This is a genomic window from Paenibacillus sp. FSL R7-0313 (assembly GCF_037969885.1).
GTDB lineage: Bacteria > Bacillota > Bacilli > Paenibacillales > Paenibacillaceae > Paenibacillus.
In genome coordinates this window covers 3,342,978-3,458,320 of record NZ_CP150219.1, presented here as the reverse complement: position 1 = coordinate 3,458,320, position 115,343 = coordinate 3,342,978, and the positions used below count along the sequence as shown (strand labels likewise).

110 protein-coding genes, 4 tRNA genes and 1 other annotated feature (2 of these 115 cut by a window edge) are annotated in these 115,343 nt (G+C 45.8%); of the genes, 14 read left to right on the top strand and 100 right to left on the bottom strand.

The features are described from left to right. The 4 genes from ptsP to aroA form a co-directional block, all read right to left on the bottom strand. On the bottom strand, positions 1–491 hold the 5' portion of the coding sequence (ptsP, locus tag NSQ38_RS15185; RefSeq protein ID WP_036674873.1) for a phosphoenolpyruvate--protein phosphotransferase. The gene continues 1,270 nt to the left of window position 1, outside the view; the window shows 491 of its 1,761 coding nt (coding positions 1–491); it begins with the start codon at positions 489–491; its stop codon lies off the left edge, out of view. Continuing rightward, a complete protein-coding gene (locus NSQ38_RS15180) occupies positions 488–2,368 on the bottom strand; it encodes a glucose PTS transporter subunit IIA (RefSeq protein ID WP_036674872.1) in 1,881 nt (626 codons plus the stop codon). Before NSQ38_RS15180 ends, ptsP begins: the two co-directional genes overlap by 4 nt. Positions 2,369–2,564: 196 nt before the next feature. Further along, the gene (locus tag NSQ38_RS15175) at positions 2,565–2,999 is read right to left on the bottom strand and encodes a CoA-binding protein (protein ID WP_017687409.1); all 435 of its coding nucleotides are present in this window, start codon (positions 2,997–2,999) and stop codon (positions 2,565–2,567) included. 59 nt (positions 3,000–3,058) lie between these two features. Beyond that, a complete protein-coding gene (aroA, locus tag NSQ38_RS15170) occupies positions 3,059–4,354 on the bottom strand; it encodes a 3-phosphoshikimate 1-carboxyvinyltransferase (protein WP_047843705.1) in 1,296 nt (431 codons plus the stop codon). Positions 4,355–4,459: 105 nt separating this feature from the next. On the opposite strand from aroA, the gene NSQ38_RS15165 reads away from it, so the two are divergent. Continuing rightward, positions 4,460–4,765, top strand: coding sequence for a rhodanese-like domain-containing protein (locus tag NSQ38_RS15165; RefSeq protein ID WP_017687407.1), 306 nt, complete (start codon positions 4,460–4,462; stop codon positions 4,763–4,765). Between the two features lie 136 nt (positions 4,766–4,901). On the opposite strand, the gene NSQ38_RS15160 is transcribed toward NSQ38_RS15165, so the two are convergent. Next, positions 4,902–5,411, bottom strand: coding sequence for a shikimate kinase (locus NSQ38_RS15160; RefSeq protein ID WP_339790349.1), 510 nt, complete (start codon positions 5,409–5,411; stop codon positions 4,902–4,904). 588 nt (positions 5,412–5,999) lie between these two features. Beyond that, positions 6,000–7,409, bottom strand: coding sequence for an NADP-dependent phosphogluconate dehydrogenase (gene gndA, locus NSQ38_RS15155; protein ID WP_339790347.1), 1,410 nt, complete (start codon positions 7,407–7,409; stop codon positions 6,000–6,002). 270 nt (positions 7,410–7,679) lie between these two features. Between gndA and NSQ38_RS15150 the strand changes: the two genes are divergently transcribed. Next, complete coding sequence (locus tag NSQ38_RS15150; protein WP_091028598.1) at positions 7,680–8,285, top strand: suppressor of fused domain protein; 606 nt, start codon at positions 7,680–7,682, stop codon at positions 8,283–8,285. A 76-nt stretch (positions 8,286–8,361) separates the two neighbouring features. Here NSQ38_RS15150 and NSQ38_RS15145 read toward each other — a convergent pair whose 3' ends face one another. Both NSQ38_RS15145 and NSQ38_RS15140 read right to left on the bottom strand, forming a co-directional pair. Next, positions 8,362–8,961 carry a hypothetical protein gene (locus NSQ38_RS15145; RefSeq protein ID WP_091028595.1) on the bottom strand — a complete coding sequence of 200 codons (600 nt, stop codon included), beginning with the start codon at positions 8,959–8,961 and terminating at the stop codon, positions 8,362–8,364. Positions 8,962–9,214: 253 nt separating this feature from the next. Then, complete coding sequence (locus tag NSQ38_RS15140; RefSeq protein ID WP_282320796.1) at positions 9,215–10,507, bottom strand: MFS transporter; 1,293 nt, start codon at positions 10,505–10,507, stop codon at positions 9,215–9,217. Between the two features lie 176 nt (positions 10,508–10,683). Between NSQ38_RS15140 and NSQ38_RS15135 the strand changes: the two genes are divergently transcribed. Next, complete coding sequence (locus NSQ38_RS15135; protein WP_047844430.1) at positions 10,684–12,159, top strand: aminotransferase class I/II-fold pyridoxal phosphate-dependent enzyme; 1,476 nt, start codon at positions 10,684–10,686, stop codon at positions 12,157–12,159. 208 nt (positions 12,160–12,367) lie between these two features. Here NSQ38_RS15135 and NSQ38_RS15130 read toward each other — a convergent pair whose 3' ends face one another. From NSQ38_RS15130 to NSQ38_RS15105, 6 genes are all read right to left on the bottom strand, one after another. Further along, a complete protein-coding gene (locus NSQ38_RS15130; RefSeq protein ID WP_339790344.1) occupies positions 12,368–12,685 on the bottom strand; it encodes a DUF1292 domain-containing protein in 318 nt (105 codons plus the stop codon). Between the two features lie 97 nt (positions 12,686–12,782). After that, the gene (locus NSQ38_RS15125; protein WP_036614723.1) at positions 12,783–13,337 is read right to left on the bottom strand and encodes a copper amine oxidase; all 555 of its coding nucleotides are present in this window, start codon (positions 13,335–13,337) and stop codon (positions 12,783–12,785) included. A 199-nt stretch (positions 13,338–13,536) separates the two neighbouring features. Beyond that, the gene (locus tag NSQ38_RS15120; protein WP_338587893.1) at positions 13,537–13,737 is read right to left on the bottom strand and encodes a hypothetical protein; all 201 of its coding nucleotides are present in this window, start codon (positions 13,735–13,737) and stop codon (positions 13,537–13,539) included. 74 nt (positions 13,738–13,811) lie between these two features. Continuing rightward, positions 13,812–13,991 carry a hypothetical protein gene (locus NSQ38_RS15115; protein WP_017687398.1) on the bottom strand — a complete coding sequence of 60 codons (180 nt, stop codon included), beginning with the start codon at positions 13,989–13,991 and terminating at the stop codon, positions 13,812–13,814. A 110-nt stretch (positions 13,992–14,101) separates the two neighbouring features. Beyond that, positions 14,102–14,668, bottom strand: coding sequence for a YdhK family protein (locus NSQ38_RS15110; protein WP_339790341.1), 567 nt, complete (start codon positions 14,666–14,668; stop codon positions 14,102–14,104). Positions 14,669–14,838: 170 nt separating this feature from the next. Then, positions 14,839–15,258, bottom strand: coding sequence for an organic hydroperoxide resistance protein (locus tag NSQ38_RS15105; RefSeq protein ID WP_017687397.1), 420 nt, complete (start codon positions 15,256–15,258; stop codon positions 14,839–14,841). Positions 15,259–15,515: 257 nt separating this feature from the next. Here NSQ38_RS15105 and NSQ38_RS15100 point away from each other — a divergent pair, with 257 nt between their 5' ends. Next, positions 15,516–16,730 carry a chromate transporter gene (locus NSQ38_RS15100; RefSeq protein ID WP_339790338.1) on the top strand — a complete coding sequence of 405 codons (1,215 nt, stop codon included), beginning with the start codon at positions 15,516–15,518 and terminating at the stop codon, positions 16,728–16,730. A gap of 171 nt (positions 16,731–16,901) precedes the next feature. Here the strand turns inward: NSQ38_RS15100 and NSQ38_RS15095 are convergent, their stop codons facing one another. The 6 genes from NSQ38_RS15095 to NSQ38_RS15070 all read right to left on the bottom strand — a co-directional run bounded on the left by NSQ38_RS15095 (position 16,902) and on the right by NSQ38_RS15070 (position 22,748). After that, on the bottom strand, positions 16,902–17,588 hold the full coding sequence (locus NSQ38_RS15095) for a hypothetical protein (protein WP_339790335.1): 687 nt from the start codon (positions 17,586–17,588) through the stop codon (positions 16,902–16,904). A 2-nt stretch (positions 17,589–17,590) separates the two neighbouring features. Next, positions 17,591–18,589 carry a hypothetical protein gene (locus NSQ38_RS15090; RefSeq protein WP_339790332.1) on the bottom strand — a complete coding sequence of 333 codons (999 nt, stop codon included), beginning with the start codon at positions 18,587–18,589 and terminating at the stop codon, positions 17,591–17,593. After that, entirely contained in the window at positions 18,576–18,848 is a 273-nt protein-coding gene (locus NSQ38_RS15085) for a hypothetical protein (RefSeq protein ID WP_338587901.1), read from the bottom strand. Before NSQ38_RS15085 ends, NSQ38_RS15090 begins: the two co-directional genes overlap by 14 nt. A 182-nt stretch (positions 18,849–19,030) precedes the next feature. Further along, on the bottom strand, positions 19,031–21,235 hold the full coding sequence (locus tag NSQ38_RS15080) for a M1 family metallopeptidase (protein WP_339790330.1): 2,205 nt from the start codon (positions 21,233–21,235) through the stop codon (positions 19,031–19,033). Positions 21,236–21,625: 390 nt separating this feature from the next. Further along, a complete protein-coding gene (locus tag NSQ38_RS15075; RefSeq protein ID WP_339790327.1) occupies positions 21,626–22,504 on the bottom strand; it encodes an aminoglycoside phosphotransferase family protein in 879 nt (292 codons plus the stop codon). Positions 22,505–22,676: 172 nt separating this feature from the next. After that, positions 22,677–22,748, bottom strand: a tRNA-Val gene (locus NSQ38_RS15070). A gap of 700 nt (positions 22,749–23,448) precedes the next feature. On the opposite strand from NSQ38_RS15070, the gene NSQ38_RS15065 reads away from it, so the two are divergent. Together NSQ38_RS15065 and NSQ38_RS15060 are read left to right on the top strand one after the other, a co-directional pair. Further along, positions 23,449–23,892 (top strand): GNAT family N-acetyltransferase, encoded by a 444-nt coding sequence (locus tag NSQ38_RS15065; protein WP_036614958.1) that lies wholly within the window; start codon positions 23,449–23,451, stop codon positions 23,890–23,892. A 112-nt stretch (positions 23,893–24,004) separates the two neighbouring features. Then, positions 24,005–24,241: a DUF3892 domain-containing protein gene (locus NSQ38_RS15060; protein ID WP_017687389.1), complete on the top strand. Its 237-nt coding sequence runs from the start codon at positions 24,005–24,007 to the stop codon at positions 24,239–24,241. Between the two features lie 421 nt (positions 24,242–24,662). Here the strand turns inward: NSQ38_RS15060 and NSQ38_RS15055 are convergent, their stop codons facing one another. The 4 genes from NSQ38_RS15055 to NSQ38_RS15040 form a co-directional block, all read right to left on the bottom strand. Next, positions 24,663–24,944 carry a hypothetical protein gene (locus NSQ38_RS15055; RefSeq protein WP_339790324.1) on the bottom strand — a complete coding sequence of 94 codons (282 nt, stop codon included), beginning with the start codon at positions 24,942–24,944 and terminating at the stop codon, positions 24,663–24,665. Beyond that, entirely contained in the window at positions 24,928–25,149 is a 222-nt protein-coding gene (locus NSQ38_RS15050) for a hypothetical protein (RefSeq protein ID WP_339790321.1), read from the bottom strand. The genes NSQ38_RS15055 and NSQ38_RS15050 overlap by 17 nt, the downstream gene beginning before the upstream one ends. Before the next feature lie 149 nt (positions 25,150–25,298). Next, positions 25,299–25,619 carry a DUF3889 domain-containing protein gene (locus NSQ38_RS15045; RefSeq protein ID WP_036614744.1) on the bottom strand — a complete coding sequence of 107 codons (321 nt, stop codon included), beginning with the start codon at positions 25,617–25,619 and terminating at the stop codon, positions 25,299–25,301. 56 nt (positions 25,620–25,675) lie between these two features. Beyond that, positions 25,676–25,984 carry a hypothetical protein gene (locus NSQ38_RS15040; protein ID WP_339790318.1) on the bottom strand — a complete coding sequence of 103 codons (309 nt, stop codon included), beginning with the start codon at positions 25,982–25,984 and terminating at the stop codon, positions 25,676–25,678. 261 nt (positions 25,985–26,245) lie between these two features. Here NSQ38_RS15040 and NSQ38_RS15035 point away from each other — a divergent pair, with 261 nt between their 5' ends. Further along, a complete protein-coding gene (locus NSQ38_RS15035) occupies positions 26,246–27,148 on the top strand; it encodes a manganese catalase family protein (RefSeq protein ID WP_338587911.1) in 903 nt (300 codons plus the stop codon). Between the two features lie 215 nt (positions 27,149–27,363). Here NSQ38_RS15035 and NSQ38_RS15030 read toward each other — a convergent pair whose 3' ends face one another. The 10 genes from NSQ38_RS15030 to NSQ38_RS14985 all read right to left on the bottom strand — a co-directional run bounded on the left by NSQ38_RS15030 (position 27,364) and on the right by NSQ38_RS14985 (position 36,027). Beyond that, positions 27,364–27,663 (bottom strand): DUF6809 family protein, encoded by a 300-nt coding sequence (locus tag NSQ38_RS15030; RefSeq protein ID WP_339790315.1) that lies wholly within the window; start codon positions 27,661–27,663, stop codon positions 27,364–27,366. A 143-nt stretch (positions 27,664–27,806) separates the two neighbouring features. Further along, a complete protein-coding gene (locus tag NSQ38_RS15025) occupies positions 27,807–27,971 on the bottom strand; it encodes a ribbon-helix-helix domain-containing protein (RefSeq protein WP_339790312.1) in 165 nt (54 codons plus the stop codon). A 312-nt stretch (positions 27,972–28,283) separates the two neighbouring features. Next, complete coding sequence (locus NSQ38_RS15020; protein ID WP_339790308.1) at positions 28,284–29,369, bottom strand: DUF3626 domain-containing protein; 1,086 nt, start codon at positions 29,367–29,369, stop codon at positions 28,284–28,286. A gap of 86 nt (positions 29,370–29,455) precedes the next feature. Then, complete coding sequence (locus NSQ38_RS15015) at positions 29,456–29,857, bottom strand: DUF5071 domain-containing protein (protein WP_339790305.1); 402 nt, start codon at positions 29,855–29,857, stop codon at positions 29,456–29,458. Positions 29,858–29,906: 49 nt separating this feature from the next. Then, the gene (locus tag NSQ38_RS15010; RefSeq protein WP_339790302.1) at positions 29,907–30,476 is read right to left on the bottom strand and encodes a DUF3221 domain-containing protein; all 570 of its coding nucleotides are present in this window, start codon (positions 30,474–30,476) and stop codon (positions 29,907–29,909) included. A gap of 125 nt (positions 30,477–30,601) precedes the next feature. Then, positions 30,602–30,931, bottom strand: a complete 330-nt coding sequence (locus NSQ38_RS15005) for a hypothetical protein (protein ID WP_339790299.1) — start codon at positions 30,929–30,931, stop codon at positions 30,602–30,604. Between the two features lie 236 nt (positions 30,932–31,167). Continuing rightward, positions 31,168–32,883 (bottom strand): ABC transporter ATP-binding protein, encoded by a 1,716-nt coding sequence (locus tag NSQ38_RS15000; RefSeq protein WP_249912174.1) that lies wholly within the window; start codon positions 32,881–32,883, stop codon positions 31,168–31,170. Between the two features lie 44 nt (positions 32,884–32,927). Continuing rightward, positions 32,928–33,959, bottom strand: coding sequence for an iron ABC transporter permease (locus NSQ38_RS14995; protein WP_074095819.1), 1,032 nt, complete (start codon positions 33,957–33,959; stop codon positions 32,928–32,930). Between the two features lie 2 nt (positions 33,960–33,961). Beyond that, complete coding sequence (locus NSQ38_RS14990; RefSeq protein ID WP_036614761.1) at positions 33,962–35,017, bottom strand: iron ABC transporter permease; 1,056 nt, start codon at positions 35,015–35,017, stop codon at positions 33,962–33,964. Between the two features lie 272 nt (positions 35,018–35,289). After that, complete coding sequence (locus NSQ38_RS14985) at positions 35,290–36,027, bottom strand: glycerophosphodiester phosphodiesterase (protein WP_339790296.1); 738 nt, start codon at positions 36,025–36,027, stop codon at positions 35,290–35,292. 229 nt (positions 36,028–36,256) lie between these two features. Between NSQ38_RS14985 and NSQ38_RS14980 the strand changes: the two genes are divergently transcribed. After that, a complete protein-coding gene (locus NSQ38_RS14980) occupies positions 36,257–36,523 on the top strand; it encodes a hypothetical protein (protein ID WP_036614763.1) in 267 nt (88 codons plus the stop codon). Positions 36,524–36,740: 217 nt separating this feature from the next. Here the strand turns inward: NSQ38_RS14980 and NSQ38_RS14975 are convergent, their stop codons facing one another. The 5 genes from NSQ38_RS14975 to NSQ38_RS14955 form a co-directional block, all read right to left on the bottom strand. Further along, positions 36,741–36,869, bottom strand: a complete 129-nt coding sequence (locus tag NSQ38_RS14975; protein ID WP_255319930.1) for a hypothetical protein — start codon at positions 36,867–36,869, stop codon at positions 36,741–36,743. A 120-nt stretch (positions 36,870–36,989) separates the two neighbouring features. Beyond that, positions 36,990–37,574 (bottom strand): TIGR00730 family Rossman fold protein, encoded by a 585-nt coding sequence (locus tag NSQ38_RS14970; protein WP_017687370.1) that lies wholly within the window; start codon positions 37,572–37,574, stop codon positions 36,990–36,992. A gap of 463 nt (positions 37,575–38,037) precedes the next feature. Then, positions 38,038–38,457: a hypothetical protein gene (locus tag NSQ38_RS14965; protein WP_017687369.1), complete on the bottom strand. Its 420-nt coding sequence runs from the start codon at positions 38,455–38,457 to the stop codon at positions 38,038–38,040. Between the two features lie 19 nt (positions 38,458–38,476). Then, positions 38,477–39,145 carry a uracil-DNA glycosylase gene (gene ung, locus NSQ38_RS14960; RefSeq protein ID WP_339790293.1) on the bottom strand — a complete coding sequence of 223 codons (669 nt, stop codon included), beginning with the start codon at positions 39,143–39,145 and terminating at the stop codon, positions 38,477–38,479. A gap of 241 nt (positions 39,146–39,386) precedes the next feature. Further along, a complete protein-coding gene (locus NSQ38_RS14955) occupies positions 39,387–40,607 on the bottom strand; it encodes a MalY/PatB family protein (RefSeq protein WP_339790290.1) in 1,221 nt (406 codons plus the stop codon). 250 nt (positions 40,608–40,857) lie between these two features. Between NSQ38_RS14955 and NSQ38_RS14950 the strand changes: the two genes are divergently transcribed. Next, positions 40,858–41,565: a helix-turn-helix transcriptional regulator gene (locus tag NSQ38_RS14950; protein ID WP_017687366.1), complete on the top strand. Its 708-nt coding sequence runs from the start codon at positions 40,858–40,860 to the stop codon at positions 41,563–41,565. A gap of 147 nt (positions 41,566–41,712) precedes the next feature. Here NSQ38_RS14950 and NSQ38_RS14945 read toward each other — a convergent pair whose 3' ends face one another. From NSQ38_RS14945 to NSQ38_RS14925, 5 genes are all read right to left on the bottom strand, one after another. Further along, entirely contained in the window at positions 41,713–44,634 is a 2,922-nt protein-coding gene (locus NSQ38_RS14945; RefSeq protein ID WP_339790287.1) for an insulinase family protein, read from the bottom strand. 684 nt (positions 44,635–45,318) lie between these two features. After that, positions 45,319–47,562 carry a hypothetical protein gene (locus NSQ38_RS14940; protein WP_339790284.1) on the bottom strand — a complete coding sequence of 748 codons (2,244 nt, stop codon included), beginning with the start codon at positions 47,560–47,562 and terminating at the stop codon, positions 45,319–45,321. 263 nt (positions 47,563–47,825) lie between these two features. Further along, on the bottom strand, positions 47,826–48,053 hold the full coding sequence (locus tag NSQ38_RS14935; protein ID WP_339790281.1) for a hypothetical protein: 228 nt from the start codon (positions 48,051–48,053) through the stop codon (positions 47,826–47,828). Positions 48,054–48,629: 576 nt separating this feature from the next. Further along, positions 48,630–48,715, bottom strand: a tRNA-Leu gene (locus NSQ38_RS14930). A gap of 237 nt (positions 48,716–48,952) precedes the next feature. Continuing rightward, the gene (locus tag NSQ38_RS14925) at positions 48,953–49,402 is read right to left on the bottom strand and encodes a hypothetical protein (protein WP_339790278.1); all 450 of its coding nucleotides are present in this window, start codon (positions 49,400–49,402) and stop codon (positions 48,953–48,955) included. Positions 49,403–49,609: 207 nt separating this feature from the next. Here NSQ38_RS14925 and NSQ38_RS14920 point away from each other — a divergent pair, with 207 nt between their 5' ends. Beyond that, positions 49,610–49,834: a hypothetical protein gene (locus NSQ38_RS14920; RefSeq protein WP_017687353.1), complete on the top strand. Its 225-nt coding sequence runs from the start codon at positions 49,610–49,612 to the stop codon at positions 49,832–49,834. 193 nt (positions 49,835–50,027) lie between these two features. On the opposite strand, the gene NSQ38_RS14915 is transcribed toward NSQ38_RS14920, so the two are convergent. Together NSQ38_RS14915 and NSQ38_RS14910 are read right to left on the bottom strand one after the other, a co-directional pair. Continuing rightward, complete coding sequence (locus NSQ38_RS14915) at positions 50,028–50,510, bottom strand: NucA/NucB deoxyribonuclease domain-containing protein (protein WP_339790275.1); 483 nt, start codon at positions 50,508–50,510, stop codon at positions 50,028–50,030. A gap of 110 nt (positions 50,511–50,620) precedes the next feature. Beyond that, on the bottom strand, positions 50,621–51,769 hold the full coding sequence (locus NSQ38_RS14910; protein WP_176872551.1) for an ATP-binding protein: 1,149 nt from the start codon (positions 51,767–51,769) through the stop codon (positions 50,621–50,623). Between the two features lie 313 nt (positions 51,770–52,082). Here NSQ38_RS14910 and NSQ38_RS14905 point away from each other — a divergent pair, with 313 nt between their 5' ends. Together NSQ38_RS14905 and NSQ38_RS14900 are read left to right on the top strand one after the other, a co-directional pair. Further along, a complete protein-coding gene (locus NSQ38_RS14905) occupies positions 52,083–52,271 on the top strand; it encodes a DUF6199 family natural product biosynthesis protein (RefSeq protein WP_051447369.1) in 189 nt (62 codons plus the stop codon). Between the two features lie 140 nt (positions 52,272–52,411). Continuing rightward, positions 52,412–53,635: an MFS transporter gene (locus tag NSQ38_RS14900; protein WP_339790272.1), complete on the top strand. Its 1,224-nt coding sequence runs from the start codon at positions 52,412–52,414 to the stop codon at positions 53,633–53,635. Between the two features lie 40 nt (positions 53,636–53,675). On the opposite strand, the gene NSQ38_RS14895 is transcribed toward NSQ38_RS14900, so the two are convergent. From NSQ38_RS14895 to pyrR, 21 genes are all read right to left on the bottom strand, one after another. Continuing rightward, on the bottom strand, positions 53,676–54,005 hold the full coding sequence (locus NSQ38_RS14895) for a DUF1904 family protein (protein WP_091028528.1): 330 nt from the start codon (positions 54,003–54,005) through the stop codon (positions 53,676–53,678). A 158-nt stretch (positions 54,006–54,163) separates the two neighbouring features. Further along, positions 54,164–54,277, bottom strand: a complete 114-nt coding sequence (locus NSQ38_RS14890; RefSeq protein ID WP_082219140.1) for a YjcZ family sporulation protein — start codon at positions 54,275–54,277, stop codon at positions 54,164–54,166. A 117-nt stretch (positions 54,278–54,394) separates the two neighbouring features. After that, positions 54,395–55,069, bottom strand: coding sequence for a hypothetical protein (locus tag NSQ38_RS14885; RefSeq protein ID WP_091028526.1), 675 nt, complete (start codon positions 55,067–55,069; stop codon positions 54,395–54,397). Between the two features lie 175 nt (positions 55,070–55,244). Next, positions 55,245–55,412: a hypothetical protein gene (locus NSQ38_RS14880; protein ID WP_165980229.1), complete on the bottom strand. Its 168-nt coding sequence runs from the start codon at positions 55,410–55,412 to the stop codon at positions 55,245–55,247. A 146-nt stretch (positions 55,413–55,558) separates the two neighbouring features. Further along, positions 55,559–57,115, bottom strand: a complete 1,557-nt coding sequence (locus NSQ38_RS14875; RefSeq protein ID WP_091028523.1) for a hypothetical protein — start codon at positions 57,113–57,115, stop codon at positions 55,559–55,561. Between the two features lie 237 nt (positions 57,116–57,352). Then, complete coding sequence (locus tag NSQ38_RS14870; protein ID WP_062835427.1) at positions 57,353–57,778, bottom strand: hypothetical protein; 426 nt, start codon at positions 57,776–57,778, stop codon at positions 57,353–57,355. Between the two features lie 184 nt (positions 57,779–57,962). Further along, a tRNA-Ile gene (locus NSQ38_RS14865) sits at positions 57,963–58,036 on the bottom strand. A gap of 56 nt (positions 58,037–58,092) precedes the next feature. Beyond that, a tRNA-Met gene (locus tag NSQ38_RS14860) sits at positions 58,093–58,166 on the bottom strand. Between the two features lie 71 nt (positions 58,167–58,237). Next, entirely contained in the window at positions 58,238–58,429 is a 192-nt protein-coding gene (locus NSQ38_RS14855) for a hypothetical protein (protein WP_047843730.1), read from the bottom strand. Positions 58,430–58,535: 106 nt separating this feature from the next. After that, positions 58,536–59,987, bottom strand: coding sequence for an extracellular solute-binding protein (locus NSQ38_RS14850; protein WP_249912164.1), 1,452 nt, complete (start codon positions 59,985–59,987; stop codon positions 58,536–58,538). Positions 59,988–60,007: 20 nt separating this feature from the next. Further along, positions 60,008–60,871, bottom strand: coding sequence for an ABC transporter ATP-binding protein (locus tag NSQ38_RS14845; RefSeq protein WP_091028519.1), 864 nt, complete (start codon positions 60,869–60,871; stop codon positions 60,008–60,010). 2 nt (positions 60,872–60,873) lie between these two features. Further along, the gene (locus tag NSQ38_RS14840) at positions 60,874–63,792 is read right to left on the bottom strand and encodes an FtsX-like permease family protein (protein ID WP_339790269.1); all 2,919 of its coding nucleotides are present in this window, start codon (positions 63,790–63,792) and stop codon (positions 60,874–60,876) included. After that, entirely contained in the window at positions 63,792–64,901 is a 1,110-nt protein-coding gene (locus NSQ38_RS14835; protein ID WP_339790266.1) for an efflux RND transporter periplasmic adaptor subunit, read from the bottom strand. Before NSQ38_RS14835 ends, NSQ38_RS14840 begins: the two co-directional genes overlap by 1 nt. Then, entirely contained in the window at positions 64,864–65,793 is a 930-nt protein-coding gene (locus tag NSQ38_RS14830) for an ABC transporter ATP-binding protein (RefSeq protein ID WP_339790263.1), read from the bottom strand. Before NSQ38_RS14830 ends, NSQ38_RS14835 begins: the two co-directional genes overlap by 38 nt. Positions 65,794–66,083: 290 nt before the next feature. Continuing rightward, positions 66,084–66,725: an orotate phosphoribosyltransferase gene (gene pyrE, locus NSQ38_RS14825; RefSeq protein WP_339790261.1), complete on the bottom strand. Its 642-nt coding sequence runs from the start codon at positions 66,723–66,725 to the stop codon at positions 66,084–66,086. Continuing rightward, positions 66,722–67,462, bottom strand: coding sequence for an orotidine-5'-phosphate decarboxylase (gene pyrF / locus NSQ38_RS14820; protein WP_339790545.1), 741 nt, complete (start codon positions 67,460–67,462; stop codon positions 66,722–66,724). Before pyrF ends, pyrE begins: the two co-directional genes overlap by 4 nt. 102 nt (positions 67,463–67,564) lie before the next feature. Further along, a complete protein-coding gene (carB, locus tag NSQ38_RS14815; protein WP_339790258.1) occupies positions 67,565–70,783 on the bottom strand; it encodes a carbamoyl-phosphate synthase large subunit in 3,219 nt (1,072 codons plus the stop codon). A 1-nt stretch (position 70,784) separates the two neighbouring features. Beyond that, positions 70,785–71,927, bottom strand: a complete 1,143-nt coding sequence (carA, locus tag NSQ38_RS14810; protein ID WP_062835434.1) for a glutamine-hydrolyzing carbamoyl-phosphate synthase small subunit — start codon at positions 71,925–71,927, stop codon at positions 70,785–70,787. A 408-nt stretch (positions 71,928–72,335) separates the two neighbouring features. Beyond that, positions 72,336–73,640 (bottom strand): dihydroorotase, encoded by a 1,305-nt coding sequence (locus NSQ38_RS14805; RefSeq protein WP_339790257.1) that lies wholly within the window; start codon positions 73,638–73,640, stop codon positions 72,336–72,338. 126 nt (positions 73,641–73,766) lie between these two features. Beyond that, positions 73,767–74,681 (bottom strand): aspartate carbamoyltransferase catalytic subunit, encoded by a 915-nt coding sequence (locus NSQ38_RS14800; protein ID WP_279303086.1) that lies wholly within the window; start codon positions 74,679–74,681, stop codon positions 73,767–73,769. Further along, positions 74,678–75,241 (bottom strand): bifunctional pyr operon transcriptional regulator/uracil phosphoribosyltransferase PyrR, encoded by a 564-nt coding sequence (pyrR, locus tag NSQ38_RS14795; RefSeq protein WP_017687330.1) that lies wholly within the window; start codon positions 75,239–75,241, stop codon positions 74,678–74,680. The genes NSQ38_RS14800 and pyrR overlap by 4 nt, the downstream gene beginning before the upstream one ends. A 709-nt stretch (positions 75,242–75,950) precedes the next feature. Here pyrR and NSQ38_RS14790 point away from each other — a divergent pair. Continuing rightward, a complete protein-coding gene (locus tag NSQ38_RS14790) occupies positions 75,951–78,626 on the top strand; it encodes a YhgE/Pip domain-containing protein (RefSeq protein WP_339790254.1) in 2,676 nt (891 codons plus the stop codon). 91 nt (positions 78,627–78,717) lie between these two features. On the opposite strand, the gene NSQ38_RS14785 is transcribed toward NSQ38_RS14790, so the two are convergent. The 8 genes from NSQ38_RS14785 to lspA all read right to left on the bottom strand — a co-directional run bounded on the left by NSQ38_RS14785 (position 78,718) and on the right by lspA (position 85,263). Further along, on the bottom strand, positions 78,718–80,022 hold the full coding sequence (locus NSQ38_RS14785; RefSeq protein ID WP_339790251.1) for a DUF6080 domain-containing protein: 1,305 nt from the start codon (positions 80,020–80,022) through the stop codon (positions 78,718–78,720). A 59-nt stretch (positions 80,023–80,081) separates the two neighbouring features. Next, positions 80,082–80,384: an EamA family transporter gene (locus NSQ38_RS14780; protein ID WP_339790248.1), complete on the bottom strand. Its 303-nt coding sequence runs from the start codon at positions 80,382–80,384 to the stop codon at positions 80,082–80,084. A gap of 4 nt (positions 80,385–80,388) precedes the next feature. Beyond that, positions 80,389–80,718 (bottom strand): EamA family transporter, encoded by a 330-nt coding sequence (locus NSQ38_RS14775; RefSeq protein WP_339306768.1) that lies wholly within the window; start codon positions 80,716–80,718, stop codon positions 80,389–80,391. Further along, the gene (locus NSQ38_RS14770) at positions 80,706–81,338 is read right to left on the bottom strand and encodes an HAD-IB family hydrolase (protein WP_036614827.1); all 633 of its coding nucleotides are present in this window, start codon (positions 81,336–81,338) and stop codon (positions 80,706–80,708) included. Before NSQ38_RS14770 ends, NSQ38_RS14775 begins: the two co-directional genes overlap by 13 nt. Positions 81,339–81,356: 18 nt before the next feature. After that, positions 81,357–82,247 (bottom strand): decaprenyl-phosphate phosphoribosyltransferase, encoded by an 891-nt coding sequence (locus tag NSQ38_RS14765; RefSeq protein ID WP_339790543.1) that lies wholly within the window; start codon positions 82,245–82,247, stop codon positions 81,357–81,359. A 202-nt stretch (positions 82,248–82,449) separates the two neighbouring features. Then, the gene (locus tag NSQ38_RS14760; protein ID WP_339790246.1) at positions 82,450–83,703 is read right to left on the bottom strand and encodes an LL-diaminopimelate aminotransferase; all 1,254 of its coding nucleotides are present in this window, start codon (positions 83,701–83,703) and stop codon (positions 82,450–82,452) included. A gap of 110 nt (positions 83,704–83,813) precedes the next feature. Next, positions 83,814–84,785: an RluA family pseudouridine synthase gene (locus tag NSQ38_RS14755; protein WP_047843741.1), complete on the bottom strand. Its 972-nt coding sequence runs from the start codon at positions 84,783–84,785 to the stop codon at positions 83,814–83,816. Continuing rightward, positions 84,769–85,263 carry a signal peptidase II gene (gene lspA, locus NSQ38_RS14750; RefSeq protein ID WP_091028497.1) on the bottom strand — a complete coding sequence of 165 codons (495 nt, stop codon included), beginning with the start codon at positions 85,261–85,263 and terminating at the stop codon, positions 84,769–84,771. Before lspA ends, NSQ38_RS14755 begins: the two co-directional genes overlap by 17 nt. Before the next feature lie 220 nt (positions 85,264–85,483). On the opposite strand from lspA, the gene NSQ38_RS14745 reads away from it, so the two are divergent. Continuing rightward, positions 85,484–86,221: a TraR/DksA C4-type zinc finger protein gene (locus NSQ38_RS14745; RefSeq protein ID WP_339790244.1), complete on the top strand. Its 738-nt coding sequence runs from the start codon at positions 85,484–85,486 to the stop codon at positions 86,219–86,221. 38 nt (positions 86,222–86,259) lie between these two features. Here NSQ38_RS14745 and NSQ38_RS14740 read toward each other — a convergent pair whose 3' ends face one another. From NSQ38_RS14740 to NSQ38_RS14620, 25 genes are all read right to left on the bottom strand, one after another. Beyond that, the gene (locus tag NSQ38_RS14740) at positions 86,260–86,619 is read right to left on the bottom strand and encodes a DUF5665 domain-containing protein (RefSeq protein WP_017687319.1); all 360 of its coding nucleotides are present in this window, start codon (positions 86,617–86,619) and stop codon (positions 86,260–86,262) included. Between the two features lie 165 nt (positions 86,620–86,784). Beyond that, positions 86,785–89,883: an isoleucine--tRNA ligase gene (gene ileS / locus NSQ38_RS14735; protein ID WP_339790242.1), complete on the bottom strand. Its 3,099-nt coding sequence runs from the start codon at positions 89,881–89,883 to the stop codon at positions 86,785–86,787. Positions 89,884–90,309: 426 nt separating this feature from the next. After that, positions 90,310–90,602 (bottom strand) — a binding site (T-box leader). A gap of 57 nt (positions 90,603–90,659) precedes the next feature. After that, positions 90,660–91,169 carry a DivIVA domain-containing protein gene (locus NSQ38_RS14730; RefSeq protein WP_062835445.1) on the bottom strand — a complete coding sequence of 170 codons (510 nt, stop codon included), beginning with the start codon at positions 91,167–91,169 and terminating at the stop codon, positions 90,660–90,662. 239 nt (positions 91,170–91,408) lie between these two features. After that, on the bottom strand, positions 91,409–92,191 hold the full coding sequence (locus NSQ38_RS14725; protein WP_091014083.1) for a YlmH/Sll1252 family protein: 783 nt from the start codon (positions 92,189–92,191) through the stop codon (positions 91,409–91,411). 15 nt (positions 92,192–92,206) lie between these two features. After that, positions 92,207–92,467, bottom strand: coding sequence for a YggT family protein (locus tag NSQ38_RS14720; RefSeq protein WP_091034807.1), 261 nt, complete (start codon positions 92,465–92,467; stop codon positions 92,207–92,209). Between the two features lie 16 nt (positions 92,468–92,483). After that, positions 92,484–92,951: a cell division protein SepF gene (locus NSQ38_RS14715; protein WP_036614853.1), complete on the bottom strand. Its 468-nt coding sequence runs from the start codon at positions 92,949–92,951 to the stop codon at positions 92,484–92,486. Continuing rightward, positions 92,942–93,643 (bottom strand): YggS family pyridoxal phosphate-dependent enzyme, encoded by a 702-nt coding sequence (locus NSQ38_RS14710; RefSeq protein WP_339790240.1) that lies wholly within the window; start codon positions 93,641–93,643, stop codon positions 92,942–92,944. Before NSQ38_RS14710 ends, NSQ38_RS14715 begins: the two co-directional genes overlap by 10 nt. 6 nt (positions 93,644–93,649) lie before the next feature. Continuing rightward, positions 93,650–94,549, bottom strand: a complete 900-nt coding sequence (gene pgeF, locus NSQ38_RS14705; protein ID WP_237174389.1) for a peptidoglycan editing factor PgeF — start codon at positions 94,547–94,549, stop codon at positions 93,650–93,652. Between the two features lie 51 nt (positions 94,550–94,600). Beyond that, the gene (locus NSQ38_RS14700) at positions 94,601–94,993 is read right to left on the bottom strand and encodes a YlmC/YmxH family sporulation protein (RefSeq protein WP_017687310.1); all 393 of its coding nucleotides are present in this window, start codon (positions 94,991–94,993) and stop codon (positions 94,601–94,603) included. Between the two features lie 174 nt (positions 94,994–95,167). Then, positions 95,168–95,950: an RNA polymerase sporulation sigma factor SigG gene (gene sigG / locus NSQ38_RS14695; protein WP_017687309.1), complete on the bottom strand. Its 783-nt coding sequence runs from the start codon at positions 95,948–95,950 to the stop codon at positions 95,168–95,170. 111 nt (positions 95,951–96,061) lie between these two features. Then, a complete protein-coding gene (gene sigE, locus NSQ38_RS14690; RefSeq protein ID WP_017687308.1) occupies positions 96,062–96,784 on the bottom strand; it encodes an RNA polymerase sporulation sigma factor SigE in 723 nt (240 codons plus the stop codon). 11 nt (positions 96,785–96,795) lie between these two features. Then, positions 96,796–97,776, bottom strand: a complete 981-nt coding sequence (spoIIGA, locus tag NSQ38_RS14685; RefSeq protein ID WP_091014080.1) for a sigma-E processing peptidase SpoIIGA — start codon at positions 97,774–97,776, stop codon at positions 96,796–96,798. A 261-nt stretch (positions 97,777–98,037) separates the two neighbouring features. After that, positions 98,038–99,153 (bottom strand): cell division protein FtsZ, encoded by a 1,116-nt coding sequence (gene ftsZ / locus NSQ38_RS14680; RefSeq protein WP_017687306.1) that lies wholly within the window; start codon positions 99,151–99,153, stop codon positions 98,038–98,040. 150 nt (positions 99,154–99,303) lie between these two features. After that, positions 99,304–100,587: a cell division protein FtsA gene (ftsA, locus tag NSQ38_RS14675; RefSeq protein ID WP_036614863.1), complete on the bottom strand. Its 1,284-nt coding sequence runs from the start codon at positions 100,585–100,587 to the stop codon at positions 99,304–99,306. Positions 100,588–100,880: 293 nt separating this feature from the next. Then, a complete protein-coding gene (locus NSQ38_RS14670) occupies positions 100,881–101,648 on the bottom strand; it encodes an FtsQ-type POTRA domain-containing protein (protein WP_149846753.1) in 768 nt (255 codons plus the stop codon). Positions 101,649–101,706: 58 nt separating this feature from the next. Continuing rightward, positions 101,707–102,990, bottom strand: a complete 1,284-nt coding sequence (gene murA, locus NSQ38_RS14665) for a UDP-N-acetylglucosamine 1-carboxyvinyltransferase (protein ID WP_339790238.1) — start codon at positions 102,988–102,990, stop codon at positions 101,707–101,709. A gap of 17 nt (positions 102,991–103,007) precedes the next feature. After that, positions 103,008–103,913 (bottom strand): UDP-N-acetylmuramate dehydrogenase, encoded by a 906-nt coding sequence (gene murB, locus NSQ38_RS14660; protein ID WP_339790235.1) that lies wholly within the window; start codon positions 103,911–103,913, stop codon positions 103,008–103,010. 149 nt (positions 103,914–104,062) lie between these two features. Beyond that, positions 104,063–105,172 (bottom strand): undecaprenyldiphospho-muramoylpentapeptide beta-N-acetylglucosaminyltransferase, encoded by a 1,110-nt coding sequence (murG, locus tag NSQ38_RS14655; RefSeq protein ID WP_339790232.1) that lies wholly within the window; start codon positions 105,170–105,172, stop codon positions 104,063–104,065. A gap of 7 nt (positions 105,173–105,179) precedes the next feature. After that, complete coding sequence (gene spoVE, locus NSQ38_RS14650; protein WP_339790229.1) at positions 105,180–106,277, bottom strand: stage V sporulation protein E; 1,098 nt, start codon at positions 106,275–106,277, stop codon at positions 105,180–105,182. 48 nt (positions 106,278–106,325) lie between these two features. Next, positions 106,326–107,747: a UDP-N-acetylmuramoyl-L-alanine--D-glutamate ligase gene (gene murD, locus NSQ38_RS14645; RefSeq protein ID WP_339790226.1), complete on the bottom strand. Its 1,422-nt coding sequence runs from the start codon at positions 107,745–107,747 to the stop codon at positions 106,326–106,328. Positions 107,748–107,750: 3 nt separating this feature from the next. Next, positions 107,751–108,719, bottom strand: coding sequence for a phospho-N-acetylmuramoyl-pentapeptide-transferase (mraY, locus tag NSQ38_RS14640; protein ID WP_338587963.1), 969 nt, complete (start codon positions 108,717–108,719; stop codon positions 107,751–107,753). Between the two features lie 12 nt (positions 108,720–108,731). After that, on the bottom strand, positions 108,732–110,144 hold the full coding sequence (gene murF, locus NSQ38_RS14635; RefSeq protein ID WP_339790540.1) for a UDP-N-acetylmuramoyl-tripeptide--D-alanyl-D-alanine ligase: 1,413 nt from the start codon (positions 110,142–110,144) through the stop codon (positions 108,732–108,734). Then, complete coding sequence (locus NSQ38_RS14630; protein WP_017687296.1) at positions 110,144–111,631, bottom strand: UDP-N-acetylmuramoyl-L-alanyl-D-glutamate--2,6-diaminopimelate ligase; 1,488 nt, start codon at positions 111,629–111,631, stop codon at positions 110,144–110,146. Before NSQ38_RS14630 ends, murF begins: the two co-directional genes overlap by 1 nt. Positions 111,632–111,771: 140 nt before the next feature. Beyond that, the gene (locus NSQ38_RS14625) at positions 111,772–113,724 is read right to left on the bottom strand and encodes a stage V sporulation protein D (RefSeq protein WP_339790223.1); all 1,953 of its coding nucleotides are present in this window, start codon (positions 113,722–113,724) and stop codon (positions 111,772–111,774) included. Between the two features lie 94 nt (positions 113,725–113,818). Then, positions 113,819–115,343 carry the 3' portion of a penicillin-binding transpeptidase domain-containing protein gene (locus NSQ38_RS14620; RefSeq protein WP_339790220.1) on the bottom strand. It continues 809 nt past the right edge of the window, so only the last 1,525 of its 2,334 coding nucleotides appear in the window; the start codon falls outside the window, past its right edge; it ends in the stop codon at positions 113,819–113,821.

Sequence of the window (115,343 nt, the reverse complement as noted above, 5' to 3'; positions counted from 1 at the left end):
AGTTCTTTGGCAACGAGTACATACGGCTGGGTATCCGAAGGAAGTGTAATCTCCGGTGCACCGAGCAAATGCTTGAGCAGACGGTTACCCACATCCTTGATGTCAATAGCCCGCTCCTTCATATACTCGTCTTCCAGCAAGTCAAACATCGTGACAAAATGGTCTATGGCTTCTTTGACCGCCACTTCTGCTGCCTTATATTGACGCTCAATAATACCGCGAATTTCATTCATGAATACCGGATCTTCCAGGATTGCCAGATGCGCATCAAAGATACTGGACTCCTCTGGACCAACAACTTCCTTGAACTCATTTTTGATATATTCGATCTCATCCTTTGATGTCCGTATGCCCTCATACAGCCGTTCGAACTCTTGGGCAAGATCCACCGAATCCATCTTCTGATCCGGCAGATCCCATTCCCAACTGGGCAGGACAAATGCTTTGCCGATGGCTATGCCTGCAGCTCCGTTGATGCCTTGTATCTTCATTCTACCCCTCCAACGTTCCTGTCATAGAGCACCACGGACATAACGGATGCCTGACCTTTCTTAACTTGCTTAAATGGAGCAAAACTCCATGATTTTACACGATCCGGATTCGTAATTACCATTGGTGTTGTTAGTGACGCCGCTTGCTCGCGGAGTACTGCCAGATCAAACTTGATCAACAACTGCCCTGGCTCCACCGTATCGCCCTCCTGAACAAAAGCTTCAAAATGGCCTTTCAACTGAGAGGTATCGATGCCGATATGCAGTAACACTTCAAGCCCCTCACGGGTAGAAATACCCAAGGCATGCATGGTCGGGTACAAGTGCATAATCGTTCCGTACACGGGTGAGACCAGCTCTCCCTTTTCCGGAACAAAGGCTACACCATCACCGACAAGTTTGGCTGCAAAGATCTGATCCGGCACCTCTTCAATCGGGAGCATTTTGCCCTGAACGGGGGCACAGAACAGCACCTGTTGCAGATCTCTTTCCAGCAGCTTCGCGATTTCTTCCCGAATCAATTCCGAGTAGGTCCCGAATACCACCTGTACGTTACCGCCACCCAGCTTGATCAGTCCAGCGGACCCCATACTCTTCATGGCACCCGTGTCGATCAAGCGGTCATCATGCACAGTCAGGCGAAGACGTGTAATACAAGCTTCAACCTGTACAATGTTACTCTTCCCACCCAATGCTTCGAGGATCAAAGGTGCCTGATAAGGAATGTTACCTACCCAATCTTCCAGCATAGAGCCCTCTTCACGTCCTGGTGTTGGAATCTTGAACGTACGAATCGCCCATCGGAACAGGAAGTAGTAAACCAGCCCATATAGTATGCCAATCGGAATGAGCTTCCAAGCATTCTCCGATAGATGGAAATTGAGTATGTAATCAATAATTCCCGCGGAGTAAGAAAATCCATGCCGGATATCAAGCCAGTAACTAATCCACATGGCAACGCCGGACATCACTGCATGCACGATGAACAGATAAGGTGCCGCGAACAAAAAAGCAAACTCAATCTGTTCCGATACCCCGGTTAGAAAACAAACGAGTGCCGATGTCAGAAAAGTTTTCTTGATTTTTGGTTTCAGATCTTCCCTGGCTTCCTGAATAATAGCAAAAGCTATTGCCGGAATGGCAAACATCATGATGGGAAACAAACCTGCCATAAAGAATCCTGCTGTTGGATCACCTGCAAAAAATCGGGGCAAATCCCCTTGCACAATGTTACCATCAGGCGTTTCAAACGTCCCTAACTGGAACCAAAACACATTGTTAAGCAGGTGATGAAGCCCAAAAGCAACCAGCACCCTGTATAACACTCCGTAGATGAACAGTCCAAAACCCCCGAGACTGTATTCCCAGGTAGCAATGCCGTTCAATCCATGCTGTAGGATCGGAGCGAGCCATAACATAAAACAGGAGAACAATGCCGAACAGAGTCCGACGATGAGCAAAACAAACCTTGAACCTCCAAAAAATTGTAAAATTTCAGGCAGTTTAATGCTTTTAAACCGATTATGCATCCCACCGGCAAGCGCGCCGAGTATGATTCCGATTAAGGAAGCGGGCTGAACGGTGCCATCCCCAAAGTTCCGGGTTACCTGATCATATATCACGATACCAGCCAGAGCAGCAAGTCCCGCTTGTCCGGCCTGGTTGGAGAGTCCCAGTGCTACACCGACAGCGAACAAATACGGTAAGAAATAAAAAATACCGTGTCCGGCCACGGTAGACACTTCACCGACAATATCCAATCCCCAGGCGTCCCAAGGCAGACTGCCAACACTGAGCAAAATTGCGGCGGCGGGCAGGACCATTGTAGGCAGCATTACCGCTCGTCCGAGCTGCTGCAAGGATCCGAGCCAATTCATGGCGACCTCTCCTTTCTATCCTAGATGGTAAGCTTTACGCAACGTTTTGTCAAAGCAAAACAGTAACCAATTGGTAATTAATAACGGCAAAATAGAGCAGAAAAAATCCCGTCAACTTCAAGTTAACGGGATTCATCCTATAATCATTCAATTGGTTCAGATCAGGAGATCATTCGATCACAGGTGAACGAGCCTCTCAGCCGCGTCCAGCGCCGCGCAGAACGATGGAATCCTCTACCTTGATACAACGATTCGTTACCGCTGTCATGCCGTTCTCTGCAGCAATCTGGACCGCTTCATCACTATGGATGCCAAGCTGCAGCCACAGCACATTGGCTTTGATGGCAGCGGCGTCACGAGCGACATCCGCGCAAAACTCTTCGCGACGAAACACATTGACAATATCTACCGGCTCTGGAATATCCGCGAGTGTGGCATATACCGTCTCGCCAAGGATTTCACCTTGCACCTGTGGATTAACCGGGATGATGCGATAACCTCTGCTCTGCATGGCTTCGGCCACCATATAGGAAGTACGATCTGATTTGTCTGATAAGCCGACGACTGCGATGTTGCCTGCCTTACGCAAAAGTTGTCCAATTTCTTCACGAGTAGGGTTGTTAAATTCCATGTTCAAGCACCATCCTTTTCTGATTAAAGTGCGTGTTCAAAAAACAGGTTTTCAGTTATTTACTCTTTTACCCATTGAACCGAGGCGCCAAGCGCCTGCAAATGATCGAAATATTGCGGATAAGACTTGGCTACATGGTGTGCATCCCGAATACGAAGCGGCTCCTTGGAACGCAGACCAACGACAGTCAGTGCCATAATTACGCGATGATCGTAGTGAGCGTTAATCTCAACGCCGCCTTCAACGCCTTCTGGACGTCCGTGTACGATAATCTCAGCTTGACGCTCTTCAACGTTCGCTCCTGCCTTCCGCAGTTCGTTCAAGTAGTCGGTGATTCGGTCACATTCCTTGTAACGCAGGTTCTCTACATTATAGAACCGTGACGTGCCTTCCGCAAACACAGCTGCGGCTACCATAGCCAAAACGGCGTCCGTCGCGGCATCCCCGTCGAATTCGATCGCTTTCAGTCTGCCATTACCTTGAACGTGTACAACATCGTTCTCATGTGTCAAGGGCACTTCCATCATGCGCAGCACGTCAACGATGGCACGTTCACCTTGCTTGCTCTGCTCCATCAGGCGCAGAATTTTCACATCAGACTGTGTAACCGCTGCGGCGGCAAGAACGGCTGCCGAGCCCGGGTAGTCCCCTTGAACCGTGTAGGTCGTTGGCTGGTAAGCCTGTCCACCTGGTACACGGAAGGACATGTAATCATCACTTGCATGGATAACGATGCCTGCCTGCTCCAGCACTTCCAGGGTCTGTCCGATAACAACCTTGGACTTCAGGTCATTCAGTACTTCGATGGTGCTGTCTTCTGCAAGCAACGGCGTAACAAACAACAATGCACTCAGATATTGGGAGCTGACGGAGCCGGATACACGAATGTGTCCACCCTTGGCATTGCCACCCTTAATTGTAATCGGCAGGCGTCCTTGTTCGTGTTGTACATCTACACCCAATTGGCCAAGCGCATCGATCAGGTCATCATGAGGGCGTTTGCCTAGCGAATCAGGGTACGTGTTCACAAATGTAACGTCAGGGCAGAGCGCTGTAACGCCCATCAGGAAACGAAGTACAGCACCCGCATTCCCGACATTCAATTCACGCACATCACGGGGATGACTACCAAAGCCCTGGATCACAATCTTGCTGTCGTCTTCTTCAAGTACTGCCCCCAGATCACGAATACATCTGCGCATGGCGTCACTGTCTTCACTGTGTGCCGGGAAATGAATGGTACTTGTGCCTTCTGCCAGCGCAGCAGCAAGCAAATAGCGAGTCGTGTAGTTTTTGGAGGACAGAGCCCCGATTTCCCCGTTCAGCGTGGGGGTTGGTTTAACAATAACGTCCATGGATGAAATTCTCCTTCATTGATTATATTGTGGCCAAATTGACATTCCGTGCATCGCTTGGGTATCATTATAGCGTTAAGTCCATACAGAAAAGAGGACCTGAATATGACACAAATAGCTGAAATTGAAACGTCTGAGCTGCGCCGCCGTTTACAGGCGGGAGAGAAGCTGCAGATGATAGACGTCCGCGAGGACGATGAAGTCGCGCAAGGCATGATTGAAGGAGCCAAGCATATTCCGCTTGGACAGATTCCGGACCGACTGTCTGAGATTGAGAAATCAGGCGAGATCGTGATCATCTGTCGTAGCGGTTACCGCAGTGAGCGTGCATGTGAATATCTGCAGCAACTGGGATATGAAGGCTGTACAAACATGGTCGGCGGTATGCTTCAGTGGCAACAGGAAGACTAGAGAAACCCGGAGAGAAGCGAAGTCATTTGTAACCTTGTGACTTCTGCTCTGCTCCACTCCCAGAAACGGGCCTATATGGCCCGTTTTGTTATATCTGCCACCACCTATCAACCATCAAACTTCGATGATAACAAGCTTAGACGCGGTAATGCGCTAAAATTAAACGAGTCACTTCAGCAGCGGATAACTCGGTTGTATCCACCGTATAATGTGCGAACCGGTATGCGTCTTTCCGTTCTTCCATAATTGCCCGAATGCGTTCCTCTGCATTGCCTGCGAGGAGCGGACGATTGTCACAGCCACTAACACGCTCTACAATCACTGCAGGATCAGCAGTCAAGGCAACAACCCAACCATTCTTCAACATCACGTCACAATTATCCGAACGCAGCACCACGCCACCTCCGGTCGCTATGACCTGTGACTTCTTCTCCAGCACCGAGCACAACATGCGGCTCTCGGCATCACGGAAATACGTCTCTCCCTTGCCAGTGAACAGTTCCGGAATCGTACAGCCTTCCTCTTTTTCCACCGCGGCATCTACATCAATCAATCGATAACCAAGCTCGCGTGCAAGCATGTCAGCGATGGTTGATTTGCCGGTTCCCATCATACCAATGAGAATAATATTGTTAGACTTGCTCAAGGTGTACACTCCTTTAATTCAAGCAATTCGTGAGCACTTTTGTCCTATCATAACACAGCCCTGCGGACTGGGAAAGACCATCTCCTTCACCGACTTCCTTTCGACCATCCGCAACCTTCCAAGACAGATTAAGTAACTCCCGGCATCTAATCATACGTCAGATCACCTCAAGCATTTGAGCCCCAAACGTCGCAATCAGTAACCAACTAGTAACCTAACGAACTCCAATGAGCTTATTTACGGAAAAAAGGCGCTGTTAAACTTCTAACGAATCGGAGTAAACTTATTTCAAAAATTCACCGTCAAAACAGCGAAATTTCGCTGCAAATTATTGAAATAGGGCCATCTGAGTTCGTTAAAAAATAGAACCGGCTCATTTTGCCAAAATAGCGTGTCTCATGTTCATTAGGTCTAGAATCAGCTACATATCTTCTCCATCAACACTATTACTGTATAACAAAGTAAAAAAAGAGGCCTGACGTTAACCGGCAATCACCGGAACGCCAAACCTCTTTTGAACCTATTAGCAGGCCAAACCTCCTGCTTAAGGGCACTTTGACCAAATCTAATAGACTTGTATATGTGGTACTACTCCATCCAGTTGTGGTGGAAGCTGCCTTCTTTGTCCACACGTTTGAACGTGTGAGCACCGAAGTAGTCACGTTGAGCTTGCAGCAAGTTTGCTGGCAAACGCTCTGTACGGTAGCTGTCGTAGTAAGACAGTGCGCTGGAGAAGCCAGGTACCGGAACACCTTGTTTTACAGCAGCCGCTACAACTTCACGCCATGCGCCTTGATAAGACTCAACGATGTTTTGGAAGTAAGGATCCAGGAGCAAGTTTTTCAGCGCTGCGTCCTTATCATAAGCTTCCTTGATGTTTTGCAGGAACTGCGAACGGATGATGCAGCCACCGCGGAAGATCATGGCAATGTTGCCGTATTTCAGATCCCAGCCATACTCGTCGGAAGCTGCACGCATTTGTGCAAATCCTTGTGCGTAGGATACGATTTTACTTGCAAAGAGGGCTTTACGCACGCTCTCGATGAACGCTTTTTTGTCGCCGGAGAACGCTTCAGTTGCTGGTCCACTCAGGATTTTGCTAGCTGCTACACGCTCGTCCTTCATGGCAGACAGGAAACGGGAGAATACGGATTCTGTAATCATGGACAATGGAACGCCGAGATCCAGCGCACTTTGGCTTGTCCATTTACCTGTTCCTTTTTGTCCAGCTGCATCCAGAATGACATCAACCATTGGTTTGCCCGTTTCCGGATCGTATTTGGAGAAGATATCTGCAGTGATTTCGATCAGGTAACTATCCAGCTCTCCTTGATTCCATTCCGTAAAGATCGCATGAAGCTCTTCAACGGAAACATTCAATACGGATTTGAGCAAGTGATAAGCTTCACCAATCAACTGCATGTCTCCGTACTCGATACCGTTATGCACCATTTTCACATAGTGTCCGGCACCATCAGGGCCAATATATGTACAACATGGATCGTCACCGACTTTGGCCGAGATCGCCGTCAGAATCGGTTCAACCAGTTTATAAGCACTTTCCTGTCCACCTGGCATGATGGAAGGGCCTTTCAGTGCGCCTTCTTCACCACCGGATACACCTGTACCGATGAAACGAATGCCTTTGTCTTCCAACTCTTTGCTGCGACGTTGCGTGTCAGGGAAGTATGCGTTCCCTCCATCGATGATGATGTCGCCTTCATCCAGGTGAGGAAGCAGTTGTTCAATGGTAGCGTCGGTCGCTTTGCCGGCTTGTACCATGATCAAAATTTTGCGCGGGGATTCCAGGGATGCTACGAACTCTTCAATGGAGAATGAGCCTGTCAGGTTTTTACCTTCAGCTTCTTTCAGAAGATCATTGGTTTTCTCCGGGGAACGGTTAAATACCGATACTGAGAAACCTTTGCTTTCAATGTTAAGGGCCAAATTTTTGCCCATGACAGCCAGGCCAATTACGCCAATTTGTTGTTTTGTCATCTGGTCCTCCATCCTTTGCTCCAATTAATTTTATTGAAATAAATTCTCAACAATACTCCCATTTTAACGGTTTTATGTATAGAAGTGAACCCCGTGGCACAGCTACGCAACGAGAAAACACTCCAATCTGCTGAGGTGTTCATCGTATTTTCATAAATAGAACCGTGAAGACAATACATCATGCCAGAGAAATCCAATTAATCCAATATTGTATTGTACAATGTTATAATTATATCCAATGAAGTTCGAACAAAAAGGAGGAGTGTACATATGGCGTTAGAGCAGTTCTCAAAAGAGGAACGGTTTTCCCTGGATATTCGAAGAACATTTCTTCTGGGGGCGTATATGAATGAATGGGGGGTGCCAGAGCTCAGGATCATTCTTTCGAAGCCAGAAAGAAACATTCATGTAGAAATCTATTATTTTCCTGCCACAAGTCAATCTGGCATCGCAAGATTCGTGACGGTAGGGTTGTCTCAGGCAACGCGGCCCTCAGGAGAGCTTGTAGCTGCTGAATGGATGCTTGCGCTGCAACCGGATCTTGGCGGAGAAGAGGTGGAGCGTGTCAACACCTACCTGGTCGATCTGATCTCCCATCACATCGAAAATGTGCCGGATTCAACGGTTCCCCGTGTGATGGAATCAAGCGAATTAGCACCAGCCCGATGGAATGCGACTGCCTTTCTCATTGATGAATTGCGGGGAGAAAAAGAATCCCTTGAACAGATTCAAGTGGGTCATGAAACGATAGCATTACTGTGGGCAGTACCCATCACTTCTTTTGAAGCCAACCTATTGCTCACCAAAGGATTGGATGAATTTGATGCCTGGATTGAAAGCTCGCAATATTCCATCATCAACCCCTGTCGTCCGTGATGCCCGTTAGGCACAAAAATAGAGCCCTGGCTTCCGCCGGGGCTTTGGTATAGATGACTTTCAAAAGAAATATTCATCAACCTTCCAGCATTAACAGATGTCCAGACAACTGTTTCAATGCTTCGCGGCAGGCATTTGCCTTTTCCGTATTATTCAGCTGAACAGCCGTATACAGGCGTTCCAGTTCATCGTCCACTTCCATGCGCAACAACATGAGCCTCTCCTCACCTTCACGCGAGAGGAACATTTCTTCCATCTCTTCCGCCGTCGGCGCAGGTTCCTTTTGAAAAATGACACGCTGCTTGAACCCGGACACTTCCACGAGCCGAATCACTTCACCGAATAAAATGTTCTCCACGGTCATCTGCTGATCCTTGAACCGCTTCACAACTGCATGCCCGCGTGTATCTCCAATCAGCTTCTCCAGCCACTCTGCAAGCTTGGCATCCTTAATGATATAATCCCCAGTCATCTTGTAGTTCCCCGTGCGTGTCTGTTGAAAGCGGAGCTTTACCAGCTTGCGGCCGGTCCGGACTGACAGGATAAAAAAGGATTCGTCCTCGCTCCAATATAGTGAATATCCCTCACGAATAAGGTCTCTGATCAAATTTTGGATATGCCGACGGTTGAACCGCAGCTCCAGATTGCAATATTCAACTTCATAACTCTTATTCACGGCACTCCCTCCATCTGTACCGGATCAACTCCGGCCCTCGTCTTCAATCGCTTCTACTCAATCGGCTTACCCTATTTTATACTTCATTTTATGTAAGGGTACTTGGTTATTTGACTATTTTTCACCGAAAGGACCGCCGGATTGCAGCTTTCCGCAGACGCACAGGGGCAAGCCCCCGATTATCATGATATAACGGACGCCAAAAAGGGAGTTCCACAACCATGATGGTTAACGGAACTCCCTTTTCTTTCACTTATTTGGCTGGAGCGGTGCGAAACGGATTGCGGGATAACACAAAGTGCACAACGGCAAGTCCTGCCATGACGATGGCACTGCCAATGAATGGAGCCGGATGGCTAACGTGGTCCCACAGCAGTCCGGAAACAATAGGGCCTACAACCATGCCTGATCCTTGCAATGTAAGGAAGAATCCCCAGATTGCTCCCCGCTCCCCTTTGGGAATCAGTGTGGCTACAAAAGCATTCCAGGCGGGCAGAATCATGGCATAACTGATGCCCACCAACATGACAACACCAAACACCACCGGAATGGATGTTATGGAGGAGAATGCGAACAGACTCGCCGCCGCCATCAAAAAACCAATGTTCAGGAACGGTTTCGTACCAAACCTGTCTACCATTTTACCTACAGGCAGTAAGGCAATAACGGTGATTCCACCACCCGCAATCAGCAACAAACTGTAAAGATTCGGTGAGATGTGCAGATCTGTGCGTGTATATAGCGTGATGACTGGACTGAGCAGCCCGATGACAAACGACTGCATAAACAGTGCAGGATACACCAGTGGATTAACATTAAGTGTGCTGCGTACCCGTTGCAGTGTGTCCTTCACACTCTTTTGCAGCCGGATGAATGGCGTGAGCAGATTCGGTTTGGCTGGATATTTCACATCACTATTCTTCGCTGCTTGCTCGGCATGCTCTCCTTCAACAATGACACGTCCAGGAAGAATCATGGCCACCAGAATAACGAGAATGGCACAACCCATCAGCACGAGGAATATAGTTCGATAATCATGATGCGTGCGCTCCAGCAGCCAGTTCATGCCTATAGGTCCAAGCCCCGTTCCGCCGAGAGCAGCCATCTCCAGCGCCCCCATTGCTGTACCATTTTTATTCTGTGGGCCTGACATCGCCGTCACGCCTGTCATGGCGCAAGGCCAGAGTGGTGACGTACCAATGCCAAGAATGAGACAGGCCATGGCCAGTCCAACGGCACTTTTGAGAAAAAGGATCATAATAACAGCGATTAAGGTACAGATTAATGCTGTAACCATCGTTGCGCGAAACCCGATCCGTTCTGCTGCCCAGCCGGAAGGTGCCCGGAACAGATTATCTCCCAGATATTGAAGAGCAAATGCCACACCAATGACGCCTGCGGACAGACCCAGAATATTGTCCATATACACGGGCAGAACAGCTACCAACAGGGCTCCTTTGATAATTTCAACTAGAAAAAGTGTCAGCCACATCGCGATAAAAAATGGTGATCGCAAAATTTTGGCTGGTTTTGTATCGGTTTGCATTCTTTTTCCCCTTTCGCCGTTCATTTGCCTATTCCCTATCCTTAGTGTAACCGTGGGGAATGTGTCCAAATCTCGGCAATTCAAAAAATTGTCGATTATACTGTTGCATTCGGTTCTTAATTTGCTATACTCATCTTTGTTTACCAATTTTATTAGGAAGGGTTGTGACAGCACTGATGAATCACCACCGTACGCCGCTGTTTACCGCTTTAAAAAATCATGCGGCACTCAATCCGGTACAGTTTCATATTCCGGGCCATAAAAAAGGATTGGGAGCGGATACCGAATTCCGTGAATTTATTGGCGATAATGCCTTCTCCATAGATTTGATTAACATCGCACCGTTGGATGACCTGCATCAGCCAACCGGTGTCATTCAGGAAGCACAGATTTTGGCAGCAGATGCCTTCGGAGCCGATTATACCTATTTTAGTGTACAAGGCACAAGCAGTGCCATTATGACCATGATTCTGTCTGTATGTTCACCGGGTGACAAAATTATTGTGCCCCGTAATGTGCATAAATCGGTTCTGTCCGCCATTATTTTCTCAGGCGCCAAACCCGTATTTGTTTCTCCTTCACAAGATGCCAATCTGGGCATAGACCATGGAGTGACTACACAGTCCATCCGTCGCGCACTTGAGCGTCATCCAGATGCCAAGGCATTGCTTGTAATTAACCCGACCTATTACGGCGTGGTTACCGATCTAAAAGAGATTGTTGAGCTTGCACATAGCTATCAAGTCCCTGTCCTCGTTGATGAAGCACACGGTGTACTCATTCATTTCCATGAGGATCTGCCGTTGTCTGCGATGGCAGCAGGTGCCGATATGGCTGCAACCAGTGTCCACAAGCTTGGTGGCTCCATGACACAGAGTTCCGTACTCAACCTGAACACAAAGAATGGGTTCGTGAATCCACAGCGTGTACAGACGATCCTGAGTCTGCTCACCTCAACATCAACTTCATACATTTTGCTTGCTTCACTCGATACATCAAGACGTAACCTGGCACTCCACGGTCGTGAGATTGCACAGAAGGCGATTGAACTAGCTGAGTTTGCCAGACGTTCGATCAACGATATGGATGGCCTGTATTGCTTCGGTAGAGAGTTGCTGGGCACAGAAGCGACCTTCAACTATGATCCAACCAAAGTAACGATCCATGTTCGCCATCTGGGTATTACAGGGTATGAGACAGAGAACTGGCTGCGTGAACATTACAACATCGAGGTTGAACTTAGTGATATGTACAATATTCTGTGTCTCATCACGCCAGGAGATACAGATGATAGCGTGGATATCTTGCTAAACGCTTTGCAGGATCTATCCCGTACCTATTATCAAGTTAACCCGGCCCATGAACTGGTGGTAAAAGTTCCTGATATTCCACAGTTGATGCTGACTCCACGTGATGCATTCTACGGTGATACCGAAGTGATTCCGTTTAAGGAATCCGCAGGACGTATTATCTCGGAATTCATCTATGTCTATCCGCCAGGAATTCCGATCCTGTTACCGGGTGAGGTTATCACCCAGGAAAACATCGACTACATCATCGATCATGTCGAGGTTGGATTGCCTGTCAAAGGACCCGAAGATCGCAGCGTAACCAACGTTAAAGTGATCGTGGAAGCCGATGCCATTTTCTAGAACAACCCCATTTGCGCTGTAAATGGGATGAACTTAAAGGACCAAGCCTTAAGCTTGGTCCTTTTTTATTTTATGGGACAAGCGAGTTTGCATTTTCCCGTCTATTTTGTCGTTCAAATCGGTGGTGTAAATGCTCGTATACTCTTAAAAAACAAACAAAAGGCCCCCTGAGATCAAGGAGCCTTCATGTTATGTTCCAAAAGAATGACTATTCTTGTGATGCAACGAGTTGGTTGTAAGCCGCTTCAACGCGGTTCCACTCTTCTTCGTCTTCAATATTGTAGAGCACCATTTCCTCGTCTTCTTCTTCCATACGCAGGATGATGCCGTCAGCTTCAGGATTGTTACGTTCCAGCAGGAGCGCATAAACATGCTTCTCCACGTCAAACGTCTCCACCAAAACCATCTCCACGTCTTGGCCGTTCTCGTCTGTTAATGTGAGAAGGACTTCTTCATGCTCGTGGTCGTGGTCGTGGTCTTGCCCGCATCCGCAGCCATCGCCGTGTTCATGTGTGTGATCGCTCATTGAAATACCTCGCTTTATAAATAGAAATTGTGTAACCTTGCATATCGTAACATGTTCAATGACCCAGGTCAATTTAACTCACAGGGTAATTTTCGCTTCAATCGTTCAGCGCTGTAATGATTTTCTCCGCTACCAGGACGTAGCTGCTGTTTGCATTTTCTTTAATATGAAAGCCGACTTGATACTTGCCGGCACGACTGAAATCGTACGTAAAATCGTATGTGCGGAACCAGAAGTTATCCTTCTGTGTCGTAAGCTCCTGTGACTGGATATCCTTCACCTGACCGCTTGGATTGGTAATCGTTACTTTCACCGCAGCTACATCTGCTGTCAGACTGTCCACTTGTGAAAATACATTGAATTTCAGCTTACCTACGTTAACGTTGCCAAATACAGTGTCTCCCTTGAAGAGAAAAATATGTACATTCGGTTTGATCACCGTTACTCTCTTGTTACTGCTGTCCCATTTGACGACGCCTCCGGCTTCCCTTACAGGTACATAGGTCGTTCCATCAATGAGATAACCTCCATCAGCTGCTTCCTTGCCGTTAATGAGAACACGAATCTTCTCGTTCACCGAATCTGCAAACAATAAAGACCCGCCGAGCAAGGAGAATACCGTGACACAAAGCAATATTCGTTTCCATTTCATCCCGTCAATATTCCCTCCCCTGCTGCTAGCTGTTGTACATTTATACTGCAGATTCATCCACAAAGTTGCGCTGTTTTTCATCATTTTTCATTTTTTATCCAGAATTTTTTCCACCCCTTGGAATGAACAAAAAGAGGCGATCCTCATTAAAGGATGCCCCTGATCTATAATTGTTATATATGCAGCATTATACGAAGAGTTATGAAGAAGTATGGCGAGTCAGGATACAGGGAACACCTTTGCCTATAGCCCCTTCGATTCGCATCCGTGCAGCGTAATCCATGCCACGTGTACATGGTGTCTTGCATTTTTCACATACATCCGAAGTGACCAACTTCATGGATACACGAATTTTGTCACTCTTTAATGCGGGAGCTTTCTTTCCTTTTGCTTTTGCCATCCCGGATTCCCCATTTCCCCAAGTGCTTACTGATGTAATGCATCATATGGGGATTCGCCCGGTTGTGTGTCTATTTAGAAAACGTATTTAAATAATAAAAATATGACAAGGAGGATACCTCCGAGAATGAGCCAGTTGCTGATTTCATACCAAATGCTCTTGCCTCCGGACAGGTATTTCTGTTCATTCTCCTGATGACGCTGACGGTGGGTATCGGTCTCAGAGCCATGGGGTGGTTTGCTAAAATCCATCATAAGTACATTCCCCTTTCAGCAGTTTTGTATAATCTTAATACCATTATAACCCATAATTGAGTATTAAATTGATTTTTCTGTATAAAAAGGGCTGTTTCATACAAATGGTTCTATTGGATAGCAGTTAATTCTTCTTCTGTGACCCATTTGTGATTCTTAACCAAATCTCCCCCTGTTGTCGGGGTATAATCAACCATATATACCGTTGTCTCTTCAGCAGTATCAATTGTGGCCTTCGCACCCTTCATCCCTTTCATGTGATCAGCGCTCAACACTACCTCAGAACCTGCCGCATACGGTTGTTCCTTATGGTCCTGTATTTCCTCATGGATAACCCATTTATGATTTTGCACGGGATCTCCGCCTGTTGTTGGTGTATACGTAACTGCATATACCGTAGTTTCATATGCTCCAACGATCTGTGCTCTCGCACCCTTCATGCCTGACATGTGGTCGGCACTCATCAGCGCCTGGCTTCCTACTGGGAAGGTGGGGTTGTTTTTTTCCCGCAGTCCTTCCGGTAGCTCTCCCGATTCAGAATGGTGCATCTCACCTGCGGCAGCTGTATGACTGTCATCGTTGCTTTCAATAGTTTGCCGAGTCTCCTTGCCACATCCACTCAAAATCAAACTGCCTGTAATCAATATAGTCGATAGGGTCAGTAAATATTTTTTCATGTTTTGCACTCCTTTAATTCTATTTGTATTATTCATTATACCCCCTATAGGTATATTGCAATCATTATTATTGCTTTTTCCGGGCAGACGTATCTTACAACGGAGCAAAATAATACAAAAAAACCTCCGATTTCTCGGAGGCTTCTTTTAACAACAAATAGTTTCAATGATTACGCCAGTTCCACGTTAACATTCACGTTCCCTTTAATTCCTTTGGAATATGGGCAGTAGTCATGGGCAAGTTTCACAAACTTCTGTGCTGTTTCCTCATCCAGACCGAGAATCTTAACTTCCAAATCGACTTGAAGCTTCACACCGTTGTCCTCAGAGTCCGTCACCAACATTACAGTAGCAGCTACGGTACTTCTTTCAATTTCAACTTTGTGTTTCTTCAATTGAAACTCCAGTGCGGAGTTAAAACAAGCACTATACCCTGCTGCAAACAACTGCTCCGGATTTGTAGCTGTCGTCACTTGTCCTCCGAGTTCAGGCGGTGCAGCAACATCCAACATAAACACGTTATCTGGGGATTGTACGATTCCTTGACGTCCGCCTGTATTGATGACTGTTGTTTCATATAATGTTTTCATTTGTGAAAACTCCTTTAGTTGATTAGATTTATTTTGACTTAATTTTGACTTATTTTGTATCGCTAACAATTACATTGTACACAATTAAATTGCGTATGTAAATAGCTAATATAAAAAAATAATATAGTTTAATGCTGCATTTAAATGAATAGCGATGAGGAGGATTATAATGTAGTTATCGGTAGAGGAAATGTATCCTTCCTTAACTTTCATCCATCGGATAACCTAAGTCGAACCGTTAAGGAGGAATAACACGTTTGGAGCATAATTCATTTCTAACCCCGGACAAGCCCAAACCTAATAAAGTCAGGGCACTTTCTGAGGTGTTGGCTGTATCCACCAAACTCGGCCTGACTTCATTTGGAGGACCAATCGCTCATCTTGGTTACTTTCATGAAGAATATGTTCGCCGTAGAAATTGGATGGATGAACGAAGCTATGCAGATTTAGTTGCGTTATGTCAATTTTTGCCCGGGCCTGCCAGCAGTCAAGTCGGGATTGGAATCGGCATCATCCGCGGCGGTTTGCTGGGGGGACTGATGGCTTGGCTTGGTTTCACACTTCCTTCTGTCATTGCTTTAGTTTTGTTTGCTTTCCTTATGCAAGGATTTGATATCAGCAGTACTGGCTGGATTCACGGTCTGAAAATTGTTGCTGTAGCTATTGTCGCTCAGGCGATATTGGGTATGGGGCAAAAATTAACTCCTGACCGTTACAGGGCAACCATCGCTATCTTTACTGCAGCAGCAACTCTTGTGTGGCCAACTGCGTTCACCCCAATCCTTTTTATTGTTATTGCAGGCATGATAGGTATGATCCATTTTAGAAAAATGACAGGGGTTAATACAGTAGACTTGTCTGTCCCTGTGAGTCGTAAGTTGGCCATCGTCTGTTTGGTTACGTTCTTTGGAATCCTGATTCTGCTCCCGTTACTCACACCCTTTGATCGTTCGGGATGGCTGTTATTCTTTGATAGCTTCTACCGTTCAGGATCACTTGTATTTGGTGGAGGGCATGTTGTCCTTCCGTTACTGGAACGTGAATTCGTCCCTACAGGTCTGATGAACAAGTCCGACTTTTTGGCGGGATATGGGGCAACACAAGCTGTACCTGGACCATTGTTCACCTTTGCCAGTTATTTAGGTGCGATGATGCGTGGAGTCCCAGGTGCTTTGGTTGCAACGATTGCTATCTTTTTGCCAGCGTTCCTTCTGATCGTAGGAGCATTACCCTTCTGGAATTCTTTATGTAAAAGCTCGAAAATTCAAGGAGCATTTATGGGAATTAATGCAGCCGTAGTAGGTATTTTGTTGGCGTCGTTGTACGATCCGCTTTGGACAACTGCGATCCTAACTCCTGTTGATTTTGCACTGGTATGTATGTTATTTCTAATGTTCGTTTTTTGGAAAGTACCACCGTGGATCGTTGTCGCTGCTGGTGCAGCAGGCGGTACAATCATGAAGCTTCTCTAAATAAAAAAGGTACCCAACCACTTCACTTCTTTTTCAAAGTGTCTGTGTTTAGGTACCATTTTACTGCACGTATGTCTTTTTACCGATCCATGCAGATTATCTATTTATTCTGTTCGTCATTCCCATTCAAATCATGCACCTTATTCATCTTCCGGCGTCTCCCCAGTTTGATTAATTACTCCAGATATCCACTTTCATCTGTGCACATTTGAAATACTTGGCCTCTGCCTTACTTGTAGTCAGTTTCAACAGGCATTGCAGTTCTCCATGTTGGAACAACCCACCGCTAAGGTCAGCGGCAACACCTCCATATTGATCATCCGCACCAAGCCATACGGACGCTCTCTCGAACCCAGCTGAGAACTGTAATCCGGTACAGAGCAGCACAGTGAGATTCTTACGGTTCTGTGCTTCATCTCCTGCTACACCATGTGTGGTGAAGAACACCATGTTTTGATTAAAATCCGTGTACGTTCCATCTGCTTTATAGGCACGGACCATACCATACTTCTGATTTACGTTTTGAAAAAAGGTGATTCCGGCCTTGCTATCCTTCGATTTAATGCCAACCTGAACTGAGATTCCAATGTTCCCGTTTAATTGTAGCGCTTCCAAAGTGATTGCAATTGCGGTTACTTTCGAGCTGTCAATCAGATGTTTCATTTTCAACTCTGCCGTGGCTCCTGCCGTTGTCGGTGTTGTAACGGTTATGGTCCCTCTGTCGGGCAAAGGCTCAAACGTAGCGGTGCCCACTACCTCCACCCAATCCGGTAACGTTCCGTAAAGAAAATCGGCCACAAGCTGTTTGTGAACCTTTCCAAAAGGTACGATCTGACCCGCTGCATCACGTATAACCATCTCTACACCCCCACCGAATAGGCTACACCGATATTATGATCGGTATTGTAATACACGTACACTACGCCGTCCATAACGGACACCATCAAGGATTGCATGTTGGTCGTTTCCCAATTCAATGCCGGAAAATATATATCTGTAGGTTTGTCCAACAGTTGACGAAAGTCTGCGCTAATCTTGGCAATGGCAGGCCGAGCTACAGTCGTAACTCCACCGGAAGCATAAGCCGATAACATACCCAGCCACCACATGCTCCCTTTGTACATAAATACACCAGCATTGGGTCTCGAAATGTTTTCTCCTGCACTTAAAGTGGCATCATTACCACCCATTAATGGTCTTGGATCAGCTAACCAGCTACGTCCGTCATGAGAATGCCAGATACATTTACGACCAAAGTCACCACCGCCCATCACCGAAAAACCGATCCATTTGCCGCCATTTCTGAAGCACGAGAAGTAACCGGTATGACCATCACCTGGGAACCCGGGAGGTTTGTCCAAAATCAAACCTACTCTTGTCCAGTTAATCATGTCTACAGAGGTTGCAAGTGCCGTTGATTGATTGATCCCCAGTCCGTTTTGTTGATAATACATAAAGAACAATTGTTCTTCATCGTTCCAGATCACAAATGGCGTTTCCGTCGAATTCCCAACCACAGTATCGAGATACACCTGTCCGTGTTTGGTCCATGGTCCTGCCGGGCTGTTGGAGTAGGCTAGTCCAATTCCTCCGATGTGATTATGGTTGGTAGAATACGTAGCATAATAATCTGCTTTTGCATCAGGGATAAGCCCCTTCACCTTGATCGCCCGAAACCAATAGATCGATTGAAGGCCCGCCATTGCAGCGGTATACATAGGATTGTCCATTTTTTTATCAAATTGAGGCGTGTACATCCGTCTGGATTCTGCATCGCAATAATCATAAGGCGCAACGGCCCTGTTTGCCTTCATCGCTGCGTCGAGTGCTGCCTGGGCAATATTTTCAGTCATAGACATGGGAACTCAACTCCTTCGTGAGCAGGGTATTACCATTTACCGGTCGCGAATATAGAACATCCGAAGTGTCCTTTAATAGGATTGAAAAATCAACAACATTACCCTCATTCGCAGTTGGCTCCTGAGTAATACAAATGATAGGACAAATTCTAGCATTATATGAATACGCTTTCATTTTGTTCATTCCTTTATTTCCTTTACAGTTGTAATCAGCAACTGTCCCTTTCATTGGTACCCCCGGATAATGTTGATCCTTCATATTAATCCCTCCTATTGTTTTCTCCCGATAAGTATATTCATGAAGTTGCCTTTCTGTTAAAGCATTATGCCCATCTTGCAGCCTATTATTCTAAGTCTGGTTTTCATATAAAACATAAACAGGCTAACCAATACGAATTGGCTAACCTGTTTGAACAAAGAAACTGCAAAACCAATTACTTATTACTCCGCAAAAAGTGAAGATATGGGATTCGCAACTTTTTTATTGGATTTCTCCTTGCCTTGGTTATCCAATACATAGTACTGGTAAAAGTCGTTAGTGAATCCGATAGACTCCTGTATTTTCAGCTTAAAAGCTTCAAATGCCGCATCACTCAGATGATCCTCATTCCAGAAATAATGAAGCATCAATCGATTCTGGTTATATGGATGTTGGATAACATATGCACCCGCGGCGAGAGGTTGATTCATGGTATTCTTCCAAGAGAAACCCGTCTGTTTCGTCCGATCGATAATGTTGAATTTTAAAGCCTGCACCAATCCGTTTGACTTGGCATTACCAATGACAATAAGGTTGCTGTTGCCGATCTCTTTTTTCATCTTTTGCTTCAGTTCCTTGCGATCCCTTATAATGTCGTACTTCACACCTGTCATATCAAGGAATCCGGTCAACTGATTAACCATATCTTCCTGCTGTTTAGTTGCAAGCTTACTCACCTGATCGCTGAGCACAATGGTTAATTTCTCGTCTTGAAGGACTTTGTCCATCAATCGATTCATCACTTCATAAGGCAGATTGGGGATCATACCCATGACAGCCTGATACTGTTGTTGTAACATGTCATGTACATAGGAGGCGGTCTCTTCCTGTGATAATTGGTATTCCGGCTTTAAGACAAAGTTAGGCTGATATAGGGCCATCTGCATTTCTGAACGTACTTCTTTACCAAGCACATCTTCAATGGTTTGAAGCAGCCCCTCTACCGTTGCATTTTGATACACGTAGCGTTTGAAATATGTCTTCATCAACTCGTCAAATTTCTCTTCACCTACGGAACGGTAAAGCTGATAGATCGCTTGTCTCCCCTTCTGATAATACACCAAACCTGCCAAATCCCCAGCTTCATCGTTTGTTGACGCAATCGCCATATCTACGGGCGCAGTATCAAACTGTATGGATCTGAACCCATTTAGCTTGTCTCCCTGTTTCTCGGCAAAATAGACCATAGAGAAATCGGCAAAGCCTTCATCCAGGAAGGATTCTGTCTCCGAGTTATTACCGATCAATGCATGGAACCACTGATGCGCTATTTCATGAACAAATGTTGTGTCTTCTTCTGGAACAGCACCATTTTGAATCTGTCCCATCTGAATGAGCCTCGCATACTCCACGGCAACGCCTTGTACATACGTCTCGACAATTCGGAACTCTGGATAGGGATACTTGCCATATTTCTCACTATAGAAATCGATGACCTTGAATGCCTGATTAATGTACCGGTCAACTATCTTTTTCTTGGATGGGTCATCGTTGAAATAATAATACTCCACCGTCAGACCGTTACGGGTAACGCGTTCCACTTGAAGATTAGGACTTGCAAAGAAAACAAACTCCCTCGTATTCTCGGCTACAGCAGACAAAATCTTACGACCATGTTCTGTACTGTCTTGAGTGGTGATCGTGCCCGGCATGGCAACCTGATACTCATCAGGAACATTGAATTGAACTTCAAAGTCCGATGAGGTGTAATAATCGCTCTCAAATGTTCGACTATACGGTGCCTTGTTCCATTGATGTTTAACCTCGTCGTATACAGACATCACCGGGAACCAGTGCGCACCATTGATCATGTCCATGTAGTAGGAAACTCGCTGTGAGCCATAGGGTATATTCAACTGAAACTCCAGTTGGAATGATACCGATTCGCCTGGTTGAACGGGCTCTTTCAACTGCACGGTCAACGCTTGGTTTTCCTTATGGAAATCCAGCGATTGACTATCTGCGGTTACAGCCTGAATATCGATGCCACCCAGAAAGTCCGCCGTTGTCTTCTCCGGATGATCTTCACTAATCTTCTCATTATGCTGTTGGTACATGCTCGCCTGTGTAGACTTGGAAAGGTTCGCATCAGCATATGTATGAAGGACCAGCTGCTGGAGTGCATCCTTGCTTGTGTTGCGATACGTTACCTTTTCGCTCCCCTGGATCGTCATGTCCTTCTCATTTAATCGAGCCTGAATCTGGTATTGAATCGGCGTCTGCTTTTTAGCATCTTCCTTTGTCGTTTGCACAACTGTAGAGGTAGGCGCCGTTTGAGCGGCAGCATAACTCGTATTGACAAGGGGACTTGCTGCCAGAATCAAAGCCAACGTACTCGCAATCCCCATTTTAATTAACTTTGACGTAAATAGACTTGAATAGTTCATAGGTTCTCTCCTTCTAATGATGTAAATTGAGCACTGAACCAATTATAGAAGGAGAACCTTATGCTGAATTTATGTGTAATTTAAGTTTTGTTTAAAAAAAGGATGGATTTTCATTAAATACACTCCAAATTGTATCCAATTTTATGTAAGACACAAAAAAGAAGCCTTACATATCAAGGCTTCTCGGTTATGATCTGTGTAGTGGGCCCGAACCACTGATCCTAATTCTGTTTAGGAAAGTGAGCTCTTAGCATCCGTACTCTCACTGAATAAATGACTGAGTAAATCCTTTATTATAGCCTTGATTTCAACCAAAATTTTATTTTCACTTAAAGTTATGATTAATTAAATCTCGGCGTGCCATGCTGCATCACTATAGTTCCAACTCATCTATAGCAATTTGTAGTCCTGAATAATAACATCGATTACATGTTTCCCCCAATTTGACGCTTCCGAGCTTTGTTCATTCCACGCGTAGGTGATGAGTGCTTTCCACAATGCCCAACCACGTGCACGATTCACAGTATCTTGGTCAACATTCATGTTGCTTAGAAATATGGGGCGACTTGCATCATCCAAAAAGTTCCATGCCATCACCAGGTCGCTTGAAGGATCACCAACGCCCATAGTTCCGAAATCAATGACACCGCACATTCGCCCATCTCGCACAAGCAGATTACCTACTGCAACATCACCATGAAGCCATACCGGTGCCGATTGATATTTGGTTGCAAGAGCCGTTTCCCAAATCTCCGTTATGAGTTTTTGATCATAATGACCAGATAACCTCTCGATGACGGACCTTGTATCCTGGTCATAAACCGCCAAGTTTCCTCCTCGATGAAAGTTTTGTGTCCCTGCCGGAGTGCCGTGGCTTGCATCGATCGACTCTAATTCTTTCAGAAAACTCGCAAGCTCTTCGGCAAATACGTTTAGATCCGGTACGTTGGCAAGTGTGACGGTTTCGCCTTCAATCCAACGGTTGATGGACCATGGAAGCGGATATTCGTCTGTAGGTTCTCCTTTTGCAAGAGGAAAAGGAATTGGCAAGGACAGAAGAGGTTGGAACACAGGAAGCCATTTCATTTCTTTCTCAATCGCTGAGGCATAATGCTCATGACTCGGCAGCCGAATCGTCATATCGCTACCCAGTCGATAGGTACGATTATCGTGCCCGCTTTTTTCTACGGGTGTTATCGCTAAATCTGTCCACTTCGGAAATTGGCTATGAATTAAATGTCGCACCAGATCAGGAGTTATTTCAATCAATTCCCTCGCCTCTTTCTTTTAATCAGCATAATTTTTATGCCAAATAATAGTAGAGCTGTATACAATCCCTATCATGTGGACAGCGATTGTTCAACTCGCAAATCAAGTCAAAACAAAATCAAAAAGCTCCATTTGAGATATAATTCTCAAATGGAGCTTTTTGAACTTCATATAGGACGAGTGGGGATCGAACCCACGACCCTTACCCTGTCAAGATAATGCTCTCCCGCTGAGCTATCGCCCTGTAATAATTAAGATGTATCCATCGTGTCCATACTACTAAATTTAACTGAGCTAACAGATCATGATATATAATTGTTTCTCAATCAAGTAACAGTATCATATCAAGTAACCGTGTTCATTGTCAATGATTTATTTGGTTATAATTCACCCGAAATGGTGCACAATAAAGGAAAGATTACCATTTCTACAACGAGGTGAATTCCCTATGAGAAACTTAACAAAACGGTCAGAATCCAATAAATATACATTTACCAAATGCTTCTTTCTGTTTGCTGGGCTTATGATTCTCATTACAATCGTTACTGGTTGCGACTTGGAGAGGGATGAACATACAGTTCAATTCCAACAGTTAAAACAACCCAATGAAAATGTTGAATCTCTACCCGTCTGGCTGGACGTATACTCCAAATCTGTAATTCAAGATGTGTATTCTCCGCGAGGAAGCAGTGAAGTCTTGCCGTGAAGGTTAACAGGTGAATTACTCATCTTCATCCCACTTGCGTGAGTATGCTTTCTTCGTAACGTAATACAACAGAGTAATCATTCCCGCCGACATTAGCAATGTAATTACCATGATGCCTGTCATGCCCATCACTACCCCCTCCTCTCCCAATATGTTCCAGACTTCACTATACAGGAAAAACATTTTTTTGTATAATTCAGTCTGATATGTCGCGCAAGAGCAGAAAGAAGGAATGGAATTGGCAGCTGAGATTAGTTATGTATCGACAGAAGAACAACTGGAGCAAGCCCTGGGAATTCGCCATCACGTTTTTGTGATCGAGCAACAGGTGCCTGCCGAGATTGAGATTGATCAATATGATGTCATCAGTCCCGATGTGCATCATGTATTGTTAAGTACGGATGGCCAAGCTGTAGCCACAGGACGTCTGATCTATTACAGCAAGGATACGGCCAAAATGCAGCGGATCGCAGTGCTTGAATCTCATCGTTCATTTGGTTATGGACGTGTGCTTCTGCTCGCGATGGAGGAGCTGGCACGTGAACTCGGCTTATCCTATTCCGTACTGGATGCGCAGTGTCAGGCACAGAAATTCTATGAAAAACTGGGTTATGAAGTGATTTCGGAAGAACCTTTTTATGATGCAGATATTCTGCATGTTCGTATGAGAAAGAGCTTGTAAAACCTCAGCGTTGGCAGGTCTTATCAGCATATGGTGCATACTTCCGATGAATTCGGATAGGCTAATCAGGTAAGCAGATTCCTATCTCGTCATATAAGGAGAGTGTGACATCATGGATCAAACGACACGCGAGAGTTTCACAGCCGTACAGAAAAATGGCGACGGTGACCTGACAGCATTTCAGACTTCAGCAGGACGCGTACTGGATTATCAGCAGGCACTTGCAGAAGTAAAGGCTGGCGCTATTGCTGGTGTGAATGTATTTAAAGGCAAGGATGGCGAAATGTACATTCGCGGCGATGCCGACGGTGACCCAACCAACAACCTGGACCAACTTCCCCATTTCTAAAATAGATGCACACGTTGTATGTGTGACACAGTAAGCGCCGATCCGGATATCCGGGTTGGCGTTTTCTTATGTTCCCTGGAGGGTGTCTTCAACCTACTCAAAGCCAAACTCAGGCCCACGAGCGGCAACGAATCTGAGGCGTCTTATTCAAGGATTTGAACCCCCCTTAGAAATCTAAGGAATCTGAGACACGCTATATCAGAATTTTTGGCCTTTATAGCGTTTTTGTCAGGGGATTTCGGGAAATAAGGTGTCTGATGTTGCTTACAATCTAAAAAGAGGAGCGGAAGGCCAAATAAGACGTCCTGTGTTCCTTAGAAAATCATCTACTCATTCGCCAGGATCAGCCAACTTGGACTTCCAGACTGTTTAGATGCTGACATCCATCATCGTATAGCTTGCTTAAGTTTGAAAACACTTCCTAGTAGTCCGTAAAATATTTTACGGAATCACCGGAAGGTTGGCTTTTGCGAATCGGCTGTTGTGCCTGCTCCCATGCCTGCAAAATCTGTATCCCTTCGAGAGTAGACCGATTCTCCCATGCGATGTACCCGGTTCGTTCAAGCTCCAGCAATGACTCATGAATGTAAGCTCTGCTTCGTCCCGTCTTGGTCTCCAGTTCATCCATACGCGGCAGCCTGCGCCGTTGTCCTGCATAGTTCACCATAATACGTAAAATCTTGCGTTCAAAATCGTTCAGCATACTTTACCTCCCCATTCAGGTCCTTAACAGGACGCCATGCCAGAATACCTTGCTCCAGAAAGGTTCGGGGTGAGCCTTCTTTTCCCGCTGATGCTCTAATCATCCCGCCACGTACACTGTTAATTCGAATCTGTCGCTGCGTTATCTGCCCTGCACGATCCATGTAGACAAGCTCCACCATCTGGCCAATATATTTCCCTAGCATAATCATCCCTCCGATAAGAACGTTTGTTTGTATTTCATATTATATGCGAACATAAGTTCTTTATTCAATAGTAAAAAAAGGATTTTGTAAAATAAAAAAACCAGACTTTCACCTTAATCATTAAGGCAGTCTGGTTCATAACAGTCAGATCAGTGTCGATCCGATTCCGAAAATTGTACTTTCTTTAATTGCTGTGTAGATGGATTAAAATCGACATTCACATAAACTGCAAATTGTTTGCCGTCTTTAGCACGAACCCATAGCTTGAACTGTTCCCGTGATTGATCCGCTGTTAGAGAGGTACGACCGATATGCTTATAGTCCAAAATATCCACATTATACTTGGTCTGTGTTTCTTTGACCGCAATAATTCCCCACTTCGCATAATCAGGGATGGCGGCGCCTGTGCCTGATGTAATTCCGGCTAAACTCAGGACTACCGACATGACGGTAACGATGAGCATTCTCATTTCACTCACTCCTTGGGACAATATGTTTCTGTTATATTGCCCGTCCGGGTTTCATTTTACACGAATAAACGAAAGATCCAGGCCAGTGGCCGTAGGGAAAAAGGAACCACATGAACAAGCCGGTCAAACGAATCAGTAGGCTCCGTCCGGAAACTCATTCCCCAGTCACCCGAGAAAACGTGTTGTTGTGTCTTCGGCTCCTCAGGACGATCCAACCCGTATTTCTTTTCAAGTAACTCCCGCGTTTCTTCATCCACCTGAACTTCGTTTGTAACGACATATGCTGTGGCAGGTTCGCTGCTTATGTACATCAGAATCATTAGAAACATCACAATCCCAACTATTTGTATCCAATGCTTGTTCATGTCTTGCTCCTTTATGGATTACTGACTCATTTCTCATGTAAGTGAAGACTCGTTTGAATGTTTGATTATACATAAATTTGACCGTATTGGAAATAATAAATGGAAGAAGAGTTGAAGCATGCGTTATGCGATGCTTAAGTCCCATTTGATTGATTTTTTGTTTAAAAAACCCAATAGACGTGTAATAGGCCATGACAGAGTGACTCCACGATCTGAAACCCTACACGATCTGCAATACCAATCTGAGGAGGTTACACCTGAATGTTCAAACGCTTGGATGAAATCCTGATTGAGATTCCCAATGTCGAGAAGCCAGATCCGAATGCTGCGGCAGCCATACAAGAATTGCTCGGCGGCAAATTCGGAGAAATGTCAACGTTGAACAACTACCTCTATCAATCGTTTAATTTTCGATCCAAAGAAAAGCTGAAGCCCTTCTACGACCTCGTCATGAGTATTACCGCCGAAGAATTGGGTCATGTTGAGCTCGTGTCTCATGGCATTAACAAGTGCCTCAGAGGTTCAACCGAGTACAAAGAACCTGACGATACGCCGCTAGGTTCCGTGAAGGATGCTCGTCTGTCATATCACTATCTGGCAGGTGCACAAGGCGCAATGCCTTTTGACTCTATGGGTAATCCATGGACGGGAGCAAACGTCTTCAACAGTGGTAACCTGGTCGAGGATCTGTTGCATAACTTCTTCCTAGAATGTGGCGCTCGTACCCATAAAATGAAAGTATATGAAATGACGGATCATCCGGCCGCCCGGGAAGTGGTTGGTTACCTGCTTGTTCGCGGTGGTGTGCATGTGGTTGCTTATGCAAAGGCGCTTGAGATTGCAACTGGCGTAAATGTGACCAAGCTGGTTCCTATTCCTTCACTGAACAACAAAGCCTTCAACGAGGCTCGTAAATATGAAGAAAAAGGGGTACACACCAAGCTGTATACCTATAGTGATAAAGATTTCAACACGATTGGACAGATCTGGAAAGGAACTCACCCCGAAGATGGACAACCTCTTGAAGTCATCCAAGGGATACCTGAAGGATTCCCGATTCCAGAAGCTCCTGCGGTCGAGGAAGAATTCGCACCAGGTATATCGCAAGAAGACTTTAAGGAAATTGCGCGTCGCCTAAAAATGGCGGGGAATATTGCGGATTAAGGAACCATCTGTTTAACAGGTTCTTTCCCTATATATATTGTTAACTCTATGTTTAAGTGAAGCCCTCGAACCCTACTGCTGAATGCAGAGAGGATTTGAGGGCTTTGTTATAATAAATTTTTGATACAATTTTATGATGCAAAATAAGTATGTTGTATGCACGTCATTTCCTGAGAATTTAGCTGTAAAAGTAAACCTGATCTCTGTTCACATCGTTAAACTTCGTTAAACTCCAACACCGATTCCTCCCGCTGACTCATGACTTCAATTAACATGTTGGCACCCAGACGAAAACCTTGTGCAAACGCTGCTTCCGTATGCATGCCCTCACATCTGCCACACAAGTCAAATAACTGTTCAAGCTCACGGAATTCTTCATCGCTCAATCGATTCTTCCATTGCTCTGTTAGAGCTGCAATCTGCCGCCCTAACGCTTGGTATTCAGGATGTGTCGGCATCATCATCTCATCCGGTCGAAGTCGTCCATTATATAATGCTTCTAATATCGAATTCATGTGCTTCCTCCTGTGTATCAATTCGCACCTCACTTGAATGAACGTTCTGCACATGATAGGATATTTATGCAGTCGCTCATTCAACAAGTGATTGCGGGATAGGAAGCAGCGTGTTCTTCGTGGGACTCAAGCTGCTTCCTTTTTTATTTTTGGAGCTCGTCGTAAATCTTCTCAATCCCTTTGCGAACGATGTCTGATCGATTCGTATTCAGCTTCTCAGCCGAAATATCGAGCTTGTTCATAATTTCCTCGTCGACACGTATCTCAATCGTTCTGCTTTTGGGTTTGTCAGATTTAGGCCGCCCCATCTTTTTGGCGGACATTTGCTTCACCTCTTTTTTTGTCCTGACAACAATATATTATTGTCAGGACAAAAAGTCAATGTATTTGTAAAACATACGTTCGTTTTTGTGACAGCAGATTCATAGATAAATGTATAGTCTGTAATTCGTTTGAAAGATAAAAAACAACCTTGAACGGCTAGGCGCTCAAGGTTGTTAGAGTACTATTATTGAGTAACCATTAAGATTCAGGAGACACGCAAACAAGTACGAAGAAGAATTTGGTGTTTTAGCATTTTCATCACTACGTATTCAATATATTTATCTCGAAAACCGTTTTCACTTTCCCATTGACTTTCCATATCTCACCAAGACATGCCAGAGTAATTTTAACTCTTGTAGAACTTCTTTGTAGGTTCCTCTATCACTCCAATGGCTTGGATTTTGTTTCAATTCCATAGCTGCAGAACCAATGATATTTGCATCAATAAAATCACTTTTTGCAATTCTTTTGGCTAGTGAAGGCATCGAAGGACCTCGAAAATCCATTGGAACGTCATCAACTAATAGTGTAAAACCCATGTGCCAGTGGAGATCAATTGAATATTTTAAACATATCTGCTCTAAGATTTGTCCTGTAGGTGTGCCTTTAAATGATGGGTCGGCAACAAGCATCTTGACATCTTTTTCAAGGGAAATATCACCATGAACCTGAGCTTCGATATAATGGTCCAGATTTCGGTTTGGCTCTTGGTTTGATGGATTTTGGAATGGTTTTTCAAGATTGACGAGCATATGGTCGATTAACTTTTGAACCGTTAGATTTCTTTCACCAATGGCAAAATCACTATGGAATACATCCCTCATGAGAGCAGCCAAAACGAGGTCAAATTCCGCATACGTTCCCTTTTCCTCGGGGTCTTGGTGAGAATCCAAATATGTATAGGTGCAACGGTGAGAGACTTCAGTGGATAAAAGGAAATAACATGATCCAAAACGCGGAGCAGGTCCATCGGGATGTAACATGACATTGAGTGCCCCATACTTGGGACGGTCGCTATTGGTTGAGCCATTTATTTGGTACGCTCCGCCAAACATTTTATACTCCCAAACGTCACGTTCACCGCCTGAAAATGCAGATACACTTCCATTCGACAAAAAAGTTTCAAACTGACTTTTATAAACTCCCTGCTCAAGCAGTGCTTCAGCCACGCTTTTCATATTCGGATCTAGTCGATCTGGGTGAAAGTGTAACGCGATACTTGCATGAGATTTTAGTTTAGTGATAGCATCTTCAAATGTCTTCAGCTCGATGTTGGACACACGAAGGATTTCCTTAATGTTTTGCTCCGCCTCATTTTTGCGGCTTCTTGCATATTTGGTTACATGCTCTTGAGCTAATTGCTGAGACCTTGATAGTTCCATGGGCAGAGGAGTCCTTTCCCTTTTTTTATAGCATCATAATGGAGTTTTCCTTGTTTGTCATATAGATTGTAGCCTAATATCTCCGCCTATCTCTCGTTGGTCTCCTCCATCTTTTCCAAAAGCTCCACGATAACCCCATCCAACTCCTCAAGTACCTCATCTGGTGTAGGAGATTCCAGTATCCTTACCAAATCCGTCTGTAGCATACTTAGATGAGATATAGGTAATCGATCAATTAATCCGACCAAAATGAAATATTCCCACTGTGGATCTTGGGTTTGTAATACATCCTTGAGATGAGGAATTAAATCCTCCCCCAATCTCAATAGTAGATCCTCTACCGGTTTAGAGATAGGCCAATTCCCGTCTTGCAACCACTCCATCAACTCCGGAATGATAACTTTTAATTCGACATCACTGAACTCGCTTAACTTACGCACCGCTTCATAATCAAACTTATCGCGGGGAAGGCACTCCCTAATATCCATTTTAATTTCCTTCCTCAATCTCAATGTGCAAAATCATACCCCACCTGTGTTACTCGACTGCCGCTACATCGTCTACTTTGATATCAATCTCATCTTGATTCTCCGTCGTTGACATCGCATCTCTCATGCGAATCGTCCACGTTCCTGCATCATGATCAAATTGTACATCTTCAATGACTGGAACACGGATGTTCTCTGCACCAGGTGAAAGAAGTCCGCTACGAATCGCATCCGCATCCGTCATGTGCGCACCGTCTGGAGTATTTGGACAAGATACCGCTATCTTTTCTGCTCTGGCCTGCCCAGGATAGGGTTGATTTTCCGGGCCTCCATCCGTCCAGACTTCAACATAGGAGCCGATCTGCGGATCAGGCGCATTGGAGAACCATTTTGCCGGATAATACCGATTTCCTCCTCCGTTCGCACTGAAATCCTCATATGCAGGATCAACCACAAGAATGGAATTGTCTTTGCGTTCAACCACATAACCAGTGAATCCATCTTCACTTGGTGCATTGGCTTGAGCCTGCACAGAGTTGCAATCGATATGTCCTGAACATCCCGTAAGGCATACGATTAGGATTGAGAGCAATATGAGGACTCGACGAAGATTGGACATATGTACATCCCCCTTTAGTAACACCTCTTTCTAAATTTAACGTTCCATATCAGTTTATTGTTACAAATACAGCTGTTAGCTCACCCTTAACTTCCTGACGGACCAGCACCGTTCAACCCAAATAATCACTTCTTTAAATCCCTTTTGTACACGTACCTTCCCCATACCACCAACGCCGCACACAACAAGATTACACAATAAGCCCATACAAAAAACATGGCAAGCCCCAAACCGATGTTGGCATCCAGGCGCTTATCAAAGATCTCTGTGTATAGCGAAAAACCGAGTGGCACGGCGCCAACAATGAAAAGTCCAATGGACCATCCACCCCAGCGTCGGAAACCGGACCCAACACGAGTACTGGAAAGTTTGCGAATTCCTTGAGTCAGAAGCCACCAAATCAGAATAAATAATAGACAGGTTATAAGAATCTTTAGCATATCGTTCAACTGCATATCGTGTACCTCCTACATCTTGCAAGATGATGAACATATCCTACACGTTAAGCGTTCTCTTTACTATATTACCCGTATCCATATCCATGAACATGATCACAGGCAGATAACAACGTCGCACCTCAGACTCACACCTTAATCATCAAAAAGAAAAACGCCACCGTCCTGACCCCTTCCAAGTCAAGAACGATAGCGTTACTTCTCGTATTTACATTGTTACATCCACATCGAACAAGTTACGCGCCAAACTGCGCATAGTGAAGGCGGCTGTACACCCCACCTGCTGCGAGTAATTCTTCATGACGTCCCTGCTCCGTAATGCCTTGTTCGGCAACGACAATAATGCGGTCTGCATTTTTGATCGTAGCCAATCGGTGAGCGATAACCAGTGTGGTTCGGCCCTCGGACAATTCCGCAAGGGATTGCTGAATTGCCGCTTCCGTTTCTGTATCCAGAGCGGATGTGGCTTCGTCCAGGATCAGAATTGGCGGGTTTTTCAGGAACATACGGGCAATGGACAAGCGCTGTTTCTGTCCACCGGACAGCTTCACGCCGCGTTCACCAATTAACGTATCCAATCCTTCCGGCATGGATTGAATCAAAGGTTCCATCTGTGCACGTCTGGCAGCCATCCAGATTTCTTCTTCGGATGCATCCAGCTTGCCGTAGGCAATATTCTCGCGAATGGTTCCATCGAAGAGGAATACATCCTGTTGTACAATACCGATCTGGCTGCGCAAGGAGTCCAGCGTCATATCCTGTATCTCCTGCCCATCAATCGTGATGCGACCTTCCAACACATCATAGAATCGTGGCAGCAGACTGCAAAGCGTTGTTTTTCCTGCCCCCGATGGACCGACAAGGGCTACCGTTTCCCCTGCATGTACATTTAGATCAATACCTTTGAGCACAGGCTCCTGATCCGAATAACCAAAGGTCACTTGCTCATAACGAATATCTCCACGCAAATGGGATACCGATACGGCCCCTGGACGATCTTCCACATCCGGTTCCATATCAAGCAACTCCGTATAACGTTTGAAGCCTGCAATCCCTTTGGGATACGTCTCAATAACCGAGTTGATCTTCTGGATCGGTGTCAGGAACACATTGGACAACATAATAAATGCAATGAACTGACCGTAGGTCATACTGCCATTAATGACAAACCATGTTCCGCATACCAGGACAAAGAGGGATACCAGCTTCATCAGCATATAACTGACAGAGGAGTTCCAGGCCATGATTTTGTATGCAATCAGTTTGGTCTGACGGAAACGACCGTTGTTCACAGCGAATTGTGCTTTCTCATGCTCTTCATTAGCAAAAGCCTGAACAACACGGATACCTGTGATATTGTTCTCAACGCGAGCATTGAAGTCCGCAATATCTCCGAACATTCGGCTGAATGCCTTGGACATTTTGCTACCAAAGTAGAGCGAGAGATAAATAATCAGCGGCACGATGATAAAGGTTAACACCGCCAGATTTCCGTTAATGCTCATCATGATGCTGAATGCACCAATCAGTGTCATCACCGCAATAAATACATCCTCTGGACCATGATGGGCAATCTCACCGATATCCATCAGGTCGTTAGTCATGCGGGACACGAGATGTCCTGTTTTTGTATTATCGAAGAAACGGAACGATAACTTCTGCACATGATTAAACAGACTTTTACGCATATCCGTCTCAATGTTAATCCCCAGCTTGTGTCCCCAATAGGTAACCACGAAGTTCAGGAATGAATTCAGGAAATAGATGCCGAGCAATGCCAGACACGCCCATAGAATCCAGTCCCAGCGGCCGCCTGGCAGCAGATCATCGACTACCCGGTTGACCGCCAGTGGAAAAGCCAGTTCCAGCAGCGCAACCAGAATCGCACAGCTGAAGTCAAGAATAAAGAGTTTTTTGTAAGGCCTGTAGTAGGCAAAGAAACGGCGAAGCATGGACTGAAGTCCTCCTTATGCAATCACACAATAATGATTACGTTCTATTTCGTCTTGCTTAAGAGATACAGGAAGTATGGCGCACCAATAATGGCAACCAGGATCCCCGCAGGAATCTCCGAAGGCTGCAGGATGACACGACCCAGCGTATCTGCAACCAGTACGAGCAATGAACCAATCAAGGCAGATGCAGGTAACAGGAATTGATGTTTTGGCCCCACCAGACGACGCGCCAAATGCGGTCCGATCAGACCAACAAAACCGATCCCCCCACTCACAGATACACATGAACCGGCAAGCCCTACCGCAGCCGCAAGCAAAATCAGTCGCTCACGCTCAACCGGAGTCCCGAGTCCGCTCGCAGTCTGGTCACCCAGATTCAGTACGTTTAGTACACGCGCCTTGTACAGAACAAGCGGTACAAGAATGATTAGAAACGGAAGCAATGCCGTTACAAATTTCCAGTTCGAACCCCAGATGCTACCTGCCATCCAGGTAGCCACAAATTGATACTTTTCCGGACTAAGCCGTAATGTAAGCACGATCATGGCAGAACTGATTCCCGCCGCTACCCCGATCCCCGTAAGCAACATACGCGTAGGCAGGATGCCCTCTCCTTTTTTGTAAGAGAGAATGTAGATCAGAAATGCAGCAAAACCTGAACCGATCAGAGCCAGAATTGGCAAAAGAAATACCGGCGCTGCTGTCGTTGTCGGGAAAAAGGAAACAAATAACATGACGACCAGACCAGCACCTGCATTAATCCCGAGGATCCCTGGATCTGCCAGCGCATTCCGAGATACCCCCTGCAAAATACAACCAGATAACGCTAGTCCTGCTCCGACCAGCACCGAAATCACAATACGTGGCAGACGGAATTCAAACAGGATCAATTCCTGTTTCGCCGTGCCTCCACCAAACAGGGTTCGCATCACCTCAAGCGGCGAAAGCTTGGTAAAACCTGTGTTCATGCTCACCACAAAAGCCGTAATAATTAATAGGGCAAGCACAATGAGGACAATCGTACTCTTGGTTCTCTTCTTGCGCTCTGCTCCAACTATTGTTGAGGATTCCATCGTTACAGAGTCCTCCTTTCTTTACGCGCCAGATACAGGAAGAATGGTACCCCGATGAGGGCAACCAATGCGCCAATTGGCGTCTCGTACGGCGGGTTAATCATACGTGCAGCCAGATCCGCAAATACGAGCAGCAAACTGCCCATCACAGCGGAACATGGAATAATCCAGCGATAATCGACCCCAACCAGCTTCCGCGTAAGATGGGGAATGATGAGTCCGACAAAACCGACCGCACCCACCACGGACACAGCGGTACCCGCGAGAATCAGTACAACAATCAGGCCTATGAGCTTGATCAGCCCCGTACGTTGCCCCAAGCCTACCGCAATATCTTCTCCGAGACTAAGCAGAGTAATGGAACGGGAGATGAGAAGACCTGCGATCAGTGCCGCGAGTACCCAGGGGAACATGACCTCAAGTTGAGACCACTTCGTTCCGGCTACACCACCGGCCGTCCAGAAAGCCAGATCTTGTCCAATTCTGAAGTACAATGCAATCCCTTCACTGAGTGCCGACAACATAGCTGATACAGCCGCACCTGCAAGTACAAGGCGTAGTGGTGTTAGACCCGATTTGGAAGCTGCACCAAAACCATACACCAACAGGACCCCAAGCCCTGCCCCAAGGAAGGAATACATGATGATATACATAAATGGCAATCCAGGGAAGAAAGCAAAACAAACTGCAAGTGCAAATCCAGCTCCCGCATTTAACCCGAGCAGACCTGAATCGGCCAGTGGGTTACGAGTCATGCCCTGCATGATCGCCCCAGCTACAGCGAAACATGCACCTACCATTGCTCCTCCAAGAATACGTGGTAACCGAATCTCCCATATGATCTGATGTGGAGTCAGCTCAGGATTGAAATCAAAGATGGCCTTCCAGACCACACTAAGCTTAATATCAGCAGCGCCAAATGAAATGGACAACGCCATACCCAGAGCGAGTAACAAAACTCCACCTGTAAGAATAAGTGTGGCTGCCCACGGACGAGTGTGTATCTTCGCTGTGGGTGAATCCGGATTATGTTTTTCTGGTGAAGCTTGTGAACTCATACGCGCCCACCCTCGTTATGAGTGGAGATGCTCAAACCTATGTACATAACAATCACCTCTCTATAAATACCGAACTTTAATGATATTGATTCTCATTCCCATAGACCATTGTAAGTGAATCCACGGGCTCTGGCAATGGACAAATAGGACATGTTTATTGCATATATGAAGATTTGCACACAATTTCACACGTAAAAAGGCTGCGCAGGAGCCAAAAAGCTCGAACACAGCCTTATCATTGCATATGTAGAACATGTAAAATACAGACTCATTTAACGAGCATGTACCGTAAGTAAGGATGCCAGGACATCCGGAACATCAGTAATGATCCCTTGCACACCCATGTCAATCATGGCCTGCATCTCAGCAGGATTATTCACCGTAAATGGATAGGTAACAACGCCATGTGCCAGTGCAGCAGCAACATCCTCTTGTGTGACCGCCAGCTTGTAGGGATGAAGGCCGGTAGCTTCGAGTTTGGCGGCATAATCATAGGGTCGATATAACTTTTCCATATATAGAAGTGCTGTACGAATCTCCGGGGCAAGACGTTTACATCTCACAAGCGAAGCATGATTGAAGCTCGACAGCACAACCTGTTGCTCCAGATTCCAGTCCCGGATCGCCTGTATGACCTTCTCTTCCATCCCCTTATAACTCACAATACCATTTTTCAATTCCAGATTAAGCAGTGTTCCTTTCCCCTGTACCAGCTTGAATAACTCCTCCAGAGAAGGAATACGTTCCCCGGTAAAATCAGCATGGAACCAGGACCCGACATCCTGCGTGCGCAATTGATCGTAAGCCGTATCTTTAACCCAACCTTCTGCGCCGCCAGTTCGGCTTAACGTCTCATCATGAATCAGTACCAGTCTGCCATCACTCGTCATCTGCACATCGGTCTCAATGCCTGTCGCTCCAAGCTCCAGACTCCGTTCAAAAGCGCTCATCGTATTCTCCGGGCATACGGCAGATGCACCGCGATGGGCAATAATCTCTACATTCCTCATTCAGCGCCTCCTGTGTTCAAGCTTCACTCTATGATCCTTACTATAAACACCGTTTGTTAGACCTGTATTAACAGAGCGTATAATGGGTTGCCTGCTTCGCTAATACTAGCGACCAGGTTGAACATCAACGGGCTGGGGATTCACTCATTTTTGCGAACTCAATCTGAAAATCGACATAACATAGTATGAACGATGGAAGCACTGAACTCCGTTACAAGGAGGTTGACTATTGAATCCCTCAAAGAAAAAATCGATACCTACGCGTCCTCACACATCCCAGTTACAGTCGGCTTCCAGGCTTTCCAGATCATCTGTCCATATCAAAAACAAATCCGGCAAGACGGCTAATCAGCGTTCTCTTAACTCCAGTTCACCCAACACACTGGATCAGCTGGCTATTGTTGCAGCAATACTCTCCTTAATTGCAGCCGCCATCGGGCTATATATCGCCTGGAAATCGTTAAGTAATCCGGATCAAACTGCTGTTGTGGTTTAAGCTGCTTGTTACGCAGCTAATGGCTCAGGAGGCTTTCTCCTGCTTCTGACCTTATTCAGGGGCAGGTTTTTGCTTTTTCAATTATTTACGTATGCTGGAAACGTCAAAAAACCGTTCCCCTGAAACGCCGGCATATACCGACGTCTCTTTGGAAAGGTCATTTTTTATTCGGGCGCTGCCTCTGCAGCGTGATCCCCGTCCCGGGATACTGACCGAATTACAGAATGAATGTGCGAGAGATAATAACCAACAGAATGAACAATACCAGAATTGCACCTGTCGATGTCCATGCTCCACCACCGAAGCCTCCGCAATATCCGTAACCTGTACCTTTGAGTTCGCTCATCAGTGACACTCCCCTCTTCATCGAAGTACACTATAGACTATGTCCGATAGCGCAACTTGCTTGGGCAGATCAAAAATTCTCCCGAGGAACGAGTAGGTTCAGGCCCATATTCTTATGCACTCATTTCCCGTTGAGTTGTGACCACTTCTGAGTCAGCTCTGCAGGAATATAGGATGACATTTGTTTGATCAGTTCAGCCGGATCAGCTTCCAGACTCCACAGACTGAGATGGGAGGTGTTGGAGAATCCTTCCTGTACGCTATGTTCTACCATCTTCATTAATGGTCCATAATATCCGTTGACATTTAATAAGCCGACAGGCTTACGATGAATACCGATCTGTGCCCAGCACAGGACTTCGAATAGTTCTTCAAATGTACCCATACCTCCGGGAAGTGCAATGAATCCATCGGATAATTCCGCCATCGTAGCCTTCCGTTCATGCATGGTTCCCACTTCAATCAGTTGTGTGAGCCCCCCGTGAACAACCTCGCCCCGGAACAATCCGGTAGGCATAACCCCAATTACTTCTCCACCTTGCTCAAGAGCAGCATCGGCTACTGCACCCATCAAGCCCATGCAAGAACCACCATAGACCAGTGCATAACCACTATCAGCAATCTGTTTGCCCAGTTGAACAGCCTTCTCTGTATAATCGGGGTGATTTCCCGGATTGGAGCCTGCAAAAACAGCTATACGTTTCATTGGGTTTCACTCCTTCTCATGATCTTTTTAGATTGAACTAAAGAATATTTACACTTGCCACTTCGATGACAGAACAACCTTCCGATCGCTGTTATCCCCAGATTTTTTAATTCAATTTTACAAAGGTGAAAATCTTGGGATAGCGTATGCTTCCGATGTAGCTTTCAGAAAGCTTTTAGGCGAACGCTCCGCTTCTTCAGGTTATTTCTGCCCTCTACGTTCTCGTGTAAATGTTTAGTTCAATTTATCTATTTTAATAATATATATCATGAATGTTATGGGTATGTACAACGTACAACAGGTTAACAGAACCAATGGGCAAAAAAAACCCGACCGTTTGCAGCCGGTCGGGCTCCCATTTCAATACACATCAATTTAGAAGGGGTTGTTATTACCTAATATACAGACCAAACATTAAATCCATATGATCTTTGCATGAAATGAATATTAAATCTTCGTATAACTAACGTATCCCACGGCGTGAACGTACGACAAACATATGCTTGTCTTTACGAAGAACCCGACCATCTGCAAGTTCAACCTGATCCTCGTCATGACGCAGAATCGTCGTGGATAATGCTACAATTTTGGCCCGGCGCCAGATCATCACCTGTGACTTGAAATAGATCGCATTTTCGAACTGAATCGCCTTTTTCATCACATATCCAACCTTGTGCACTTCAGAACGTGCTTTCTTTAAGGGAAGACTCTCTTCGGGAAGAGGTCTTATCATTGCGATATTGTCAAACGACACCTTAATCCGTTTCGGTCCGATCCGTACACATTCCGCTTCTTCATCCCACTCGACCAGCGTTCCCTTTAATGGCTCCCGTATGCCTGTTGCACGATATACCGCTACTTTTCGTCCTATCCAATGTCGCAATGCTCTCACCTCCATCTGTCTAGTTTTCAGGTATCTTCCAATCGATCGGTTCAATACCTTTGGAGGTCAAGAAGTCATTGGCTTTGGAAAAGGGACGACTGCCGAGGAATCCACGATGTGCAGCCAGCGGACTGGGATGTGTAGACTCCAGTACCAGGTGCTTGTCCCTGTTAATAAATGCACCTTTCTTCTGGGCATGACTGCCCCACAGCATATATACCATCGGCTCTGAACGTTCATTCAACGCACGAATGACTGCATCCGTAAACGTCTGCCAGCCCAGTGCCTGATGCGAGTTCGGCTGACCTTCACGGACCGTCAGGACAGCATTTAATAGCAGGACTCCCTGCTGTGCCCAATGGACCAAAGATCCATGATTCGGAATCGGTAGATCCAGATCGGCCTGAAGTTCCTTATATATATTTTTCAGAGAAGGAGGCACACGTACCCCTGGTCTAACCGAAAAGCTTAATCCATGAGCCTGACCCGCTCCGTGATAAGGGTCCTGACCAATAATAACAGCCTTAACCTGATGATACGGAGTCAGCTTTAGTGCAGAGAATAGGTCTTCTTTCGGAGGAAAGACCCTCTGCGTTTTGTACTCGGCGGCGAGAGTGTAACGAATCTTGTTAAAATAGTCGGCTTCCGTCTCTTCCTGAAGCACCTTGTCCCAATCGTTTCCAAACATATGTATAGGCTCCTTTCCCCTGATGAATGCAGTTTCGTGCAGCCCAACTACTGGGCTTTTCCTTCTGAGAGCCACATGTCATGCAACTCATAGACTATCCACCATTTTAACATAACCGGGGACAGCAGACCAGAATTGCGCATCAGGGTATAAGTTCACCTCGAAATAAACCTTGTTCTTGCTACATTCAGTATACTCATCCGAAAAAGCCACCTCGCTATTGCGTGATGACTTGATGACTTTATACTTGAACGGGCACCTCTTCGACTTCTTTCACAAGCACACTGCTGATTCTTCGTAACCCTTCCTGAAGGACAGAACGGGGACAAGCCAGATTCAACCGAATACACCCCTCACCATTGGCTACAAACATATGACCATCTTCCAGCAACACACCCGCTTGCTCAGCGAAGAATAAAGGTAAACTTACATTATGGGGAGCATATGCCGAGATATCAATCCAAGCCAGATACGTGGCTTCTGGAATGTGAAAGACAGCCCGTGGCAGATGCTGCTTCACATACTGTTCTACGCAGGCGAAATTGGCGTCTAGATAGCCTTTTAATTGTTTCAGCCACTCATCTCCCGTTTCGTAAGCCGCTTGCGTGGCAGCAATGCTCAGTGGGTTTTTGAAACCATAATGGCGTGCCTGCCAGATGTCTCGAAGTGCCTTATTCGGAATGATGACATTGGAGAACATCAGACCAGCCATGTTAAATGTTTTGCTCGGAGACATGCATGTAATGATTCGATCCGTATCCGGGAACAGCTTTGCGAGTGGCGTGTGTCTTTTGCCAGTCCGCAGCAGATCACAGTGAATTTCATCCGAAATAATCCATACATTGTTCCTAAGACAGATCTCACCCACACGCTGTAACTCTTCTGTTGTCCAGACGCGTCCAGACGGATTATGGGGGTTGCAGAAAATACATACCCTTACCTTCTCATCCTTGGCCTTGGCTTCAAAATCCTCAAAATCAATCGAGTAATGCCCATGCTCATTGATCATATTCGAACACACCAGTTCAAGATTGTTATGCTCTGCAGCTGACTTGAAGAAACCATAAGACGGGGTCACGATCAGTACTTTCTCATCCGATTGACAGATATATTCCACCAGTTCATACAAAGCGGGGATGATTCCGTTGGAGGTCTCCAAATGCTCCTTCGGGAAGGACCAATCATAGTGTCTCTTCATCCAATTCGAGACAGCTTCATAGTATGCCGGATCAAATACCTGAGAGTAACCCATGATTCTACGGTCCAGACGCTCCTTAACTGCATCCAGAATCTCGGGAGGTGTGGCGAACTCCATATCTGCAATCCACATGCGAATGAATTCTTCATCTTTGAATGGAAAAGTCATGTCCTCTGTGGCGTTAAAAATATATTGACGGAAACCATCCGTATTCATGGCATTTGTTCCTGTGCGGTCTATAATCTCATCAAAGTTATATTTCATAGCTTCTGCTCCTCTATCTGCTTTACTTTTTCATTGTCGTTTCATGTCGTATTAACTCTATTATTCCATGACGTAGAAATTGCATCAAATGTAATACAATCTATTCTGACGAAACAAATGAAGTTTATTGTTTCTCCAAAATAGGTATTTCGATGAAAAAGTGATATATTTCTCATACAACATCATTTTTACGAATGACTTTCATCATTTTCACGTACTCTCAAGAAACATTGCATAAGGAGAACCGGTTATGAACAATATCAATCAGGAAGTTGGCAAGAAAATACGAAACTTTCGGAAGTGGCGGGGACTGACCATTCAACAGCTTGCGGATCAGATCTTCAAAAGCAAAGGCACCCTGTCCAAATATGAGAGCGGAGATATTACACTTGATCTGGTCACGTTACATCATATTGCTAACGCGCTCAACATTCAGGTGGAGCAACTCTTGTACCAAGAGCCAAGACATGCTTCTCCCCTGATGAATGCGGTCCCGTCCAGCTTTTTCAAGAACTCCACACGTTTCTATTCCTACTTCTATGATGGGCGGAACAACAGTCTCATTCGTTGTGTCATTGACATGATGGCTCAGTCGGATGCCAACCGTTATCGCACTGTGATGTATATGAATGTGAAGGATTTTGAAAACTACCAGGAGTGCGAGAATATGTATTGGGGCCACACCGAGCATTATGATACACTTACCACGCTGATTTTAAAAAATCAGGCCACACCGCTGGAGAACCTATATATTAATATTTTGGCGTCTTTTCAGGAATCGGAAAAAAAGTGGGGACTCATGGCTGGTGTCTCCTTCAGACCTTTCATGCCTATCGCGCTCAAAATGTTATTCTCCAGAACCCCGCTGCCCGAGAATCAGGAGTTATATAATGAATTAAAAATCTCAAAGGAAGATCTTCGGACCCTGAAAATATACAACATGCTCGCTGTCACCTGAACAATGCAGCGTGTCACACATTCTCATATGGGATGGAGACAGTCCCTCCCCATTAGAAAAGGCACTTCTATAAGCTGTTGAAGCCAGCTCATAAAAGTGCCTTTTGCTTTGACGCTTATTGGATCGTGGAATAAACGAGACTAACGCTTAGTTTTTAATTAAATCCAGCGTTTCGTCAAACATTTGTTTCTGTTCCTCAATCTTGTTCTCATTACCGATCACGCAGCGCTGTTGCTGTTTAAGTACGGCCGATAAAAGCTCAGCAAAACCGATAATGTCGCTTTCCTTCGTGCTTAACACTTCGTCACGTTCCTGTTGCAGATCCGCTTCAGTCACATTCGACAGATAACACTCCAGAGAGAATGCACCTTCACCATAAGGTGTTCTCGGCGTATCAAGATCCTGGATCGCACCAATGATATAACGCGTCATTTCCCGCTCGTCTGCCCGGAAATCGGTCAAATATTGCGGTATCTCTTCATATACTTTGTACGTTTTATCGAGGTTCGGATCACGATACGATGCAACGTAGCTGTCTCCGTTCCGTCTGAAGCCTGACATACAGCCATAGGCTCCACCTTTGGCGCGGATATTGGTCCATAAGTAATCCAAGGACAGGATTCCCTGCAAGACCCGTAGTGAACCGGTGTATTGATATCCTTTGTCGATATAATTGCCCGTTTGCACCACGTACTGCACTTCTGACGGGGAACGGAATCCTTCCTTATGAGTAGCAGGTAGGAACGTAAACTCTTCCTTGGCAACATCATGTGTGAACAGCTTCGCTTTCAGATCGGATACCTGTTGCTCCAGTCCTTCATATCCCTGCTCATCCGCAGTGTAACTAACAAGCAAGTTCTCCGGTCTGAAAATATACCCCGTCAACTCTTGCAGACTGGAAGATAACTCTTCTTTTCTAGCCTCAAAATTCGCCTGAAGATCCTCTAACCACTGGTAAAAGGCGATACCACTTACAGCTTCTCTGAAATCCGCGACCGCTGAATGTTTGGACGAAGACCGGCCAATTCCCGCAGAGTGTCCGCTATTGATCAGATTACGTTGCAGGTTGCCTTTCATCTGGGAGATGATCTCATACAATCGCTTCGAATTATCGAATCGGGATGTGAACACAATTTCTTTGATCATATCAAAGGCAAATCCAAGCTTGTCATATAACACTTTTGCGTTGAACTCATAGGTAGCCTTGAATTCATTGTGTTTATGCGCGTTGGCATAAGATCCTATCCCGCTATGAATACCGCCTGAATGGATGTGGATTTCATTGGACAATTCATTAAACGAGTAGTTTTGAGTGTCCACGTAACCCAGCACATTCTTGAGCAACCCTGAATATGGCAGGAGATGACGTGGCACTTCTTTGATATCAAACAGCAGTCTCAGATAACCAATTCCGTTCGTGTAGAGGTTATGATGGAGAATGGTTGTGCCGTCGACCTGGTTCACCGTTTGATGCAACGTAGAGGCCTTCGGTTCAATATCTTCAATCGATAACGTTGGAATGACCTGCTGCTGTTCTTTGGTTGAAGGTGTATTCTGATACTCGGCGAGTGCCTCCGTTTTCTGAATCAACGTCTGAACTTCTTCCTCACTAAGACCAGCCTGAATAGTTTTCAGACGTTCTTTCAACGCTTCCTCCTTGCGTGAGTTCAGCCCTTTATCCGGTGTCAGGGCCACAAAAGAAGTATGTGTGTTCTGCAAAATATATTTCTCAATCAGTTGCTCGAAGTAACCTTCGTTCATTTTTGTCCGCAGTTCAGCAAATACGTCATTGGCTTCCAAATGAGTGAAAGGTGCTTCTTCATCGTACAACCAGCTTTGCAGGGAGGAGAATCCGTAGATCAGACCCTTCGGCATTCTGCCATAGTCCGCTTCTCTATGATTGAACTCATATGAGTTAATGCCTGCAAGCAGTGCCTTAGGATCAAAGCCTTCTTTTACCACGCGCTCAAGCACTTCTTTGACCGTTCCCAGGAAATCCTCTTTGCTCGCCAGATTGCTCTTCTTTAGTCCCACAGTGAATACAGGTTGATACAGGCTGTCATCATACGAACCGTAGACATCCTTCGCAATTCCTTTATCCAGCAACGCCTGCTTCAATACCGCTCCTGGAGCGTTCAGCAGTGCGTATAACAAAATTTGGAACGAAATGTTCAGTTCCTTGTCCAGACTTGTGCCGATCACCGCGTTATAGGTCAAGAAGCTGTTATCCACTTCCGATTCCGTACTTCCGGCAGAGTATGTCTTAACTGTGTCTACCCGTTCTGCAAAGGCAGGTTGAAGTTGAATGGCCGAATCAATATCGATGCGATCATATGCACTCAGGTAGTTCTCATCCAGCCATTGCAGCTTCTCTTCCATATCCATATCCCCGTAGAGATAGATGTAACTGTTGGAAGGATGGTAGTATCTCGTGTGGAAATCCAGCAGCCCCTGATACGTTAGATCCAGAATAGCTTCCGGGAATCCACCAGACTCGGAGGAGTATGTGGTATCCGGGAAAAGGGAGTTCAGTACTTCTCTACGCACCATTCGTTCCGGTGAAGAAAAGGCACCCTTCATCTCGTTATATACAACTCCGTTGTAAGTTAACTCATCATCTGCAGAGGTCAGGTTGTAGTTCCAGCCCTCTTGTAGAAATATCTTTTCATTCTCATAAATATTTGTATTTAATACCGCATCCAGGTAAATATCCATCAGGTTATGGAAGTCATGATCATTACGACTCGCGATCGGATAGATCGTCTTATCGGGATACGTCATGGCGTTAAGGAATGTATTCAATGAACCTTTCAGCAACTCAACAAAAGAATCCTTGGCCGGAAATTTCTTGGACCCACAGAGCACGGAGTGTTCGAGAATATGGGCTACCCCTGTATCATCTTCCGGAGGTGTGCGGAAACCGATACTGAATACTTTGTTGTCATCCTGATTGGACAAAAGTACAATTTTGGCCCCGGATTTCTGGTGTTCAAGCAGATACGCATCCGATTTCAGTTCTTCAATTCTGCGCTCCTGTAACACCTTGTATGGCTTAAGCTGTTTCAACATAAACTTGAGTCCTCCGTCCATAAGATTGTTTTATTGGTTTTGTGACTCTACATAAGTTCAAATATGGTTATTTACACAGGCACTCCGATGACAGAACAACCTTCCGATCGCTGTTATCCCCAGATTTTTTTGATTCCCTATTAAACGGGAAAATCCGGGGATAAAGGCGCCCGCTTCGCTTCTTCAGGTTATTTCTGTCCTCTCCGTTATCGTGTAAATGTGTAGTTGAACTTATATCGTTCAGCAAGGTAAAGGTAATATATGCCTATGGATAGTATACACCATTGTTCCGTCTCTTCATAAAAGTCAGATAAATGTACCTTCTGATATGTATTATGCAGTGTTTATGTTTATGAACTGCATGGTGAAGTGATCAGCTATGATATCACATTCATATTAAAGAACACAAAAAAAAGCTCGCATGCAGCTTGGTTAACAAGCGTCATGCGAGCTTTCTTTTTAAGATGCCGAGGACCGGGATCGAACCGGTACGGTAGTCACCTACCGCAGGATTTTAAGTCCTGTGCGTCTACATTGTAGGACACTCGGTCAAAAATTCTTTAACCATATGGGTTATAGACTCTTCTTTATGTTCCAAGTACGCTACTTTCAGGAAGTATATGGCAATGCAGAAGAAATATACTTCTGCTTCTTTTTTTGTGTAAATGTAACCATACCAGATTACTAAACAAATGGGGAAAACTGGGGAAATACAAAACTTTCCTCAGGATTACTGTTCGACAATATCGATTGGAAGTTTTCCAAAAAATATGACACATACTCAGGATATTTTTTTGACTCAGAATACCTATTTAATCTATAACACTGATTAATAGGGTTGAGTAAATTTTCAAAATATTTATTTAGCTCATTTTTTTTGTGCAATCTATCAATCTTGGCTTTTAGAGAACTTATAACCAATGAGTCTTTTGATAAAACTGCACGATACTCATATTCGTCAAAAACAAGAATAATAAAATCAATAATATGATCTTCGATCCAAGTGGACTCACCAAATGTTTTTATGTACTTTTTTTCCAGGAAATAATTTTTCACATCAGATACGTCTTTTAATAAATATAGAATAATATTTCTGAATCTATATTTATAATTTAACAAGAAGTCCTTTTCGATAAACTGAATGAATAAATTTTTGAATTTTTCCATAAATATTTCGTGATGATAGTAAAAGAACTGATTCTCAAGTAGATATAACTTTGAAGAGACATATCCTAAGTACGGTTTAATTAATATCTCTAGATACCGGTCACAAGTTTGCACATTCTTAAAATAGTCATCATTCAAGGAGCATTCTGATAATATAAATTTAAGTTTGATAAATTTAACGTAGCTCAAATAATTAAACTTGTCAATTTCTGCAACCAAGTCACTCGTAAGGTTATTTTTTATATTTTTCAAAATCCAATAAATCAAATCAGCCTTAACTCTATGCCCAATATTGGTTGATTCTACAATCTCACCTATTTCAGATAGTGAGTTATCATTTTCAAATATACTAGGACTATTTCGGGTCAATTCTTTAAAAAATAATATTTCTTCTTGCATTTCTATTTCATATCCAGACCCTGTATGTAAAATTTTGTAACATATAAAAGAATAAAGATATTTGGTATTAAGCAACGAAAATATAAACTTTAAAAATTCTTTATTTTTGTTGTTATTTTCTAAGGTATGATTATATGAATATTTAAATATTTCTTTTTGGTATTTATCAATGCCATTGTAATAAACAAACTTCATATTTTGTATTTCATCTTTATTAAAGTTCTCAATATTTTTGTGAATAGAGTCCATCATTGAACATATAACTTGATTTAAAGAAATCTTGTCATTAAAAGAGTTATTACTTGTATTATCAATATTATTGAAATATTGAGTTTTATTTAAAATTCTCATAAATTCACTAATTTCGTCACTTGATTCAATTTGTGCTGCTAAATCATAAAAAGGTCTAAGTACGTCTTTAACCCATTTTAAGCTTTGGTTAAATCTTTCTTCGTTTTCAATACAAGATCTTTTAAATGTATTAATAATATTAACTTCATTATCTAGAAGCTTAAGTTTTTCGATAACGGTTAAATGATTTAAATTTCTCCATTTATTATTCATAAATCTCACAAAATATCCAATACGTTTATCCATTCTTTTTGAATTATATCGACATTTGCTTATATCCTTAGTAAGGATTGAAAGTACTTTTTCAAAAATAGCTTTTGTGAAATCAAAAAGTTGATCTGAATCTACTAATTTTGCTTTATATTTAAAATATTCCCAAAATGAATCTCTCTTAATATAATAAATCGATTTCCTAAAAAATTCCACTTTGATTTTATATTTGATTCTATAATCATAATTTAGACTTATATCAAAAATTATGAACATCATGCTTATTGATTGAATTAGTAAAAATCCAAAAAGAATAATTAAATAACATACGCAAAATTGCCATAAATTATGTAAGTATACCTCAAATTGAAAATAAAATTTCAGTTGTATTGCGATCTTTTCAACTAAAACACCCATTATAGGAAGAATAACAAGTATAATAATTATTAACTTAGTCAAAAAACTATTTGTCACTAAGTATACACGTCTTTTAAAAAATGAAAAAGCTAATTTATTGACACCCCAAAATTCATTCTTGCTATTATTAACAATAGTAAGGATGAATTGCAAAAAAGCAAAAAATATCCCGTACAAGGTAAGTATATAAATAGTTAAAGTTATCTGATCTAATAATTCCATGTTATCTAAAATACTCAAGCTGAATCTTCTAGATAAATAAATAAAACTCGCTATAACTGTTAATATAATTCCATTAAATAAAACACTTCTAATATGTCTTTTAAACGCTGTTCTTAAAAAAAACGATATTTCCCACACCAAAGAAGCGATAATATTTTTCATGTTTTTACGTTCCCCTTAAAAGATTCATTATGTAACTCTGTGATCATCATAGATATTTAACATCTCTATAGTCTCTTTGAATGATTGTCCTTCGCTTAAAGAGTCTTATTTCAGGAACTTGAAATCTGCAAAAGTTTTCTACACTCCTGCTTTGAGCACCTAACTTCCCCTCAGAATGCAAAAAAACCGCCGGCCAATTTTATCATGATCGTTGATCGTGGGAATTTTCTGATCAATGCGTATTCAAGGATACGTTTTCTTGTTTATAAAGCATAAAATTTGTAATATGTATCTAATATCTCCCCTTGCTTGCCTAATACATTTATGTTCTCAACCGGAATCAAAATACAATGACGCAGAGGAGTCATTTTCCCTACTGTGAACATTTTAAAATCCCCAAATTCATCAACACAGAATATACCATCGGTATATATCTCATCAAAAAGACAAAAAAGATATTCTAATGTTATCTCATCCTCCACAGTATTCATAAACCATCCAAAATTAAATGAAAATATGAATTCACACCAGAAATATATCACATTCCCATATTATTTCCTATATTATTTTTAATTTGTCGATGAACAAAATTCTAGTCAGTTAGGAAATATCAATTCACTTGATTCACAATAGACAGAGGCAACCACACTCCTGTCTTTTTCATATCCAATTAAATCATAGAAGGTCCAAGCACTTGAAAGGCAGCTTATGCAAACGCAATAAATACTGGTACATCATTGTTGAACCTAAGGACGAGTACGGGAAACGGAGAAGAAATCAGATACAGAGAAATCTCGAGAAGCACTTACGAAGATGGTCCACAACAGTTCCGTTCACCCACAACGAAAACTCAAATTTACCTGTCATAAAGAAGTCATTAGAGCAGAACTCCTGCGACTGATAATGGAGCGTGACAGAATCCTTGAATTAAAGGAATAAGATAGAATCGTTCACCGTGAAGCCGGTTCAAGCATCATTCCGAGCGTACAAAAAAAGTACGTTTGCAAACCATCTTAAAAAGAAACAAGGGTTCCAACTCTAACGAGTTGAAACCCTTGTTCTACTGATGCCGAGGACCGGGATCGAACCGGTACGGTAGTCACCTACCGCAGGATTTTAAGTCCTGTGCGTCTGCCAATTCCGCCACCCCGGCAGGATTATGTATTTCTTGGCGACAAGAAATATCATACCATGAACTAATTAACTTTGCAACACTTTTTATAAAAAATAATAAAAAAAATGAAACAGGCACTGTAAGCGTCAGCTCACAGTGCCTAGAAAGTCCGAGTTGCGGTCCCGGACTTCCGGTAAACCAATCTATATTAAGGGAGGTGTGAGATAAGAATACCTCCCCAACATTAAAGAAACCTAAAATCAGCCTTAAATTAAACTAAAAAAGTAAAATAGGTCGAACACGAGCCGCTTCTTCCTCACTGCACTCCACGATAACCAAGATATGGTCCTTTAACAGCCAATCTTCGTAATACCGCGCATCCTCCTCCGAGATCCCCGCTTCAGTCAGTGTAAGCACCAAATCATCGGTCTCACTCCCTATCTCATTACCAGCGAGCCTACGCACTGCATTTCCGATCGACATCGTCTGATCCATTCGCTTCCCCAGACCAGCCAATATGCCTTTCAGAGCGCCAAAGGCACCATCTGTTCCGGCACCCTTCAAAGGTTTGGGCAGCCCCGTCTTTTCGCTCACCAGCTCCAGATTGATCTGTTCCTTCGCCACCGCCCCCAAATATTTATCCTTGATGCCTTCCTCTTTCACCTGATTCAGCATCAATACAGCCTCGTTTTCGGTACGGGCCAGCCCAATAATCAATTGTGTCATTCCGTTCCCCTCCTTTTACCCTAATATAACCCCGTAATCCCCATTCAAAAACGGATCGTCCACAGCTAAGACAAATCACCTAGAAGAATGTTGATTTCTCTTCTGGAAATCTATACCTAGTTCTGATAGACTAGATAAAGAAGACAAATTAACCATTGAAAACATTGACATATGGATTTAACATCTCATAATCAGGAGCAATGACTTATGAAAAAAGAGGTAGAAATTGCCATCCGGCGCAAACAACAGATCATGGTTCGTAATACAAGCGGTCAGACGGTAACTGGATTTCCCGAGCGTACCGCTGATACATCCATTCTTTCCTTACGTACGGTTCACGGCAGTCTGTGGATACCGTTTGATGAGGTTGAACATGTTACGCGTCTGTTAAGCATCCGGTCTCATCATTTAAGCGGAATGCAACTCGTATAGTCGGATCTGTAATCCTAGAAACTCAGTTCCCGTATAGATACGTTAACTGGATCTATTTATGCCAGCACATCATACCAAAAAACCAGACGCATGCACGTCTGGTTTTTCTCTTCTACTTATGCTGTACCACGCTGCCACTAGCCTCACAACAAAGGCCTTACTACTCTTGTTTCTGTCCACCCATATCCTGTTGTTACTTCACTACAAACTTCACTCGTGTTCCATCCGGATATGTAGTTAACTGATTCCCTACCCATGAACCCGCACCACGATTATCCTTCGGGGTAATGTACTGGATATCTGCACCTGTTCCTCCCTCAGCACACATCGCCATGGGCCACTCGTCACGATCCTTACCTTTTTTGACCGGAACACCCTTAAGTGATAAATCCCGATTGCCTTCGGCTCCATTACGATCAATGGTGCATACATCCGAATGCCCTGCCTTGATAGCAGCTTTAATATGTTTGGCTGTTTCGGGATAACGCTCTGAAGGGAACGTAATGGTATGGTCTACACTCTTAGTAGTCCCTGCGAATGGATTAGGTATCTCCTCCGGCCATTCGCCCCCAGCCCAGGCATAGAGGGCTACCAGCAGCATCGCTACCAGCGTCAGAACCTGCTTTTTGAAACCTTGCTTACCTTTGTGTTTTCTTCTTGTGCGTCTCTTACTCATGCTGTGTCTCCCCCATTCAACACTTGCATTATAACAGAACGCCCGTTCGTAAAACAATCCAAAAAAATAAAAAAAAACAGCCGAGACCGCCCGGCTGTCCTGATTGATTATTATCCTACATTGGGAATGGCCTGTTGGCGCAGCAAGGGCAGTGTCACCTCAAACTGTGTGCCTTTCCCTTCTTTACTCTCCACCGAAATCTGACCATTCATCAGTTCCAGCAGTTCTTTGCAGATGGTCAGACCAAGACCACTTCCGCCAAATCGGCGCGCATGGGAGATGTCGGTCTGGGTAAATGCATCAAACAATTGTTCGATCTGATGCTGAGGAATGCCAATTCCCGTATCACGCACAGAGAATACCAATACAACGGTATCCATCAGTTGTTGCCTCACATCCACCTGTAACTGCACTTCACCTTGTTCCGTGAACTTGATCGCATTACTCAGCAAATTATCCAGTACCTGCCGAAGTCTTAACGGATCACCGATAAGCACATCAGGAACATTCAGATCAGCATGACAGAGCAAACGTATTTGTTTATTCTGTGCCGCAGGTTCATGTGTCTTCACAATCTGTTGAATCAGCTTCAATGGTTGAAACTCAATGTTTTCAACATCCATTTTGCCTCTGCCCAGTTTCGCCATATCCAGGCTATTGTTAATGATGTTCAGCAGCGCCTCACCTGATTGACGTGCAAGCTCCAGATATTCTTTCTGCTCATCCGTAGTTTCACCCATACTGGCAAGTTCGATCATGCCCATAATGCCGTTAAGCGGGGTACGAAGCTCGTGATTCAACTTGCCGATGAATTCCAATTGCCCTCTGCTGTTCATCTCAGCCATGGAAGTTGCAAACTTCAACTGCTGTTCAGCATACTTCCGTTCTGAAATATCGTATTGAATGCCTACAAAATATAAACACTCTCCGGATTCATTAAAAATCGGATCAATATTCAGTTCGTTCCAGAACTTCTGACCACTTTTTGTATAATTTAAAATATCAATCTTAATGGATTGTTGTTTCTTTAATGCATCACGAATCTGCATTACCGTTTCGGGGTCTGTATCCTGCCCTTGCAAAAATCGGCAATTGTGTCCGACAGACTCTTCATACGTGTATCCTGTCAGTTGGGTAAAGTGTTCGTTTACATACATGAGCGGAAGCTCAGGCAAGGTAGCATCGACCACCGTCACGGAGGATTTCACTTTCGAGATGATAAATTCCCATTGTAATGAGAGTTGATTATGTTGGCTCATGCCTTCCTCCTTCATCTCACACACATTAATGTTTATATATTCTGTAATCGTACATTATAAGGAGAGAAAACTAACCAAACGGAATGTGTTGATATTAAATCAATATATTTTAATTGTAACACAGTTATTCAAGTCATGTGGTTCTTGGGTAATAGTTGATAACTAACATTACACAATAACCTAACTACTCATCAGGAGGAACATACATGAAATTTCTGTTAATTATTATCATTATCATTTTGATTGTAGTCTTTTTTACCAGACGCAAACGTTAAGATGAGATCCGTTATGTAAGTGAGAAAGGAAGATGGGTATGAGAACCCTCTTTTTTATATTCATGGTACTCTGTATCATCAATCTCTGTTTCCCAAAATTCGGCTGGTATCTGCGTTATGGCTGGATTTCCCGGGGTGAAGCCGAACCCAGCAGGCCTTATATGACTATGGTCAGAACGACCAGCCTGCTGATGTTGCTTATCGCCTTCACACTCGCTATGGCATGAACTATAGGCATTAGAAGATGACTGCCCTGTTGGGCAGTTTTTTTGTGGTGAAATGACGGGAAAATGATAACTTTGTTTGTGGTGCAATGATGACAATGCCCGTAATATAGATATATCGTTTCGGAAAGGACATCATTGGCATGAACATCGCATTTTATCCGTACTGGGCCGCCAAAACGCTGCTCTCGCTTATTAATGTCATATATATCATGGTCATTACTACGTATATATACGGTCTCACTGGATCTGTACTCTCTGCTGCAATGTTTCCACTTATTCAAATCATTGCACGCAAGATAGCAGATCTCACTTTGCCATTACTTGTGAACCGTTTCCCATTCTCCAGACTATTGATCAGCATTTCCATAGCCAAAACATTAATCATGACCTGTATAGCCATCTCGTTGAATCACTTGACTTCACAACTGCCGCTTCTATTGCTCGGAGTGGTCCTACTATCCTTCTTGGACGGATGGGAAACTCCGTTACTGAAGACTTTAACGCCACGATTGGTTCAAGGTGAAGACCTTATAAAAGCAAATAGCCTACTATCTTTCTCCAATCAGACTGTAACCATTGTCGGTTACGCCATGACGGGATTCGCCGTGATGAACTGGGGGGCGTCACAGACCTTCTGGGCAGCTACAAGCCTGTCCTGGGCCGTTCTGATCTTCATGATTGCCATGGGCTCGCTCACACGGAATGTAGAACAACCCCAGAAATCTGCTGTATCGTGGAATGTATTGAGGTTAGGCTGGAGTATACTCTGGAACAATCCATCATTACGACTGCTCACGCTGATGGACATTGCTCAGGCTCTTGCGGGTTCCATCTGGATTGGAGCTGTCACACTGGCCTTTGCAAAAGAAGCTCTGGGACGAGGAGAAGGTTGGTGGGGACTCATGAACTCGAGTTACGCTGCTGGAACCATGCTTGGAGGTATTCTGGCTCTTGCGCTGGCCAAACGTATTCAGAAGCATCTAATCGCAAGTATGACCATGGGTTCTCTCCTCTTCAGCCTGCTGACCGTCGTTTATGGTCTAAACAACCTTCCATGGCTCGCTTTGGTGTTATGCATACTCATGGGTCCAGTTCATCAGATTCGTGATGTGGCTCAGCAGACAGCGCTTCAGAACAGTGTACCTGTCGAATCCTTAACCAAGGTATACGCCACTCATGGCTTCCTGATATCCACGGTTATGAGTGTATCCATAGTCATCTTTGGTCTAGTCGCAGATCAACTGGGCGTTCGGTGGGTATACCTTATCGGCGGAGCCTTGTTTATTGTATCTGCGATATGCTCATTATCGTTGAGCAGGGTTCACAGGAACCAGCCCATTGCTAAACATACGAAAAATATGTAAATCAAAGAGACGAGCAACATTCTGCTCGTCCCTTACAATCTCAATCCAATCGATAATCTGTCAGCGGCCTGCCTTTTTTATAATACAAATTAGGTGACAATATATTGAAGAAAATATGCACATCCGGCATGTATGCTTCTTCCAAAATAGCTTGCACCGACGATGCAATCCGATTATGAATCTCCTGGTCACGTTGAAACATCAGAATCTCTATAGAAGCCGGAGAAGGTGTTAGCGCTTGTACATCATGACGCTCTGCCTTCATTCTCTCCCTTGGAATATGAGTAATTAGGGCCATCTGCTCTGTAATTTGGGGTACAACTTCCTCTAGCTGAGGACCTGTGAATCCTTTAAAGCGAATAAACGGCATTGCTATCCCTTCAATCTCTGTTAATAGTCTCTTATGTGATTTTAAGCACATTGTTTTCAGTTGTCAAATATCATGGATGGCTATGTTGCTGCTTATAAATAGGAAAAGCCCCGCTGAAGTCTCAGCGGAGCCACTGTTTGTACGTTTCTATACGTGACTTACAGCCAGAAAGATTTTGTGATGATCACCAGCAGGATGAAAAGCACAAGAATTGCACTTGTAGAAGTCCATCCGCCACCAGCATTACAACAACCGTATCCAACTTGACTCATTTTGATTGGCCTCCTTTGAATTTCAAGGTATGCCATAACATATGCGTATTCCGCGCAAGTGACCGGGCGAATCGGCAAGTTCATCAGCCCATTCATCAAGGATTCATACCCGGTGATTTAACCGGATGGTTCGATGGAGATTTTCAGTTGTTTTTCTTGTGACTCCTGAGGTGACGGGTCTGTATTTTCTCTGTCCAGAAGGATTGTACGAGTACGTGTATCACTTCGGGATGTCAGAACAACCTTTCCATCAGGTGTAATAAAATAGGCGATTGGAATGGAGATCTCGCTATCACGGTACGAACCATCCGCATGGCTTGTCCCCATGACAATACATTGATGCTTCAAGGCGATCTGCCGAGCCTCTTCGACCCACTCACCGTACTGCTCTTCACTGAACATGCCCACACCAATGGAATGCATCACAATGTCCACATTCCCTATATTCTCATTGCCAAATCCTTGCAGGACCAGCTCATCACACAATAAAGTGCTTATTACCCAACCCTGTTCCTGAGCCGTCTCAGCAGGTGTATATTTAGCTTTCTCCAATACAATCTCTCCAGCCTTATTGATGATGATGGATCGGTCCTTTGGACGTTCGTCCAGTCTGCGATGACCTGATACAATCATGGTCCCATATTCAGCCGCCAGGCGGCAAGCGTCCTCTACATTCTGATTCAAATAACCTTCAGGAAAAAATAATACATCTGCATCAGGGTGTTGCTTGAGTTCGGCTTCAAGCTGCAGCAAATCCTGTTCCAGCCTCGGTTGTCCAATAATAATCTTCATCTGGTATCCCCCATTCATCAATAAAAGCCGGTTCATACCTGAATAAGGTACAAAACCGGCTTAAAGGTTGTACGGACAGACAGTGTTCCTGCTCAACGCACTTCGCTTCAAGAGTAATTGTTTCTCATGTTATTGCTCGACGACACAATTACCTTTACAGTTGAATGATATGTAGTTAGGCATTTCTACGTTCAATACTATCATAGATAGCCTGTCCATCATAGCTTCGATCTGTAGCGATATCTTTCACCAATAGGACACTGTCTGCATTTCCAGATAAAATACTCAGTGCCCCCAACACCCAAGCAAATGGATATAATGCAACGGATAACATTTTCTTCATAGCTCTGTCTCCTTTATGTACTATAGAAATAATTGGTTGAATATCCCATTAATACGATGAAGTTCAATTAAAGGTTTCAATTTCTATATAAAAATTACCAATTACATCCAAGATACATATAGGAGACAAGACTTCAATTGTTCCGTTCAGATCAACTCGAAACTCTGGAGCAACGCTGCTGCCTCTTCATGATCAGGTTCCAGAGCTAGTACCTTACGGGTATATGACAGGGTTTCTTCTTCCAGTTCAAGTTCGTAACAGCACACAGCCAAATCGTACAAGACGGCTGGATTATGATTACTCGGGTCTGCAACCAATGATATCTCCAGAAACCGTTTTGCATCCTCATACATATACATCTCATATAACAGCTGCCCTGCCAGAAATGCGAGACCTCCTTGCTGCTCCATCACATAGTAGGAGGACCACATCGTATGAATACCAGACTGAATATCAAGCATTTCCTCATCACTTGCATCAGGAAGAAGACTGGAAATGTGGGTAGCACTGTGAATCAAGAACTCAGCATCATATCCACCCAGACGCCAAAACGGTAAAATATGCTTCAACTCCATACTTTCCATTCGAGAGTCTACCCATTGTTTCATACTGAAAAAGTCATCCGGCCCAAAACGTTCAACAAATCGATGGTAGGCCAGTCGCGTGTTCACATAACTGATCGGTTCGTCCACCATTAACATGCACCCAACGTTCAGATCTTTATAATGATGTGTTGTGAATCGCGTATGTGCTCCCTGTTGTTCCAAGACATATTGAATCGCATGGTAGTTAGCCGTTAAAGAAAAACTCCCGTGCAGAACGAATTCAGGTGGCTCTGCGAACTTCCAGTTATCCAGTCGATGATCCCCTTTATCAGCGGTAATCAACACATAACCTGACTGAGACAGCCTGTTCAACCGTTCGAGACAGGACAAGCCAATTGCGGGAAAAAGGATGTGTGAATCCTCCAGTTCCTCTTTGTACAATGTGATCAGTTCCGAATACGGATAGTTATCTGCACTGTATTCCGGCGCTCGGCGATACTCATAACTCAGCGTCATGTTCTTCAGCATCTCAGCGGGTTCAAGATCATGACGACGATCCGGAGACTGAACAAGCAGATCGCACTCGTAGATCTCGCCATCCCCAATATAGATTAATTCCTGCGGAATGCTGTCAAAAAAGTAATTGGCAATCAACAACAACGGTTGTTTCAGATCACCCGGCCGAATAACTGTACCCGCAACGACCAGTTTTAGCTCCGTATCTGCTACAGCGTCAAAACGCGCAAAATCCACTATACCTTGTTGAATAAAGGATTGCATGGATGGATGCTCTCTCCAACCCCGCACATTCTCCGCTACGAGATCTGTCAATACATATCTGAAAGGAGGTAAATCTATTCCTGCAAAATCCTTTAATTCAATCAGTTTAAGCAGGATTTGGTGTGCCAAACGCCCTACACCCGCCCCAAGTTCCAGAATAGTCACGGTCTCGGTGATCTGTCCCTTATTCGCGAGGTCCTGAAGAAAGCCAAAAATCATCTCTGCATACGCCGTGGCAATCATCGGATTACTGGTAATATATTGAGGGACCTGATTCTCTGTCCAAGCCTCTAGCCCCTTTTGTTCATAATAAGCTCTCTGCCAATCCCAGACTGGAGCTTCGCTGTAACGAAAACGTTGACTTTCATTTGACGTCATTAAAATGGAAACCTGCTTTCTATCACTAATTTCATAAGATTCTCAGATGTTGACGGACTACTTTAGTTCGAATACCATTCAGTCTCTGTAATGCATTATATCATAGAACCCTGCCTACTCGATGAAGTTCAGTTTTCCCCTTTAACTAGAAAAAAACCTGCTTTTGAGGGCAGGTCTGTGATGTCCTTCATTCAAGAAGAATATTGATCTAATTCATTTAGGCAAGGCCGCTGAGCATTAGTCGGAATACAAGACTCCGTCGAAGTTCTCGGGGCCTACACGGATCGTACCCAACAAGTTGGAACTCACAAATGCAGTGTACGTCAATTGAGGTGTAATTGGTGGGTTGAAGTCATCGGCAGAGAAGGTAATAATCTGAGGTGCCAGGATGCTCAAACTAAATGTGGAAGTTGCAGAATAAATAACAGGATCTGTTGGCGCAGTTCCTCTGACAATTGTGATGGTGATACCAACCAGCGCTAAAGGAAGTTGTACAGACACAGTTCCCTTGAACTGCACCCGCGGGTTTGCTCCAATGCCAGCAGTGGTGATCAAACCGATTTGTCCAAATAATTGAGGCGTGTTAATTACAAGGATTGGTATGGCAATTGAGTTAGCCAAACTCGCATTCTGCGAGGTTCTTGCATCAATAAATTGACTCATGAAATCTACCTCCTATGTGTGGGATAGGATAGTATATGCGAGATTTGGTGTACGGCGTGGACATACACTGAATTACGCAAAAAAAGGGCATATTAGAAAGACACTATTAACAAATTACCTTTTTGACTCTAGCACCTAAATGAAGACAGAAAAAAACCCTTGCTAGGCAAGGGTTTTAAGAGTATGGGCCCTACAGGACTCGAACCTGTGACCAATCGGTTATGAGCCGACCGCTCTAACCAACTGAGCTAAGGGCCCTAGACATAATGTATAACGTGCAGATGATGGCTGTGAATCATCCAAGTGAAACTAAATTGCGGGGGCAGGATTTGAACCTGCGGCCTTCGGGTTATGAGCCCGACGAGCTACCGGGCTGCTCCACCCCGCGTCAGTAAGAAATATTAAAACAGCGACTTAATTAATATACACTATCGTCACCCTATAAGTCAAGGGGTAAAGTCAGGGAATAAAACGTACACCATAACGACCTTTACGTGATCGATAAACTTCAACTTCCGCCGGTTCATTATGACCGTAAATCCACCCATCCTGCTCCATACGTTTGGCCAGACATCCTGCCTGAAATTTGGTTGCATACAACTTGCTGAAATATACCCAGTGCATACCGCTCGTCCTTTCCGGAGTCGTCATTTATTCCTGCTTTTTGTAGAATACCCCATTTTCATAAAAATAGCCGCCAAAGATTAAAATCTTCAGCGGCTATATCCTTATCATGATATGACTACTTCATCAAATCTCATTGAAACGTAGCTTTAGGATCCTTTTTCAATTTCTCCAGCATCTCGTTTCCTTTAGCTGCCCACTCACCAAGTGCTTCTTTTGGTGTCTTTTTGTTCTCTAGTACTTGGTTGAAATATTCCATACCTTTTTCATTTACTTGCCATAAACCTGGGGATTTTTGATACATCTTATCCAGATTGGTATTTGTTGGCGGGACCGGCTTCAGCGCATAGAATGCTTGAATGTTATAATCCAAGCCATCTTTTGGCTTAATGAAGCTCTTCCGTGATACCATCTCATAGCTGCTACGTGCTTTGATCTTGGCCCAGTCCTCACTGTTCATGTACTTGATCAATTCCCACGCATCATCCGGGTTCTGAGCCGCACTATTAATCGCCATGAGGTTGCTCAGATAGATGCTGCCTCCAATTTCAGGAGCTTCCGGGTGAACTGGAGGTGTTACAACATCCCAATCCACTTTCGTAAAGTCTTTCATTTTATCCGCATTTTTATTCGCATCAATTAATTGATTAATATAGCTGTAATCACCAATAACCATGGCTGACTTGCCGCTCAGGAATAGGTCACCCTGTACCGGATCGTATCGTCCACTCGGATTCTGATCTTGTGGTTCGTCACCTTTAGGAATAACTTTGTCAATCGCAAGTTTGCTGATGGTGCTCCATACTTTCTCCCATTGAGGAGAATCTACTGTCATCTTCTCTGCTTTGTCATCAAACGTCTTCAGCTGCAACGAGCTGTAGTACTGTTGCATGGAGTAGTACGGCGAACCACCCTGATATGTCGTGAAGGAGAAACCAAATACATGGTCTTTACCTTCACCTTTCGTTAGACGGGTACCCAGATTGAAAATATCGTCCCATGTCATGTTGTCCGTTGGCGGTTCCACGCCTGCTTTTTCAAACATACCCTTGTTATAGAACAAAGCCGATGAAGAGAACGTTGGTGTCAATGCATAGATGCTCTGATCCCCAAGGTCCTTAATTCCCTCCAGTACACTAGGCACGATATCACTGGTATCAAACTTATCTTCCTGCATCAGTGGGTCCAGCTGTTTCACCAGATTCTCCTGAATTAATGATTTCACAGTGGCGGTATCGGCCACGATAACGTCAACCGGGTTATCCCCAGTCATAATCTTCTTCAGACTCTCCATCGTATCCGGGACTTCCGGCTGTTCTTCCGTGTTGCCATAACCATACATGCTGCTCTGATCAACAGCAGCTACAATTTCGATGGTTACATTGGGATGTGTCAATTCAAAAGCATCGGTGAATTGCTGACGGAAGTAACTGTCATCCTGTCCTCCCCACAACGTAGCCACACGTAATACACGCTGCTCCGTATCCTTGGCCTCACTTGCCGTACAGCCAGCAATCAGCGGCAGTGCTAGCGTCGCAGTAGCGATGACAGCCAGCACACGTTTTCCCCACATACTATTCTTCATTTCCCAGTTCCCCCTCTTAATTATCTTGGCGGTGTAATCACAATACGTTCACCGTCAAATTCCAATGTAGCCCGGTTATCAATGGATAAGGCCTCCAGATACTCTTTTGGCACCTGAAGCCGCCCTGCACGGTCAATAATGACAAATGCTTCGTGAATGTCCGGCATACCCGATTCGGACAAGTTATGCTCATCATCCAGATTCGGGTTGCGCTTCACAAACTCGGTACTGGTCAAGCCGTCCCGAATCGCAACGATCCGGTCTACCTTGCCAGCAAGCGTCAAGTCATGGGTAACGATGACAATCGTAACGCCCAGTTCCTTGTTCATTCTTCGGAAAATGCCCATGATTGTATCACATGTCTCGGAATCGACCGAACCGGTTGGTTCATCTGCAAGCAGAATTTTGGGACGATTGGATAATGAGATCGCAATCGCTACCCGTTGCTGCTCTCCTCCTGACAATTGATGCAATTTGTTATGCATCCGATCCTTAAGGCCTACCCATTCGAGCAACTGTTTCGCGTAAGCACGATCACGCTTGCCTCCCAGAATCATGGGAGTCTCTACATTTTCCAATGCAGTGAGATAAGGCAGCAAGTTACGACCGTTATTTTGCCAGATAAAACCTACCGTATGACGTTTGTATTCGACCAATTGGGCGTCTGTCATCTTGAGTAAATCCCAGTCTCCCACAACAGCGGTACCAGCTGTAGGACGATCAAGTCCGCCCAGAATATTCAGCAGCGTGGATTTACCGCTACCGCTGTTACCGATGATAGCCATCATTTCACCTTGATTGACAGTCAGGTTGAGACCCTGAAGGGCAACGACTTCCACATCGCTGGATTTAAAAATTTTGACAAGTCCTTCGCATTGGATCACGTTTACCTCTCCTCTCCCATTTTGACTGCCTGGTGAACTCGCAATCTGCGAATCTGCCAGAGCAACATCGTTGCACCAATGACCAGCATCACCACAGTGACCCCATACAGTTGCAACATATCCTGCTGTTCAAACACAATCCGGAATGGAGGTACCTGAGCAGATACATTATCCGTTGTTTGCAGGAATGGCAGGAATAAACGACTGGATACCTGACCAATACCAATACCTAGCAGGATCGACAGCCCCGCTGTGAACACCTGCTCCAGCAGCAGCATACCGCTTAGTTGTGCCCGGGATAATCCCATGGCCCGTAATACACCAAACTGTACAACACGTCCGGACAGGTTGAAGAACCAGTACAGCACGTATCCAATCAACGAGATAATAACCGATACCAGGAAACCAAGGCTCAGAATCCCGAATACACCACCTCGTGACGGGTGTTTACCCTGAGATACCAATTCGGTGCGGACGTCACGCACAGAAGATAACTCGATACCTTCCGCTGCGAGTTTCTCCATTAATGGAGCCACTTTGGCATCTGGTTCCATTTTCAACCATACCTCATAAGGAATCAGAGGCACCTGATCATAGATATAATCCAGATTCGCCACGAAGAATGGCATCTGATCCGGATACTGGGCTGGCCAGTAAGGAATGATCCCGAACACTACGAATTCAATCGCCTGTCCCTGTACACCCATGGAGACGAGATCTCCAGTTTTGAGTTTGAACTTGTCAGCAAATTTGGAAGAGATCAATACAGCCCCTTCGTATTTACCAAGCAAGTCAAGGTACTTGTAGGGATGTGCCGGAAACAGATCGTTGCGGAACCAAGCCACTTGAGCAAAGTCCACATTATCAATTCCGACCAGCATCCCCTGTCCGCCCGATTTACCAGAGACGATAATATTGCCTTTGGTCTGCAGCACTCGTGCTGCATGTTCCACACCATCTAATCTGCGGAACACTTCGAATGGAGGTTCGGAGTAGATGACTTTGGATGGCTGCGAAGAACCGCCGCCACCTGGAGCACCTCCACCGCCATTGCCTCCGCCGGAACCCCCACCAGCAGAACCTCCTCCTCCATTGCCACCACCTTGTTGACCTCCACCCGTACCGCCATTCTGTCCGGAACCACCGGGTTTAACCTCAGGTGTTCCTTCCCACACTGTCTGCATAATCACATCAGAACCATAACGGTACAAGGTACGCTCAGTTGAATTCAGATCAATCGTCCGAGCCGCAGCCGAGTTGTACACCCCAAGTCCCAATGTCAGTACAAGGAGGATCATCAGCGGATAATATGAAGAAGATGAACGCGATAACTGCGTTAATGTCAGATACAACGGGACCGGGAGAAACTTGCGACCAATCAACTGAATAAGCTTCAATATCCACGGGAACAAGCGCAGGAAGAATAGTCCAAGCGCAAAGATCGCGAGTGCGGGTACAAAGAACAAAAACGGCTGTACCTGCAACTGATCGGTTGTCATTCCAGTCTGAAAGGTCAACATCTGACGTTCATAGAACAGGTAGTATCCATATCCAGCAAGACCCAGCAACACCACATCCAGGAACCAGCGTTGCCATACCGGAGCGCGGTCTGTACGCGCTTGCCGCCGCTTGGCTGATACAATGGTTGCCCGTGCATAGGTGATCGCAGGGATAAGTGATGCGATGATTGCAACAAGGACCGCTGCTACGCCCAGGAAAATAGCTTCTTTGGATACACCGATTGGAATGGACTTCCGATCTACGAACGAGAGAAAACCACTTGCTGAACCGATACTCTTGGCCATAAACCAACCGAGCAACGGCCCAATAACCAGCGCAATAGCGCCTAGAAATATGCCTTCAAGCAGGTAGAGAGAGAAAATCTGCCGAGCTGAAGCTCCACGGCTGCGCAATACTGCAATATCACTCTCTTGCTTCTGTAATGACTGTCTGGCGTTCATCGCAATAAAATAAAAGACCATCGCAATCATCGGTGCTGCCAAGGTAAACAGCATCGTCTGCAATTGCAGACTCTGACTGCGGAACTGCTTGAGCAGATCACCGAAGGTAATGTCCACTTTCGTATCTTTCAACCGCTGATACAGATCGATATCCAGCCTTTCCAGCATGGAAGTCAGACCTGATAATTGGCTGGTTTGAATTTCTTTCAGATCAAAGGCATAATACCAGCGTGAATTTTGAAGTGGAATCCCTTTTTCCTTCAGTAAAACATCATTAAATACCGATTCATCCACATAAAGTCCATTCATCATGCCGTCAAATCCTTGTACCCAGTAAGGGCTGTTCGGATCATCTGCCTTGAAGGACCCCGTAATCTTCACACGTAACGTGATATCAAGACCGCTATACACCGGATATTCCAGAATATCGCCGATATGCAGATCGTTACGGTACATGCCTTCTTCCAGCATGACTGCCTCGATAATGTCGTCTTTAACCTGATTGCCAGGTTTCACTCCGGCAGAGTAATTCACCTGTGCATCCAGCCCACTCATCGTACCCAGACTCATACTGCGTACCCTGCTGGCATCCACTTTGGTTGGATCTTCCGGGCTCACCTCTGTGCTGCGTATAGATCTGGAATTCACATACGTATGAAAAGGAAAACCGATGTCGCGAGGAACATCCTCACGAATATAACGATCTACTTCGTCCAGACCCCGAGTGTCTGTCTTCACCCCACCAGGTGCCTGATAACTCATAAGTAACGAACCGGCTGGTAACCCTTCACTATTATCCTGCAGCGTTTGCGCGACGACCCGTTTCAACGCACCATCGGCATACATTGGAATACTGACGGTGAACGCTACCGCCACAATCAATCCGATCAGTGTGCTGAAGGTCATCCAGCGCGTGTTCCACATTTTGCGGAACAACAACCGAAGCAATGGCAGCCCCATTAGCGTCCCACTACTTTCTGGCCTACGGTCAGACCTTTCAGAATCTCGACATCTGTCGATGTCTGCTGTCCAACTTCAACGTCCACTTCACGCTTGCTGCCATCACTCTCCACGACTTGTACGTACGTTCTTGAACCGATGGAGCGTAAAGCGGATACAGGAATCACAATCGCGTTCTCGGTACGCTGCGTTACAATCGAGACTGATAGTGGTGTGCCACGTTCCACGCCTTTTGGCATTTTGGCAAGTGTAACGATAACATACTTATCCAGCGTTTCCTTGGTTGGAGGCGTACCGCCTTCACCCGCTCCTTCGCCACTGCCGCTTCCCGATGCTTCCACGATAGGCATAACTTTAATTTTGCCAGCGACTTTACCGGCTCCATTAATATCTACTTCTGCCTTCATCCCGGCTGAGAACTTCTCCATATCTTCCTTGGCAAAGGTTGCAGCCACAACCAGATTCGATGTATCCGCAATTGTAGCAATCGGATCATACGCTTTCACAGCTGCACCTTTCTCTACCTGCACAGCAATAACGGTGCCGCCAAACGGAGCAGTCAACGTGGCTTTTCCCAGTTGTTCCTCCAGATCAGCGAGTTCCTGACGTAGTTCTTCAAAAGCAATCGTTGCTTCTTCGAACTCTACCGGGTCCATCTCATCCTTCTTGCGGAGTGTTTCCTTCATTTGAACTTCGGATTTGCGAATAGCCAGTTTCTTGCCACGGATCTCCTTCTCTACACTCTCCACATCGAGGACAGCAAGAAGTTGACCCTTTTTCACTTTATCCCCTGGTTTAACATTCAACTCTTTGACATGCATGCCATCAAGCGTAAAGTACACCTTCTCTTCCCGCTGACTCATCATCTTGCCGCTGCCACTTACTTTTTTCTCCAACGTTTCCGTCCGGACTTCATATTCCGGTTTCTTGGAGATCGTTGGTGGTGTAATTGGCGGAAGCACTTCTTCCTCTGTTTCTGACGGCAGCAATGAGCAGCCGGACATCGTTGCAACCATTATCGCACCAAGTACAATAATCGCTGCGCGTTTCCCCCTCTTCGGAGCGGCCCCTTTACTCGATAAATCTGCCGTCCGCCATTTCATAAACATGGTCCGCAACCTCCAAAATTGTAGGATCGTGTGTAGTCATACATATCGTTACTTGTTCTACTTCAATAATATTGCGGAATACGGCCATGACCTGAGCGCCCATCTTGGAATCCAGTTCCGCTGTAGGCTCATCCGCAAGCAACAATCGGGGTCTATGGGCAATCGCCTTGGCTATAGCCACCCGTTGTTGCTCTCCCCCGGACATCTCGAAGGGCCGGTGCTTCACCCGTTTGGATAGTCCAACCAGGTCCAGACAGTGACCAACCCTGTCCTTCCACTCCGATCTCGGAACATCCGCCATTCGCAGCGACAGTTCTACATTTTCCCAAGCAGATAATAAGGGCATGAGAGCATATGCCTGAAAAATAAAACCAATCTCTTTGCGCCGCAAAGCGGTCCGCCGCCGGTCTCCCCAATCCTGAAGAGGCTGGCCGGAGAACAGAATGTCTCCACTTGAAGGCTGATCCAATCCACCGAGCATATTCAGCAGTGTTGTTTTGCCTGAACCTGATCGTCCCTTCAGCATGACCAGTTGTTGCGGATTCACTTCCATATCAATGCCTTTGAGCACATGGATGATACGACTGCCTGTCTGGAAACTGCGATGCACGTTACGCACCTCGAGGACAGGTCCATCATATGGGGGCAATATGTCTTTCTTCGGTTTAATCTGCTTCTGGGGTTCATCAATGGTAGTGACAGCAGCTGTAGCCACTTCATCTGAAGCGATTTCACTTTCAGGTAACGGAGGTTCACTCGTCGGGCGATCGTCTTCATTGTTGTATGTATTTTCTCCCGAAACCGTCGAGGTCTCCAGCTGTGCTTCCCCCTGTTGAGGTTCATCGCCTGACTGGCTCTTGGCAGGTCTTTTTCTGAGAAATAAATTCTTCATGCCAGCAATCACGCTCATCCTTTCTTGATATCCCGATCACTTCTTCAAAAAACCTAAAAATAGAAATCTGTTCCAACCTACACTGAATTATAAACGACCGATCACAACTAAAAGTTACAAGCTTTTTACAACGGTAGAGGGAAAAAGTTAATATTTTGATGAACAAACGAAAAAAGCACCCCAAAGTGCGGGATGCCTCTTGCATATTCCATGGTTTTGCCGCTATGACGGCAATCATTACAATTTTGATACCGTTCATTCATGAACATTTTTTCGAGGTATCAATGATATTATTTACCAAATGAAGAAGGATCTTCACGCCAGGATTTAAGCAACTCAAAGTCACTCTCCTGAATCGTTCCCTGAGCCAAAGCCACATCCATCAGCGCCGTGTAATTGGACAGCGTCTGAAGTGGAATTCCTGCGTCTTCGAATGCTTTAACACCTTTATCCAGCTGGTAGCTGAAGATGGCAAGTACGGCGAGCGGTGTTGCACCTGCTACGCGTACAGCTTCGGCTGCTTTGATCGAACTGCCACCTGTAGAGATCAGATCTTCGATGACAACCACTTTCTGTCCTTTGGTAATCAGACCTTCGATCAGGTTCTCCTTGCCGTGTCCTTTCGCTTTATCACGAATGTAGGCCATCGGCAGATTCAGTTTCTGAGCCACCCAGGCAGCATGCGGGATACCTGCAGTTGCCGTACCTGCGATAACTTCTGCATCCGGGTATTGGTTACGAATAATCGTTGCAAAGGCCTCAGCGATATCGTTGCGAATCTCCGGATAGGACATCGTTAAGCGGTTATCGCAGTAAATTGGTGATTTGATGCCGGATGTCCATGTAAATGGCTGCTGCGGACGCAATGCCACGGCCTTGATTTTCAACAGTTGGGAAGCAATATGATTCGGAATCTCATTCAGTTCGATCATGCGTTCAACATCTCCTTCAAAATGGTTTCTGCCGCTTCACGCGGATTGGGAGCGCCTGTAATGGGTCTGCCTACAACAATGTAATGACTGCCTCTGGAAATGGCTTCACCCGGCGTCAAGACGCGTGTCTGATCTCCCAGACCACTACCCGCTGGACGGATTCCTGGAGTAACGGTGTGAAAAGCACTGCCACACGCAGCCCGAATTGCGGGCACTTCCAGTGGAGAAGCAACAACCCCATCCAGTCCGGCCTCTTGGGCCAGTCCTGCATAACGGACCACAGCAGCTTCCACACTTCCCGGAATGCCAATCTCGTTATTCATCGTTTCCAGACTTGTACTGGTCAGTTGGGTGACTGCAATGATCTCGGGCTTGCTAAGGGAAGGATCAGCAGCTATAGCTGCCTCAGCACCTTCACGTGCAGCACGCATCATGAGGGCTCCACCTGCTGCATGTACATTGAACATGTCTACACCCAGACGTGTGATACTTTCAGCACCGCCACGAACGGTGTTGGGAATGTCATGCATTTTCACATCCAGAAAAACGGAGTATCCTTTGGATTTCAGCTCCCGAATAAAGTCCGGTCCTGCTGCGTAGAACAGCTGCATGCCCACCTTCAGATAGCAGGGAATACCTTCAAGAGCTTGTACCAATGCTTTCGCTTCTTCTGCTCCAGGATAATCCAGTGCCACCATCAGACGGCCAGCCATTTCATTGAAACTCGCTTGATTCATCACCAGCGCTCCCCTCCACTTGCTCATTTTTTCCGTTTTTGCCCGATATAAAGGACATCCCGCCAGCCCGCAGGCTGACTGATGTCCTTCATCAGAGAGTTATTATTTTACAAAGACAGGCATTGCTTCCGAAGAGAAGTTGATTGTTTGCAGCATGATCAGCAGCGCACGAATCGTATCCAATGAAGTCATACATACAATGCCGTTCTCTACCGCTTCACGACGGATACGGAATCCATCACGCTGCGGTGTTTTGCCTTTGGTGAGTGTGTTGAAGACAAAGTTTGCTTCGCCGCTACGGATCATATCCAGAATGTTCGGCGAACCTTCACTTAATTTGTTCACAGTCGTTACCGGAATGTTCGCAGCTTCAAGCGCAGCTGCTGTTCCGCCGGTAGCCATGATTTTGTAACCCAGTCTGTAGAAACCTTCGAGCAAAGGAACCGCTTCGTCTTTGTCTTTGTCTGCTACAGTCACAACAATCGCTCCGGTTGCCGGAATTTTCATTCCTGCGCCGATAAGACCTTTGAACAATGCTTTAGCGTAATTCGGGTCACGACCCATAACCTCACCTGTAGACTTCATCTCAGGTCCGAGGGTTGGTTCTACACGACGCAGCTTCGCGAAGGAGAAGACCGGAACTTTAACAGATACATGATCCGATTCAGGCCACAGCCCGTCAACATAACCAAGATCTTTTAGTTTCACACCCAGAATGGCTTGTGTTGCCAAGTTCGCCATCGGAATGTTGGTTACTTTGCTCAGGAATGGTACGGTACGGGATGAACGCGGGTTCACCTCGATAATGTACACTTGGCCATCATGGATAACAAACTGGATGTTGACCAAACCTACCGTTTTCAGTTCTTTCGCAATTTTGATTGTAATCTCTACAATTTTCTCTTTCAAATCCTGGGACAGATGTTGAGGAGGATATACCGCGATGGAGTCACCAGAGTGAACCCCTGCACGCTCGATATGTTCCATGATTCCCGGAATCAATACCGTTTCACCATCACAGATGGCGTCAACCTCAACTTCTTTACCCATCATGTAACGATCGATCAGGACCGGATGCTCCGGATTGATTTTAACCGCCTGTTCCATGTATGTCAGCAATTCAGCATCGGAGTATACAATCTCCATCGCACGACCGCCGAGTACATAGGAAGGACGAACCAGTACCGGGTAGCCCAGACTTTGAGCTGTTTCTACCGCATCATCAACGGAAATGACTGTTTTACCTTTTGGCTGTGCAATCTCCAGACGGGAGAGCAGACGTTCGAACTTCTTGCGGTCCTCCGCCTCATCGATGCTTTCCAGATCCGTTCCGAGAATGGTTACACCTGCATTACGCAGTGGTGCTGCCAGGTTGATGGCCGTTTGACCACCGAACTGTACGATAACCCCTACTGGTTTCTCCTGTTCAATTACGTTCATGACATCTTCGAAGAAGAGCGGTTCAAAGTATAGGCGATCTGATGTATTAAAGTCCGTAGACACCGTCTCCGGGTTATTGTTGATAATGACTGCTTCATATCCTGCTTTTTGCAATGCCCATACTGCGTGTACAGTAGAGTAGTCGAACTCGATCCCTTGACCGATCCGGATTGGTCCTGAACCCAGTACCACAACTTTTTTCTTGTCTGAAGGGATCACTTCATTCTCTGTCTCGTAAGTTGAGTAGTAATATGGCGTTGTTGCTTCGAACTCAGCTGCACATGTATCTACCATTTTGTACACTGGGCGCAGGTTCTCTGCCTCCCGACGAGTTCTAACTTCCGCTTCAGTTGTTAATGTGCCTCCAGGTTGACCTTGCGCACGCAGTTCAGCAATGGCACGGTCTGTGAATCCAAGGCGTTTCGCTTGATACAGAATGTCAGAAGACAACTCGGATTCTTCGCGAATGCGATCTTCGAATGCGATCAGACCTTCGATTTTGTCCAGGAACCACCAGTCAATCTTGGTCAGATCCTGTAGCTGTTGCAACGTATAACCTCTGCGGAATGCTTCGGCAATCAGGAAGATACGCTCATCATCTGCTTTGATCAGACGCTCGTTCAGGGTAGCTTCGTCCAGCGTTTCGGCATCCTTCAGGTAGAGGCGATGTACGCCAATTTCCAGGGAACGAACTGCTTTGTGAATCGACTCTTCGAATGTCCGGCCAATAGCCATTACTTCGCCTGTTGCTTTCATCTGAGTTCCCAGTTTACGGTTCGCCGAGATGAACTTGTCGAACGGCCAGCGTGGGATTTTGCTCACGATATAATCCAGCGTAGGCTCGAAACAAGCGTACGTTTGGCCTGTTACCGGGTTCACGATTTCATCCAACGTGTAACCCATGGCAATTTTGGCAGCCATTTTGGCAATCGGATAACCCGTTGCTTTGGAAGCCAGAGCTGATGAACGGCTTACCCGTGGATTTACTTCGATAACATAGTATTGGAAGCTGTGTGGGTCCAGTGCAAACTGTACGTTACATCCACCCTCGATGTTCAGGGCACGGATGATTTTCAGGGAAGCTGAACGCAGCATTTGATATTCACGGTCCGACAGAGTTTGGCTTGGTGCTACAACGATACTGTCGCCTGTATGAACCCCTACCGGGTCGAAGTTTTCCATGTTGCAGACAACGATACAGTTATCGTTTTTGTCCCGCATAACCTCATACTCGACTTCTTTCATGCCTGCAATGCTCTTCTCGACCAGACATTGCCCAATCGGGCTGTAACGAATTCCCGCTACCACCGTCTCGCGCAGCTCTTCTTCGTTCGCACAGATTCCGCCGCCTGTTCCGCCCAGCGTATAGGCTGGACGCACGATGATTGGATAACCAATCTCATTTGCAAATTCAAGTGATTCTTCAAGTGTCGTTACGATCACACTCTCAGGTACAGGCTGTTCCAGTTCACGCATCAGGTCACGGAACAGATCACGATCTTCCGCTTTCTCGATGGAAGTCAGCTGTGTTCCAAGCAATTTCACATTTTCACGTTCCAGCACGCCTGCACGTGCCAGTTCTACCGCCATGTTCAGACCTGTCTGACCACCCAGTGTTGGCAGCAAGCCGTCTGGACGCTCCTGACGAATGATTTGGGTTACAAAATCCAGTGTAATTGGCTCAATGTAGACTTTGTCAGCCATGTTTGTATCCGTCATAATGGTCGCCGGGTTGCTGTTGATAAGTACAACTTCCACGCCTTCTTCTTTCAGAGCCTGGCAAGCTTGTGTACCGGCATAGTCAAACTCGGCCGCTTGACCGATGACGATTGGACCGGAACCAATCACCAGGATTTTTTTGAGATCTTTGTTAATCGGCATGTTATTGTGCTCCTTTCACTGCGGCTGCCAATACGGCTTGACGCGGCTTTTGCGGGTTAGTGATCTTATGCTCGCGAATCATCTCGATGAAGCGGTCGAACAGATAGCTGTTGTCGTAAGGACCCGGGGCTGCTTCAGGGTGATATTGAACCGAGAATGCCGGGAAGGATTTATGTTTCAGACCTTCAATGGTCTTATCGTTATTGTTGATATGTGTAACTTCCAGGTCTGTACTCTTCACAGACTCTTCGTTTACGGTAAATCCATGGTTCTGGGATGTGATGAAGCAACGTCCGCTCTCCAGTTCTTTCACCGGGTGGTTTCCTCCGCGATGTCCGAACTTAAGTTTTTCGGTGTCTGCTCCTGCCGCAAGTGCGAACAACTGGTGACCCAGGCAGATACCGAAGATCGGGTATTCGCCAAGCAGTTCACTGATCATCTTAACTGCGTGAGGTACGTCTTTCGGGTCCCCAGGGCCGTTGGACAGTTGAATGCCATCCGGGTTCAAGCGACGAATCTCGTCTGCTGTTACATCGTGTGGAACAACAACAACGTCACAGTTACGTTTGCTGAGTTCGCGCAAGATTCCTGTTTTAGCACCGTAATCCACAAGCACAATACGCTCAGCCGTTCCCGGGCTGTTGTAGACATGCTCCGTAGAAGTCATTGGCACCTGGTTACGCAGCTCGGCGATGGTTGTGTCTCCCATCATCTCCAGCAGTTCTTCCACAGGCTTCGATCCTGTTGTGAGAATTCCCTTCATTGTGCCGTGGTGACGAATCCGGCGAGTCAACATGCGTGTATCAATTTCGCTGATTCCTACGATGCCGTATTCTTTGAGCAGATTGTCTACGCTGTATTCCGCACGCCAGTTGCTTGGCGTTGGCTCATGACGACGCACAACGAAACCGTGCACGTATGGACGAATCGACTCAAAGTCATCACGCGTAATACCGTAGTTTCCGATCAGCGGATACGTCATGGTTACGATTTGACCGCAATAGGAAGGATCCGAAAGCACCTCTTGATAGCCTGTAATTCCCGTATTAAAAACGACCTCACCTGTAGTTTCACCTTCAGCACCAAATGCTTTCCCGGTGAACAGTGTGCCGTCTTCCAACAATAATCTTGCCTGTGCCTGCATCCCATTTCACTCCTCTGTGTTTATCAACGTTGAATGCATTGGGGTTGAACTTTCTGGAAACTTCGTGCGGCTCCGTGGGCAGAAAACCCTTTGATCGCTGTTATCCCCGGATTACTTTGATCCCATTCTTCAAATGGAGTAATCCGGTGATAAAGGCGAACGCTTTGCTTCTTCGGGTTCTTTCTGCCCACTCCGCAGTTACGTTGGTGTCCAAGTTCAAAATAATGACATTCAACTTTGCTTGTTTCGTATGTTAGACTCTCGGCATGATTTGCCTCGAGTTAGTTGAAAAGATGTTACTGGTGTAAAAGTTGTAGATTAAGTTTTAGGGTTAGAGTTAAAAAGATTTGTTGTTTTTAAAAGTTAAGAGTTACTGTTACTAATTTATTAATTTGCTAAGTTACCGTTTTACTGTTGTACCGTGTTATGCCACACGCTTTTGCCATCCACCCATGTTTGTACGGCCCAGCCTTTCAGCTTCCAGCCTGTGAATGGGGTGTTTCTTCCTTTGGTTGCAAACGTTGCAGGATCAACTGCTTTTTCCTCGTTCAGGTCAATCATTGTGATATCCGCTGGTGCTCCTTCTTCCAGTTTGCCAGTATCCAGTCGGAATACGCGAGCCGGATCAGCTGTCATGCGTTTCACCAGGAAGTCCAAGCTCCACAGTCCTGTTTCCACAAACTTGGTGTATAGCAGCGGGAAGGCTGTTTCGAATCCTACGATTCCGAAAGGCGCCAGCTCCATGCCTTTGGCTTTCTCTTCTTCACTGTGTGGCGCGTGATCAGTTACGATCATATCCAGCGTGCCGTCTAGCAAACCTTCGATACAAGCCTGCACATCGCGTGGTGAGCGTAGCGGCGGGTTCATTTTCCAGTTGGCATCCATGCCCGGGATATCTTCATCCGACAACACCAGATGGTGTGGACATACCTCAGCAGTTACTTTAATGCCGATGGACTTCGCCAGACGAATCAGGCGAACCGATTGCTCTGTACTTACGTGGCAGACATGGTAATGAACTCCCGTTGCTTCTGCCAGCAGGATATCACGGCCAACGTGGATAGCCTCGGATTCATTAGGAATGCCTTTGATGCCGTGACGTTTCGAAAACTCGCCTTCCGTCACATATCCACCGACAACCAGTGAGTCATCTTCACAGTGTGCGATCACGGGCATATCCATACTAGCGGCGAGGCTCATGGCATCTTTCATCATTTGAGCATTTTGTACGCCTACACCGTCATCCGTGAATCCAATAGCTCCTGCTTCTTTCAAGGCGGAAAAATCGGTAAGTTCACGACCCAGTTCGTTTTTTGTAATAGCTGCATAAGGCAACACTTTTACCAGATCGGCTTCTTTGGCCTTATCCAGTACCAGCTTCACCACTTCCGGGCTGTCTGTTACCGGTCTTGTGTTTGGCATGCAGGCAATCGTTGTAAAACCACCTTGTGCTGCTGAACGGGCACCTGTCTCGATCGTCTCTTTGTGTTCGAATCCAGGTTCACGCAGATGCACGTGCATATCGATCAATCCCGGAATGACCAGTTTGCCTGATGCGTCTGTCACACTTTGCGCTGACTTTTCGGCATCCAGAACGGCTTGGTCTTCCAGACCAGCGATCTTTTTAATTTTACCTTCATCTATAATGATGGTTTTCCGTTCAAGTTCCCCTTTTTGGTTCAAGACGTTTGCGTTTTTTATAATCTGTAGCATAATTGCCCTCCGCTTCGGTTCTGTCCGGCTTACCAGGCAAGCCGGATGATTTTCTTTATCGTGTACTCTCTTATTGCTCTATAAGAACTACCGTACCGTCAGCCTATGACCCACAGCCAGACCCTGTTACAGTTTCATCGCACGTTCCATAACCGCCATGCGGATTGGAACGCCGTTTGCCATCTGCGGGAAGATCCGCGATGCTTCACTTTCCACAACCGCGTCATCTACCTCGACGTTGCGATTCACTGGAGCAGGGTGCATGATAATGGTGCTTGGTTTTAGGCGTGATGCCCGTTCTTCCGTCAATCCGTAGTGTTCGCGATAATCCTCAGCTGAAGTAATTAAGCCATGTTGATGACGTTCCAGTTGAACACGGAGCATCATGACTACATCTGCATCCAGCGCTTCTTCAAGACCAACATAAGGAGCATGCTCTGCGAGTTCCGGTGCCTGCATCGTTTGAGGTGCACAGAAGCGTACATCTGCACCAAACTTTTGCAGTGCCCACAGGTTGGAACGAGCTACACGGCTATGCAGGATGTCACCAATGATGGAAACACGTAAACCTTTCAGTTCGCCAAATGCTTTCCTCATCGTGTAGAGGTCCAGCAGCGCCTGTGTGGGATGCTCATTGTTGCCGTCTCCGGCGTTGACGAGTGGTACATTCACTTTCTGAGCCAGTTGTTGCAGAACCCCTGCCGGTTTCAACCGGATCACGCCTGCATCAATGCCCATCGACTCAAGTGTTCGTACCGTATCGTAGATGGACTCTCCTTTTTCCACACTGGATGCGGCTGCCGTAAAGTTCAGCACTTGTGCGCCCAGGCGTTTCTCTGCCATTTCGAAGGAGAAGCGGGTACGTGTGCTGTTCTCGAAGAACATGTTTGCAACGAAGCGTGATTCCAGTACAGGAACCAGTTTCTCTTTCTGCGCTTCCCAGTGAGCCGCTCTGTTCAGAATGGACTCGATTTCTCCTCGACTAAGTTCCTTCAGTCCAAGCAAGCTCCGGTCTCTCAATGCTGTCTGTGTAATCATCATGCTTGCTCCCCCCGGTTCTGAGTGATTTTGACTTCATCCTGTCCGTCCGTTTCCATGAGTGCAACTTCGATCTCCTCTGATTTGGAAGTCGGTACATTTTTACCGATAAAATCAGGTCGAATTGGAAGTTCCCGGTGTCCGCGGTCTGCGAGTACAGCCAGCTGAATGTTCTGTGGTCTTCCACAGTCCATCAGGGCATCCATCGCTGCGCGAATCGTCCGGCCGGTATAGAGCACATCATCGAACAAAATCACTTTTTTGTTATGGATCGAAAGTGATTCAGGTGTCATAATCAACATTTCCTTGCGATTCGCTTTATTTTCGTCCAAGCGGTCATCGCGGTAAGGAGTTACATCCAGTTCTCCCCAGGGGACTTTAGCGCCTTCGATTTCTTCAATCTTCGCGGCAATCCGTTCTGCGAGGTAAACCCCACGTGTACGGATACCGACCAGCACACAATCGTCGATTCCTTTGTTTTTCTCCAATATCTCATGGGCGATCCGTGTTAATGCGCGGCGGATCGCCGTCTCATCCATAATGACATGTGTCTCTGTGCTCATGCGTTCAGCCTCCTCAGGATTTCCCTTCAGCATCATGGCCCCGTGACGAGGAGAACAAAAAAGACTCCTTGCCGTGTTTATTGGCAAGGAGTCTCCGAACTTCAGACCGCTCTGAAGAAAGTTTACTCTCGGGGATGCATCGCTTCATTTGCCGCAGCAAAAAAACGATGTATCGTTCACGTTACCTTGCCAGTCTCACGGGACTGATTTAAAGGTGCTATTCATGTCGTTCATATTGCAGGACCTCACAGGGTTCTGTAATCAATATGTCCGTTTGTCTTCATGAATTATGACAGAAAGACAACCCCCTGTCAACACCTCACCATCGCAGGTGAAAACCCTCTGCTACGTTCTTCTTAGAATCAGCAGTTAGGCTGAAAAACATCCATGCACAATACATCTCATTGGTTATTCATAATTATACAACATTTCTGCATATTTATCCATAGGCAAATGAGAAATTTGATATAACCAAAATAAACCTTTGACTATGCTTATGTAGAGACAAAACACTTCTTTTTAGAAGAAACGGTGAGTTTCATTTACGCAATATATGAAAGCTCTGCATTAGGTCCAATTGAAATGGGTACAGTTTATAAACATGAACCCATTCATAGATGCTGCCATAATGCCGATATACATAAGATTCACAAATATGCTTCATAGAAATAAGATACGCCCTACATTTATGTACATTTAGGAGGAAGTCATGCGTCACATTTGGCACGTTTACAAAACAGACTGGTTACATATTCTGAAGGTTCCCACAGGTATATTTCTAATTGTGGCTATCATTTTACTGCCCGGGGTGTATGACTGGGTCAACGTGAAGTCCGTATGGGATCCGTACAGTAACACCCAGGGGATCAAAATTGCAGTGACAACCGAGGACAAGGGTGCGACTGTTGAAGGAACCAATGTTAATATCGGAGACGAACTGGTATCCAGCCTCAAACACAACGAAAAGCTGGGCTGGACTTTTGTGGACCAGGCTGAGGCAAAACGAGGTGTACAAACTGGAGAGTATTATGCTAGCCTGCTCATTCCCGGAGACTTTTCGTCCAAAATTACAGGTATCGTTGATGGGAAGCTGGAGCGACCGGAAGTAATCTATACCGTTAATGAGAAGGTGAATGCCATTGCTCCTAAAATCACAGGCTCTGGTGTATCTGCCATAACAACACAAATCAATGAAAACTTCACTGAAGCCGTCAGTGAGGCCGTTCTAACCAAGTTGAAGGAAGCCGGGGTAGAAATTAACGCCCAGCTTCCAACTTTGCGCAAGATGGAGAATGGCATTTTCACACTGGAGAAAAATCTCCCGGCCATTCAAGCCGCAGGTCAAAAGGTACTGGAAGTGGAAAAAGCCATGCCTGAGATTGTAAAAGATGCTCAAAAGATCGTTGAAATCGAGAAAAAACTGCCTGAAATCAATGAAGCGGCACAGTATGTGCTCAAGGTGCAGGAGTATTGGCCACAAATTAATGATGCGGCTTCCGAAGTGCTAGCTATTCAAGGGCGGATACCGGATATACAAAAAGCAGTAGAACGCATTCGAGAAGTCGATGAAAACTTTGGTCAGGTATCCGGTGTCATCCAAACAGCCCTGGATAAAACCAACAAAGCTCTGTCTATCGTAACGGCCGCAGAACAAGATCTGGACAAAGTATCACAAATCGCTGGCAACGGGATTGAGCTGGCCCAAGGCTTGAATCAATTTGTAGATTCTAGTGAAGAAGCGTTTCAGGCTATTGGCCCAACGATCCGCCAAAATCTGCTGCTGGTGCAGCAAATTACTAACGCTGCTGGAGACGTATTTGCACAATTGCAAAATTCGGATCTCGAAAACCTTCCTACAGCAGAAGATCTCGACCGGATTGCTTCGCGTTTAGGGATTGCGGTAAAACTAGTCGACAGTATGGCAGAACTACTGGGCAAAATAGACAACTTGCTCCCAAGCCATCCACTTGCTGATAAAATTACGCAGCTGAACTCCGTTTCAGATAAACTTCAGTTGCAAATCCGCTTGGCTGGGATTATCAGTGATGCCATTCGTCGCAATACAACTCCGCCGACAGACGTCATCGCTCAGTTAAATGCTCTCTCGAAGGACATTAGCAGCGGGATTGGCAATATCTTAAACACCTATGAAAGTGAAATATCGCCTGCACTTGCAGCTGGTGCGGATAAGCTCAGGTCTGTCCTCTCCACTTCAGCAGAAACTCTACAAGGTGCAAAAGATCGAATTCCTGATATTGCGGACATTCTCGCATCGGCCAAAGAAGGGATTACGTTTGGGCAGACCGAGTTGACAAAAATCCAGAGCGACTTGCCTCAAATACAATCTAAGATCCATGAGATATCAGAAACACTCGCGAACAAAAGTGAAGGTTTTATCCAAGCTTTGAACACCGTGTCTTCATTAATTCGAAATGATCTGCCCAAGCTGGGAACCAAACTGAACGAAGCGGCTGATTTTGTTCGTAATGATCTGCCTAATGCCGAGAAACAGATAGGCAAGGCATCCGATTTTGTTCAGAACCAGCTTCCGGAGGTCGAAAAAGGAGTACATCGTGTTGCCACGCTGGTACGTGATGATCTGCCAGCATTGGAAAGTGCCATCAGCAAGGCTGCAGACAAACTTAGGGAAGTCGAAGGTAATAACCAGTTTGCCGAACTTGCCAAGCTTCTGCGCGGCGATATCGAAGAAGAGAGTGCTTTCCTTGCAAGTCCGGTGAAAATCAAGGAACAACAGCTTTACCCGATTCCGAATTATGGATCGGCCATGTCACCATTTTATGGCGTGCTGTCCTTGTGGGTTGGCTCAACACTGCTGATTTCTCTGCTTCGTGCCGAAGCTGAGAATCCAGAGGGCAAGTTCCGGGGATATGAGTTATATCTTGGACGTCTCGCTACTTTTCTGACCATTGGGTTACTTCAGGCGATATGCGTCACCCTGGGAGATATCTTAATCTTGGGTACCTATGTCGCAGATAAACTGTGGTTTGTCCTGTTTGCCATGCTGGTGAGTGCCGTATTTGTCACCATAACGTACACTCTGCTTTCCGTTTTTGGGAATATCGGAAAAGGGATCGCCATCATCTTCATGGTGTTTCAGTTCTCCAGCTCCGGCGGTACGTTCCCAATCAGCATGACATCACCCTTTTTCCAGGCATTAAATCCGTTCATGCCCTTCACGTATGCGATCAGTCTGCTGCGTGAGTCGGTCGGCGGCATATTGTGGTCTACTGCCATCAAGGATATTCTGTGGTTGTGTATGTTCATCGCGCTGAGTCTCATTGTTGCTCTCGCTTTGAAACGTCCACTCAGCAGTCTCACCAAACGTTCAGCCGAGAATGCCAAGAAGACCAAAATTATTGCTTAACTCTTTTGCTGGACACTAAATAAGAAAAGGCCATTGGACTTTCCATCCAATGGCCTTTTCTTATTTCATTATATAAATCGATACATTTTGATTATTTCACTGAGCGTTCCTGTTCCAACTGATCATAAGATTGCTTGATTGTTGTTAATGTTTCTACATGGCGATAGATGTTGTTACTTGCTGTAACGATAACACATAACATGATCAAGCCTATAGCCACTTTTTTCCCCAATCCCGGACGAAGGCTGATGACGAAACCTCCACCCAACAGGAAGAACGCAAACAGATAATGTCCCGCATACAGGTACATATCGTATTGAAACACAGCCAGACCAAAGCCCACTACGACATGAAGCAAAAAGGCAAACAGAATATATGGCACAAGGGTCCACACTTCACGTTCACGAATGCCCTTAATGAAGCCCATGAGTGCCAACAGTAAAATAAAGATACCTGTAATCTGCACATAGACTGGGTTGGAACGGGATAGATCCGTAACAAAGGCTGCCATGCCCGGGTCTAGTAAATGCATCTTCGGTGTCAGTATCGGATTAATAGTTAACATATTCAATGCTTTCCAGTGAACAGCGAACTGGAATGGCGTTGCATAGCTGGTTCCACCATTTTGAATGCCCAACAGCCAGTTACTAACCCAACTGCGACCTCCAAAGGCAACATACTGAATACCAGTTAATACGACGATGATCAGAACCGCCAGTGCCATGATGCCGATGTATTTTTTCAAATTCGCCTTATTGCGCCATGCATGCATATTGAAGAATGTGGCAGCAGCAAATGGTACGATATTGGTCGAGGTTAGTCCAAAGTTAATCGATGCAAGCAATGCATTAGGTACATAACGTACGTCCTGACGCTCACGAGTATACTGCATGTAAACCACTGAGAACAGAATAAAGAACTGTACATACGGATACGAATCCGGGATCAACGCGGTATACATCAGGTAGGAACTGAAACCAAACAACAAAGCGAACAACAGCGGTGTGATGGTCGGCTTGTCTTCTTTTTGACTCAGGAATAGATACGCCAGCACCACTGAACCCGCATTCACCAGCGATTGCAGGATTAGAAAGAACCAGTTGCCTCCCAGCAGCTTCGCTACAGCCGCAAGGGTGACTGCCAGAAAGGAAATCAGCGGATGGATCACGGAAGAACTGTTGTCCCCATAATACATTGAAGGATCAAAGTTGAATAAGTTGATTGGAAACAGCGTTGTATTAAATGGACTATACGCCCCAAGCAGTTCTGCATTATTTTCTATGTACAGAACATACGAGCCGTTCATTAAACCATAGAACAGAGCAAATCCCGCAAACAGGTAAAAGGCTGTCCAGTTGGCTCTTCGATTATAAAATAAGTAATCTAAAAAGTTCATGCTTTCATTTCACATCCAATAAATTTTATAGTGCTCGTGTAAATAATCTTTAGTTCAACTTAGAACACCAATAAACATAGGCCACCCATAATACATGCCACACCTATCCAGCGTAAAGGGCCCACCGTCTCTTTAAATACCAACATAGCAATGATTAGGGTCCAGACATACGTTAACGCGTTCGCAGGCAGGACAACGGTTAACGGAAGAAACTTCAACAATACAATATTCAGCAACGCACCCGTTCCGTAGAATCCGAGCCCCATGAGTACATGCAGACGATTGCGACTAGTAGCATAAGCTTTCAGTCCGGCCCCGCCCAGTGCACCACACAACGTCATGACAATTAATACGGCAACCATCCAGCTATCGATCAACACTGGTTAACGTCACCCCGATTCCAAGCAACATAACTGCCGCCAGCTTCTGCACCGTAATTTCTTCCCCAAGCAAAAAATATCCATAGATTAAGGCAAACACGTAACTGGCACACATCAACGGATAAGCAACAGAGAGTTTTTCCAGAGCAAAAGCTTTAATCATCAAAATCGCTCCAAGTCCATAACACAAAAAACCAACACCAAGGTAGATCCACTCGGTTAGTCCCCATTTCCAGAACAATTGACCCGTTGCTGTCAGAAAAGCGGAAACGAGCATCAACCATTTACCGGTATGACGCGATTTTATTTCCCCCACGTTAATGCCTCCATGTCCGGAACACGCTTGTTAATAAAGTATCGTTGACTTACAAGCTGCATGACTGGAAGGTCGGATAAGGAGTCCGAGTAGGAACATGACTGGTCATAGTCAATGACCATATTCTTCTCACTCAGATAAGCCTGAATTCGGCGTACCTTCTCTTCCCCTTTGCAATTGCTGCCATCAACTCTGCATGTGTAACCATTCTCATGACGGACAAGTTCAGTTCCTATCACATGATCCACCCAGGGAAAATTATTAAAGTATTTCATATAGGCATGCGGAGATGCAGTTACCAGCAAGACATGATAACCTGCTTCTTTGCGGTGTTGCATCTCTACACTGGCCTCGGCAAAAATGGACGTACGCAAACGAGTATCAAAGAAATGTTCGAGATCTTTTTCAGACATACGCTCAATTTCTTGAAAGTAGGATCGTTTGACTTGTTCAACCGTCATGAAGCCTGCCTTGAATAACACGGTATGTAATGCGATGACAGGTAATCTCCATACCTGCCACGGGTAACGGCGAACACCGTAATGCACAAATTGAAACATGGAATCACTGCGTATGATCGTTTTATCAATATCAAAAATGGCGACTTTCGTGCTTTTCACCCTGATCCCCCTCAGCCTTTATTCAAAGATTGCAAAGATTGTAACAACACTTATCACATACAACATAACCGTAATTAATATGGGCTTGTCCTCAAACAGCACCCGATCGGGCGAACCTCCCTGGTTCTTCATATGGATCAGATACAGATAACGGAACATGCCGTAAATAACCAATGGAATCGTCCACATGAGATGGATGGTACGATCTGAAGTGAATGTGAACAGGGAATAACTGATAATCGTAGCTGTCGTCACAATCGTATTGAATTGATCCAGTAATGTAATGGAGTAGTTATCCAAAACCTTACGGTGTGATCCTGTATTTCCCTCAAGCAACGTAAGTTCATTTCTGCGTTTGCCAATGGCCAGAAATAACGACAACAGCATTGTACAGATCAAAAACCACGGTGTGAACGGCACATGGATCAGCACACCACCTGCAATCGCACGAAGTACAAAGCCGGCTGCAATGGTCATCATGTCCAGGATAACGAGATGTTTCAGTACAAATGAATACGAGACATTCAATAAGAAATAGACGATACATAACACCCCAAATAGAGGGTTCATCATGAAGGCCGTTCCTACGGAAAGGATTAATAGAATAATGCCAAACAACAACGCATGAATCGGATTCACCTGCCCAGAAGCCATAGGACGATACTTTTTCACCGGATGCTGTCGATCCCTGTCCCGGTCTACAAAGTCATTCAAAATATAAACACAGCCTGCAACAAGGCTAAATAGAATAAAACCAAGCAACGTCGCAAGAATGGTTTCCGTCCGAATCTCCTCAAAAGAGAATAGTAACGCAGCAAATAACAGCAGATTTTTGGTCCACTGTTTGGGTCTTAACAATCTGATTAATCCTGACACTGTACTGCCTGTTCCTGTAGCCGGTGAGGACACCGTACTTGTTCGTGATGATAACAATTGTAATAACTCCCTTCAAAAACAACTTCTGTATATAACAAATAACGTAAAGATCTAATCATATGTTGCTTGTATAATTTTGTAAAGGGAGTAAATGAAAAAAATCTAATATGGGCATAAAAAAAGAGACCGTTTCCGGTCTCTTCGTTAGTACAAGTTTAATCTATGTGTACAACAATTAAAATTCGAATTGCACGTCGCTCAGACGACTTTTGATCTCAGCAATAACACGTTTCTCTTCCTCTTCACCCTTCGCTTCAAAGGTTACGGAGAAACGAACAAAGTTACCAGCATCATCCCAAGGTACGGATGAGATCAATTTCTCACGGATCAGGAATTGGGAGAAATCTTCGCCAGATTCGAAACGACGTCCACCAACCACACCTTTTGGTGCTTCAACATACAGGAAGAATGAACCTTTAGGTTTTTCAGCCTGGAAGCCCAGTTCGTTCAATGCGGCAACGAGCATGTCGTGACGACGGGAATATTTCTCTGCAATTTTTCCCGTAATTTCAGGGTGATTCAATCCGTAAGCAGCAGCCTTTTGAATCGCGATGAACTGACCGGAGTCATTGTTGTCCTTCACGTCACTGAATGCTTTGACTACAAGCGGGTTACCCGCTACGAATCCGATTCTCCAACCCGTCATGTTGTAGGACTTGGACAGAGAGTGCAGCTCTACGCCAACATCCTTCGCACCAGGTACCGACAGGAAGCTGAACGGTTTTTTGCCATCATACGTCAATGCTGCATATGGAGCATCATGTACAACCACAACATTGTATTTCTTAGCCCATTCCACAACTTCAGTGAAGAACTCCACCGTCGCGCTTGCGCCTGTTGGGTTGTTCGGATAGTTCAGGTAGAGCAACTTCGCACGTTTTGCGATGTCTTCCGGGATAGCCGTCAGATCAGGCAAGAAGTTGTTCTCTTTCGTCAATTGGATGTTGAACACTTCTCCACCCAGATACTTCGTATGTGTACCCATAACCGGGTAACCTGGAACGGTCATAATCGTCACATCACCCGGATTGATGAAGCATGAAGGCATCATCGCCAAAGCCGGTTTGGAACCAATGGAGTGTACGATTTCAGTATCTGCATCAATACCTTCTACGTTGAATACGTTTTTCAGGTAAGAAGCAGCAGCAGCCTTGAATTCAGGAATACCATTGTCGGCATAACCACGGTTCTCAGGTCTGGAAGCTTCTTCTGCGAGTGCAGCCACAATGCCTGCATCCGCCATTTCGTCCGGTTCACCTACACCAAGGTCGATCAGTTCCACATCGGGAAAATCTTTTTTGGCCGAAGCTTTGGCGCGTTTGATTTTCTCGAATTTATAAATGTTCGTGTCTTTACCATAGTTGGAGCCACCGATACGGTCGGCAAAATTAGTCTGAATGTAAGTTTCTTGATATTTATCGATACTCATAACGTTGTTCATCTCCTCATTTGACGCAAATTTCTACACTTTAATATGAAGCATTTGCGTGATCAAAGCCATGGACAAAGTATCCGAACATTTGTACTTTCTTGGAACTGTTAACGACTGCGCAGCGAGGCAAGCACGTCTTCCATATCTTGCGGAATCGGAGCTGAAAATTCAAGGTATTCTCCCGTTGTTGGATGCACAAATCCAAGAATAGCCGCATGAAGAGCCTGTCCTTGCATTTTGATGCCTTTATTCCGTCCATAAGTTGGATCTCCTACAAGCGGGTGACCAATAAATTTCATGTGAACCCGAATCTGGTGAGTACGTCCTGTCTCCAGTTTCAATTCCAGCAAGGTGTAATCATTAATTCGCTCTGTAACGGTAAAATGCGTAACGGCATGTTTACTGTTACGTTCTGTGACCGTATACATTTTGCGGTCATTGGTATCGCGTCCAATCGGTGCATCAATGGTGCCTTGATCATGATTAAGATGACCATGAACGAGCGCAATATACCGTCTGTTCACCGTATGTTCCTTCAACTGAGCAGCCAGTGATGCATGAGCACGATCGTTCTTGGCAGCCATGATCAGACCGGATGTATCCTTATCGATACGATGCACAATACCAGGACGCAACTCCCCATTAATACCCGAGAGGTCTTTGCAGTGATGCATAAGTGCATTAACGAGCGTACCCGACGTATGTCCTGGTGCCGGATGCACCACAAGACCACGCTGTTTGTTAATCACGATCAGGTCGCTGTCTTCATATACCACTTCCAGCGGAATATCTTCGGCAACGATCTCAACGGCAGCCGGTTCAGGAATCTGTAGTTCAACAAGATCACCTTCGGATAACTTGGCATTGGCTTTGACAACAGCACCATTTACCGTAACCATCCCGTCTCCGATCCACAATTGAACCTGGGAGCGAGATACGTTATCCACAGCTTCCGTAATATATTTGTCAATTCGTTCTTTTTTATGTTCAGCGGCAACGGTCCATTCCATACGTTCATTGCCATTCATTAGTTCTTCGTCGTTAATCTGTTCCTTATTCGGATTACTCATGATGTTCATTCCCTTCAATCTTCGCGGCTGCTTTTTCGCGCCGTCCTTCAAGCAACGTCTCCACAATGATCAACGCTACACCGATGCAGATTGCCGAATCGGCGATGTTGAAAATGGGGAACGTGTAACTTCCGAAATTAAGTTGTACAAAATCTACAACTTCTCCGGTCAATGCCCGGTCAAGGAAGTTGCCAATTGCTCCACCAAGCACCAAACTAAGCGCCACAGGCAGCAATTTGTGCGGGGTATCTTTTACCTTTTGCAAATACCAAATCAAGGCAACGACCACAATCAACGTAACCACGATAAAGAACCAACGCTGGTCTTGCAGAATGCCAAATGCTGCTCCTGAGTTACGATGTGATGTGATGACAAAGAAATTGCCGATGACCGGAATTTCTTCTCTGAGTTCCATCCGGGTTGCAATCAGATACTTGGTTCCCTGATCCAATAAAAATACGATAAAAGCGAGGATATAATACACCACGTTTGTTTGTCACTCCGTTCTTGTCTTTTCCAAACGATACCAGGCTTACGCCAGACTTGTTTATTGTAGCACAGCTGTTTGGAAATCGTCCACGACGCCTACATCGCAATGTTGATGGCAAAAACGATAACATTTCCCTTCTGTAATCTTGCCCTTAATGGCACATCCTACAATAGAGTCAAAATCCGGATTCCAACATGAACGCAGAAAGGGGAAAATCATGTCACATTTTACTGCCGAACAACTGCAATTTTTACGTTCCCAACTGATGTCCGATAAGCGTGATATTGAACATAGACTTTCGGAAAACGAGCATTATGGCCTTGGAGATTCCCTTAAACTACAGACAGGTGAATTATCACCAATTGATAACCATCCTGGCGACATAGCTACGGAGGTGTATGAACGTGAGAAAGATATTTCCCTGCTAGAACATGATGAATTCCAATTGGAACGAATCGATTCTGCACTGCACTCCATCGAAGAAGGACATTACGGTACATGTGCGGTCTGCCAGCAACCCATCCCTTATGAACGCATGGAAGCTGTTCCCTACACCAAATACTGCAAAAAACATCAACCGGAAACCGTTGTCTCTGAGAACCGTCCTGTAGAGGAAGAATTCCTCGCCCCGGCATTTGGTCGAACCAGTCTGGACGAGCGTGATGATCAAAATGGCTTCGATGGTGAAGACACCTGGCAGATTGTTGAAAGCTGGGGCACATCGAACTCACCAGCCATGGCTGAGGGACGTGATATCGACAGCTATGATGTTATGGCGATTGAAGCAACCGATGAAGTGGAAGGCTGCGTTGAAGCGTACGAAAGCTTTGTTGCCACGGACATCTATGGTCATGACGTCTCCATCGTGCGCAACCGACAATATCGTCAGTACCTGGAGAACCGTGAAGGCGAGGGTCTGTTAGAACCGGATATGGAGACGGATGACAGTTACTAAAAGCACTTTGATATCATTCACCTTCAATCGCTAATCGCTTAGTACGTGTTCATATCAAGCTGACGCTGGACAATGCGCACAATATCAGCGATGTAATCTCCAACAATGGGAAGATTGAGCGCCCCAAGTAGCTGCAAAACGTAAATAATCGTTGCTGCAAAAAAGGTAAACCCAATCGCAATCCCCACACCTCGTGCGGCTCCAGACAACAGGTTAAGTCCGATCAATTTCCATGGCCTGTTCAGCAATTCTGTGTATTGCGCTATTCGTGAACGTTCCAGTTCATTCGCCAGACGGTTCGTCAGGGTATGTAACTCCTCAATTTTGTCATGGGAATTGAGATTATCTGATGTTGATTGTTGTGAAGTGGATGCGGTTTGCTTGTCATGTTCGCTCATGTTTTGGTCAGTTCCTTTGATCAATATAGATTGACTGCACTATAGAATCATTGCCTTTTTGCTTAAAAAACAAACGAGCCCAGATACAGGGAATATGTCCCTGCCTCTGCGGCTCGTTTGTTTATACTCTATATTCTATCCCTGTTGAATGAGACATGCTCCGAATTACGCTTCGATGTAAATACCGATCGATTTGCCTCCGGCTTCAACACGTTCCATGGACTCATTCGAGCCAAATGTAACTTCAGTTACGAGAACATTTTCACGCAACACATCATCAAACGCCTGAATAGCTTCCTGAAGGGATGCATCCACATCCAGTGTCAAACGTACTCTTTTCTCAATTGGCAGGTCCAGTCGTTTCCGGGTATCCTGCACAGCACGAACCACTTCACGGACCCAACCTTCCTGTTCCAAGGCTGGCGTGATTTCGGTATTGAGCGCAACCGTCAGACCGTAACCTGATGCTGAAGCAAAGCCTGATTTGGCCTGTTTATCAACCAATAATTCTTCGCTCGTTACTTGCAGCTCTTCGCCTTCCGGTGAAACGATGTTCAGTACACCTTCCGAAACCACTTTACGCGTCTCATCGGCTGACATTCCCTTGAAGAAGTTTTGCAGGAATCCTACGTTTTTACCGTACTTCTTACCTGCAACCTTCAGGTTCAGCTTCAATGTAAAGTCAACGAATTCCGCGTCATTATGCTCCGTACGGATTCCTTTTACATTGATCTCTTCCTTGATGATCTCTTCGTAACTTGCCAGGTCAAACCCTTTATCCAGAGAAACGATCAATTCGGACAGTGGCTGACGTGTCTTGATGCCTGTTTCGTTACGAACGTTACGGGCAAGTTCAACCACGCGGCGAGCCGTCTCCATATCCTGTTCCAGTCCTGCATCAATTAGCGATTCATTAGCTACCGGATAATCTTCCATGTGCACACTCTCGCCTGTTGCAAGGTTCAGATAGATATCTTCTGCCAACATCGGTGTAAACGGAGCAACCAGTTTTGCAGTAGTCACCAACACCTCAGTCAATGTGCGGTAAGCGTCCAGTTTATCCTCTGTCAGGCCACTTCCCCAGAACCGGTCACGGGAACGACGGATATACCAGTTACTCAGCTCATCAACAAATGCTTCAATTGCTTTGGAGGAGTTCAGATAGTCGTTAACCAGCAACGCTTTTTCTACAACCAGGATCAGGCTGTTCAGCCTCGACAGAATCCAGCGATCCAGCTTGTGTGCGGACAGTTGGAACGGGTGCTCCTGTGGATCAAAACCATCAATAGTGGCATAGAGCGTCAAGAATGCATGGGTGTTAACCAGCGTATCCACCATTTTGGATTTGGCTTCGCCTACGATACCTTTAGAGAAACGTTTACTGTTCCACGGTGCACTGTCAGACAACAAAGCCCAGCGGAATGCATCTGTACCGTATTCTTCAATCACTTCCCAAGGATCGATAACGTTACCTTTGGATTTGGACATCTTCTGTCCGTTCTCATCAAGAACGTGTCCTGTAGCCATAACTGCTTTGTAAGGCGCTTTGCCTGTCAAAAGGGTAGAAACCGCAAGTAAGCTGTAGAACCAGCCACGTGTCTGGTCAATCCCCTCACAGATCATATCAGCAGGATACTGCTGTTCGAATACTTCTTTATTTTCAAATGGATAGTGCTGCTGGGCAAACGGCATGGAGCCGCTGTCGAACCAGACATCGATCACTTCCGGTGTACGTTTCATTTCATATTTGCCACAAGAGCTCATGACTTTAACGTCATCCACATATGGTTTATGCAATTCAAGATTCTCAGGCACATCACCTACCGCACGGGCACGCAATTCTGCAATACTGTGTGGAGCAAATTGTTCGCCAGTCTCCTCGCACACCCAGATGTTCAGCGGAGTTCCCCAATAACGATCACGGCTGATATTCCAATCCACCAGATCCTCAAGGAATTTCCCGAAGCGACCTTCACGAACGTGACCGGGGTACCAATCCACTTCACTGTTGTTGGCAATCAATTGGTCCTTGATGGCTGTTGTTTGGATAAACCAGCTATCCATTGCATAGTACAGAAGCGGTGTATCACAACGCCAGCAGAATGGGTAGCTGTGCTCATATTTTTCTTTGCTGAACAAACGTCCATGCTCAGACAGATATCTTACGATATCAATATCACAATCCTTCACGAAACGTCCGGCAAAGTCAGTAACCTCAGCGACAAATTTACCTTCCAAGTCCACCATGTTCACAAAGCTGATCCCATTCTCACGGCATACCCGGTAGTCATCTTCACCATGGGCAGGAGCCATGTGTACGATACCCGTACCACTTGCATCCGTTACAAAGCTTGCACCCAGAATGATGTTGGCTTTCTCAGCCTGTACGTAGTTGAACGGAGGATCATACGTTTTGCCAACCAGATCGGCACCTTTCAGTGCACCGATGATCTCATACTCACCCTTGGCATCTTTCATCACTTTTTCAACCAGATTGGTTGCCATGATGTACACTTCATCACCTTGACGAACACGGGAGTAGTCCATATCCGGATTCACGGCAAGTGCAACGTGTGAAGGCAGTGTCCAAGGTGTTGTCGTCCAAGCCAGTACAAATTCTCCGCTGTCATTCAGTTTGAATTTCGCTGTAGCACTCAGATCTTTGACGTCTTTGTACCCTTGTGCAACTTCATGGGAACTCAGTGTTGTCTGACAAGACGGACAATACGGGCTCACACGGTGACCACGATACAGCAGTCCTTTCTCGTGGATCGTCGCCAGGATATTCCATACGCTCTCGATGTAGTTGTTATCAAGGGTGATATATGGGTTATCCATATCCGTCCAATATCCGATGCCTTCCGTCAGGTCACGCCATTGTTGCTCGTACTCGAATACGCTCGCTTTACATTCGTTAATGAATTTCTCCACGCCGTAATCTTCGATTTCCCACTTGTGGGAGATGCCGAGCTTCTTCTGTACACCCAGTTCTACAGGCAGACCGTGTGTATCCCAGCCCGCTTTACGAACGACACGGTAACCCTTCATTGTGTTATACCGTCCAACGAAATCCTTGATTACACGTCCCAGTACGTGACCGATATGTGGTTTACCGTTTGCTGTAGGCGGCCCTTCATAAAATACGAAGTTAGGCTTGCCCTCACGATTTTCAATGGATCTTTTGAATGTATTCTCGGTTTTCCATTTATCTAACACGCGTAATTCTCTGGCACGTGCCTTCTCTTTGACGTCAACTCGTTGCATGATGATTATCTTCCCTTTCTTTGGTTGGATTGTGGACCGTCCACAAAAAGCGTTTCAATCCCCCTAAATCCCCCTTGCCAAGGGGGACCCCATAGGCGCTCCGCCCTCTGGACACCCGGGATGGGTTGTCGGTGGGGGATCGGTTGCGCTTATGGGCGAGGGGTGGATGTGCGTAGTGGCGGCCATTTTGCGGCTGTTCCCTGCGTGAACGCCGCATGGCCTTACCGCGAGGCGGGTGTTGCCGGGTGCTTCGCTCCCCCGGCGGGCGGCTCTCTCCTTGAGGTCCCTTCGGGCCTCATGCACGTTCGCCTTTGCAAACCCTGATTGCCGGGTGCTTCGCTTTCCCGGCGGGTGGCTCTCTCCCTGAGGTCCCTTCGGGCCTCATGCACGTTCGCCTTTTTTGGACACAAAAAAGCCCCGTCCCTGGAAAGGGACGAGGCTATACTCGCGTTACCACCCTAATTCTGTTCATCACAAACCACATCCAGGCAAGCCTGGGTATGCTCTGTCATCAACAGCGCTTATGCCCCGCTATACTACCGCAGGGTGCCGTTATAACGTACGGCTTACGGTTCAGCTTACACACGGCAATCAAGATCACCGCTTCAGCGTCACTTCTCCGGGGAGATATTCGGCTATAACTCATCCATTGGTTTGCACCAACCACCAACTCTCTGAGGGATGAGATCATAACGTACTGAACCCGTCATGGAATCACTATTCATTATGAATATAGTTATAGCCTCTTTGCAGACAAAAGTCAACCAGGCGACAGACTAATAAATTTCTTTCATCTCCCGCTCACGGTCACGCACTTCCTGCTCCCGGCTCTCCAGCACTTCCCAACCATCCTGAGTCAACAGTTCAAGCTGCGCTTCAACAAGCGTGCGGAAACGGGCACGATAAATCGATGCCTGCTTTTTCAGTTCTTCCACTTCCAAAGCAATTTTACGTGATTTGCCCAGCGATTCGTTCACGATCCGGTCTGCATTTTTCTCTGCTTCCTTCACGATCAACTGCGCTTCTTTCTTCGCATTGTTCTTCACATCATCAGCAGCTTCCTGCGCAATGATGATCGTTTTGCTAAGCGTCTCTTCAATCGTGGCAAAATGATCCAGCTTTTCCTGAACGGACAGCAACTGATTGCTCAGCTCTTTGTTCTCGCGAATGACGCCTTCGTAATCTTTGATGACTTGATCCAGGAATTCATTGACTTCATCCTCGTCATACCCGCGCAAACGTCGGGAAAATTCCTTGTTGTGTATGTCCAGCGGCGTTAATGGCATGCTGTCCACCTCCTGTTAAAGTTCCTTCCCGTTCAGAGAAGGTTGCAGCATATGGGTACCACCCAAGGGGCCGTATCGTTGATGCCTAACCTTGGCAACGTATACGGAATGCAGGATCAGAATTACATCCTCCAACGTTCATATAAAGCTTTGACTTAATGTATATCGGATACACCGCGTATTTTCTACACCTTTATGATAAACATTTCGACAAGAAAGCGGATTTTCCTGCAACAGACTCAGGCAAATTTGCCGATTTTCACTCGGCAACGCCCTTTTTTGGTCATCCCATCCTGTTCCATAACCTTGAAACGGCCAAATCCCTGAATGGATACGACATCACCCGCTTTTAGCGATTTGGAGGGATCTTCCTCAACTTTCCAGTTCACACGGCAACGACCAGCTTTGATCGGCACCAGCACTTTACTGCGACTAAGCCGATACACATCTGCGCAGATTCCATCCAAACGAAGCGAAGCAACCGTAATGTCCATCGTCTCCAGTTTACTCTCTGACCATCGCATCTGATCCAAAGGAAGTAACTCTGTGAACACATGTAACCGATGCACCTGATTCAGTTGAAGCGATAAAAAAGCGCCGGTTTCCGCCGCCACCACTGTATGGCAACCGTCCTCCAGCACTTGGATATCCCCGATCTTTCCACGTTTCATCCCAAGCCCGAGCAGGGAACCCATATAGTCCCCATGCTCCAGCTCCGAGATTTTCTGATCATCAGACGTGATACTGAGCACCTGCATCCCCATATCCTCATCATCCAGATACATGTAATCAGGTGCAACCAGCGCACGCTTGCGTTCAGCAGCCTCGTAACCACCATCCAGACGAATCTGAACGTCGTTACGGCGATTGGCAAGAGTCTGTAATATAAAAACCTGTCTTGGATCAAGGAAGTCAGTTAGCTTCATGTCATGATACTTACCTGCCCGCTCAACCCAATCCGAAGCTTTATCTACGAAATCCCGCTCATCATGGCTAAAATGTTCGTAAATTTCACCGCTCATCTATGTCACCCTACCCTAATATACAAAATATCGAAGTATGGAGATCAGCCCATTAAGCGCGAGTTGCAGAACGATCAGCGCCACAATCGGGGAAATATCCAGCACACCGAACAAAGGGGGGATAAATCGACGGAATGGTCTTAGATATGGTTCCACTAATTTGCCCAGCCATTCACCGATGAAGCTTTCCCGCGCATTGGGAAGCCAAGACATCAATATGTAGACAATGACCATGTAAAAGTAAATCTGGTATAACGTGTACAACACGCTTTCAATCTGATACAAAAGTGGCTCACCTCATTCTGTTATAATCTTGCTCGCTGTCAGCCAGTATTTCCGTAATTGAGCCCTGAATTTCAACCGTATCTGGCGTACAGAGAAAAATGTTTCCGCCGATTTTGGAAATACCGCCACCCAATGCATATACCGTGCCACTCAAAAAATCAATAACGCGCAGCGCTTGGTCCTGACGAATTCGTTGCAAGTTCACCACAACGGTACGATGCGAACGCAGATGGTCGGCAATTTCCTGAGCCTCGTCATAAGAACGTGGTTCATACAGGACAACTTTAACATTTTTCTGGGAATGAATGCTCACCACATTATTCCCCCTTTGGTTTCTACGTTTATCGAGACTGGAGGTTTCAGCTTCCTGATGTTCAGCCTCATTTTCCTCCTGCGCAGCCATTCGTTCACGTTCCACAATCTCTTCCTCTTCCTGAAGTCCGAGGAAATTCATAAATTTATTCATTACGCCCATCGTGAACCCTCCTCTTTTCCTACGAGAATCGATCCTAGCCGTACCCAGGTTGCACCTTCTTCAATGGCCACTTCAAAATCATTGGACATCCCCATCGACAGCTCAGTCAATGGCTCTGCTGTAAGGGCTTGTCCATTCAATTGATCTCTCAGCTCACGCAATCCACGAAATACGGGACGCGTCAGCTCCGGATCTTCCTCATGAGGTGCCATGGTCATCAGGCCAACGACCTTGAGATTGTTGAACGAACGAATATCACGCAAAAAAGAACTTGCCTGTTCAGGCTGTAATCCATACTTGCTCTCTTCACCCGAAATATTCACCTGCAAAAACGTTTCCACTTGGATGCCAAGTGAAGCTGCTTTTTTATCCAACTCCTTCGCCAATGACAAACGATCCAGTGAATGTATGTAACGAAACTTGCCAATCACGTCTTTCACCTTGTTTGTCTGCAAATGACCGATAAAATGCCAGATACCCTGCTGACCAAAAGCTTCCCATTTGGCCTGTGCATCCTGCCACCGGTTTTCTCCAATATGCTCAAGACCATGATCCAGCACCGATCCCGTTGTTTCAAGTGAGACATATTTCGTGACCGCAATCACATTCACATCATCACGATGACGGTTACTGCGCCGACATGCATCCTCGATCTTCTGATTTACCTGTTGTATACGCTCCTCCAATGACACAGAGGGTCACCTCTCTTCCAGCCCAATCCAGCTCGCCATCCGCCCTGTAACACCATTTTCCTTCCTATAGGAGAAAAATAGTTCGGGATGACAACTTGTACACCATGTTGTACATTCGATATGATCCGGCATTATTCCTGCTTTCATCATAATGTGTCGATTACATTCTTTCAAGTTTAACATCGTTTTACCGTTATTCACGGCTCGATATGCTTGTTTAGAAGCAGAATCCTCGTATTTATCATTAACCGGGGAATCATCAAACCAAACCCGTACATGCTGCATGACCGCCTCATCCACTTCATAACAGCAATCCCCAATCGACGGACCGATTGCAGCTCGAATGTCCTGCCTACGGCTGCCATACTCCCGTTCCATCGTCTCCACCATGGATACAGCGATACCCGCGACTGTACCTTTCCAGCCGGCATGCGCAAGACCTACCGCCTGCTGCACAGGGTCATAGAAATAAAGCGGAACACAGTCGGCATAGAAAGAAGTCAGCAGCACACCAGGCACATTCGTGACCAATCCATCCGTATCCTGCAACGCAGATTGACGATCAAGTAATCCTCTGCTCCGATCTTCAGCGGTAATTACAGCCACATGTTTGCCATGCACCTGCTCTCCACAGGTCCATGCTTCTGCTGCAAAGCCAAGCTTCTCGGTTACAAGCCTGCGGTTGTTAAGTACAACTTCAGGGTCATCCCCCACATGATAAGCACAATTGAGCGTGGCATACGGAACTTTTCCAACTCCACCATGCCTCGTCGTAAACCCGACTGACAGCTGTTCAAATTGCTGTTTCCAGGGCTCAACATATAATAATAACGGATCAGGACCGAAATCTGAATTTGGGTTCTTGGTCCGTTCAAGTAATTCCTTATCCAATACAAAGGGTTCCATTATCTCACCTCACCACTTCCAGTGTACCAAATGAGCCACATTCTGTCTCATTTATATCGTTCGACGCTGATTACGTTCCGACCGTTCAATGCGTTCCACTCGCTCTGTGCGGTTATGCTGCTGTTCATCATACAGGCGCGCTTCGCGATCACGCTCGTCATACGTATTTTCCTTCACCTCATCCATCTTCACCAGTATCACATCTGAACCAATCTTCACAATGTTTCTCCAGGGAATCACCAGATCCGTTCCCCCGCCAAAAAGACCCATAAAACGGCTGTACCCTGGGACTACAATCGCTTCAATTCGTCCCTGCTTCAGATCCAGCTCCAAGTCACTGATCTGACCCAGACGTTTACCATCCGTAATGTTAATGACATCCTTTGTCTGAAAGTCCGAGATTTTCATGCCTCGTGCCGCTACTTCGCTCGTATTTACTTTCATTCATCTCCGCCCCCTGTTATTCCTCTTCTGCCCGTTCTTGACGCTTCTATACAATATATGTTTCAGGGGCGAAAAATGTCCTGTTTTTCATCGAATGTGGAAACGGTCCAAAACAAAAAGACGACCAACGGTATACACTGCCCCGATTGATCGTCCTTCTGCCCTTGCATCGTGTTACGACTTTACATGTTTTTGCATCTGCTGTATCGCTGATTTCTCCAGACGTGATACCTGAGCCTGGGAAATGCCAATTTCATCAGCCACTTCCATCTGGGTTTTCCCTTCGAAAAACCGCATCGACAGAATCATTTTTTCCCGCTGACCAAGACGATGCATCGCTTCACGGAGTGCAATTTCCTCGATCCATGACACATCTTTGTTTCTGTCATCACTGATCTGATCCATAACATAGATCGGATCTCCACCATCATGATAAATCGGTTCGAAGAGCGAGACCGGGTCCTGAATGGCGTCCAATGCAAAAACAACATCTTCCTTCGGCACATTCAGTACTTCCGCAATTTCAAATATCGTCGGTTCCCGGGAATTTTTATTCGTCAGGCTGTCACGGACCTGAAGCGCTTTGTAAGCTATATCCCTCAAGGAGCGAGATACCCGAATTGGGTTATTATCACGCAGGTATCGACGGATTTCACCGATAATCATCGGCACCGCGTAGGTTGAAAATTTGACATTCTGGGATAAATCAAAATTATCAATGGCTTTCATCAGGCCGATGCAACCAACCTGGAACAGATCATCGACAAACTCCCCCCGATTGTTAAAACGCTGAATGACACTAAGTACCAGACGCAGGTTGCCATTCACTAATTTCTCTCTTGCTGAGCGATCATGGTGTTGCTGAAGGGAATGAAACAATTCCCGCATTTCAGTGTTGGTGAGGACAGGCAATTTTGCGGTGTCCACGCCACAAATCTCGACTTTGTTTCGGGTCATCGTGATTTACCTCCCAAGGAGAAACATTAATGTACATTATCTCCGGGGCAGGCTTTTTTATTCGTACTTGGCATCCTTGCCAGTAATACCCATTCTGACCAATGATGTATTTCAGACCATTTTATTGAACTCTTTGCGAAGTCTTTTAATGATTCTTTTTTCGAGACGAGAGATGTAGGATTGGGAGATTCCAAGTAGATCCGCTACATCTTTTTGTGTCTTTTCTTCCCCATCCGTCAGGCCAAAACGAAGCTCCATAATCATTCGCTCGCGCTCCGTTAATTTTTCCAGTGCCTTGTGCAAAAGTTTCCGGTCTACCTGCTCTTCAATATTCCGATAGATTGTATCGTTTTCAGTACCCAATACATCAGATAATAATAGTTCATTTCCATCCCAATCAATGTTAAGCGGTTCATCAAAAGAAACTTCAGTTCGGATCTTACTATTACGTCTCAGGTACATCAAAATTTCATTTTCGATACAACGTGAAGCATAGGTTGCCAGCTTGATTTTCTTTTCCGGGTCGAATGTATTAACTGCCTTGATCAACCCGATGGCTCCAATGGAGACCAAATCTTCAATGTTGATTCCTGTGTTTTCAAACTTTCGTGCAATGTACACCACCAGACGCAGATTGCGCTCAATAAGCATCGCGCGAATGGCCGAGTCTCCCGAGGATAATTTTTGCAGTAAAAATTCTTCTTCTTCCCTTGTCAAAGGCGGCGGAAGTGCCTCACTTCCCCCAATATAATAGATCTCTTCGCTTTTGAGTCCCAACAAAAATAACAGACGGTAATATTGCAGCTGCGCCACCAGTTTCCATTTCACAAGCATGTACGTTCCTCCTATACCACATTCAGCGGCTTTTCTGTTGCTCCCGCAGAGAGAGCCGTAGACTGCGCAGAAGCAGCGTCTTGCACAAGTTCAGGATGAATCACGGCCTGGTATTTCCCATCCGACGACAAAACACCTCCATCCAGCCCAATGAGTACTCTTGTCGTCTCATAACATGTTTCCTCCATCGTCACCTTCACCCGGTCCGGCTTCATTGCCAGCATAAACGCAGTCCCTTTGTTAATGCCCCGATAAGGCACAAGCCGCAGTCGATCCTGCCACTGAAAACTTTCCTGATCAAGCTCCAGAATAAGGTTGTCCGGCGCCTCGTCCTTGAGTCTGCCCTTCCATGAAGCAGGTAACATGTCTTGCCATAACGAAACCTCCATCACCATGACCGGCATACGCGATAAGGGATCTGTAAGTTGATTGCCCGTATCCAGAAGGCCTGTACAAGAAATGACTACCTCATCGATGCAGACCTCAACTTTACCCAAATAGGTCGTCATGCGATCCGTTTTCCGTTTTGAGCTCTGCACAGCTTTGAATAAAAACAGGACAGCAAAAAATACGATAAACGTGAACCAGAAAGCAATTTTCAGATCAAATGACATACCGCCAGAAGCCGTGAACCAAATGCCGTTAAACAACTCACCGGAGCTCTGAAGCATGTAATGCACACCCAGAATACCTCCGGCAGCGACAAAATTAATCACATAGAAGGTACCGAGCGTCCTCGCAAAAGCCTGCAGACCTTTAAAACCAAAAGCAATCGTAAGCATAACCAGCGAGAACCCGAACTTGATCAGAAAGGTGAACATAAAATCAAACTCCGGTACAAACATCATGACCACGTATAATGCACCCACAATGGCGGACAGCAACCATCGCCACCAAACCAGCTTTGTCTTGCGCATCCAGGCGGTCATTCCGATGAGTGCACCGTCAATACACAGGTTTGTCAAAAAAATTAGATCCACATAAACAACCAAAGTCTTCACCTGCCTGCGCGCAACATATCGAAATACCGATACCCGATATCCTGATATTCATGAGCATATTCACAAGTATACGGAGCCCCCTGTTCAAAGTCTGTCTAATCATGGGGGTGTGGTTCCAACTTTTTTTGTCGGAATTGCTCAGGCCCTTTGTTCAGAATTTGTTCATTGCTGTATGCTATGATATCTAAATAAACAGAAAAAACCCGGTCGCTCCATAAGGAGTACCGGGTTTCCAATAAACTGATTTGTGTATTAATCGTTGTTATTATTGCGTGAACGATTGCGTAAAAATGTCGGAATGTCCAGCTGATCATTGCTCGGCTGATTTCCGAAAGGACGCAGGTTCGGCGAACGCGTATCCGTCGTCTCCGCTGTTGCTGGAGCTGGTTTACGTCCTGGTGGTGGTGGAGCAGGTTTATCTTCAAAACCAGTTGCAATAACTGTAACCTTAATCTCCTCTTTCAGGTCTTCGTCAATGATGGCACCAAAGATCATGTTTACTTCCGGGTCGGAAGCAGACGTTACGATCTCTGCCGCTTCATTCACTTCATACAGGGACAGATTAACGCCACCTGTAATGTTCATGATTACCCCGCGAGCACCTTCAATAGAAGTTTCAAGCAAAGGACTCATAATGGCTTTCCGTGCTGCTTCTGCGGCACGATTCTCACCAGTTGATTCACCAATCCCCATAAGGGCTGAACCACGTTCGTGCATAATCGTTTTGACGTCAGCAAAGTCAAGGTTGATCAGACCCGGTACAGCGATCAAATCAGAGATACCTTGTACCGCTTGACGAAGTACGTTATCCGCTTGACGGAATGCTTCAAGCATAGGAGTCTTTTTGTCTACGATTTCGAGCAAACGATCATTAGGAATCACGATCAGTGTGTCGACTTTTTCCTTGAGAGCTTCAATACCTTGCTCTGCATGGCTGGAACGCTTGCGTCCTTCAAATGTAAATGGACGAGTTACGACACCAACGGTAAGTGCACCACACTCTTTAGCGATTTCGGCAATAACCGGAGCCGCACCTGTACCTGTACCGCCGCCCATACCGGCTGTAACAAATACCATGTCTGCACCTTTCAACGTGTTCATGATCAGATCGCGGGACTCTTCCGCTGCTTTTTTACCTACATCCGGGTTGGCGCCAGCACCAAGACCACGAGTCAATTTATCACCGATTTGCAATTTATGCTCGGATTTCGCCAGATGTAACGCCTGAGCATCCGTATTCACCGTAATAAATTCAACACCTTGTACACCATTTTCAATCATACGGTTGACTGCATTGCTTCCGCCGCCGCCTACACCGATGACTTTAATTTGAGCCAAGCTCTCCATCTCGAAATCAAATTCCAACATATTATTCCATCTCCCCCTCAATGTGCATGGATGGCCCGTCCAATTTTTGATTTGAACCGAATCAATTTCATATATCGACGAACGAAAGCGTTTATTTTAGTACCGGCGCATTCAGACGGCTTCAAGAATGTATGAAATGGATCCAACCTGTTATATAAATTCGCTGAACATATTCTTCAGCCGCTCGAACAGACCGGGTTTTTGCTCCGATTCCTGTGCCGTATTTGGCTTCGGACGGTTGGTCGGTTTCTTGTTGTTATTATTGTTGTTGTTATTTCCACCGCCGTTATTGATCGAGGGACGAATGCGCAAACTGCGAATTACACTGTGCAATATGCCAACTCCGCTTGTAAACCCGGGGTCGCGCACACCAATATAATCCGGAACTGCAACTCGTACCGAAGCAGCAAGCTCATGCTGAGCGACCTGCAGAACCCCCGGCATAGAGACCGTACCTCCCGTTAGTATATAACCTCCAGGAAGCTCGTTGTAACCAAGACGCTTCACTTCTTGGGATATCATCTGGAATATTTCCTGAACCCTAGGTTCAATAATTGCTGCCAGATCCTCCTGTGAAAACTCCTTGTCTACATTACTGCCAATTCGGGTGACTTTGAACATCACATCCGCAGCAGCATCATCCAGCCAGGCGCAGCCATATTTCAGTTTCACTTTCTCTGCCTGATCCGTTAACGTGCGTAAGCCATAGGCGATATCATTTGTTACGAATTCCCCACCTATAGGCAACGTTGATGTTGCAACAAGACTGTCTTCTTCAAAAATGGCGATGGTTGTAGCACCTGCTCCAATATCAACAAGCACTGAACCCATCGTTTTTTCATCTTTGGACAAAGCCAGTTGACCCGCTCCAAGCGACATGAGAACCAGATCGCTTACTTTCAGACCCGCTTTTTCCACGCAGCGCAAAAGATTATGTATCGCGGTTTTTGCACCCGTTATGATCGTTGCTTCAACTTCCAGACGAACACCAATCATACCACGGGGGTCCTGTATGCCCTCCAAGCCATCTACAACATATTGCTTGGCGACAACATCAATAATTTCCCGTTCCGGCGGAACTGCAATGACTTCGGCTGCTTTCAACACCCGTTCCATGTCTTCTTCTCCGATTTCACGATCCTCGTTAGACACAGCCACGACGCCGTGACTGCTCATCAGTCCGATATGATTTCCCGAGATTCCAACATACACTTCGGATATTTGAATACCTACCATACGTTCTGCATGATCCACTGCGTTGCGAATCGACTGCACCGTCTGATCGATATCTACGATTACACCTTTGCGAATTCCCTCCGAGTCGGCAGATCCAACTCCTATAATATTAAAGGTTCCATTATTCATTTCCCCAATAATAGCGCGAATTTTGGATGTACCGATGTCCAAACTAACAATGATGTCATTGTTGCTCAAGTCTGTGGCACCTCCTGACTCCAATAGTAAATTACGTTCGAATTTAAACACTATTAAAACATATTCAACACACTTCAGGCTTTCCCTCTTTTTTCTACAATGTTTTTGGGTGTCAAAATCTGGTTGCCAGACATAAAACATTGAAGAAAAAAGAAGGAGGCAACTCATGTGCCATAAGTTCAAGTGTATCATTTTTTCTTCATCTCAGAAAGAACAAGTTTCAATGCTCTGACGGGGCCAAACCCCGACCTGCCTAGGCTTTCATATTCAGTCCAGCCTCATCATGGCAAAGATCAGGGGGTTGCTCCTAGTTCAGCATCATCTTCCGGGTCATCCGGGATGAAAGGGACATAGGTATCTGCCTCAAGCATGGTGATTTTCCCAGGCCGTTCGGTCTCAATCACCTGATTCAGATACTCCACTTTATCCGATAAAAGAGAGACGGTTGTAATCACTTCAAACTGCGATTTGGTATACATCCGAATCTGATCCGGAAATGAAGGCGTTGGGTTCGGAATAATTTCCGAAATATCCGTCGTCAATTCATTCGGAATTTTAGCCAGTGTCTGGCTCAGTTTGGCTTTGAGTGGATCATCAGCCTTCCATTGGGTCAATATGGGCTTCTCCACAGCAACACCAATTGTTGCCGGAACCGTCAAGCTTGTCCCACTGGCTAATATCGCTTTTAACGTACCGTCAGAACCAAGCTCATAAGCAACCGTGGCATATTCCTGCACCTTGATATGGATAATACCCGGAAATTGCTTGTCCACGGTAACGGTGGAAATCGCCTTGATGGTCTTGAGACGCTCAATAACCTCGGCAGTACTTGTCCCAAAAAATTGTTCGCCTTCTTTCAGCCCGCTTTTCTCCAGCAGTTCTGAAGTTGCTGTATATACATTACCCGTAATTTCAATTGCCGAAATCCGACTCATGGAAGAACGAAAGAATAATACAGCGAGCAATACAATAAATAATAATAAGAGAATAATTACAATTTTGCGGCTTGTGTTTCCTTTTGGCCGATTCTTCTTCAGAACCGGAATTTGACTTTTAGGCATAAGTAGCGCTCCACAAAGCCTCAGGTCCCCTCCCTTCAAGAAGGGGACTCCAAGGACGTTAATTGGCAAAATCCAACTGTTTCGAAACGGGCGACTGTCGCTCAACCGATGCTCCAAGACTTTGGAATAACTTCTCGATCTGATCGTAGCCCCGGTCAATATGATGCACTTGCTCCACAACCGTTTTGCCTTGAGCAGCCAGACCAGCAATGACCAGAGCTGCACCTGCACGAAGATCGGTTGCTTCTACTGTAGCCCCGTACAGACGGGGAACACCACGGATAAATGCTGCGTTCAGATCGACTGAAATATCAGCCCCCATCACATTCAGTTCATCCACATGTTTGAACCGACCCTCGAATACCGTTTCCTTCATCACACTGAATCCGTCTGCCAGACTGAGCAGCACCATGATTTGAGATTGCAAATCTGTCGGAAACGAAGGATACGGAGAAGTCACAATACGGTCTACTGATTTGGGACGGCTCATACAGCTCACCGTCATTATATCATTGCAGACTGTGATTTGAACACCAGTGCGCTTCAATACATGTATAAGTGAAGTAAGATGAGCAGGATTGCAGTGTGTAAGCGTAACATTGCCTCGTGTTGCTGCTGCTGCAATCATCACGGTTCCGGCAACGATTCGATCCGGTATAATCTCATAGGAGCAAGGCTCTAGTTTCTCAACGCCGTTGATCGTGATTGTATCCGTTCCTGCACCAATAATGCTTGCACCCATAGCATTCAAAAAGTGTTGCAGGTCCTGTATTTCAGGTTCTCTTGCCGCGTTGCAAATGGTTGTCGTCCCTTTAGCCATAACGGCTGCCATCATGATATTCTCCGTCGCTCCCACACTCGGGAAATCCAAATGAATATCTGTACCCACCAGATTGTGCCCATGACAGATAATCTGTTGGTCCTGCTCTTCAATCAAAGCTCCGAGCGCTTCCAGGCCCCGGAGGTGAAGATCAATTTTGCGTTCTCCAATGGCACAGCCGCCTGGCTGATACACTGACACTTGCCCAAACTTAGCCAGCAATGGTCCCATCAAAAAGATGGAAGAGCGCATCTGCTTCATTAGATCTTCTGGCACATCATATGACCGGATAGACGAGGTATTAATCGTCACTGTTCCCTGTTCATGCCGACACGTGCATCCAAGCCGTTCCAGGATATACAGCATCACCTCAATGTCCAGCAAGTGTGGAACGTTATGCAGTGTAACTTCTCCATCTGCCAACAAACTTGCGGCCATAATCGGTAAAGCGGCATTTTTTGCTCCATGGATGCGTATGGATCCTGAGAGGGGTTTCCCGCCTTCAATCACCAATTTGTCCAATGTATCACCTCCGGGGTTTACCGCTCACCCACTACGAAGACTTCCGGTACCAGGTTAATACCGTTTTGAGATGATATAGTGCTCTGTATCTGCTGCATTAGGGTGATAACGTCCTCTGCTGTTGCTTGGCCTGTATTAACAATGAAATTGGCATGCATGGTGGATACCTGTGCGCCTCCCTGGATCATTCCTTTCAGCCCTGCTGCTTCAATCAGGCGGGCTGCATGATCACCCGGTGGATTTCGGAATACACTGCCTGCACATGCCATCTGCAGTGGCTGTGTGCGGCGCCGGCGATCTTTGTAAGCCGCCATCGTTTCCGAAATGACGTTGCGCTCCCCATGCTGGAGTTCAAATGTAGCTTCCAGCACAATGCCTCTCCGATCATGCAGAACAGAGTGGCGGTAGGCAAAATCCATGTCCTCCTTGCTGTAACGTACCAATTCCCCTGTCTCCAGTACAATCTCAGCGAATTTGAATATCCGTGACACATCCGATCCATGCGCGCCTGCATTCATGTACACAGCTCCACCGACAGTGCCGGGGATACCGCTGCCGAATTCCAGACCGGTCCATTCCTTTTTGGCAGCAACCACACTGAGTTTAACAAAAGAATGCGCCGCTCCGGCGGTTACACCGCCTTCGTGAAATTCGACATAATCAAAGCCCTCGCCTGGTTTCACCACAACACCACGTATTCCTTTGTCTGACACCAGCATGTTTGAGCCCCGCCCAAGTTGCATCCACGGAATCTGATACGTGTGAAGCAATTGAACGAGATTCATCATCTGCTCTTTATTCTGGGGAATGACCAGTGCATCCGCAGGACCGCCGATCTTCCATGTGGTGTATTTGGCTAGCGATTCGTTTTCAAGAACTCTGCCAACATTATTCTGGGATAGTAACGATATCCACTGATGCATGTTTGCTTCCTCCTTTGCTTCAAAACCGATGAGCACGGTATCTTCTGTTGTTACAGACCGTGTTCTGGCGCCATGGAACGATGGTCACGATTTATACGGTATCTTATGTCAGCCCCGTCTTGTGTGTGACAATCGCCCACAATCACACTTTATCGGCGTGCAGCAAGACGCTGAATTTCATGAACAAGCACTTCAGCTGCATCGGGTTTCCCCAGTTTCCGGGAGGCTTCAGCCATTTGTTTGCGTCCCGATTCATCATTCATAATCTTGGCGATGGCTTCATACAGGACTTTGCCTGTAAGATCCTTCTCCAGCATCGTGAGTGACGCACCTCCACCTTCAAGCGTGCGTGCATTGGCTTCCTGATGATTATTAGTCACGTTAGGTGAAGGAATCAGGATCGAAGGAATACCCAGTGATGTGATCTCTGCAAGGAATGATGCACCTGCGCGGTTTACAATCAAGGATGTGCAGGCAAGCACCTCAGGCATATTGTGCACGTAAGGCAGGACATGCAGGTGGTTTGGCATCGTACCCAATGAGCTGCGAATGGCTTCACGCGTTTCATCAAAATAGGTATCCCCTGTCACGTAAACTACGTGTACATCGTCCAGTTGTTCCAGCATTGGAGCCATGTCCACCATGGCCTGATTGATTGCTTTTGCCCCGCGACTGCCACCAACCACAAGAACAACACGGCTGTTCATCGGTACACCTAACGTGGCAAAACCACGATCACGGCTAGCCTGGGCTACCGTAGTCGCTCGCGGATTACCAGTGTAGATCACCTTTTTTGCGCCGGAAAACGATTTTTCAGAACCTTCAAAGCTAACGGCAACCGTGTCCACATAACGCATCAAAAATTTGTTCGTCAGACCAGGGATGGCGTTCTGTTCATGAATTATACTCGGAATTCCCAGTTTTGTTGCTGCATATACCACAGGTCCACACACATATCCACCTGTACCAATCACAACATCCGGTTTGAATTCCTTCAGCATTTTTTTGGACTTGCGTACACCTTGAATGAAACGCATGACTGTTTTCAGGTTGTCGATGGACAATTTCCGCCGAAAGCCCGTAATATCAATGGATTTAAAAGGAATATTTTCCTGGGGAACCAATTTACTTTCCAGCCCTCTGGTTCCTCCAATATATAGAAATGTCGAGTCCGGGTTCTCCGCCTCGCATTGTCTTGCTATGGCAACGGCCGGATAGATATGTCCACCCGTACCGCCACCGCTTAGAACGACTCGCATCGCATAGTCACCTCGCATAACGGGATAAATTCACTAAAATGCCCAGTGCTGTGAGCATGAGGGTCAATGATGATCCGCCGTAACTGATCAGAGGCAATGTAATACCCGTAACAGGCATCATGCCAATGACAACACCAATGTTAATAATGACCTGTACGGCGACCATACCTACGATACCAACACCAAGCAGACTGCCGAAGGCATCCGGAACGGTCATGGCTACACGCATTCCTCTCCACACCAGCACCAGAAACAACAATAATACAATCATTCCACCTATAAAGCCGAGTTCTTCGGCCAAAATACTAAAAATAAAGTCCGTTTGCGGTTCAGGTACATAACTGTACTTCTGCCGGCTCATACCCAGTCCCAATCCCGCCAGTCCACCAGGACCAATCGCGTATAAGGATTGAATGATCTGATATCCGGCACCCAGCGGATCGGACCACGGGTCCAAAAACGCTGTGATACGCTGCAACCGATAGGGTGCTGCTGCAATCAAAGCTGCAAACCCCGCTACGCCGCCAAGAGCAAGCAAGCTCAGATGTTTCATTCGCGCTCCGGCTGTGAAAATAATAAGCATCGATGCGCCCATCATCACAGTGCCAGTCCCCAAATCAGGTTGCAGCATAATAATCCCAAAAGCCAAACCGATCAATCCCAGCGGTGGCATAAGCCCCGTTGTGAAGGTTTTGATTTTGCCCGGTTCCTTGCTCAGCCAGTGAGCGAGAAACAGAATCATGCCCAGTTTCATGAATTCTGAGGGCTGAATACCGAACGAACCAATGCCCAGCCAACTTCGTGCACCACCGCGAACCACACCGATGCCAGGAATGAGCACCGCGATGAGCATAATAAAACAGGCAATCAATATAGGTTTGGCATATTTCCTCCACACCCGGTAGTCAACGTTAGCAGTTACGAACATGGCCACAAGCCCAAGCACCGCAAACAGAGCCTGTCTTTTTACAAAATAAAATGAATCGCCATAGTCATGAAAGGCAAGCACCGAGCCCGCACTATATACCATAATAATGCCGATGGCAAGCAATGCCAAAATACAAATCAGCAACCAAATATCTGGTGCCGGTCGCGTCTGTTTCATCAGGAGGCCACCCCTTGCATGGAAGTAGGGGCTTTTCCACCCCCCTACTTACAAGTTATGCGCCGCCTCTTTAAAAATGCGTCCCCGCTCTTCATAGGAAGCAAACATGTCCCAACTTGCACATGCCGGGGATAACAAAACGACATCACCGGCACTGGCAAGTTTCGATGCTTCCTGCACAGCAACGGTTAACGTCCGGGCAGCGTCCTCCTCATTATCGACGACCTTAATTTGCTTTAATCCGGCAAGTTCCGCGACCTTGGCAATTTTTGTCCGTGTCTCTCCAATTGCAACGACAGCTTTTACCCGTTCCTGGAACAAGGGTAACAGCTCCATCATGTCTGACCCGCGATCCAACCCTCCAGCAATTAATACGACCGGTTCCTTGAACGAATTCAGGGCCATAACCGTAGCTTTCGAATTGGTTGCTTTGGAGTTGTTGTAGTATGCAGAGCCGTTATGCTCCAGGACATATTCAAGTCGGTGTTCAACTCCCTTGAAGTCTGCGAGCGGTGCAGCCAGCACCGCAGGATCAGCTCCTGCCGCTAAGGCAATGCCCACAGCAGCCAGTGCATTTTCCACATTAAATCGCCCAGGAAGGCCAATATCCTCAACGTCGATAATGATATGGTGATTTCCGTTTTCATCCGCGTAGATTACCTGACGCTTCACATCATCCTCTTCTCCATCCACATAAGGAGGATCTGCATACACACCTATATCCAATTTCTCTGTCACTGAGAAGGGGATCAATCTGCCTTTGATGTATGGAACCAGACCACGACATACCGCATCATCCCAATTTAGAATGGCTACGTCGTCAGGCTGCTGATTGGCGAACAGTTTTGCTTTGGAAGCCACATAATCATCCATGTTCCCGTGATAGTCCAGATGCGTCTCAGCAACGTTAAGCAAGCTGGCAATCCGGGGACGGAAATCAACCGTTCCTTTGAGCTGGAAACTGCTAAGCTCAACAACCATCCAGTTATCTGGAGAAGCTTGCTCTGCCGCTTCACAGAGAGGTGTTCCGATATTACCGGCAACGATCGGTTTGAGGCCGGCATGTTCCAACATTTTACCCACCCAAGTGGTGGTTGTTGTTTTACCGTTGGAGCCCGTAATCCCGATCATGGGTGCAGCACATAGATGATAAGCAACCTCTACTTCGGTCACCACTTCAATACCCAATGCCAGAGCTTGCTGCACAGGAGCTGCATGGTATGGGATACCCGGGTTTTTGACAACAAGCTTCACATCACTGTGAATCAGATCATCCGGATGTCCTCCGCATACAACAGAAATTCCCAAAGCCTCCAATTCGGAAGCTTCGGGACATTGATCTCTCTCTTTTTTATCATTTACTGTAACCTTCGCTCCGGCGCGATCCAGCACTTTGGCGACCTGTACACCGCTTTTGGCCAATCCGAGCACGACTACTTGTTGTCCGCGATATGATTCAGGATGGTTCATGATCTACAACCCCTTGTTGAGATAAAGTCCAAGAGCGGCCAAAATTGCGCCTACCGCCCAAAAGGTAATAACAACCCGCCATTCTGACCAACCACTTAATTCAAAGTGATGATGAATGGGGCTCATTTTGAATACACGCTTGCCACGAGTCTTGAATGATACCACTTGAATAATAACAGACAGGATCTCGATAACAAAAATACCGCCAATGATGACAAATAGAAGCTCTGTCTTGGTGACAATCGCTACTGCACCAATCGCACCGCCAATACCCAGAGAACCGGTATCTCCCATAAATACTTTGGCCGGATGTGCGTTATATACCAGAAAACCGAGTACGGCACCGATCATCGCTGCTGCACACACTGCTGCTGGCATCGACGTAGCTTGCATCGCCACAATGGCAAACGCGCCAAAGGCAATCGCACTTACCCCTGATAGCAAACCATCCAGACCGTCCGTAAAGTTAACCGCATTGGTAATGGCAAGCATCATGAATACAACAAACGGATAATAGAACCATCCGGTCCAGTCAAACGAGAATGACGTTCCCGGAATAGAGATGGCTGTGCTGTGTCCATTCTGGATCAGCAAGAAACACATCACTGCACTGAACAACAATTGGCCCAGCATTTTTTGTCTGGCCGTCAGTCCCAGCGAACGTTTGAACACAATTTTGATGTAATCATCCAGGAAGCCAATCAGCCCAAAGCCCAGCGTAGCCACGAGCAAGACATAAAAGTCTGTATTCTTGACTGCCGAAAATTTCAAAAAGGCCAATGTGAACGCAACTAAAATGACGACTCCACCCATTGTAGGTGTCCCGCTTTTTTTCAAATGGCTCTGAGGCCCATCTTCCCTAACTTGCTGTCCGAATTTCATTCGACGTAACAGCGGAATCAGGAGCGGTGCGGCAATCACCGCCAAAATAAATGAAACACCGATTGTTAACAGTAATACCTGAAAATCCATGGGTTCACCCCTCTAGTCTACTCGATTCTGTAATGGTGCTATTTGTAGTGCTTCGACCACGTCCTCCAGCTTCATGCCTCTTGAGGCTTTGAACAAGACAACGTCTCTGGGATGTAGTTTCTCCAGTAGATAACGGGTCATTTCTTCTTTATCTATAAAAGCATGCACAGCCTCTGCCGGCATATGCTTTCTTGCTCCTTCAGCAATATGTGCTGATAGCGGGCCAAATACGAGCACCATGTCCATTTTGGCAGATGTAATATACTCACCAATCCCAAGATGCAGATCCTGCTCCTCAGGACCAAGTTCAAGCATATCACCAAGCACAGCCACTTTCATACGGTATCCTTTCAGGCCCTCTAGTACATCAATTGCGGCCTTCATGGAGGTTGGACTTGCATTGTATGCATCATTCAGCAGGGTTAGACCACTAACGCCTTGAGTAACCTCAATACGCATGCCTGTCAGTTTCAAGTGAGATAATCCCGCGGCAATCTGCTCTGTCGTCACTTTGAAATGACGGGCTACAGCCAAAGCAGCCAGACAGTTAACGACATTATGCGTTCCCAGCAGAGGTAGCGTAAATGCATGTTCTCCAGACTGTTTGGTGGTGAAAACTACGCCGTTCTGTGCATTCATAAGTCCGGTAGGATAGTCATCATTATCGGTTTGCAGACCAAATGTAAACCGCTGCAATCCATCGGGTTGTTTCGTTGCGGGCTCTTCAAGGACTTGTGCAATTAAAGGCTCGTCTCCGTTGTAGATCAGTAACCCGCCAGGCTTCAATCCCGCGGCAATCTCGGCTTTGGCTCTGGCAATCTCCAGTCTGGACCCCAGCTGAAGCAGATGAGATTCACCAATATTGGTAATGATCGCTACATCAGGTTGCGCAATAACCGACAAATCGTTAATTTCCCCGCGACCACTCATACCCATCTCCAAAATGATAATCTCCGTATCCGGGTCCATACTTAATACAGTCAGTGGTAATCCAATGTGATTATTAAAATTGCCTTGCGTCTTATGCACTTTGAACGTCGTCGAGAGAATGGCATCAACGATGTCCTTTGTTGTTGTCTTGCCGTTGCTGCCTGTAATGCCAACAACAGCCGCTTTATTCTCCGCTAGATAAGCAGATGCGAGTGCTTGCAGTGCGATAAGTGTGTCGTCAACAACAATGACAGCTCCTTGCGGCGGAATACCATGATCCTTTTGCCAGATCGCGCCTGCAGCGCCCTTCTCTAGACAGGCTTGCACAAATTCATGTCCGTCAAACCTTTCACCCACTAGCGGGATAAACAAACTGCCTTCCAGAGGTTTACGCGAATCGGTAAACACCCCTTCGACCATTACATTGCCATGAGCGGCAACGTCACTTAATGTTCCTCCACACATCTCGGCCAATTGTGCCAATGTTCTTTTTATCAATTGGATTTGCCCCTTATCGCTTCTTTGGCTATGATTCGGTCATCAAAATCGGTTTTGGTTGTGCCGATAATCTGATAGGTCTCGTGACCCTTGCCCGCAATCAATACTACATCGGCTGGGCTTGCCATTTCAATAGCTTCATGAATCGCCTGGCGTCGATCCACAATCATCGTATAACGTTCGGCAGGAACGGATTCTTCAATCAGGCCCTGTTCAATGTCTTTGAGAATCAGATCCGGATCTTCTGTCCGTGGATTATCGGAAGTAACCAGTACAAAATCACTATAATTCGCAGCAATTTTCCCCATGAGAGGGCGTTTGGTACGGTCCCTGTCACCACCACAGCCAAATACGCAAATTACACGTCCTTCGGCAAATTCCTTCACCGTCCGCAGCACATTCTCCAGTCCATCCGGTGTATGGGCATAATCGACAATAACAGCAAATGGCTGTCCTTCGTCCACTCCTTCAACACGTCCATCCACGCCCGGAACCGTCTCCAGACTGCGCTTGATCTCTTCTAGCGGAATACCTTCCACCAGCGCTGCAGAGATTGCTGCCATTGCATTGTATACATTGAATTTGCCTACCATGCGCAAGCGAATATCGGTGCTGCCTGCAAATGTATCCACGTGGAAAGAAGTTCCCTGAGATGTGATTGAGATTTGGGATGCGCGTACATCCGCCTTTTCACCCATGCCATATGTAATCACTTCAGCCGCAGTCACAGAGATGAAATAAGCTGCAGCCGGATCATCTGCATTGATAACAGCGAATTTACGCTGTGAGACATCTTCCGTATAACCGTTACCCAGTCGTGCAAAGAACAATCCTTTGGCCCCGCGATATTCCTCCATGGAATGGTGGTAGTCCAGATGATCTTGCGTCAAGTTAGTGAATACCGCAGTACGGAAATTTGTTCCCTTTACTCGCCCTTGTTCCAATGCGTGAGAAGAAACTTCCATAACACAACAGTCCGTACCCTTCTGAACCATATCATGCAGACTACGCTGCAGATCAAGCGCCTCTGGAGTTGTTCCAGACATCGGGTAGGTGCGACCGTCATACCGCATTTGAATAGTACCGATCAATCCCGTCTTGCGTCCGTAATCACTCATGATTTTTTCAATCAAATAGGTGGTCGTTGTTTTTCCGTTCGTTCCCGTTACACCAATCATATTCATCTTCTGGCTTGGCGAGTCAAAAAAGAAATCTGCCAGAACAGCCATCGCAAATCGGCTATCCTTCACCAGCAATTGTGGCACAGGAAGATCCAGCTGCCGTTCAACCACCAATGCAACTGCACCAGCATTTACAGCTTTTTCTGCATAATCATGACCATCTACCGTATGTCCCGGAAGACAGATAAACAGATCACCCGGTTTTACCTGCCGGGAATCTGTCTGAAGGTTTTGGCATTCTGTATTTGATTCGCCCACGAGGCGGGCGGTGGTCAGCATCGATGCAAATTGTTTTAAAAGCACATGAATAACCTCACTTTTCCAATTATACTTCTGTTTTAACATATGTCTGTATTTATTAATATCGTCAATACAACCCAATAATGAAACGCACTTGGATGAATTTTGTTGCGCTAGAAGCCCCAAACTACCCCTAAGCCCCGTTATTCATCCTTTGTGTGATCATGTGCATCGTTCAGTACATTCCCCATATAAATGCGGATGGTTGATCCCTGATCTACCCTCGCCCCAGGTTTGGGTGCCTGATTAATCACGTATTTACCACTGCCAGACTTCGCCAGCATAAAATTCATGTTCAGGTCTTCGTACAGATCTTCAACAGTAGCTCCTGTCAGGTCTGGGACTGTCACGATTTTGGTTTCACCATACTTGTATTCTTTGGCGACCTGATCCTTACGAACAGGTACATTCATATAATGCAAAGCATCTTCAAGGATGTTCTGCACAATCGGGGCGGCAACCACGCCTCCGAACTGAATTCCTTTGGGATTATCAACTGCGGTATAGACCACAATCTGTGGATCATCTGCCGGTGCAAATCCGATAAAGGATACGATATGCTCGGTTGAGGAATAACGTCCGTTGATAACCTTCTGGGCTGTACCTGTTTTGCCACCGACCCGGTATCCATCAATGAATGCCGGACGCCCGGTACCTTTTGCTACAACACTCTCGAGTGCTTCACGTACTTGTTTGGATGTATTCTCCGAGATCACCTGACGAACCAGCTCCGGCTTGGCTTCTTCCATGACTTCTCCCGTGACCGGATGGACCCACGCTTTCGTAACATAAGGCTTGTAAAGTTTACCCCCATTGATGGCCGCTGACACAGCTGCTACTTGCTGAATGGGCGTTACGGATACACCTTGACCAAAAGCAGTCGTTGCAAGCTCCACAGGTCCCACTCTGGACAGTTTGAACAGAATTCCACTGGCTTCTCCACTGAGGTCGATCCCTGTCTTGGTACCGAAGCCAAAGTCTTTAATATAGGAGAAGAGCGATTCTTTGCCCAGCCTCTGCCCCAAAGCCACAAAGCCCGGGTTACATGAGTTCTCCACAACTTGTAAGAAGGTCTGACTTCCATGGCCGCCCTTTTTCCAGCAGCGTAGACGGGCTCCACCCACCTCAACATATCCAGGGTCAAAAAATTGATCCTGTTGCAGATTAACCTTTTTCTCTTCAAGCGCTGCTGCCAAAGTAATGATCTTAAATGTGGAGCCCGGCTCGTAGGTCATCCAGATCGGCAAATTCCGATTGTATATCTCCGCGGGATATTGCTGATAATCGGCAGGTTCGTATCCCGGCCTGCTGGACATCCCCAAGATTTCACCCGTTTTGGGATTCATCGCTATGGCCAATGCTGAGTTCGCCTGGAATTTCACCATGGCCTGGTCCAGTTCTCTCTCCATGATGGACTGAATGGATTTATCAATGGTCAGCTTGAGGTTAAGGCCGTCCTTCGGTTCCACATACTTCTCGGATGAGCCCGGCATTAGCCTTCCGGCCGCATCGGACAAGTAGGACACACTGCCATTCAAACCATTCAGCTTATCATCATATTTCTTCTCGACACCCGTTAAGCCCTGATTATCAATGCCCGTAAAACCAAGAATATGGGCAGCCAAATCGTCATAAGGATAAAAACGTTTATTGTCCTCAGCAACAACGATACCCGGAAGCTTCAAATCACGGATGCGCTGAGCTTTCTCCATCGTAATTTTGCGGCCGCCGGGTTGTAGTCTTACAATGAGTTCTCGTTTCTTGATGGTTGCAAGCACTTTTTCTTCCGTCATCCCAAGCAATGGGGCCAGCGCTTTAGCTGTGATTTCAGCTTCTTTAACCTGAGCCGGAATGGCCATAATGGTCGGTGTTGTCACATTATAGGCCAGAGAGGTTCCATTTCGATCCAGGATCTCCCCCCGCTTGGCTGAGTAAGGAATATTACGCCGCCAGGATTCTTCTGCTTTTGCTGACAATTCAGGGCCTTCCCCGAGCTGTACATAAGCAAGCCTGATCATCAGGGCCGAAAATAACAAAACTAAAATCATTAAACTCCATAGCAACCTGCGCCGCAGATTTACGCTTGATCCCTTCACGAAAAGATCCCCCCACTCGTCCCAAAATCATGACATTCGTTCCATTCATGAATATTCAGGACAACCGGGGGTTAGAACAAGCTGTCAGAGCTCCCTAAGGAAGCGAAGCTCCGTTTGTTGCTGGATCGTCAGAGGATTCGGATTCATTGGCAGGAGCCTTGTTGTTATCTGTTTTGTCTGTTTCGTCGGTTTTACCTTCTCCGCCCGAAGCCTCTTGTTCCTTCACTTCAGCTTCTGACGACGGATCAGAAGAGATTGGAGCCTCATCGGCTATACCTGTCACTGCAGCTTTGGCAGTTTGCAAGTTTAACTGTACAGTTCTCTGCTCACCTGCGACCTGCTCGGTTTGCTTCACGACATAACCCTCGCCCTTGACCGTAACCCCCACTTTCATGAGAGAAAGTACTTCTAGGGCATCACGGAGAGATTCTCCTGTTAGATCGGGAATCTTCATCTTGCTGCTTTCTTCCGTTAGCAGATAGATTCGTTGGCCTGGATTCATAGAGGCGCCAGCAACCGGATACTGCCGAATTACATTATCACCTTGACCAAGAGTCACATAAGCAATACCTGCGCTTAGAAGCTGGCTTCTGGCCTGTTTGGCTGTCTTGCCACTCAAGTCAGGCGCCTTGGCTTGCACGACAGAGACTTCTTTTGACTTTTTGTCAGGAGTTTTGGCTGTATCTTTGGGTATTCCCATGTATTGAAGAGTCTGGCTGACAATCTTTTTGAACACCGGCGCAGCTGCGGTTCCTCCCCCAATGTTGGTTCCATCCGGTTGGTCAATGACAACAAGTATAGCAATCTTCGGATTATTCACGGGCGCAAATCCAATAAACGATACAACGTCTTTTGACTTGCTGTATGCTCCGTTAACAACCTTTCTTGCCGTACCTGTTTTACCAGCTACACGGTAACCTTCAATATAGGCGTTACGACCGGTACCAATCGTTTGGTCTGCAACCACTTGTTCCAGATAACCGCTCACCAGTTTGGAAGATTCCTTGGAAATCACCTGACGAACAACTTTGGGTTTGATGACTTCCGTTGTTCCATCATTCGGGTTCTTGATTTCCTTCACCAGATGTGGCTCCAGCAATTTGCCGCCGTTGGCAATCGCAGAGATGGCTGCGACCTGTTGAATTGGTGTTACCTGTACAAGACCATGCCCATAGGCTGCCGTAGCAATCTCGGATTTGTAAACCAGTGGCTTGATCGGGGACGCTGCCTCATTTGGCAGATCAATACCCGTCTTTTTGCCGAAGCCGAATTCGTCTATGTAATGACGCAGACGTTCGCCGCCAAGCATGTTGTAACCCAAGTTAACAAAAGCAATGTTACTTGACCGTTTGACACCTTCGAGATACGAGATCCAACCATAGGAATGACCATTATCACTAATCGGGAAACCACCGATATACATGCGTTTGGATTCAAAACTTGCATTGGGATCAAAGAGTTTTTCTTCAACAGCCCCTGCTAGTGTAACTATTTTGAATGTACTACCCGGCTCATAGATTGATTGCGTAGCATGGTTGATAAAATTCTTTTGATCAGGTGTACTTCCATACGTATTCGGGTTAAAGGTTGGCCAGTTCGCCATCCCTAGAATCTCCATC

Excerpts from the sequence above, each read along its gene's own strand:
- NSQ38_RS14785 (WP_339790251.1), bottom strand. The coding sequence starts at position 80,022 with ATGAACTTTTTAGATTACTTATTTTATAATCGAAGAGCCAACTGGACA.
- NSQ38_RS15015 (WP_339790305.1), bottom strand. The coding sequence starts at position 29,857 with ATGGATATTAGGGAGTGCCTTCCCCGCGATAAGTTTGATTATGAAGCG.
- carB (WP_339790258.1), bottom strand. The coding sequence starts at position 70,783 with ATGCCGATTAACAAAGATCTCAAAAAAATCCTGGTGATTGGTTCCGGT.
- NSQ38_RS14900 (WP_339790272.1), top strand. The coding sequence starts at position 52,412 with ATGAACATCGCATTTTATCCGTACTGGGCCGCCAAAACGCTGCTCTCG.
- sigE (WP_017687308.1), bottom strand. The coding sequence starts at position 96,784 with ATGCTTGTGAAATGGAAACTGGTGGCGCAGCTGCAATATTACCGTCTG.
- NSQ38_RS14730 (WP_062835445.1), bottom strand. The coding sequence starts at position 91,169 with ATGCCATTAACGCCGCTGGACATACACAACAAGGAATTTTCCCGACGT.
- NSQ38_RS15020 (WP_339790308.1), bottom strand. The coding sequence starts at position 29,369 with ATGGAACTATCAAGGTCTCAGCAATTAGCTCAAGAGCATGTAACCAAA.
- NSQ38_RS14760 (WP_339790246.1), bottom strand. The coding sequence starts at position 83,703 with ATGAGTATCGATAAATATCAAGAAACTTACATTCAGACTAATTTTGCC.
- NSQ38_RS14850 (WP_249912164.1), bottom strand. The coding sequence starts at position 59,987 with ATGAAGAATAGTATGTGGGGAAAACGTGTGCTGGCTGTCATCGCTACT.
- NSQ38_RS14745 (WP_339790244.1), top strand. The coding sequence starts at position 85,484 with ATGTCACATTTTACTGCCGAACAACTGCAATTTTTACGTTCCCAACTG.
- NSQ38_RS14970 (WP_017687370.1), bottom strand. The coding sequence starts at position 37,574 with ATGAAACGTATAGCTGTTTTTGCAGGCTCCAATCCGGGAAATCACCCC.
- NSQ38_RS15025 (WP_339790312.1), bottom strand. The coding sequence starts at position 27,971 with ATGGGGCGGCCTAAATCTGACAAACCCAAAAGCAGAACGATTGAGATA.
- NSQ38_RS15165 (WP_017687407.1), top strand. The coding sequence starts at position 4,460 with ATGACACAAATAGCTGAAATTGAAACGTCTGAGCTGCGCCGCCGTTTA.
- NSQ38_RS14780 (WP_339790248.1), bottom strand. The coding sequence starts at position 80,384 with ATGGTTGCCGTATTAATTGTCATGACGTTGTGTGGTGCACTGGGCGGG.
- NSQ38_RS14740 (WP_017687319.1), bottom strand. The coding sequence starts at position 86,619 with ATGAGCGAACATGACAAGCAAACCGCATCCACTTCACAACAATCAACA.
- NSQ38_RS14700 (WP_017687310.1), bottom strand. The coding sequence starts at position 94,993 with ATGAAAGTAAATACGAGCGAAGTAGCGGCACGAGGCATGAAAATCTCG.
- ung (WP_339790293.1), bottom strand. The coding sequence starts at position 39,145 with ATGTTTGGAAACGATTGGGACAAGGTGCTTCAGGAAGAGACGGAAGCC.
- NSQ38_RS14790 (WP_339790254.1), top strand. The coding sequence starts at position 75,951 with ATGCGTCACATTTGGCACGTTTACAAAACAGACTGGTTACATATTCTG.
- gndA (WP_339790347.1), bottom strand. The coding sequence starts at position 7,409 with ATGACAAAACAACAAATTGGCGTAATTGGCCTGGCTGTCATGGGCAAA.
- NSQ38_RS15080 (WP_339790330.1), bottom strand. The coding sequence starts at position 21,235 with ATGAACTATTCAAGTCTATTTACGTCAAAGTTAATTAAAATGGGGATT.
- NSQ38_RS15180 (WP_036674872.1), bottom strand. The coding sequence starts at position 2,368 with ATGAATTGGCTCGGATCCTTGCAGCAGCTCGGACGAGCGGTAATGCTG.
- NSQ38_RS14855 (WP_047843730.1), bottom strand. The coding sequence starts at position 58,429 with ATGACGACTCCGGAAAGGACGAGCGGTATGCACTGGGTATATTTCAGC.
- NSQ38_RS14975 (WP_255319930.1), bottom strand. The coding sequence starts at position 36,869 with ATGAGCGAACTCAAAGGTACAGGTTACGGATATTGCGGAGGCTTCGGT.
- NSQ38_RS15115 (WP_017687398.1), bottom strand. The coding sequence starts at position 13,991 with ATGATGGATTTTAGCAAACCACCCCATGGCTCTGAGACCGATACCCAC.
- NSQ38_RS15045 (WP_036614744.1), bottom strand. The coding sequence starts at position 25,619 with ATGAGAATGCTCATCGTTACCGTCATGTCGGTAGTCCTGAGTTTAGCC.
- NSQ38_RS14925 (WP_339790278.1), bottom strand. The coding sequence starts at position 49,402 with ATGACACAATTGATTATTGGGCTGGCCCGTACCGAAAACGAGGCTGTA.
- NSQ38_RS15055 (WP_339790324.1), bottom strand. The coding sequence starts at position 24,944 with ATGCTGAACGATTTTGAACGCAAGATTTTACGTATTATGGTGAACTAT.
- NSQ38_RS14910 (WP_176872551.1), bottom strand. The coding sequence starts at position 51,769 with ATGAGCCAACATAATCAACTCTCATTACAATGGGAATTTATCATCTCG.
- NSQ38_RS14985 (WP_339790296.1), bottom strand. The coding sequence starts at position 36,027 with ATGAGGAATGTAGAGATTATTGCCCATCGCGGTGCATCTGCCGTATGC.
- NSQ38_RS14920 (WP_017687353.1), top strand. The coding sequence starts at position 49,610 with ATGAAAAAAGAGGTAGAAATTGCCATCCGGCGCAAACAACAGATCATG.
- NSQ38_RS14895 (WP_091028528.1), bottom strand. The coding sequence starts at position 54,005 with ATGCCGTTTATTCGCTTTAAAGGATTCACAGGTCCTCAGCTAGAGGAA.
- NSQ38_RS14840 (WP_339790269.1), bottom strand. The coding sequence starts at position 63,792 with ATGGGGCTGCCATTGCTTCGGTTGTTGTTCCGCAAAATGTGGAACACG.
- NSQ38_RS15005 (WP_339790299.1), bottom strand. The coding sequence starts at position 30,931 with ATGCAGTTGAACGATATGCTAAAGATTCTTATAACCTGTCTATTATTT.
- NSQ38_RS14995 (WP_074095819.1), bottom strand. The coding sequence starts at position 33,959 with ATGGAATCCTCAACAATAGTTGGAGCAGAGCGCAAGAAGAGAACCAAG.
- murB (WP_339790235.1), bottom strand. The coding sequence starts at position 103,913 with ATGCATCAGTGGATATCGTTACTATCCCAGAATAATGTTGGCAGAGTT.
- NSQ38_RS14935 (WP_339790281.1), bottom strand. The coding sequence starts at position 48,053 with ATGAATACTGTGGAGGATGAGATAACATTAGAATATCTTTTTTGTCTT.
- murD (WP_339790226.1), bottom strand. The coding sequence starts at position 107,747 with ATGAACCATCCTGAATCATATCGCGGACAACAAGTAGTCGTGCTCGGA.
- NSQ38_RS15125 (WP_036614723.1), bottom strand. The coding sequence starts at position 13,337 with ATGAAATGGAAACGAATATTGCTTTGTGTCACGGTATTCTCCTTGCTC.
- ftsZ (WP_017687306.1), bottom strand. The coding sequence starts at position 99,153 with ATGTTGGAATTTGATTTCGAGATGGAGAGCTTGGCTCAAATTAAAGTC.
- NSQ38_RS15105 (WP_017687397.1), bottom strand. The coding sequence starts at position 15,258 with ATGAAAACATTATATGAAACAACAGTCATCAATACAGGCGGACGTCAA.
- NSQ38_RS15010 (WP_339790302.1), bottom strand. The coding sequence starts at position 30,476 with ATGTCCAATCTTCGTCGAGTCCTCATATTGCTCTCAATCCTAATCGTA.
- NSQ38_RS14950 (WP_017687366.1), top strand. The coding sequence starts at position 40,858 with ATGAACAATATCAATCAGGAAGTTGGCAAGAAAATACGAAACTTTCGG.
- NSQ38_RS14835 (WP_339790266.1), bottom strand. The coding sequence starts at position 64,901 with ATGTTTATGAAATGGCGGACGGCAGATTTATCGAGTAAAGGGGCCGCT.
- NSQ38_RS14880 (WP_165980229.1), bottom strand. The coding sequence starts at position 55,412 with ATGAAGAAAATGTTATCCGTTGCATTATATCCATTTGCTTGGGTGTTG.
- NSQ38_RS14890 (WP_082219140.1), bottom strand. The coding sequence starts at position 54,277 with ATGAGTCAAGTTGGATACGGTTGTTGTAATGCTGGTGGCGGATGGACT.
- NSQ38_RS14955 (WP_339790290.1), bottom strand. The coding sequence starts at position 40,607 with ATGAAATATAACTTTGATGAGATTATAGACCGCACAGGAACAAATGCC.
- NSQ38_RS15085 (WP_338587901.1), bottom strand. The coding sequence starts at position 18,848 with ATGAAGGATCAACATTATCCGGGGGTACCAATGAAAGGGACAGTTGCT.
- NSQ38_RS15030 (WP_339790315.1), bottom strand. The coding sequence starts at position 27,663 with ATGAATTCGATATTAGAAGCATTATATAATGGACGACTTCGACCGGAT.
- NSQ38_RS14805 (WP_339790257.1), bottom strand. The coding sequence starts at position 73,640 with ATGCTACAGATTATAAAAAACGCAAACGTCTTGAACCAAAAAGGGGAA.
- ileS (WP_339790242.1), bottom strand. The coding sequence starts at position 89,883 with ATGCAACGAGTTGACGTCAAAGAGAAGGCACGTGCCAGAGAATTACGC.
- NSQ38_RS14830 (WP_339790263.1), bottom strand. The coding sequence starts at position 65,793 with ATGAAGAATTTATTTCTCAGAAAAAGACCTGCCAAGAGCCAGTCAGGC.
- pyrF (WP_339790545.1), bottom strand. The coding sequence starts at position 67,462 with ATGAATCAAGCGAGTTTCAATGAAATGGCTGGCCGTCTGATGGTGGCA.
- murG (WP_339790232.1), bottom strand. The coding sequence starts at position 105,172 with ATGCGAGTCGTTCTAAGCGGTGGCGGTACGGGTGGACATATCTATCCG.
- NSQ38_RS15110 (WP_339790341.1), bottom strand. The coding sequence starts at position 14,668 with ATGAAAAAATATTTACTGACCCTATCGACTATATTGATTACAGGCAGT.
- NSQ38_RS14800 (WP_279303086.1), bottom strand. The coding sequence starts at position 74,681 with ATGATGATTACACAGACAGCATTGAGAGACCGGAGCTTGCTTGGACTG.
- NSQ38_RS15175 (WP_017687409.1), bottom strand. The coding sequence starts at position 2,999 with ATGGAATTTAACAACCCTACTCGTGAAGAAATTGGACAACTTTTGCGT.
- NSQ38_RS15090 (WP_339790332.1), bottom strand. The coding sequence starts at position 18,589 with ATGTCTATGACTGAAAATATTGCCCAGGCAGCACTCGACGCAGCGATG.
- NSQ38_RS15035 (WP_338587911.1), top strand. The coding sequence starts at position 26,246 with ATGTTCAAACGCTTGGATGAAATCCTGATTGAGATTCCCAATGTCGAG.
- NSQ38_RS15040 (WP_339790318.1), bottom strand. The coding sequence starts at position 25,984 with ATGAACAAGCATTGGATACAAATAGTTGGGATTGTGATGTTTCTAATG.
- pgeF (WP_237174389.1), bottom strand. The coding sequence starts at position 94,549 with ATGGAACCCTTTGTATTGGATAAGGAATTACTTGAACGGACCAAGAAC.
- NSQ38_RS15150 (WP_091028598.1), top strand. The coding sequence starts at position 7,680 with ATGGCGTTAGAGCAGTTCTCAAAAGAGGAACGGTTTTCCCTGGATATT.
- NSQ38_RS14870 (WP_062835427.1), bottom strand. The coding sequence starts at position 57,778 with ATGAGTCAATTTATTGATGCAAGAACCTCGCAGAATGCGAGTTTGGCT.
- NSQ38_RS14915 (WP_339790275.1), bottom strand. The coding sequence starts at position 50,510 with ATGAGTAAGAGACGCACAAGAAGAAAACACAAAGGTAAGCAAGGTTTC.
- NSQ38_RS15000 (WP_249912174.1), bottom strand. The coding sequence starts at position 32,883 with ATGCTTCGCCGTTTCTTTGCCTACTACAGGCCTTACAAAAAACTCTTT.
- spoVE (WP_339790229.1), bottom strand. The coding sequence starts at position 106,277 with ATGAAACAGACGCGACCGGCACCAGATATTTGGTTGCTGATTTGTATT.
- NSQ38_RS14940 (WP_339790284.1), bottom strand. The coding sequence starts at position 47,562 with ATGAAAAATATTATCGCTTCTTTGGTGTGGGAAATATCGTTTTTTTTA.
- NSQ38_RS15095 (WP_339790335.1), bottom strand. The coding sequence starts at position 17,588 with ATGGTTATACGTGATGCAGCGGGTCAGATCGTACCTTTTGGAAAGGTT.
- NSQ38_RS15050 (WP_339790321.1), bottom strand. The coding sequence starts at position 25,149 with ATGCTAGGGAAATATATTGGCCAGATGGTGGAGCTTGTCTACATGGAT.
- NSQ38_RS15140 (WP_282320796.1), bottom strand. The coding sequence starts at position 10,507 with ATGCAAACCGATACAAAACCAGCCAAAATTTTGCGATCACCATTTTTT.
- NSQ38_RS15060 (WP_017687389.1), top strand. The coding sequence starts at position 24,005 with ATGGATCAAACGACACGCGAGAGTTTCACAGCCGTACAGAAAAATGGC.
- NSQ38_RS14885 (WP_091028526.1), bottom strand. The coding sequence starts at position 55,069 with ATGAAGATTATTATTGGACAACCGAGGCTGGAACAGGATTTGCTGCAG.
- NSQ38_RS15135 (WP_047844430.1), top strand. The coding sequence starts at position 10,684 with ATGAATCACCACCGTACGCCGCTGTTTACCGCTTTAAAAAATCATGCG.
- NSQ38_RS14725 (WP_091014083.1), bottom strand. The coding sequence starts at position 92,191 with ATGAGCGGTGAAATTTACGAACATTTTAGCCATGATGAGCGGGATTTC.
- pyrE (WP_339790261.1), bottom strand. The coding sequence starts at position 66,725 with ATGATCGAACTGAATGAGATTCCGAATCATATTGCTTCCCAACTGTTG.
- carA (WP_062835434.1), bottom strand. The coding sequence starts at position 71,927 with ATGCAGGCACAGGCAAGATTATTGTTGGAAGACGGCACACTGTTCACC.
- NSQ38_RS14945 (WP_339790287.1), bottom strand. The coding sequence starts at position 44,634 with ATGTTGAAACAGCTTAAGCCATACAAGGTGTTACAGGAGCGCAGAATT.
- NSQ38_RS14905 (WP_051447369.1), top strand. The coding sequence starts at position 52,083 with ATGAGAACCCTCTTTTTTATATTCATGGTACTCTGTATCATCAATCTC.
- NSQ38_RS14875 (WP_091028523.1), bottom strand. The coding sequence starts at position 57,115 with ATGACGTCAAATGAAAGTCAACGTTTTCGTTACAGCGAAGCTCCAGTC.
- sigG (WP_017687309.1), bottom strand. The coding sequence starts at position 95,950 with ATGACCCGAAACAAAGTCGAGATTTGTGGCGTGGACACCGCAAAATTG.
- NSQ38_RS14755 (WP_047843741.1), bottom strand. The coding sequence starts at position 84,785 with ATGAACATCATGAGTAATCCGAATAAGGAACAGATTAACGACGAAGAA.
- NSQ38_RS15120 (WP_338587893.1), bottom strand. The coding sequence starts at position 13,737 with ATGGCAAAAGCAAAAGGAAAGAAAGCTCCCGCATTAAAGAGTGACAAA.
- NSQ38_RS14670 (WP_149846753.1), bottom strand. The coding sequence starts at position 101,648 with ATGCCTAAAAGTCAAATTCCGGTTCTGAAGAAGAATCGGCCAAAAGGA.
- NSQ38_RS15130 (WP_339790344.1), bottom strand. The coding sequence starts at position 12,685 with ATGAGCGATCACACACATGAACACGGCGATGGCTGCGGATGCGGGCAA.
- aroA (WP_047843705.1), bottom strand. The coding sequence starts at position 4,354 with ATGGACGTTATTGTTAAACCAACCCCCACGCTGAACGGGGAAATCGGG.
- NSQ38_RS14715 (WP_036614853.1), bottom strand. The coding sequence starts at position 92,951 with ATGGGCGTAATGAATAAATTTATGAATTTCCTCGGACTTCAGGAAGAG.
- pyrR (WP_017687330.1), bottom strand. The coding sequence starts at position 75,241 with ATGAGCACAGAGACACATGTCATTATGGATGAGACGGCGATCCGCCGC.
- mraY (WP_338587963.1), bottom strand. The coding sequence starts at position 108,719 with ATGGATTTTCAGGTATTACTGTTAACAATCGGTGTTTCATTTATTTTG.
- NSQ38_RS14990 (WP_036614761.1), bottom strand. The coding sequence starts at position 35,017 with ATGAGTTCACAAGCTTCACCAGAAAAACATAATCCGGATTCACCCACA.